The organism is Clostridium sp. YIM B02506, assembly GCF_022324845.1.
In the GTDB taxonomy this organism is placed as follows: domain Bacteria; phylum Bacillota; class Clostridia; order Clostridiales; family Clostridiaceae; genus Clostridium_T; species Clostridium_T intestinale.
The window spans coordinates 230,686-346,028 of sequence record NZ_JAKGTG010000001.1; the positions used below are offsets into that span (position 1 = coordinate 230,686).

Consider the following 115,343-nt stretch of genomic DNA (forward strand, 5'->3'; position numbering starts at 1 on the left):
TCTAACTTTTTCCTTATATTTAGGTTTATCTAAGGATCTTCTTATTAATAAGTCATCTTTTGTATCGTAATAAAGATTTGATATTTTATAGAATTCATCATTTTGATTGAATTCATCCATTTCCATACGTTTTAGTAATTCTCTCTTAAAATCCATATATAATTCCTTATTCATTTGAAATTTGTTCTCGTATCTATTAAACACTTCTATAGCCATGTAACTCACTCCTTATAATATTTCATTAATCTTTGTTAACAAGAATTTAATAATCTATGTTTAAAGTTTACTTTTTTAACCTTAAACCAACCTTAAAGACTTTTTTAAGCTAATGTCTATCCTCTTCCCCCTTTAAGCTTCATTTAAGCTTAGCTATGATATAATTAGGATAAAAACTACTTTAACAGGAGGAATATTATGAGGATTTTAGTAGTGGAAGATGAGATCCATTTATCAGAGGCTTTATCTCAAATATTAAAGAAAAATAATTATACTGTAGATGTAGTTCATGATGGTGAAGATGGATTAGACAATGCTTTAAGTGGTATTTACGATATTATACTATTAGATATAATGCTTCCTAAAATGGATGGATTAACAATTCTAAAGCATTTACGAAAGGAGGAAATAGCTACTCCAGTTATACTTTTAACTGCAAAAGGAGATATCTCTGATAAAGTTAAAGGGCTAGATACTGGCGCGGATGATTACCTAGCAAAACCTTTTGCAACTGAAGAGTTATTAGCTAGAATACGTGCTCTTTCAAGACGCAAAAGTGAAGTTATAACAGACAACACCCTAAAAATAGGCTCTATTGAACTAAATCCAGCCACTTTAAAATTATCTATGGATGATAAAGAAATTAAGCTTATATTAAAGGAAAGTGAACTCTTAGAACTGCTTATTATACGTAAAAACGCTGTTACCTCTAAAGAGTTAATAATAGAAAAGATATGGGGCTTTGATTCTGAGGTTGAGCATAATCATGTAGAAGTTTATATATCTTTTTTAAGGAAAAAACTTTTGTTTTTAGATGCGGATGTTGAGATTAAAACCTTACGTGGGGCTGGTTATATCTTGGAGGTTAAAAAATAAATGTTTAAAAAGCTTAGAAATAGATTTCTAATTCTCAATCTAGTAATTATTTCTATAATGCTTCTTATTTCCTTTACTTCTATTTATGCAATAACTCATAAAGATATCTACACTCAGATAGATATGGATTTAGATAAGCTTTCAGGAAGTGATGCTAAAGGTAACAAACCTAAAACTAATGATGACATGCCTAATGATAAACAGATGGATGGACCCCAAAATGATTTTACTAAAGGGCAAGGTCCTATGGAAAGGTATGCTTTCACAGTTACTACTGATGGCAATTGGAACAAGATAAGCACTTTTTCACGCTTTAGTATCTCTGATGAATTTTATGAATCAGCAAAAAAGGCAGCTATAAATAAGAAGGTTAATAGAGGATATATTTCAGTTGACGATACTGATTTAGCCTTTGTTATAAATCATACTTCTAGTGGTTATAACTTATATTTTTTAGACATAACCTTTCAAAAAAATACTCTCAGAAGTTTGATTTATACATTTACAATTGTCGCCTTCTTTATGCTAATAATCATTTTCCTAATTAGTAGATTTTTTGCTAATAGATCAATTCAGCCTATAAAAGAAGCCTTTGACAAACAAAAACAATTTATAGCTGATGCATCTCATGAGCTTAAAACACCTCTAACCGTTATAAATACAAATGTTGACGTACTTCTTTCAAATAAAGATGACTTCATACATAATCAATCTAAATGGCTATACTATATTAAATCTGAAGCTGAAAGAATGAATAAACTAACAAGTGATTTATTATATCTAGCTCAAGTGGATTATTCAGATGTAAAGATTATTTTTTCTGATTTTAACTTAAGTGAAGCCGTAGAACATATTATCTTGACCATGGAAGGAGTCGTATTTGAAAATAATATCGCTCTTCATTATGATATTGAACCTAACTTAATAGTATCTGGTAACATAGAGCAGCTTAAACAAGTTATAATGATTTTCCTTGATAATGCTATTAAATATACAGACAAAAAAGGTAAAATAAATCTAGTCCTAAATAAAGCCCATAATAAAATCAATTTATCTGTAACTAATACAGGAAAAGGAATTCCAGAAGAACATATCTCCAAGATCTTTAATAGATTCTATCGTACTGATAAATCTCGAGCGAGAGATAGTGGCGGATATGGACTAGGACTATCTATAGCCAAAGCCATAGTTGAACAACATAACGGAAAAATATCTGTAAAAAGCATTGTTGATAAAGAAACCACCTTTTCTATTGAATTACCTAAAAATAAGTAATAAAAGCCTTTATACTAGCTATAACTTAATTGCTAATATAAGGGCTTTTTCATATTACCTATTCTACAATATTTAAAATATCTTTAGAGGATTTTAATGGTCCTCTTGATGAATCAACATAAGCATCTTTAACTACAGATATATTTTTCTTATCAATTCTATCATTAGTTAACTCAGCTATTTTATTAAAATTAGAGTTACTTTTTTCTATCTCTTCTTGATTTCCTTCTTTATAAACTATAATTTTATCTGGTGTATTTATTATTGAAGAAACCTCTTTTTCTTGCTTATTGCACCCTGCTTAAAATAATGAAAATAGAACAATAGACCATATAGTAATCTTTCTCATATCATCATCTCCTTAATTATGTATAATTAATATAAATAAATTATACATAACTTTCCAATAAGTAAACAACATAAAAAACTATAGCAAAATGTGCTATAGTTTTTCACTAATAAATTTATTGTTTTGTTGGAGGCTGCTGCCCATCAGCTGGTGCTCCTTGCATTCCTCCTTTATTCATCCGACCTTGTTGACCGCCTCCTGGGCCCATTTGGTTAGTTCTAGCTTCTGTTACCCCTGATTCTGATAACCAAGTTACTGAGTTAGATATGGAAAAATCAACTACTTTTGTTCCATTAGTATATTTTCCGTTAGTGTAAAGTCCATTTTTTGCTGCTCCTGTTGATGCTCCTCCCGAATATAATGTATAAGTTTTATCTTTTTGTATTTCTGGTGAACTTATAACTATAGATTGATAATCCTTATTAGGTGCTATAGTTATAATATCATTTCCCTCACTATCTTCTAAATGCACTATTGTTCCAGCTTGTTGTTTACTAGTATAAATCATGCTAATTGTGTTTTGTGTTGAGCTATCTGATGTTGCTTGTGCCATTCCTGAACTTCCATAAGCTACTAATAATCCACCTGTCATCTCAAAGCTTCCATCATAGTCCAAGGCTCCATTTCCATCGTTTGTAGGTCCACTAACGATCACAGTTCCATTTGTCATATAAATATATCCGTTTGAGTCTAATCCATCTCCAGATGCATCAACCATAATATAACCACCATTTATAACCAATTTATTATTTTTATTCGCCTGTCCTGGTGCATTATTTTGAGCTGATTCATCATCTCCTCCAGCTGCGTTTATTCCATCATCACTTGCAACTATGTTTATATCTCCTCCATTTATAGTTATTACTGAACCCTCAAGCCCTTCATAACTTTTTGATATATCTATTTTACCATCGTTAATAACTAAAGTATTATCAGCATGCACTCCATCATCTCCAGCTGATAATGATAAGGTGCCTCCATTTATTACTATGCTATTATTTGTGTGTACCGAATCATCAGCAGAATTTATGTTGAATGTTCCTCCAGCTATTCCTATCTCTCCTGATGCTTTTAGACCTTTGGTACTTGTGGTATCATCTGTACTACTTGATTCAGATGTTTGCTGTGTATTCGTGTTTTCACCTTGCTTTCCACCAAATCCTCCGGGTCCTCCCATATCATTATTGGTTTTGGCAGGTGCATTTTCACTTCCTCCGCCAGCAGTAATATTAAATTCACCATCTTCTATAAGCAAATAAGTTTCTGCTTGTATTCCATCTTGCTCTGCCTCTATGTTGAATTTTCCACCTTCAATTGCTATAAAACCTTTCGTTGTATCTGCATCATTTGTAGATTTAATACCATCTCCTCCTGCATTTATAGTAATGTTTCCAGAATTGACTGCAACTAAATCTCTTCCTACTATACCATTATCAACAGATTTTACTTCTATATCTCCTCCAGTTATTTTTAAATCATCTTTGCTCTTTATCCCTTTACTGTAATTACCATTTACAATCAATTTTCCTGACCCATTTATAGTAAGATCATTTTTGCTGAATAAAGTTGCATCTGGCTCATCCTCTGAATCTTCTAATGAATATTCTTTTCCATCCGTTAATGTATTTACTGTACCTTCTTCGATGGATATTATTGTTTTTCCTGCCTTTTTAGAGTATATTGCAGGATTATCACCGTTGCTTATATCCACTCCATTTAGTACTAATCTAACTATACCTTTATCCTCATTATCAATTAGTATTTGACCATCTGTTAATGTTCCACTTAGTACATAAATACCTGCTTTCGTTATGGTTATTGTGCTATCCTTAACTTCCACCCCATCTCCCTCTACTGTAGCTGATGCTCCATTTAATTTAATGTAATTAGGACTTTCATTTTTCCAATCTATATAACTATCTTCCTCATCGTAACTAACTAATTCACTTATTACTGTGCTTATACTCTTATCACCTATTATTGCAGCTATTGTTTGCTCTGTTGCTGTATTACTTGAAGTGTCTGTATTCGTTGCTGTACCTCTAGTACATGAATATAAAAAACTTGTGCACAAAAGTGCTGCTATTAATTTGCTATATATTGATTTTCTATTCATATTTAATTCCTCCATTTCATAGGTTTATTTTATTCTCCACAACTTAAACAAACCTTAAATGAATTAATTTAAATACAAAAAACTACCTAGTATAGAAATTTAATTTCTATCTACTAGGTAGCTCTGTTATAAGTTTATATTATTTTAAAGACTCTATTAAAGCATCTAACTTAGGATCTGACATGAAGTTTTTAATTGTTACTAATTCAGCACTTGGGCAGCTTTTTCTTGCTCTGTCTGCTAAATTTTCTTGAGTTACAACTATATCAGCATCTCCTGGTATTTCATCAACTGATGAATGAGTTACTTCTATATCTAAACCTAATTTTTGAACTTTGCTTCTTATTTTTGAAGCTCCCATTGCACTTGATCCCATTCCAGCATCACATGCAAATACTATTTTATTTACTTTTCCAGTCTTTTTAACTTTTAAGTTTTGTACAGCTTCTTTAGCTGATTCTAAATCTTCTTCATCTTGTACCTTTGCATTTTTAACAAATATTGAAGCTACTAAGAATGAAACTACTGTTGAAACAGCAACACCTGCAATTACTGATAGGAATGATCCTTTAGGTGCTAATGCCATTATAGCTAATATACTTCCTGGTGATGGGCTTGCTACAAGTCCTGCACCTAATATTGAGAATGTGAATACTCCACTAGCTCCTCCAGCTATTACTGCTAATACTAATGCTGGGTTCATTAATACATATGGGAAATATATTTCGTGAATTCCGCCTAGGAAATGTATGATTATTGCTCCTGGAGTTGAATCTTTTATAGATCCTTTTCCAAATACAAAGTATGCAAGTAATATTCCAAGTCCTGGACCTGGGTTAGCTTCTAGTAAGAAGAATACTGATTTACCAACTTCTTTAACTTGTTCTACTGCTAATGGACTAAGTATACCGTGGTTAATTGCATTGTTTAAGAATAATATCTTACCTGGTTCTATGAATATTGATACTAGTGGTAAAAGATTTGCATTTACCATAGCTTCAACTCCGCCTTGTAGTATAGTAGTTATTGCTACTACAACTGGACCTATACCTGTGTATGCTAGCATTGCTAAAATCATACCTAAAATACCGATTGAGAAATTGTTTACTAACATTTCGAATCCAGCAGGTATTTTTCCATCTACTGCTTTGTCAAACTTCTTGATTACCCATCCTGCTAAAGGTCCTACTATCATAGCACCTAGGAACATTGGCATATCTGCTCCAACTATAACTCCCATTGCAGCTATAGCACCGATAACTCCACCTCTTTGTCCACCTACAGTCTTACCACCAGTGTATGCTATTAATAATGGTAGTAAGTAAGTTATCATTGGTCCAACTAATTTTGCAAAATATTCATTTGGTATCCATCCTGTTGGTATAAATAAAGCTGTTATAAGTCCCCATGCTATAAAAGCACCGATGTTTGGAAGTACCATTCCACTAAGGAATTTACCGAATACTTGAACTTTGTTTTTAAATCCACTGTTTTGACTCATTTTTTATTACCTCCTTTTGATACTTTCATTATACGTTTACAGGTAGTATGATTTCAATCTATAGATACTGCTACATTGTCACCAAGGGTTAGTGACAAATTTTTATATCTTTTTATCTAGATAGTGACACTTCTAAGCCATTGATTTTACTGTGTTTTAGCCTTACAGTTTTTTTAAAATTTCTATCTACTCTATAGATTTCAGCCATTCAACTTATATGTTTCTCAAAAATAAATGTTATTATAATGGAAATAGTTAGCAACAAAATTGCTAACTATTTTTATATACATACATGACATTATTTAAATAATTCTCTAACTTGTTCATACTTGCTTTCTATACTTATAAGTATGTTTTCATCTGATATCTCAGAAACTTCTTGAACAGCTCCTTTGATTCCTTTTTCTTTTATTAGCTCTTGTAATTTTAAGCTTTGAGGATCTTCTGGGTTATTGTAATATAATACAGCACCTACTCCTAGTAGTAAATTTTCTGTACTTATACCATATGACATAGAGTTTAATAGAGGTTTAACAAGTCTATCACCTTTGCTTAGCTTTCTGATAGGTTCTCTTCCTACTCTTTTTATATCATCTTGAAGATATGGATTTTTAAATCTAGCTATTATCTTATCTATATACTTTAAGTGAGCATCTCTGTCAAAATCATATTTCTTTACCAATCCATCTCCGCTTTCTACCATAGCGTGGTATACAACTTCATAGATATCATTGTCATTTATACTTTCTTCTATAGTTTTATAACCTTTTAAATTACCTAAATAGGCAGTTATTGCGTGCCCTGTATTTAATGTAAATAACTTTCTTTCTACATATGCTATAAGATTTCCAGTTAAGTTCATTCCACTTATTTCTGGGATCTCTCCTCTAAATCCGTTTCTGTCTACATTCCATTCATAGTAGTTTTCAACTACTACATCAAGTGGATTCTCCATTTTTTCACTTACTGGAGGAACAATTCTATCAACAGAGCTATTAGGGAAACCTACGTATTTATCCACAGTTTCCTTTTCTTCTTCTGTTAAATACTTAAATATTTCTTCTTTTAAAACTTCTGATGCTCCTACTGCATTTTCACAAGCTATTATGTTTAAATTCTTTTCTACCCCTTTAGCTAATCTATTTTTTATTCCTTTTGCTAAAGTTTCTGCTATTCTGCTTAATATATTTACACCTACAGCTGTAGTCATTATATCTGCTTCAAGTATAGCATCCATTAATTTTTCATCATTTATATTTAAAGCTGAAACATTTTCAACTTTTTCATCTCTTTTTTCGTTATCTAATACATGAACCGTATAATTTTTAAGTTCATTTATTAACTCAACAACTGTATTGTTAGCATCTACGAAAGTAACCTCAAAACCAGAGTGAGCTAAAAGTTCACCTATAAATCCTCTTCCTATATTTCCTGCTCCTATTTGTATAGCTTTCATATCTCTTCCTCCTATTATTTTATACTGCACTAGCAAAAAGTTTGTATATTTTATCTTTATCTCCAGTTGTATATAACTCTTTTGTTATTTCTTCATCTTCTAATACTACTGCTATATTTGAAAGTATTTTTATGTGTTCATCACCTATTCCAGCTATACCTATAACTAAATATGCTTTTTCATCATCAAATTGTATTCCATTTGGAAATTGTAATACTACTATTCCTGATTTTTTTATATTTTTCTTAGCTTCGCCTATTCCATGAGGTATAGCAACCCCCATGCCTATATAAGTTGTTACAACTTCTTCTCTTTCTTTCATAGCTTGAATATATTCTTCTTCAACATATCCAGATTCAACTAATAATCTTCCTGCCATCTCTATAGCTTCAACTTTACCAACTGACTCTAAACCTAATCTTATATTAGCTTTTCTTAATATCTCACTCTCATTCTCTACAACGACTTCTTCTTTTTTATTTTTCTTAAAAAAATTGAACATTTATTTGCACCTCTTTTTTCTTTTTTAATTTCTATATTAATGATATTATAAACTTTTTTTATCTGTAATTTTTCGAACAATTTTAAAATAAAACTTAGTATATAAATTTTCTAAATAATTCATTAGCTGTTCTTTATCTTTAACAATAAAATCTTTTACTAAATTTTCATCTTGAATGATAGCTTCACTTATTTCACTAACTGTTTTTAATAATATAGTATTATTTTTCTTAGGTACTATTATTACAACAACAACTTTTAAATTTGGAAAATCTCCTACTTCTTTTTTCGGTCTTATTAATCCAAATTTTACTCCTTGGAATGAATCTAAGGTACAATGTAACAAACTTATCCCAAGTTCCTCTATAAATGTTGATCCTAATTTTTCTCTATATAATAATCCTTCTTTTATAAGAGCCTTTTCATTATTATCTTTTGAAAACAATATTGATGTTTTTTCTATTAATTCTTCTTTTGTGGTTATTTCATTATCTTCATAAACTTCAAAGCTATCTAATAAGGATTTTATTGCGTTTCCATAACTTGTTAGAGTTAATATATCCTCATACTTCTGCTCTTTATTTACTGTTGCTCCTTTTTCATTTCCAGAAATCCTATACCTATTTACTGGCATATTCAAAAACTTATTTATCTTCTCTTTATCTTTATCAGTTAACATAGGACTTACAATAATGCTTGGAAAATTAACATCTAAGTTTATTGTAGATATAATTAAATCTATATCTTTTTCCATTAACATTTTATCATTTATAGTAAATGCAGAAACAGTATCAACTATATCAATATTAGGAAAAAGTATTAAAAGTTTTGCTGATAATAGTCTAGATGTTCCTATACCACTTCCACATGCTACTATTATTCTTGGTTTTGCTAGATTATTTTTTATCCTTTCTATAGCTGCTGCTATATGCATAGCTATATAGGCAATTTCTGATTCTGGTATAGTTCCTTTTCCTATATTCTTTAATACCATACAACATCTTTTGCTGACATTATATATATCTTTATAGTCTTCTTTTATTCTGTCTAACAGCGGATTTCTTATAACCAAATTCATTTTTAGCCTGCTTACAGCTGGTCCTAAATGATTCACTAAATCCTGTTCTAGCTTTTTATCCTTTGTTAGGGGATAGGAAGTTTCAATTTCTGCTGTTTTTATTATCTCCATAGCTAATTTAGATAAATGAAATTGAGTAATATTTTTATAGTCTTCCTTTGAAGTTACCATATCTAGTTTTGCACCTTTAAGATGCATTGTTATATAACCTATTTCTCCATCTGGTATACTAACATTAAAAGCTTCGGAAAGCTTTTTAGATAACTTTCTAGCTATATCAAATTCTGGTAAGTTTCTAAGTTCATTTAGAGCTTCTTCATTAAAATCAATTTTCTCTTCATTTTTTATTCTCTGTATTGCTAGAGATAAATGTACTATAAGCGCTATATATGCACTATCTGCTAGATGTAATTCTTCTTCACCCTCTAATTGAGAAACATATTTCTCTATAGTTTTAATAGTGTCTTTTTCTATAAGACTTAGCAGTCTATTTTTTATATCTAATTCCAACTTATTTTTATCTTTTTTATCTAAAGATATCTTCTCTTTAATTATGTTTATAATTTGTTCTTCATCTACAAATTCATAAACCATAGAAGTTATTGCCTGCCTTGTCTTGTCTTCTTCTCCTTCTATATATATCCCGAGTCCTGGTTTACGTACTAATTTTAAATCTCTTTCTTTTATCCAACCTTCTAGCTTATCTAAATCATTACTTAAAGTTCCTTCTGATACATTTAATACAGAAGTAAAATAATAAAGCTTGATAGGCTCCTTTGATAAAAGCAACTCACATAATATAAATAATCCTCTTTGTTTAGGTGAGTAATCCTCTATTAAGAATTGATTATTTACTAATTCTAAAAGCCTTTTTTTCCCTTCCTGAGTTTCTTTTAATATTAACCCAACTCCAGGTTTTCTAACAAAATTAAATCCATTTGCTTTTAAAAATTTCTCTATATAAGGTATAGTTCTTAAAACGGTTCTTGAGCTTACATCTATTTTCTCTGCTATAGCGTTTATTGTTATTGGATTATCTTTATCAGATTCAATTATGGACATAATTATATCTTTTTCTCTTAAAGTAATGCCCATTATTCCATAAACACCTCTCTCTTAAATTCATACGACGAATCTAGTTTTCTTCGTAAATTCAGCCTTTTATACTATATATTTTAGTTTTTACAGCTTATTTATTCAACCTAAACTTAATCTATCCTAGTCATAATGTATTAGTGACAAAACTAAAAATCCTTTTGTAATAAGTGACATAATTAAATAAGTCCATAAAAAAACTAACTATATTACAATTAAATTGAACAATAGTTAGTTTTTTTATAAAGCACACTATATATACTTAAAATACTAATTTTATTTTTATATTGAGTTTTTCAAAGCTCCATCATTAATGTTAAAAAGCCTAGATGAAACTCTAATAAATTCTTGTAAATTGCAGTTACCAGCTCTTTCCCCTATTCCATTCATAGTGCAATCTACAAATCTTGCTCCGCTTTTAGCTGCTTCAATTGAGTTTGCAAGTGCCATTCCAAAATCATTATGTGCATGCATTTCTATATCTATAGGTACATTTTCTAATATATTAGTAATGGCTGTTCTTGTAGTAGATGGTATAAGTATTCCTACAGTGTCTGCATATCTTATTCTATTTACTCCTAAGTCTTTTAATATTTTAGCCATGTGTATTATAAAATTTATATCTGCTCTTGATGCATCTTCAAATCCTACTGTTACTTCATAATCCTTGTCTTTAACGAAATTAACACATTCTCTCATCTTATTTACAACCCATTTTCTATCTTTTTTAAGTTTAGAGTAAATCTGTATATCTGATACTGGTATACTTATATGAATAATATCTGGATTACAATCTATAGAATCTATCAAATCTTGTTTATTCAACCTATTCCATACAGATATCAATGAATTTTTCTTCTGCTCCATGATTTTATATATGCATCTTTTTTCTATTTCACCCATAGCAGGTATTCCTGCCTCTATTTGATATATTTTATTATTATCCATGATCTTTGCTATAGCTATTTTCTTCTTTAATGAAAATGCTATATCAGGACTTTGCTCTCCGTCTCTTAAGGTTGTATCTACTATAAATATATTATTATTCATGAAATACCTCCTAAATCATTTTATACTATTATATATATCTGATACCTCTTTATCATTTAAGCCTCTTCCTTTTCTTGTGCTTAATTCTCTAATTTTATCTAACATTGTTCCTAATCTATCTTCTTCAATCGGAAGTCCCAATTCTCTCAACTTCTTTTTTATTGCCATTTTTCCTGAATGTTTTCCTATTACTAACCTTCTTTTTATTCCAACTTTGGTTGGGTCAAAAGGTTCGTATATTTCTGGATTTTTAAATATTCCATCTGCATGTATTCCAGATTCAAATTCAAATATATTTTTACCTATAATAGGTTTATTGCTTGGTGTCATATTCCCTGTTATTTTTTCAATTAAACTAGCCATTTTAGGAAGTACTGATAAATCTTCATCATTTTGTTGATTTAGTATAAAGTTTTTAGAAGCTAAAAGTTCCTCTAAAGCACAATATCCCCCTATACCTCCAAAGCTTGTTGTCACACTTTTCCCCATCATTTTTATCCATTCTATAGCTATTGCAGTAGAACAACCATAATTATTTTTTGGATTTAAGTTTATATTCTCTCCCCATATTTCTTTTAGATTATAAAAGATTTTTTTATAGTCATATAATATTAAATCATCTAACCCAGTTATTCGTATAAAATTATTAGCATTTAACCCTAATTTAAAATTAGAGAAAATTTCTATATCTTTAACTGTATTTATATTTATTTCTATCATAAAGTTAACTTTTTCTAAGATATATGAGGGGATATTATTGAGGTTAAAAATTATAAAATTTACATTGTCATACTGGTTCACTTCTAATCTATTTTCAACATTTAATATATATTCTACCCCTTGGGGCAAGGGTAGTAAAATATCTAAAATCCTTGGGGTAACCTCAATATAGTCCCCTCCTATTAAATTAAGATAATTGCATAATTCTCTAAGCTCATTTTTAAATTTTTTAAGCTTGTCGCCATAAATCTCATAAAGTGCAACAAAAGTTTTATCTATAATCGTTATTTTTTTATTTTCCATGCATATTCCCCCTTAGTTGCACTTAAAATTTATATTATATAAGTAATCTCTCTACTTTTTCTCCACCTTCTATGTGACTATCCATAATTTCTTCTACATCGTCCGGTGTTACAGATCCATACCAGGTTCCTTCTGGATATACCACAACTATAGGCCCCTTATCACAGATTGAAAAACAACCTGTGTTAGTTATCATAACCTCTCCGGATAAATCTCTATCGTCAACTTCTTCTATAAATCTTTGAAGTATATTTACAGAATCCTTTGAATGGCAAAACCCCTTTTGAGTTCCATTGATTCTACAACTTGCACACACAAATATATGATGTTTTGGGCTTATCATATTATTTCCTCCTCCTTAATATAAACTAGTTTATTATCCTCTTTATTTTTTATAATTTCTTCAGCCGCAACCTTTATAGCCTTTTCTATTCTTTCATAGGTAACAAACACCTTTATCCCCTTATCCTTTAACCTATTGGCTGGTGCATCACCAATTCTCAATGTTAAAACTCCTGAACAATCCTCAATTGATCTAAGTATTTTTGATATTTTATCATCTCTCTCGTCGCACTCTTCTGATCCTTGGCAGTATTTTTCTACCGATCTTCTTTCAACTAAAGAAACAATTCCTTCTTTGTAGTCATATATATAAAATTCAGTAACATGTCCAAAATGTTTATCTACTAGCATTCCACTTTTTGATGCTACTGCAAATCTTAATGATATTTCTTCCTCATTTACTCCATTTTTTGATGAAAAATCCCTAAATTTAATAGATTCATCATTCTCCAATGTTCCTATAGCATCTGCTCTACATTGTTTGCAATGATACATTTGCTCTATATGCTCTCCACATGTCTTTCTTAAATCCATTAGCTCTTTGTTACTAACTAAAGGCATATCTTGAAACACACTTCCCTTAACTGGTATAAGCTGCATTATATTTGTAATAGTTGCTCCATATTCTTTTACTGTTTTTACAACTTCCTCTATATGTTCATCATTGATTCCCTTAAGCATTACGATATTAATCTTGCAAACTATCCCTTTGCTTGTTAAGAATCTAAGTCCTTGCAACTGATTATTTAAAAGAATGGATGCTCCCTCTTCCCCAATATACTTAGTTCCAAAATAGTCAACAAATTTATATACCTTTGCGCCTATTTTAGGATCTACAGCATTCATAGTTATAGTCACATGACTAACTCCTAGTTCAACTAGATCATTTGCATAAAAGGGTAACATTAAACCATTAGTTGATAAGCAGAATGTAACATCTTTATCAAATTCTTTTATTAACTTAAGAGTTTTTTTAGTTTCTTCAAAGTTTGCTAAGGAGTCTCCTGGTCCTGCTATTCCTACAACCGTTAAATTAGGCATTTTTTCTTTTACAAATTTATATTTTTCAAACGCTTGTTGTGCTGATAATACTTCTGTTGTTACTCCTGGGCGGCTTTCGTTTGGACAATCATATTTTCTTAAACAATAGTTGCAACTAATGTTACACTTAGGTGCTATAGGCAGATGTATCCTTGCATATTTATGAGCCGATCCACAGCTAAAACAAGGGTGAGTTTTAGTTTTTTCATCAATTGATTTAGGTTCTATTGTTACATTTGATACTTCTTCCACTTTCTTTCCCTCCTCTTTATAGAATTGAGTATAAATACTTTTTCTATATTTTCCTTCTTTAACTTCTAATATTTTATTTGTTACTTCATCAATCAGGTTTAAAGAACCAACATATCCTATACTCAATATTCTTTGACCACCTATCCTATCATGTATAGGGAAAGAAGCTCTTATTAAAGGAATCCCTTGCTTCTCTTCTATTCTTCTTCCATCGGAACTTCCAATCATAAGATTTGCTCCAAGATCAAGTGCATATTTTTCTATATCTTTAAAATCCGTATTATCTAGTATTTTATATTCATCTATAAACAATCTCTCAGCCACTTCATTTAATTCATCTTCTATTAATATCTTCATTTCTTTACAAGAGGTTCCTGTAGCAAGTAATACTGGCATAGCACCATTTTCAACACACAACCTTGCTGTAGAGTAAACAAAATCCGGTTCTCCATATATAACTACCCTAGCCTCGGCATTATATTTATGAGAATCTATCATAGCATCAATATATCTTCCTCTTTGAGCTTTATATCTCTCTGGTACTGGTTTATCAGTTATTTCACTTAATAGTTTTAAAAACTCATCTGTATCTCTTAACCCTCTAGGCACATTGCATCTATAGTTTTTTATGCCAAATTTATCTTCAAGATATTTTCCAGCTGAATAATCATCTTTAACAAAGCTGCTTATTTCAATTGTTGCTCTAGCTCCCCCCATTTTTGATATATCTTTTATATCTGTTCCTGCTACTGATAGCCTGTTGTATTTCTCAGTTCTTGGGGAATCTAGATTCTCAGATATATCTGGAAGTAATATATAGTCAACATCAAAGCTATCCAAAATCTCTTTTAATTCCCTTACATCCGCTGGACTTATATATCCTGTAACTACATTTATTTTGTTATTTTTCTCTTCTTCCATTTCTGTATTTTCCACTATACATCTTAATGCTTTTAGATATCCCTCGTATTGGCTTCCACCATAACCTGGAGATGGAACTGGTATTAATTTCACTTTCTCATCTGGGTGCTTTTCGTGAAATATTTTTGATAGACGGGAAACATCTTCACCTATAGTTTCAGCTAAACAAGTTGTGGCTACTGCTATTACCTCAGGATTATATAACTTAATTAGGTTCTCTAGCCCTTTCATTAAGTTTTTTTCTCCACCATAAACTGTTCCTTGCTCTGTTAATGAAGATGAGGCTATATCTATAGGTTCATTATAATGTGTTGCCATATGCCTTCTAATATATGTACTGCATCCCTGGGAACCATGTAGAATTGTCATTGCTCCTTTTATTCCATAAAAAGCACTTACTACTCCCATAGGCATACACATATTACAAGGATTAACTGTCAAGTTTACGTATTGTTCTCCCATACTATCACACCCCCACTTTTGTATATTTCCAAACTGGACTATTTATAGTTAAATTTATTTCTTTAGCAAAATTAACAGCTCCTTCAAATCCTGCTAAAGGGTGTTTTCTCTCATGATTATGATCACAAAAAGCTATACCAAGCTTATATGCTAGAGGTCTTTCTTTAACACCTCCAACTAAAACATCTGCTCCCTTTTCATTCATAAACTTTTCAAGTTCATATGGGTTTGCATCATCTAATATAACTGTTCCTGGTTTTACTAAGTTACCTATAACTTCATAATCATCTTTTTTTCCAGTTTGTGTTCCAACCACTACAGTTTCCATACCCAATTCTTCAAACTGCTTTATTAATGATATTGCTTTAAATCCTCCACCAACATATATTGCTGCTTTTTTCCCCTCAAGGTTTTTTCTATACTTCTCTAGTACATTTCCTAAATTAGCTTTCTCTTTTTCTACAAATGCTAGTGTTCTTTTTATTATTTCTCTATCTCCTAAAGCATTAGCTATATTTATAAGAGAAATCATTGTATCTTCTATTCCCATGAAACTTACCTTTATAAATGGTACTCCCATTTCTTTTTCCATTCTTTTTGCAAGATATGTCATGGAACCTGCACATTGAACTATATTTAAACTAGCTCCATCTGCTTTTTGAAGCTCTTCACACTTTGCATCACCTGTTATTTGTGAAACAACATTTATCCCCAAATTATTAAGATAGTTTTTAATTATCCACATTTCACCTGATAAATTAAAGTCTCCTAATATATTTACACCTTTAATCTTAGGGGACTTAGTTCTTCCTATTAAATTCATAAGAGCATTGCATGCTGTTTTATATCCCATGGATTTATGTCCTGCAAATCCTGGAGACATTACTGGTATAACTGGAATTCCATATTTCTGTTCAGCTTGTTTACATACTGCTTCAACATCATCTCCTATAACTCCAACTATACAAGTTGCATAAACAAATATTGTTTTAGGCGAATGATTTTTCATGATTCCTTCTATTGCACCAGCTAATTTTTTCTCTCCTCCAAAGATTACATCCTTTTCTTTTAAATCTGTTGAAAAACTATTACGATATAGTTCTTCTCCACTAGATAAACTTCCTCTTATATCCCATGTATAACTAGCACATCCTATAGGTCCGTGAACTATATGGAAAGCATCCGTTATGGGATTAAGTACAACTCTAGCACCACAATATACACATGATCTTTGGCTAACAGATCCAGACACACTTTCACTATCACACTTCATAGAGTTACCATGATCGCCTTCTTTACAAAAAATAAAATCTTTTCTTTCATCTAAAATTTCTGCTACTGGTTTTGCTTCCATAATAAATCACCTTCCTTATAAAGTAAAAAAGGACTTCCAAGGGAAGATTTCCTCCCTTGAAAATCCTTTTTAAAAAATAAATTACATTACCATTTCAAAATCTTCATCTTCACAATCTCTATCTATTCTATCCATTAATGCAGTAAGAATTAATTCTAGAACTCTCATAGCTCCTCTATATCCTACTATTGGCATATATGAATGAACATATCTATCAATAATTGGGAACCCTGCTCTTACGAATGGAATATCCTCAGCTCTTGCTATGTATTTTCCATGAGTTCCACCTATTAATAAATCTACACCTTCATTTTTAATCCATTGATGTAATTCAAAAAGATCGCTAGCAGCTTTTGCTACACATCCTTCTACTCCAAACTCTTCAAATAGAGCTTTAGCAGCCTTTTCAAAAGCTATTCCTGGAGTACCTGTGATAACGTATTTAGGAATCATTCCTAATTCTAATACAAACTTAGTTAGTCCAAGTACAGTATCAGGATCTCCATATATAGCAACTTTTTTACCATATACATATTGATGTGAATCAACTACTGTATCAACTAGTTGTCCTCTTTCGTCTTCTAATTCTTCTGAAACTTCTCCTTTAGAGAACTTAGATAATTCCATTATAAAATCATCTGTAGCTCCAATTCCTATTGGTAAAAGTAATGTTTTATATGGTACATTACATTTCTTCTCTAAATCTGTAGCTCCTAACTCAGAAGCAAAACTTCCTAGAGCAAGTGTTAATTCACTGTCTCCCATTGCCTTTATATCTTCTATCTTAGTACCGCCTTTAGGATACATTTCATATGTTCCAGTCATAGGAGCATCTAAAACTCCACTTGTATCTGGAAGCATTGTGAAGTCTATTCCAAAGTCTTTCATAAGACGTTTCATTTCTCTCATATCTCCTGGATTTGTGAAACCAGGAATTACATTTAATTTTCCATTGGAAGTTCCAGTTGAGGTTGCAAGATATTTGATAAATCCTGAAACCATATTAGAAAATCCTGTTACATGTGATCCTACATAACTTGGTGTATTGGTATGAACCATGTATTTTCCTTCTGGAATATTAATTGAAGTTATAATTGAATTTAAGTCATCACCTATTGTCTCTGATAGACAAGTAGTATGAACTGCAATTATTTCTGGATCATATATTTCAAATAAATTTTTAGCAGCAGTTCTAAGATTGCTTCCTCCACCAAATACTGATGATCCTTCAGTAAATGATGATGTTGAAGCTATAGCTGGTTCCTTAAAATGTCTTGTTAAGTACATTCTATGGAATGAACAACATCCTTGAGATCCATGGCTGTGTGGCATGCATTTATGAACACCTAATGCTGCGTACATTGCGCCAACTGGCTGACAAGTTTTAGCTGGATTTATTTTTAGGGCTTTTCTCTCTTTTACTTCTTTTGGTGTTAAATCTAACATTATACCACACCTCCTAATGTTCCTTCTAATATAGGTTCCTTTTTCCAAGGAGCTACTGTATAGTTCCAAGCTGGAGTATATATTCCCATAGTAACGTCCCTTGCAAAGTTTACAGCTCCTTTAAATCCTGCATATGGTCCACTATAGTCATATGAGTGTAATTGTCTTGATAAAATTCCGCCTTTTTGAGCTACAAATTTATCCTTTATTCCTGAGAAGAATATGTCTGGCTTTAATAACTTTAAGAACTCTTCTGTTTCATAATGATTTAAATCATCAACAACTATTGCTCCCTTATCCATGCTTTTTTCCATACCACCGTAGTAGTTTAATGCTATTTCATCTTTTAATTGAGCATATCTTTCTTCTGGAATAACTAATCTGAATTTTTCTGGATCTTTTTCTAATTTTAATTCTTCTATATTTTTAGAATCTGCATCAACTTTCATAAATGGTACTACTTCGCTTCCTTCGTAGTCATCTCTATGAGCAAATTCATAACCTGCCAATAAAGTCTTCATACCTAAACTTTCTAATAGGTTTTGATAATGGTGAGATCTAGATCCTCCAACAAATAATGCTGCTGTTTTTCCAGTTAATTTATTTTTGTATAATTCCATGTATTCTTCGATATCTTGAAGTTCTTCTGCAATTATTTCTTCTGTTCTTTCTATAAGATCTTCATCTCCAAAATACTTAGCAATTGATCTTAATGATTCTATAGTACCATCAACACCTACAAAATTAACTTTTAGCCAGTCAGTACCATATTTAGTTTTCATCATTTCACCAATATAATTTATTGATCTATGACATTGGATTATATTTAAATCTGCTGTGTGTGCACTTTTAAGTTCTTCGTAACTTCCATCCCCAGTCATTACTGATACAATATCATAACCGATTTTCTTTAATACTCTGCTGATTTCCCAACCATCTCCACCGATATTATATTCACCTAATAAGTTTATGGAGAATTTTTTAGGTACATAACTTCCTGTTCCTATAACATTTTTCATAAGACCATTGTTAGCTATGTGGTGACCTGCTGATTGAGATACCCCTTTATATCCTTCACAAGAAAATGCTAGAACTTTGATTCCATATAATGCTTCAGCCTCTTTTGCTACTGCATGAATATCATCTCCAATTAATCCAACTGGACAAGTAGAACAAATCATTATTGATTTTGGGCTAAATAACTCAACTACTTCTTTGATAGCTTGTTTAAGTTTCTTTTCTCCTCCAAATACTATATCGCCTTCTTGCATATCTGTAGAGAAACAATATTCTAAAAAGTTTTGTGTGTTTTCATCACTTTTTCCTTTATGCCTTCTTGTTCCCCATGTATAGAAACCACAACCTATTGGACCATGTGTAATTACTGCAACATCTTTTAAAGGTCCAAGTACAACCCCTTTACAACCTGCATAACAACATCCTCTGTTTGTCATTATTCCTGGTATTGTTCTTACATTCGAAGTTAACTCTGGTGCTTCTTCAGATATTTCTCCTATATGAGCTTTTCTATTTTTAAATACTTTGGCACTATAACCATCCAAAACTTTATCTATAGTACTCATTAAATTCACCTCCAAATTTACTTTTATATAACTATTTCTCCAGACTTATTGTCTCTTACTCTATATACTTCATTAACTGGTAAAACAAATATTTTTCCATCTCCCGGATTTCCTGTGGAGTTAACCTTTATAATTATATCTATAATTTTTTTTACATCTTCATCTTTAACTACTAATGTGAATAATCTTTTAGGTATAAGTCTTCCAAGCTCTGATATATTTTCAGCTACAGGTGAGGCAGGTATGTTTTCATCAAGAACTAAATCTTCAATTAAAGCCATATTTAATGATTTTTTCCCTCTCCCTAAAACTTTTCTACAAGTAAATGAGGGGAATCCAGCCTCTGCGAGAGATTCTTTTGTTATATTTACTTTATTCGAACGAATAATTCCTATTATTTCTTTCATTTATAGCACCTCAACTTTTATAAGACTTCTTTTCCACTACTTATGGTATACGCCGTTTCTACTGGAGACACAAATATTTTCCCATCACCAAAAGCTCCTTTTATTCCTGTTCTTGCAGTTCTCATTATTATTCTTATAACATCATCTTTATCTTCTTCATTTTTTACTACTACTAGGATCATTTCTTTTGGTAATTCATCATAATATATATCTCCAACTTTAATTCCTTTTTGCTTTCCACGTCCAAATACATCCATTTTAGTCACTTCTGGAAATCCAGCTGATAAAAGTTCTGATAGTACTGTTCCTACTTTTTCAGGTCTTATAATAGCACGAACCATTAACATAACAATTCTCTCCTCTTATTCACATATGTTCTTTATTATTTTCTTATAGATCCATTAATCCATATTGCATTAATATTTCTTCTAATCTATCTTGGCTCATTGGTTTTGGAATTACAAACATATCGTTATTATCAACTTTACTTGCTAATGTTCTATATTCATCTGCTTGTTCACAAGTTGAATCAAATTCTATTACTGTTTGTTTGTTTATTTCAGCTTTTGTTACCATTGGACTTCTTGGTACAAAGTGAATTAATTGACTTCCTAATTCTTTAGCAAAGTTATCTAATAATTCATATTCATTTGCAACTTTTCTTGAGTTACAGATGATTCCACCTAATCTAACTCCACCAGTGTTTGCATATTTTTGAATACCTTTTGCTATATTGTTTGCTGCATATAATGCCATCATTTCTCCTGATGCTACTATATATATTTCTTGAGCTTTACCTTCACGTATTGGCATTGCAAATCCACCACATACAACGTCACCTAATACATCATAGAAAACATAATCTAAATCTGCTTCATAAGCACCTAATTGCTCTAGCATGTTGATTGAAGTTATTATACCTCTTCCTGCACATCCAACTCCTGGTTCTGGACCACCTGATTCAACACATTTTATGCCTCTAAATCCTGGCTTTAAGATTGAATCTAAATCTACGTCATCTCCTTCTTCTCTTAATGTATCAAGAACACTTTTTTGTGCTAGTCCTCCTAGTAAAAGTCTTGTTGAGTCAGCCTTAGGATCGCATCCTACTACCATTATATTCTTGTCCATTGTAGCAAGCCCTGATGTTAAGTTTTGTGTTGTTGTAGATTTACCTATACCACCTTTTCCATAAATAGCTACTTGTCTCATTTTTATACTCCTCCTTCAAAATGAATATTTATTATAAACTTACCTCAAACTTAGTTTTAGATAAGGTTTATACTTAATTTTAGATAATAAAAAAAGAAGTCCGTAATTTAGATAATTCATAAATAACCTAAATTTTAGACTTCTTTGCCCGCTTATTTAACAGACTTCTTTGTCCAATATAAAACTTAATTCAAATTTCATAAAAATATCATATTTAAATGAAATTTTATCAACTATACACATAATTTTTTATTAGTTTGTTTTGTTGTAATTTATGTTCTTAATATTATCATATATTTTTTTGCTTTACAATAGAAAAAATGAAGTTTTTTACTATTCTTCTAATTGAAACCCATTATCATTTCACGAATTATAATAATACTGCCAATGTAAATGTTTTTGATATTATAAAACTTTTTTCAAAAATTTTTATATTTTATTCGTAAAATTGATTAATATTTCTTCTATGTTATAATTTACTTATATTCCTTATTCGAAAGGAGATGTAATTATGACTCAAGATAAATCCTTAACACCTCAAGAGGTTGCAGATATTTTAAAGATAGCAAAAAATACTGTTTATGAACTAATAAAAAGAGGTGAACTTAAAGCTTATCGAGTTGGAAGAAAATTCAGAGTAGATTTTATAGATGTGGAAGAATATAAAAACAATTCCAGAGACAATAAAAAATCAATATTTAGTGAAATAAGTAGTGTAAATATTGAAAATGCTAAAGTAAATTCTCCTATTCCAAATACAGGAGTTATTTTATGTGGTCAAGATGTAGCTTTAGATATTTTGTGTAGACATATTGAATACCATCCCAAGGGCATTCAAATACTTAGATCTTATATGGGATCATACAATGCTTTGTATTCCTTATACCAAGATAAGGTTCATATAGCAACAACTCATCTTTGGGATGGAGATACTGATAGCTATAATATTCCTTATATAAAAAGATTAGTTCCTGGAATACCAACCATAACTGTACATTTAGCTTGCAGAAATATAGGATTCTATGTTAATAAAGGAAATCCTAAAAATATTAAATCCTGGTTAGATTTAGATAAAAAGAACATCTCCATAGTTAATAGAGAAAAAGGCAGCGGTGCAAGGATATTATTAGATGAGCATCTACGCTTACATAATATTGATCCTGAAAAAATAAATGGATATGCTAAAGAATGTACATCTCATCTAGCCGTTGCAAGCGCTATTTCTCGTGGTGATGCAGACTTAGGAATAGGCACTGAAAAAACAAGCCTGCAAGTTCAAGGTATAGAATTTATACCAATGAAAAAAGAACGCTATGAGATAGTTATAAAAAAACAAAATTCTACTATGCCTTATTTTGATATCTTAATGGAGATTTTAAATTCTGATGAGTTTAAATTAGAGCTTCAAGGTCTTGGTGGATATGATATAACTGAAACTGGTAAAATAATAAATTAAAAAAGTGGACTTCGTATCAGCAATTCTTAAATGCTAATGCAAAGTCCTTTTTTAAGAAACTAGCTTGCAATTATTGATGTAACTAAATTAAGTGTATTATCTAGTGAAATCTCCTTAACTATTTTATCTATATTATTTACCATGTTTTTTAGTTCTTTAGGATCATTAAATAATCTTTTAATTATATTATTTAAATTATCTCCTTCTGCATATATAGCAGCCTTTTCATTAACTAAAAATCTAACATTCTCTTCTTCTTGTCCTGGTATGTAATAAGGTATTATAATTGGAAGCCTCTTAACTAATGCCTCAGTTACAGTTAAACCACCTGGTTTTGTTATAATCAAACTTGCTCTATCCATTAACTGAGATACATTTGTTGTAAACCCTAAAATTATTAACTCTTTACTTATTGGTACTGTTTTATAGTTCTCTTCAAGTTCTCTTTTTAAAATTTCATTATTTCCACATACAGTTATTATTTTTAAAGGAATATCTAAATTCATTAGCTCAAATAAAGCTTTTTTCATAGATTTTAGTCCCATACTCCCACCCATTAGTAATATAGTAAATTCTTCTTCTCTACTTATACTATTAGTGAAATTCATAAAATCTCTCTTTACAGGAATTCCATAGCTATATATTCTTGCTTTATCTATTCCCTTTTCTATAAGACTTTCTTTCGTGTATTCACTTCCTACTATATAGGCATCCACACTTTTGTCCACATAAGTACTATGAGCTTTATAATCGGTAACTATAGATATAAATGGAATATTAATTTTATTTTCTTTTTTTAGATTTGCTATAACTTTAACCAATAATGGATGAGTAGATATTATTATATTAGGTTTATATTCTTTTATAATTTCATAAGTACTATCCTTTATAGATTTCCCTAATATTCCACCTATACTATTACTGGTTAATTTGTGATTGCTTGCTTTATATAACATTCCAAATAAACTAGGTACTTTAGTTGCAAGAATTTCGTATCCTCCTGATACCAATTTATCTAAAACTTCTCCAGTCTCTTTTATAGGTTCTATACATTTAACTTCGTAGCTTTGTTTTTCAAGCTCTTTTTTTAATGAATCTGCTACTGAATTATGACCTTGTCCTGTTGATGCAGTTACTATCAATACCTTTTTTACAAGATTCATAATAAAAATACCCCCTAAGTTATTTCTTATATTAATTTTATTATAAACCCATAAGATTAAAAGCACCTTAAGTAAATCTAAACAAATTCTTAACTTATTCATAAAAAAAATAAAACTGTCTAAAGATACTTATCATCTTAGACAGTTTTATGTATTATTCTACTATGCTTATTTTCATCATGTTAGTAGCTCCAACTTTTTCAACTGGAACTCCAGCAACTATTACTACTGTATCACCTGACTTAACATATTTAGTTGTTTTAGCTATATCAACAGTTTTTTCCATCATTTCATCTGTTGAATTAACTCTTTCAGCTACTATTGGATATACTCCCCAACTTAAAGCTAATTTCTTTGCAACTTTCTCGTCTGGAGTTACTGCAATAATTGCACAATCTGGTCTACATTGAGATATTCTCTTTGCAGTTGCCCCTGATTGAGTTGATGATATTATTGAACTCGCTTTTAATTCATATGCAGCATTACATGCAGCTCTTGAAATAACTCCACCAATTGCTGGTATATGTCTTTTAGCGCTAGATACTGCTAATTCATAACTTAATTGATTTTCAGTTTCTTTAGCTATTTTAGCCATAGTTTCAACTGATTCTACTGGCCAGCTTCCATTAGCAGATTCACCTGAAAGCATTATAGCATCTGTACCATCTAATATAGCATTAGCTACGTCTGAAACCTCTGCTCTAGTTGGTCTTGGATTTCTTATCATAGAATCTAACATTTGAGTAGCAGTAATAACTGGTTTACAAGCAGCATTACATTTATCTATAATCATTTTTTGCACAGCTGGAACTTTTTCTATTGGAATTTCTACTCCTAGATCTCCTCTAGCTACCATTATTCCATCAGAAACAGCTATGATTTCATCTATGTTGTCAACACCCTCTTGGTTCTCTATCTTAGAATATATATCTATATGACTTCCGCCATTTTCTTCTAATATTTTTCTAATAGCTATAACATCTTCTGCTTTTCTTATAAATGAAGCAGCTACCATGTTAACTCCTATTTCACAGCCAAATTTAAGGTCGGATTCATCTTTTTCAGTCATAGCTGGCAACTTAATTGCTACTCCAGGTACGTTAACACCTTTATGAGTCCCAACCATTCCTGTATTTTTAACGACACAGTTTACTTTACCTTCTTCAACTGATTTAACTTCTAATCCAACTAAACCGTCATCTATTAATATAGTGTCGCCTGCTTTAACATCTTTAGCTAATCCTGTATAAGTAACAGAACATTTTGTTGTATCTCCAACTACATCTCCACCTGGATATATTGTAAAATCTGTTCCAGCAGTTAACTCAACCTTGCTTGGTTCAAATTTTCCTGTTCTTATTTCTGGACCTTTTGTATCTAAAAGAACTGCTATTTCTCTATTATATTTTTTAGCTAATTCTTTTACTTTGTTTATTCTTGTTGCATGCTCTGCATGATCACCATGTGAAAAGTTGTGTCTAGATGCATTCATTCCTGCTTCTATAATTTTTGATAAAATTTCATCGCTATCACTAGCAGGTCCAATTGTACATATTATTTTTGTTTTTCTCATAGATAACACTCCTTATTTTTTAATTCCAAAATGCGTAAATAAAATAAATTAAAAATAAATATATTTAAAAAGCTATCGCTTTCAAATCAATTTTATGATGATATTTCAGTTGCTATATCATATAATTTTTCATCAAATTTTCTTTCTATAGCTAAAGCTTCATCTATATCCACATCAATTACTTGATTATTTCTTATTCCTATTACTCTAGCAGTTTTTCCTTCTAATAAAACTTCTACTGCTCTATGACCTAATTTTGATGCAAGCACTCTATCGGAAGCTGATGGACTTCCACCTCTTTGAATATGTCCAAGAATAGTAGCTCTTGTTTCAATTCCAGTTACTTCTTCGATGTATGAAGCTAATTCTTCTGCTCCGCCTACTCCTTCTGCAACTAAAATTAAATTGTGCATTTTTCCTTTTACTTTTCCTTCTAATATAGTTTTGCATAATTCATCTTTGTCAAAACCTTTTTCTGGCACTACTATTGATTCTGCACCACCTGCAAGACCTGCATATAATGCTAAATCTCCACAGTTTCTTCCCATTATTTCTACTACAGAAACTCTTTCATGAGAAGTTGAAGTGTCTCTTAATTTATTTATAGCATCAAGCACTGTATTTAAAGCTGTGTCAAATCCTATTGTGTAGTCAGTATAAGCTAAGTCATTATCTATAGTTCCTGGAAGTCCAACAGTTTTAACTCCAAGTTTAGAAAGAAGTTTAGCTCCTGTGAAAGATCCATCTCCACCTATTACAACTAATGCGTCTACTCCATAAGCTTTAAGTATTTTTGCGCCTTTTTCTCTACCTTCTTCTGTTTTAAATTCATTACATCTTGCAGTCCTTAAAACTGTTCCACCTCTTTGTATAATGTCTGATACTGAACGTCTGTCCATTGGGTGAAGTTCTCCACTTATTAAACCAGCATATCCTCTTTCAACACCCATTACTTCCAATCCATTATGTAATGCGGTTCTTACAACTGCTCTTATTGCAGCGTTCATTCCTGGTGCATCTCCACCACTTGTTAAAATAGCTATTTTTTTCATTAATTATGCCTCCTCTACACTATAGGGACACAGCTAGTCCCACATATGCTAAAATTTACCCACCACTTTTAAAAAAAACGTATTAATCCTATTTTCATACTTAATACTACTTATTATTCGAAGTTTTCTCAAAATTATAAATATATTAAGACAAATTAATTTTACTTAAAGTTTCGGGTATTTTCAAGCTTTTTACTAGGTTTTATTACAAAAAATAATGTAATCTATTTCATTTAACTATATTATACCCAATTCTCTTATTTATTATTATTTATTAACTTTTCGTCAAAGCTTTTATAAAATTTAAATATTTAATAAATTATTTAAAAACTTTCAACATTTTTTTCTATAAATCTACATCATATATACTATATCAAAAACCTTTCATTATTTCAAATACAAATAATGAAAATAAGAGCTCCCAAAAAATTGAAAGCCCTTATTTCTAATCAACTAATTTTACATTATCATTTCCAAATTTCTTTCTTAAATACTCCAAGGCTCCTTTATCTAAATCTACCCAACAATCTCTAGCTAATCTAAAGTTTTGTTTTTCTTTTTCAGTAAAAATATTAACAGGAGTATCCCCTTTATATTCAGTCAAAAGAACTTTAAGAAGCTTATTAATCTCTTTTGCCTTTGTAGTATTCTCTACACGAATATAAACTTTTTCTGTGTTTATTTTTTCTAACGGAGTTATGTCTTCGCATAGAATTTTAGGTAGCTCTTCTTCGTTTATACTTACCCTTCCTCTTACTACAACCAAACCATCCATATTAATAAGTGAATTAACTTTCTCCAAAGTTTTAGGGAATACTACAACCTCCATGGATGCTGTTAAATCCTCTATCTTAATAAATGCCATCATCGTATTGTTTCTAGTTACTTTTCTACTTACATAACTTATTATTCCTGCAACTACAACTCTAGTCCCATCTTCTATACTATCTTCCTTATATCCACTCATACCAACCGTAAGTACGTCATGCATATCCTCTTCTAAAACTTCCTTCGTAGCCATTATTTTGTCTATAGTAGTACTAGTTTGTAATTTAATACTTTCTTTATAATCATCTAAAGGATGCCCACTTAAATATAAACCGGTCATCTCCTTTTCCATTGTTAAAATATAGTTTTTCTTAAATTCATTTATCTGTGGATATGTAACCTCTGGAATAGATACATTTTCATTAAGATCCATAAACAAATTCATTTGTCCATCTATATTCCTTCTCTTATCTCCAGCAACTGAATCCATAACTTTTTCATGAACTGCTAAAAGTCTTGATCTATATACATTAAAACTATCAAAAGCTCCTGCTTTTATTAAGCTTTCAACTGCCCTCTTATTTATAGATGAAAAATCCATTTTATTACAAAAATCTTGTAAAGATGTGAACTTCCCCTTCTCATTTCTTGATTTTACTATTGATTCTACAACGTTATAACCTACATTTTTTATTGCGGCCAATCCAAATCTTATAGTATCTCCTTTTACTGTAAACTTGGAGTAACTTTCATTGATATCAGGTAATAAAAGTTTAATTCCTAATTTTTCTGCCGAGTTTATGTAGGCTGCCACTTTATCATTACTTCCCATCACCGAATTAAGCATTGCAGCTATAAATTCTACAGGATAATATCTCATTAAAAATGCAGTTTGATAACCTACTATTGCATAAGCCGCTGCATGGGACTTATTAAAAGCGTAACTTGCAAAGTCAATCATTTGATCAAATATTTTATTCCCAGCCTCTTCTGAAATGCCATTACCTACACAACCTGGAACTTCAATATTTCCTTCTTCATCTACTATTCCATAGATGAAGTTTCGTCTTTCCTGCTCCATTACCTCGTGCTTTTTCTTTGACATAGCTCTTCTAACCATATCTGAACGTCCTAAAGAATAACCTGCAAGGTCTCTAACTATCTGCATTACCTGTTCTTGATATACCATAACACCATAAGTAACATCCAATATATTTTCTAATTCAGGGGTTATATATGTAACTTTATCTGGATTTTTTTTACTTTCTATATATCTAGGTATTTCTGCCATAGGGCCTGGTCTATATAATGATATACCCGCAATTATATCCTCTAAAGAATCAGGCTTCAAATCCTTCATGAAGCTAGTCATTCCAGCTGACTCCAATTGGAATACACCTACAGTTTTTCCCTCTCCTAACATCTTATAGACTTCTTTATCATTAGTATTAATATCATCTAAATCGATCTCTATACCTCTATTTTGTCTTATCATATCAACAGCGTCCTTCATTACTGTTAATGTTCTAAGTCCTAAGAAATCCATTTTTAATAAACCCAGTTCTTCTAAGGTATTCATATCAAATTGAGTTACAATATTATCTTCATTTTTCTGTACTGGAACATACTCTACCAGTGGTCTTGAAGCAATTACAACACCAGCCGCATGGGTTGATGAATGCCTTGGCAATCCCTCTAAATCTCTACTTACATCTATTAAGTTTCTTACTCTATCTTCATCATCATATAGTTTTTTTAGCTCTGGATTTAGATTCAATGCTCTTTCTATAGTGATTCCTAACATGGTAGGAATCATTTTAGCTATTTTATCAACCTCTGCATAAGTATAATTCATAGCTCTTCCAACGTCCCTTATACAGGCTCTTGGAGCCATTGTTCCAAAGGTTATTATCTGCGAAACATTGCTTTCACCATATTTATCTACAACATAGTCAATAACTTCTTGTCGCCTTTCATAACAAAAGTCTGAATCTATATCAGGCATACTTACTCTTTCAGGATTTAAGAAACGTTCAAATAAAAGATTATATTTTATTGGGTCTATTTTTGTTATACCTAACGTATAAGCTACAATTGATCCTGCTGCAGACCCTCTTCCAGGACCTGTTGGGATGTTGTTTTCATTTGAAAATCTTATAAAGTCCCAAACTATTAAGAAGTAATCTACATAACCCATTTGGTTTATTACTCCAAGTTCATACTCTAACCTATCCACAAGTTCTTTTACTTCAGTACTAATATTTTTATATTTCTCTATATTTTCATAAGAGTATTTTTCATTGGTTATATTATACTTTTCTAATAATCCCATAAAACATACATCTCTTAAGTACTCATAAGGATCTTGACCTTCTGGTAGTGGAAACTTAGGTAGCTTTGATTTATGAAACTCATAATCAAAATTACATTGTTCAGCTATTTTAATTGTATTCTCAAGTGCCTCGGGAATGTAAGAAAATAATTCCCACATCTCTTCTGGAGACTTTAGATAAAACTCATCAGAAGGATATCTCATCCTCTTTTCATCTTCTACTGTTTTTCCTGTTTGAATACACAATAATATATCATGAGATTTATAGTCCTTCTTCTCAATATAGTGAGTATCATTAGTAGCAACTAAGGGTATTCCAGTTTCTTTAGAAATTTCTATAAGACCTGCATTAACCTTTCTTTGCTCTTCCAATCCATGATATTGAAGTTCTAGATAAAATCCTTCTTTAAATATATCGTTATATTCAATGGCAATATTCTTTGCCTTATTATAATTACTATTATTTAATGCTGAGTTTACTTCTCCTCCCAGACAAGCACTCAATCCTATTATCCCTTCGCTATGTTTTCTCAAATATTCATGATCTATTCTTGGCTTATAGTAAAAACCATCTGTTGAACCCTTTGATACAATTTTCATCAGGTTTTCATAACCTTGCTGATTTTTAGCCAAAAGAACTAAATGATGGGTTTCATTTTCACTATCATTAGTTTTTATGTACATAGATTTAGGCACCACATAAACTTCACAGCCTAATATAGCTTTTATACCTGCTTTCTTCGCCTCTTTATAAAAATCGACACATCCATACATTACACCGTGATCAGTTATTGCTATTGATTCCATCCCTAATTCTTTTGCTTTTTTTATTATTTTAGATATTTTACCTGAACCATCTAACAAAGAGTATTCTGTATGTAAATGTAGATGACAAAACTTCTTTTCACTCACTCCATCACTTCCTTCCCTATCTTCTATTTTAGACAAAAATAGCCCTAAATAAAATAGGTAAATCATCAAAGTTATAAATAAAATAAGACCACTACACAATATTGAAGCGATCTTATTTCAAAAAACACCTTATTCTATTTTAAATATCCCTACGTTCTCTTTCATTACTGCAGTCATATCCTTTAAGTCTTTAGATGTTACAGAAACATCAAGTGATGATTCTTTCATTTCCTCCATCGAAGCCGATATTTCTTGTGCTAATGAAGATATTTCCTGGGAAATTGATGCCACATTTTCACTTTTTATGACGATATCATCCTTATTAGACGACAACCTTTCAACGTACCTACTTACATTATTTATCCTAGGAGTTATTTCTTCAATAGATGATGATATCTCTTTAAAAGAAGTCATCGATGTATCTATTGTCTCTCTTTGTTTCACTATCTCGTTATTCATCTTTTCACTAGTCGAGGAAATATTTCGTGTATCTTTCAATAAATCAGATGCTATTTCAAAGATTTTATTTGAAGCCGTTTTACTTTTTTCTGCTAGAGTTCTAACTTCATCAGCTACTACACCAAACCCTTTTCCTGCATCACCAGCAGCCGCCGCCTCTATTGCAGCATTTAAAGCTAAAAGATTGGTTTGTTCTGATATGGATTTGATTACTGAAGTAAACGCATTAACTTTTTTAATATTTTTGTCCATTAAATTTATTTTTTCTTTAAATTCACTAAATGTCACTATAAGCTCTAACAATCCTTGGACAACCATTTCCATAGAGTTATTAGACTTTTTAGCTTTTTCATCAATGTCTACCGCTCTAGTATTTATCTCCTCAAATTGTACTACTATTTTATCAAGTTCTTGTCCAAACTTATTCACTATTTCTACTGTATCGGTTAACTCCTGTGCTTGAGTATCACTTCCACTTGCAACTTCTTCTATTGCATGGGCTATGTTTTCAGTTGAATACACAAACTTACTTGAAATATTTGATAGATTTTCGGACTTCATATCAATACTATCTGAATTTATTTTTATTAAGGAAATTATTTCAGAAATATATTGCTGGGTTTTATTAATAGCATTTGCTATGTCTCCAACCTCATCTTTTTTCTTCTTTAAATTCTCTTCTACACCTTTTGTTAAGTCCCCAGTTGAAAGTATAGTCATATGATTGTCTATTTTCTTTAAATTTCGTGTTATTAGGTTTATTATTATTAATGCTGTCAATACGCCAATAATCGCAACTATGCCTCCTAAAGCAGAGAAATACTTTGACAACTCATCAACCTCCTGCTGTATTCCCTGTTTATCTAGGTATTGACCAAATGACCACCCAATTACTTTTATTTTTCCATATGTTATTATATTATCTTTATTGTTGAGTTTGTATTCTCCTGAAGATACCTCACCTTTTATCATTTTTTGTTCTATATCTGCTAATCCAACATTATCATCGAGCTCACTTAACTTTTTACCTATAAACTCTTTGTTAGTATGTATCTGTATAATTCCTTGTTCATTTAGTATAATCCCTGCCCCATATCCTGAGACTTCCTCTTTAACTATTCTGCTAAGCTCTGGCTCAATTCTATTTACAACTAGTATTTTAGATATCCTACCATCTACTACTATCGGAACTAAATAAGAAAATATAGGATTATTCTCTCCATCAATCCCAACTTTTTTTACTAACCCTTCTCCATTAAGCACTCTAGTTAATAACTCTTTATCTTCAAGCATTCCAGTTGTGTCATCACTATATTTTATGCTCCCATTTTCATCTATAATTCCTATAGATATATGATCTCTTGATTTCTTTTGAGAATCAAGTAAATTTTTTAAGGTTTCCCAGGGAGTTTTTCCATCCTTCAAAATTTGAGAATTAACAATTCCCCACATACTTGTTAAATTATCATTAAAAATATTATTGATATTATTTATTTTTTCATTTGTTAATTCCATTAGAAATCTCTCTGAATTATTGGTTATGTGTTTTTTAGATTCACTTATAGCTACATAAGATAAAACTGAAACTAAAAGAATTATCATAGATACAATTGGTATTAATAGCTGATTTCTAATACTTTTCTTTATCATTGTTTTTATTCCTCCAAACAACCATCTTAATACCAATTTTACATAAAATAATTAAAGGTGTATTATTATTAATACACCTTTAACTGAATCTTTAACATTCATAACAATAACTTAATCTAAGTTTAACTATCTTATTTCCCTCGTAGCTCTTCTGCTATTTTTTCTATTTTTCTTAATCTGTGATTTACACCTGATTTCCCTACTGGTGGATCTAGCATTTCTCCTAACTCTTTTAAAGATTCATCCGGATAATTTAATCTAAGCTCTGCTATATCTCTTAAATTTTTAGGTAATCTTTGAAGACCTATTTCCTTTTGAATGAGTCTTATACTTTCAACTTGTCTTACTGCAGCATTAACAGTTTTACTTAAGTTTGCAGTCTCACAATTTACAAGTCTATTTACATTGTTCCTCATTTCCTTCATTATTCTTATATTCTCTAGCTCTAATAGGCAAGTATGAGCTCCTACTATATTTAAAAGATCAACTATCTGTTCGCCTTCTTTAATATAAACTATATAACTGTTTTTTCTCTGAATAATTTTAGAATTCAATCCAAACCTATTAACAAGTTTACTTAAATCTTTAGCATATTCTTCACTATGAGTCACAAATTCTAGATGATATGCTTTTTCTGGATTAGATATACTTCCTCCTCCAAGTAATGCACCTCTAATATATGCTCTAGCGTTTTCATCACTAGAAACCATTTGTTCTTCTATACCATAGCTTAAAGACATTATGCCTTCAACTTCTTTAAATATACCAGTTTCATAAAGTAGTTCTTTTACTCCCATTTCTTCTGTAACTAGAACCATATAAATATTGTTCTTTTTTAAAGAACTACTCTTTTTAACCATAAGTTTAGAGTGAATACTAAAGTGTTCTTTAAGAAGAGTAAATATTAATCTTGCTGAACCTGGGTTTTCTGTTGTTATCTTAAAACTAATCTGCCTACCACTAAAGGCTAAAGTTCCGCTTACCTTCATTATAGCTGATAATTCAGCTAAAGCCTCTTCCCTAGTTATATCTGTATATCTGCATATTTCTCCTTTAACCTTAGATGAAAATGATGACATAGGATCTCCCTTCCCTTTATACTTCCTTTAATATATAATTATTTACTTTCTTTTAACCTTTGGGATAGATACATATACTCTATTATCTTCTTCTTATCATAAAGAAGAGCTTTCTCCATAACTGTAGTCATTATTACTTTTGCGAGTTCCTCTGAATTATGTCTAATGAAGCCATCTTTATATTTAACTAAATTAGCTTCTATAATCTCTATTCCCATCTTATTTATAATCTCTTTATCAATTATTACTTCTTGAGAACCTTCTTCCCTATATTTTTCAATAAGATTTTTAGGTAATTCTTGAACATTTGCTATAACATAATCGACTATATCTTTCCCACAATGTTTATACAAAACTCTTAAATGATCTGAAACTTTAAAATTATCTGTTTCTCCTGGCTGAGTCATTATATTAGAAACATACATTTTTAAACCACTACTTCTCTTAATGGTTGTCGATATCTTTTTTACTAATAAATTTGGCAAAACAGAAGTATATAAACTTCCTGGTCCCATAATTATTACATCGGCTTCTCGTATAGCTGTTAATGCCTCCCTTAATGGCTCCGCATTTTCAGGTATAATCATTAACTTCGAAATCTTAGTTTTTTGGGCAATAGCTTCTTCTGGTATTTGAGATTCACCCTCTACTGTATTACCATTTTCATAAAATGCTTTCAATCTCATGTTTTCCAAAGTAACAGGTATAACTTTCCCTGTTACTGCTAATACCGAACTCATCTTCTGAACAGCATCCTCAAAATTATCTGAAATTCCATCCATTGCAGCTAAAAATAAATTACCGAAGCTTTGATTCTTAAGCCTTCCATCTTTAAATCTATATTGAAGTAGTTCTTCCATCAAAGGCTCTGTATCAGCCAAAGCTAATATACAGTTTCTTATATCTCCTGGAGGAAGAATACCTAAATCTTCTCTTAAATCCCCAGATCCTCCACCATCATCTGCAACTGTAACTATAGCAGTTATATTAGAAGTATAATACTTTAATCCTCTTAGCATTGTGGAAAGACCTGTCCCCCCACCAATTACTACTATTTTAGGTCCTTTTACTAATAATCTTTTTTCATATATAAGATTTTGCATTTTATCTGAATCTAATGATACCTTTATATATCCTTTATTTATAAGTGCTATTATTCCCCTCATCACTTCAGTTACTGAAACGTATAAAACAAAAATCCCTGTTATTATTAAAAATACATAAAATACTTTATACATGATGCTATACATACTGTGTAAAGCAAGTTCCGTAAAACCGTAAGCTACTAAAAGCACTCCTAATAATCCAAATAAGATCCATCTTTTAACCCTTATTCCAGGTCTTAACCAGTCTAGGAACCTCATAACTTTCTAGCTCCCTTATAGGTATCTTCATTCACATCCCTATGCTCAATTCCAACCGTATAATCATTGCTTAACCTTTCATAAATGTCATTAGCAATTGCAACAGATCTATGTCTTCCTCCAGTGCAACCTATTGCAATAATCAATTGTCTCTTTCCTTCTTTAGTATAGTTTGGTATAAGGAATTTAAGCATATCTTCAAGCCTTTCAACAAATCCTATAGTCTCTTCTTGAGATAATACATAGTCTTTAACAGGTTTTTCATTTCCAGAAAAAGGTTTGAGTTCTGGTATATAAAAAGGATTTGGAATAAATCTAACATCAAATACCAAATCAGCATCTACAGGTATTCCATATTTAAAACCAAATGATAATACAGTTACAGATAATTGCTTTTCTATAACCTTTCCATCTCCATAATTCTCATTTATTTTCTCCCTAAGATCTTTTATTGCATATTTTGATGTGTCTATAATTATATCTGCTCTATCCTTAACTTCCCTTAATTTCTTTCTTTCACTTTCTATTCCTGTTATAACTCTTCCATCTGGCGCTAATGGATGACTTCTCCTTGATTCCTTAAATCTTTTTACTAATATATCATCTGATGCTTCTAAAAATAATATCTCATACTTAAATTCACCATCTTTTAAATATATTAAGCTTTCAAAGAGGTCATCAAAAAAAACTCCCCCTCTAATATCTATAACAAGTGCAACCTTATCTATCTTTCCTTCACTTTGAATACACGCTTCTGCAAATTTAGGTATTAATTTAGGTGGTAAGTTATCAACACAAAAATATCCTAAATCCTCAAGGCTTCTTGTGGCTTCCGTTTTTCCCGCTCCTGACAATCCAGTAACAATTACAAATCTCATAAGTTCCCCTGACAATATTGCCTTAAGCAAAATCAGGATTTCACCGTCCTTTCTACTAAAAATCTATAATAAATTATATCATAAATACTTAATTTTTGTATTAATATTTATGTGCTTACTCCCTCCATTATGATGATTATTATTTTAAATACCACTAAGTAAAAAACTCAGCCCTAAAAGCTGAGTTCTTATTTATCTAATTATCTTTTTCTTCTCCAATTATCCTGACTTCAGTATTAAGCTCCACCCCAAATTTTTCTTTTATTGTTGCTTGAATATGAGCTATTAAATCTAAGATATCTTTAGCAGTTGCGTCTCCTTTGTTAATTACAAAACCTGAATGTTTTTCAGATACAGCGGCTCCCCCTAAAGAGAAACCTTTAAGACCAGCATCTTGTATAAGCTTACCCGCAAAGTATCCAGGTGGTCTTTTAAATGTACTTCCCGCTGAAGGATACTCAAGCGGTTGTCTTTCTTCTCTTCTTCTAGTTAATTCATCTACTCTATTTTTAATTAACTCTTTATCTCCAAACCTTAATTCAAAACAAGCGCTTATAACAACAAAACCATTCTCCATAATATACGAAGTTCTATATCCTAATTTCAGTTCATCCTTTGACAACTTTACTAGTTTTCCATCTCCGTCAATTATTTCGGCCCATTTTATAACATGAGATATTTCTCCATCGTAGGCTCCTGCGTTCATATATACAGCTCCGCCAATACTTCCTGGAATACCACAAGCAAATTCAAATCCTGTCAAAGAGTTATCCAATGCAGCTTCTGAAACCTTAGATAATAAAGCTCCGCATTCTGATATTATAGTATTCTCTTTCACTTCTATATTATCTAACTCGCAAAGTTTTATTACAACGCCTCTTATTCCACCATCTTTAACTAAAAGATTTGATCCATTACCAATTATATAGTATGGAATATTTTCATTTTTGCAAATATTTATAATTTCCACAACCTGCTCTTTCTTTTTTGGATTAAGCAAGTAATCTACTGGTCCACCAACTTTAAAATATATATGTTCACTCATTGGCTCATTTATCTTTATGTCATTTTTATCAAGTATTTTCTCTAGCTTATTTAATAAAAAACCGTACTGATTCATATTGAAACCCCTTCTGATTAATAGTACTCTAATATATAAGTATAATAAATAATCCTAAATTTAACAAGCTATATGTCTTTAAGCTTATTTTTCTTCACTAAATAGTTTATTATCTTATCTTTATTTGTGTTCATTATTAACTCTTCTGGAAAAGAAATTTCTTGTAAAAGTTCATGGGCTACATCAAAATTACCTATTTGAGTACATACATGGGCATCTGAACTAACTATTATATTAACCTCATATTTTTTACATAACTCAATTACTTTTTTACAATTCTTTTCACTTCCTGGCCTTGATCTAAATGAACTATTATTTACTTCTATTATTTTATTCTTTTCTTTTGCTTTTTTTATAACTTTCTCTATACATATTGGGAATTGGGGATTTCCTATATGACCTAATATATCAACCTTTGGGTTTTCCATTACATTTAAAAGTGCATTCGTATTCTGCTCTTCAGTTCCAGATTCTATAACAACATCATGTAAAGATGCAATTATTAAATCAAGTTTATTTTGTGTTTCCATTGGTATATCTATATTCCCTTCAAAGTCTACAATATTAGCTTCGCATCCTCTTAAGTGAATTACATCATACATTTCTCTTGGTAAAACCTTAAGATTATTAAAAAAGAATATATGTGGTCCTCCAGGCATAGCTGGTCCGTGTTCTGTTGTTGCTAAAACCTTAACTCCGTTTTCAGATGCCCACTTAATATTTTCTAACCATGTACTATAAGCGTGCCCTGAATCAATAGTATGTGTGTGCGTATCTACTACATATTTCATAGCTAAAGCCCCTCTTTCTTTCCCTATTTATTTAATTGCCACTAAAGTACTTTTTTATACTATCAGCAGCTTTTTTATCTATTCCAGGTGTTTCTAATAATTCTTCCACAGTGGCTTTTTTGATATTATCTACACTTCCGAATTTTAGAAGTAGGTTTCTTCTCCTCTTTTCTCCTACATAGGGGATATCTTCTAATATAGAATGAAGAGTTCTCTTATCTCTTAAACTTCTGTGATAGGTTATAGCAAATCTATGAACCTCATCTTGTATCCTTGTAAGCATATGAAATAAATTGCTTCTTCTTGACAATAATATCTCTTGATTATTATAAATAAGCCCTCTTGTACTATGTTTGTCATCTTTAACCATTCCACAAACAGGTATATCTACTCCAAAACTCTGTAAAACTTCAAGTGCTATATTAACTTGGCCTTTTCCTCCATCCATTAAGATTACATCTGGAAATACCGAGAATTTACCACCTCCAAGAGTTAATTTTCTCTCTTGAATTTGCTTAACTTCCTCTAATCCATGAGCAAATCTTCTTGTTAATACCTCTCTCATACTTTCATAATCATTAGGACCTTGAACTGTTTTTATTCTAAATCTTCTATAATCGCTATTTTTAGGTTTACCTTCTTCAAATACTACCATGGTTCCTACAGAATCCACTCCTTGAATATTTGAGATATCATAAGCCTCTATTCTCATAGGCAACTCATCTAACTCTAAAATTTCTCTAAGCTCCTCTAAAGCTACCCTATTTATTTCTTTATCGCTTAATATCTTATCTTTAAATTTATCTAAAGTTACTTTTGCATTTTCTTCTACCATATCAAGAAGATTTATTTTCTCTCCTTTTTTAGGTATCTTTATCCAAACCTTTGACCCTCTTTTTATAGTTAGAAACTCTTCTAATAACTCTAAATCATCTACATCTGGTAGATAAACATTCTTAGGTATTTGCGCTGTTCCACCATAAAAACTAGTAATAAATTCTCTTAAAATTTCTCTTTTATTATATCCCGCTTTATCTTCAAATACAAAATGCTCTCTTCCACTGATTTTTCCATCTCTTGAAAAGAATATTTGTACACAACAATCTTTTTCATCACAATAAAGATTTATATAGTCTTCTTCTCCTTCTTTAACTGTAAACATCTTTTGTTTCTCTATTATATTTTCTATAGCTAATATCTTATCTCTATAACCTCCAGCTTCCTCGAATTCTAATTCATTTGAAGCCTTTAGCATTTTTTCTTTAAGTTCCTTAACTATATAATTATCTTTTCCGTTTAATATATCTATAATCTGATCTATCATCTTTCTATACTCAGCTTTCGATATAAGTGCAGCGCAAGGGGCCTTGCATAAATTAATATGGTAATTTAAACAAGGTCTTGTTTTTTCCCCACCTTCTATAATAGATCTCTTACAAGTTCTTAGTGGGAATATCTTCTTTATTAAAGTTATAGTCTCATAGACAGCTGTGCCATTTACATAAGGTCCAAAATACTTATTACCGTCTTTAGCATAATTCCTAGTAACGAATACTCTTGGAAAATCTTCATTCATCGTTATCTTAATAAACGGGTAAAACTTATCATCTTTAAGTGCAATATTATACTTAGGGCTATGTTTTTTAATTAGATTACATTCTAATAAAAGAGCCTCCATTTCTGAATCTGTAACTATATATTCAAACTCAGAAATATTAGCTACCATCTTTTTAACTTTTTCTGAATGATTTTTAGAACTTTGAAAATACTGTCTTACTCTATTTTTTAAAACCTTTGCCTTCCCAACATATATAATCTCACCTAAAGAGTTTTTCATTATATAAACTCCAGGTTTCTCAGGAAGGTTCTTCAAATGATATTCAAAATCAAATATAAAAACCACCTCTTCCTATTTGCCCATGGCTGTTTTTAATACCTTTCCTGCAGTTTCTGCCGCTGCTACACCGCCGACTCCTCCATTTTCGATTAACACCGCAATTGCATATTGAGGATTATCTGCTGGAGCAAATCCAATAAACCAAGCATTTGGAACTGCATCTGTTCCATCAGGAAGCTTATAATCGGCTGTACCAGTTTTACCAGCCACATTAAGTCCTTTAAAATAGGTCCATTGACTGTTCTCTCTACTACTTACTACATTTCTCATGTAATCTTTAATTATCGCAGCATTTTCACTTGAAAGGCTTCTTCCTATATTTTTTGTATCTATATTCTTGACGGTCTTCCCATTTTTATCAACTACTGTATTTACAAGTTTAGGCTCAACCATTACTCCATCGTTAGCTACGGCAGAAGCTATTAATGCCATCTGCATAGGTGTAGCTAAAATAGAACTTTGACCTATTCCTGTTTGAGCTATGCTTCCTTTTTCTGAATCATCTATGGTAGGGAATTGAGAAGTTTCTATAACTACTCCATTAGCAGGGATGTTTTTATTAAAATAATAATTCTCTGCTGTAGTCTTAAGCTTACTGTTTCCTAAATCCATAGCTAGTGTACCAAAAACCACATTTGATGAAACCCTTAATGCATCCTTTAATCCTATAGAACCATATGAAGCTCCAGCATAGTTACTCAAAGATTGCTTAGAATTAAATACTATCTTTCCGTTATCATTAAAGGTTCTATTCGTAACTCCAGGTAAATTTTCTAATGAAGATGTTAAAGTTACAATCTTAAAGGTTGATCCTGGAGCATACATACCAGCTGTACTTCTATTAATAAGTGGAAAATTTGATTGTGCTCCTGAATTAGCTGCTTTCATAACATCGTCTAAATTATTAGGATCATACGTAGGACTAGAAACCGAGGCTATAATTTCCCCAGTTTTAGGATTTAACACCACTACTGCTCCTTTTTTATTTTCTAATGCTTGATAAGCAGATTTTTGTACATTAGTATCTAATGAGGTAACTAAAGAATTCCCAACTATATCCTCATCTTCATCTATTCTATTTTTAAAAGCTTCTTTAATTTTTAAAGTATCTAATAAACTATTAACCGAATAAGATATTTTATTATAATTTCTTAATTCCTTGTCATAAGTATTTTCTAATCCTGTTAGTCCATACTTTTCATTTGCATATCCTAAAATATGTGAATATAATGATCCTTGAGTATATTTTCTTTCTTGAGTTAATGCATCTTTTCTTTTACTCTCCGTTAGAGCCACCATATTTCTATCATATATAGTTCCTCTTAAAACCTTATTTCTTTCCGCCCACAATCTCTGATTACCTGTTTTTTCTGCTATATCAGGAGCTTTAAAAGCCTGAAAATAAGCTATATAAGTAATTAAAGCTAAAAGTAAAAAAGAAAAAACTATCATTACTTTTTTTATACTACTTTGAATATCTTTCATACTTTAACCCTCCTCTGATATCTTTTGCATAATTCCAAGTGCAAAAAACATTGTTAGCATAGAAGTTCCACCATAACTTATAAGAGGAAGCGTTATACCAGTCAATGGAATAACAGCAAATACTCCACCTATAATTACTAAAACCTGAGCTGCAATCATTGCTGAAAATCCAACTGAAATCAGTTGAGAAAATCTATCTTCAACCTTAAGTGCACTTCTCATACCTCTATAAAATAAAAGGAAGTAAAGCATTAATATACCTATCCCAAATACCATTCCCATTTCTTCACAAATAACTGCAAATATAAAGTCCGTTGTATTTACTGGAATGAATCCTGGATACCCTTGCCCTAGTCCTGTTCCTACCATACCACCTGATGATATAGAATAAAGCCCTTGAACTATTTGATAACTTTCATTATTAGCATATGCCCATAAATCTTTCCATATAAGAACTCTATTTCTTACATGAGAAAATAATCCATAGGCTACTACTGATCCTACAGAAAATAGCCCTAAACTCATAAATACGTATTTCCCTTTAGCAGTAGCTATATATAATATAGTTACTGAAATTCCAAAGAAAATTAAGGCAGAACCTAAATCTCTCTGTAAAACCATACATCCTATGGATGCCATAACTACTGCTGCTGGCTCCACAAGTTGTTTAAAGTCTCCCATTAAATTCTTCTTGTCTTCATAATTTCTTAAAGCCGAAGCCAGGTAGAGAACTAAAAATATCTTTCCGAATTCTGATGGTTGAAATCCAAAACCTCCAAATAGCACCCAGTTTTTTGCTCCATATTGTTCTTTACCGATAAGTAAGGCCATAGGCATAAACAGAGCCGTAGCCGCTAAAAAATAGTATCTATATCTATTAAAAGTTTTTAGGTCTGGAAGTAATACTATTATAAGAATATAAGCTGTTATTCCTGCTATAAACCATATAATTTGCTTTATAGCAACTTTTTCATCTAATCTATATAAAACTGCTATCCCTATTACTGCTAAAACAGCTGCAAATATAAGTATAAACTTATCTCCATCTGGATAGTATTTTCTTATAACAAAGTGAGAAAACCCTATAAGTATAATTAATACCCCTCCCATAATTAAAGCTCCTATATCTATAGGATCTTTAAGGACTGCTAGATTAACGAAAAGTGCTATGGTTAAAAAGTATACTACTGCTAAAAGTTTTCTTTCATCCTTTAAAGTCTTCATTTTTTCACCCCAGTTACATCACTTTAAATACTACTGTACCTATTTTTATTTCATCATTCATTTTTAACTTCATTCTTCCTTGTAGTTTTTGATTATTAATATAAGTTCCGTTAGTACTATCTAAATCCTCTAAATAAAACTCATTATTTCTCACATATAACTTAGCATGGTTACCTGAAACAAAGGTATCAGATAAAATAATAGAATTATCATCTTTTCTTCCTATTGTTACAGTGTTTCTAACATGTATAAGAGAGCCTTTCTTTAGATTAGAGTTTTGTCCTTCATTAACAACTTCTAACCCATAGGCTAATTTTTCTTTATTAGATGAACCCTTTGTTCTATTTCCGCCTTTTACATCTTTGTACATAATTTTAAGCGCGTAGTAAATAATTATGTATAATACCACAATAAATAAAATTGCAAAGACCACTCCTATCAATTTCTGAAAACTCATGTACTCACCTCAATTATTATTTCATACTCTTATTTATATTGTCTCACTAGTACATTAATGATTATACAACAAAAAAACTACAAATATTGCATTTTTCAGGTAATCTTAAGAAATTCCTATAAAATTATATATTATTTTAGGGTACCCACTAGTCAATTTATGACACTTTATGGATACCCCAACTCAATCAACTTACACCTGATCTTATTCTAAATATTTTTTAAGATATTTACCAGTGAATGAACTTTCAACCTTAATAATTTCTTCTGGAGTTCCTGTAGCTACTATAGTGCCACCTCCATCTCCACCTTCTGGACCTAAATCTATAATATAATCCGCACATTTAATCATATCTAAATTATGTTCAATTACTACTACAGAATTTCCGGCTTCAACAAGTCTTCTAATTATCTGAGTTAATCTATTAACATCATCTATATGTAAACCTGTTGTTGGTTCATCAAGAATATATAAGGTTTTCCCTGTACTTCTTTTTGAAAGTTCATAGGCTAATTTTATTCTTTGAGCTTCTCCACCAGAAAGTTGTGTTGATGGTTGACCTAATCTTATGTATCCTAGACCTACATCATACAAGGTTTCAAGTTTATTCTTAATTCTTGGTAGATTCTCGAAGAATTTTAATCCTTCTTCCACTGTCATATTTAATATGTCATCTATATTTTTACCTTTATATTTTACATCTAAAGTCTCTCTATTATATCTTTTTCCTTTACAAACCTCGCAAGGTACATAAACATCTGATAAAAATTGCATTTCTATTTTTATAATTCCGTCTCCAGAGCAAGCCTCACATCTTCCACCCTTTACATTAAAAGAAAATCTGCCTGGTTTATACCCCTTCATTTTTGCCTCAGTAGTTTGAGAGAAAAGTTCACGGATTATATCAAAAACTCCAGTATATGTGGCTGGATTAGAACGTGGTGTTCTTCCTATTGGGCTTTGATCTATATCTATTATCTTATCTATAGCCTCATATCCTGTTATTTCTTTATGTTTACCTGGAACGATATTAGCTCTATTTATAATTTTATATAATCCTTTATATAAAATTTCATTAACTAGGGTACTTTTCCCGGAGCCAGATACACCTGTAACCATTGTTAGTAATCCTAATGGAATTTTAACATTAACATTTTTAAGATTGTTTTCCTTTGCTCCTTTTATAGATAAGAAGTTACCATTTCCTGTTCTTCTCTCACTAGGTAATTCTACTACTTTTTCTTTTCTTAAATATTGGCCTGTTATAGACTCTTTGCAATTCTTAATAACATCTAAAGTTCCAGCAGCTACTATATTTCCACCGTGTTCTCCAGCTCCTGGTCCTATATCTACAACAAAATCAGCTTCTTTTATTGTATCATCATCATGTTCAACTACAATAACCGTATTTCCAACATCTCTTAGGTGTTTTAAGGTCTTAATCAGCCTGTCATTATCTCTTTGATGAAGTCCTATACTAGGTTCATCTAGTATATATAAAACTCCCATTAAAGATGATCCTATTTGAGTTGCTAATCTTATTCTTTGTGCTTCTCCTCCTGATAGAGTTCCTGAGTTTCTTGCTAAGTCTAAATAATCTAATCCTACATCCTTTAAGAAACTTAGTCTGCTTTTTATTTCTTTTAGAATTTGTTCACTTATTACCTTATTTTTTTCTGATAACTCCAAGGAATTTATATAACTGAGTTCATCATTTACGGATAATCTTGTGAATTCGCTTATATTTTTCTCTCCTACAGTTACAGCTAAAGCTTCTGGCTTAAGTCTATGTCCTTTACACTTAGGACAATGATTATTGCTCATAAACTTTTCTACTTCACCTTTAATAAGGTCAGAGTTAGTATCTCTATATCTTCTTTTAAGATTATTAATTTCTCCCTCAAACGCATGATTGTAGGTTCCTTTAATTCCTTCCTTTGTATAATCTACTGAAACTCTCTCACCCTTAGTTCCATATAATAATAGCTCTACAATATTTCTTGGAAGATCTTTTATAGGAGTATTCAAATCAAAACCGTATTTTTTACTTAAAGAATTTAATACTGCAAAAGTCCATGCATCCTCCTTAAGTCTTCCATCTCCCCAAGAGGCAATAGCTCCCTCCATTATAGATAATTCCTTATTAGGTATCACTAAATCTTCATCTATTTCCATTAAAGTTCCTAAACCATCACAGTGGTCACATTTTCCAAAAGGAGAGTTAAAAGAAAATAATCTAGGTGCTAATTCATCTATACTTATTCCACAATCAGCACAAGCAAAATTTTCTGAGAACAATACATCTTCTTCTCCAACTTTATTGATTATTACTAAGCCACCACTAAGTTTTAATGCCATCTCTAAAGAATCAGTTAATCTTCTCTCTATATCTGACTTTATAACTAATCTATCTACAACAGCTTCTATATTGTGCTTGTTATTCTTTTCTAGCTTTACTTCCTCTTCAGTAATCTCGTATATTTCTCCATCTATTCTTGCTCTTACAAAGCCATTTTTTCTTATGCTATCTAAAATCTTTTCATGAGTCCCTTTTCTGCCTCTAACAAGAGGAGATAATACTTGTATCTTTGTTTTTTCCCCCATTGCCATAACATGATCTACAATTTGATCCACTGTTTGCTGGGTTATCTCTTTTCCACACTTAGGGCAATGTGGAGTTCCTATTCTAGCATATAACAGTCTTAAATAATCATATATTTCTGTAACTGTACCAACTGTAGAACGTGGGTTTTTTGATGTAGTCTTTTGGTCAATTGATATAGCAGGAGAAAGTCCCTCTATGTATTCAACATCTGGTTTATTCATTTGTCCTAAGAATTGCCTAGCGTAAGCTGATAGGGATTCAACATATCTTCTTTGTCCTTCTGCATAAAGAGTATCAAATGCTAAAGAAGACTTCCCAGAGCCTGATAATCCAGTAAATACTACTAGTTTATCCCTTGGAATTTCTAAACTTACATTCTTTAAATTGTGAACTTTTGCACCTTTAATAATTATCTTATCCTTCATTTAATCCTCCTGTTGATCAATATACTTCTATAAATTCCTATCTAATATTTTTGCCTAAAATTCTGAGTAAATTCAAATTTGTTATATATATTGTTGAACGTCTGTTCGTATAGTTTATATTTTAAATCTTTCAAGTGCATTAGTCAACAATCTATTCTATAGAAATATATATTTCTATATATTGATGCTCCCTTATTTATTTGATATACTATCTTTCAAAAGCTTTCGAGGTGAGTAAATGAATCAAAATATTACAAAATTAATAAACAATCTTGAAAAGAATAATATGGCTGGATACTTTGTAAATAACACTCAAGAATTATTAGCTCTATTATCTGAACTAATACCACAAGGTTCTTCAGTAGGTTCAGGTGATTCCGTAACTTTAGAAAATACAGGTGTTTTTAAGTTTTTAAGAAATGATAATTACAGATTTTTAGATAAATTTAATCCAAACTTATCTAAAGAAGAAAAACGTGATTTATATATAAAGAATTTTAGTGTTGATACATTTATTACTGGTACAAGTGCCATTACTCTAGACGGAAAAATTTTCAACATAGATGGTAATGGAAGCCGTGTTGCCCCTATGCTCTACGGTCCTAAGCAAGTAATTATTGTGGTTGGTATTAACAAAATAGTTGAAAATCTAGATAGTGCAATCAAAAGAACTCGCCAAATAGCTGCCCCCTTAGATGCAAAACGTTTAGGGAAATCTACTCCCTGTACTAAATTAGATAGATGTATAGACTGTAACCATAAAGAACGCATATGTAATGATTTTGTCCTAATAACAGGTCAATTTATAAAAAATAGAATAAAAGTTATAGTAATTAATGAATCTCTAGGCTATTAGAACTTTAAACAATTAAAACTTTATAACTTTTTATAAAGTTTTAATTGTTTAACTATATAAAGCTATAACTTTTCCACAAAAAAACTGCTGCAATGCAACAGTTTCTACTTAACCTCTTTTAATCTAAATTTTTGCCATGGTTCAATAAAATCTAATAAAAATTGTTCTTCTGGAACTATTCTCCCCACAACATTAGATTTTCCTGAGTTTTTCATTTCTTTTTTTACTAAATGCAGTTCCCCTGCATAATGTCCATAAAGAGAAGTCTCTATAACTAGATCTCCCTTTTTCATATCTATTGTGTTAAATGGAATAAATTCATGTCCCTTAAACTTAACTCTGCTTTGTGTACTCCTAATAACATAATCCGAAACATCTCCTCTGTTAAAATGCAATTCTTCTAAAAGAATTTTTCTTTCAACATTAGGTACATCTTTATTTATTTCTACATTAAATGATAAACAATATGGATCTATCTCGCTTAATTGCCTCAATTCCTCTTCTGACGCAAAGCAGTTAGCTATTATTATATCATCAATCAATCCAGTAGCCCATAAATGTTTAGCTTGTGCTACTATACCCATTTCTCTATGAATTTCTAAAGTACATAACCCTTCATTTACTGGCCAAGGACCAAATGTAGCCTCAGTGGAGTTTACAAATGCTGCTGTAGTTATTCCTAATTCTTTATACTGTTTTGAGCACTTTATAAAATGATCATAACTTAATCCTGTATATCTATGTGGATAAAAATTATGACAAGCCATTATGTTATTCATATTAGGTTTATAAGATTGAATATTATCTATATACTTTGTTCCTGAGCTCATATTTAATTCTATCTTTAATCCTTGGGGATTATAAGTCATTAAGGATTCCTCGTTCCCTGTAAAACCCATGTCTAACCTTACTCCATAGGCTCCTATTTCCTTAAAAAAGCTTAGGTCTTCATAACTTATATTTAAGTCTCCAAAGACTCTAGGGGATACGTCAGCCATTACCTCCATATTGTATTTGTTTGCATGCTCAATTGTTTTTTTAAATTCTTCAACAATCTTTTCTTTATCTCCCTCAACGGATAAAAGACAAGTAAAAACTCTCTTAAACTTGTATTTCGCAGCTAAATCTATATAAGCTAAATTTTCTTCTAATGTTGCATGTGTAGGATAAATTGAAATTCCTAATTTTCTCATATCTCTATCTCCTTTTATTTTTATATAGGTGGTAATATTATATTCCCTAGTATAACTCTTTTGCTTGCCCCTGTAGCCGCCAAAACATTTCCGGCCCTTCTATTAACAGTTTCATAAGCTAATAAGGCAAATGCCACTGCTTCTTTTGCATCTGATGATAATCCTAAATCTTCTTGTATTAATACTTTAACATCCTTAAGTTCTTCTTTAAGCATATTGATCAGGGTTTTATTATAACTTCCCCCTCCACCTAAAATTACTTCGTCTATTTTTAGTTTTGGAAAAATAAATTTTTTATAATTATAAGCTATAGATTTAGCGGTAAACTTAGTTATAGTTGCTATTATATCTTCAGCCTTTAAATCCCCATATTTATTTAAAATACAATCTACTAATTGTTTTCCAAATAATTCTCTTCCAGTAGTTTTAGGTGGTTTCATAGATATATATTCTATACTCATTAGTTCATTAAGTAGGTCTTGCTTTATACTTCCAATGCTTGCAAAATAACCATCTTTATCATATGATATTCCTTTTAAATTTTTAGTAACTTCATCAATTATCATATTTCCTGGTCCAGTATCAAAAGCATAGACATCTTCTAATTTGCAATATCTCGGTAATACAGTAGCATTCCCTATACCTCCAATATTTTGTAAGATTCTATTTTTATCTCCTCTATAAAGCAGATATTCCGTATATGGAACTAAAGGAGCTCCTTGACCACCAGCCGCCATATCCATAGTTCTAAAATTAGAGATAACTGTGGTTTCTGTTTCATATGCTATAATTGCTGGTTCTCCTATTTGTAGTGTTGATTTTATATGTTCTCCATAAGCTTTTGGAATATGAAAAATAGTCTGACCGTGTGATCCTATAATATCTAGTTTATCAATATCAAAATTTGCTTTTTTGCACAAATTTTTTACAGCATTACTAAATGCATATCCTAATTCAAAATTTAAACTGCATATGAGTTCTACATTAGAACTTTCTTTACTTAAGGCTCTTTTTATTTTTTCTTTTAGTTCTTCTTCCAATGGCTCATTTATAAAATCTATTAGCTTTACTTCTATTTTGCCATCCATTTCTACTATATTTATTAATGCCGAATCAATACCATCTAAAGAAGTTCCTGACATCAGTCCCACTACATAGCTTTCTTTTTTCATGACATAACCTTCTTCACTATTTTTTCTTTTTATATTTAGGAATAGTATTATTATAGATTACTCCTTTTAATTCCTTCTTCTCAATCATCAATCTTGTTGTCTCAAAGAATATTATACAACTCATGCCAAATACAAATCCCGATATTTGTAATACAAATTTAGGTAAATTTTCAAATGCCACTGTAGGAATTATTATTATAAAAGGAGCTATAAAAGCAATATACCATCTATATTTCATCAAATTCCATTTTTTCACTTCAATCATGTATTTTGTGAGTTTTGCAGTTATAGCTACAAAAGCTATTAATAGTAATATATTTAAAAGAGTGTTTATCATAAAAAACACCTCCATTTTTTATTTTTTTAATTCTTTTATTTCTTTACACATTTCTATCATTTGAACTATCAAATTTTGTTCTGAGATTGCTGTCATGAGCTGATCTTGTGCATGAACCATTAACAAGCTCATTTCAACTTTTTCTCCATTTATTTCTGATTGTATAAGCTCCGTTTGAGTCTTATGAGATAACCTTAGTTCTTCTTCACTTTTTTTAATTGAATCCGCTGCCTCATCAAACCCTCCTTCTCTTGCAAATTTTAAAGCATCAAAAGCATGTCCTCTTGCGTCACCACAGTGTAATATTATTTCAAAAATTTTTTCTTCCATTATTTTTCCTCCTAATGTTATTATTTTTCTATAAAAAAATATAGCATCATCTATATAACTATATATATAGATAACTATATATAGTATTCATGCGGATTATAAGCACTTTCATATCTTTGGCTTTAAGTTTCCTAAAGAAACTACATATCAAAATATAATCTAAAAAGGGAGCAGTCGCTAATAAAATTTATCTGCTAATGCGACAACTCCATGATTATTTTATAATTTAACTATACTTGAACAGCTCCGTCAACTTGAGCATTTTCTTCTTTAATAAGTTTAGCTTCATATGATTTAAAGAATGGATAGTATATTGCAACACCTATTAATATATTTATTATTACTAGAACAGGTGCTTTCCAGTCACCACCAGTAGCTAGATATGCTCCTATAGGTGCTGGTAGAGTCCATGGAGCATTAACTACAAATCCTGATATCATTCCCGATTTAACTGCTATATAACTTAATATTGTCATTACAGTTGGTGCTAATATAAATGGTATAGCTAATATTGGATTTAAAACTAATGGTACACCAAATATCAAAGGTTCATTGATATTAAATAGTCCTGGAATTAATGAAAATCTTCCGACAGACCTTAAGTAAGTTGATTTTGAGAATATTAGAAGTAGGCACAATGATAATGTGGCTCCTGATCCCCCTATCCAAACAAACCATTGATAAAATTGTTCAGGTGCAACATACGATAGTTTATTTGATGCAACTCCATTAGATAAGTCTAACGCATTTTGCTCTAACATTATTAACCACATAGGTCTCAATATAGATCCTATTATTGATACTCCATGAACGCCTGCTGACCATAATAGAGTTATTAATATAACAGGTAGTACTACTCCAATTAAACTATTTCCAACTATATTATTTATTGGCTTAAAAACATTTATAATTGCTTGATTTAAATCAAATCTTAATACTACTCTAACTACCCAAGATACTATTATAACAACAGCTGCTGGAATCAGAGCTTCAAAACTTCTTGCAACAGATTCAGGAACTTGATCAGGCATTTTTATAGTTATCTTATGTTTCTTTAATATTCTTAATGTTTCAACTCCGAATATCATCATGATTATTCCGGTGAACATTCCTGCTGCCCCTAAATTTCCCATAGGCAATATCCATCCTGGAGCAGTTATTTTATCTGCACCTTCTACACCTGCCTTAATAGCATTGTTTATTACTCCATCAATGTTTAGTGGAACTGTCATCATTAAAAAACCTGCTAATGATAGTACTCCTCCACTCATTCCATCTAGTTTATATGATTTCGCTAAACTATAACCCATACCATATACTGCATAGATAGACATTAGTCCCATTGTTATTCTGTATGGAATCATTATATTGGCTACATGAGGTGCTACTAAAGTCTTTAATGAATCTATAGGTGGTTGAGCTACGATAATGAAAAAACATCCTACTATGATAAGTGATAAAGCTGAAATAATTCCGTCTCTTATTGCCTTTAAATACCTCTGTTCAGCAAGCCTAGCCATAGGTGGCATGAACTTTTCTTCAATCCACGTTAAAAATTTTTGCATATCTCTTCCTCCTACTTATTAAATTAATCATTTTTTATACTTTTTAATTTGTTCTAAAGTTTTTGAAGCTCCTAGTGGGGTATATCCCATTGGAATTATGAGTTCTATTGGAACATTATATTGAGATGCCTGACTTTTAAAAGTTTCAAATCTATGCTTAACTTGTGGTGCTACAATTGCTAAATCATATTCCTTTGTTGCTAGTTCATCCTCGAATTCTGAAGTTCCTACTGCATTTATTTCTAAATCAAATTTCTGCCTATCAGCTTCTGCTTTTACAGCTTTCACAACTATTGCTGATGACATTCCTCCAGAACATACCATTAATACTTTCATAAATCTTCCTCCTAAACACTTCTGAAATAAAATTTCTTGATTTGTATTATATATACGAAATAATATTTTATTTTATTACTCTTTACATCAAAAAAAGAGCTAGTATTTCTAAATACAAAGAAATACTAACTCTTTCTATATAAAATATTTTAAAAACTAAATCTTTTCTAGTAACTTAAACTTAACTTCCCCTTTGATAAAATCTATCAAGCACTTATCCTCATTTATGATTTCTCCTATAACATTAACATTTTCATTTATTACTAATGTTCTTTTTGTTATTTGGATTTCTCCCATATATCTTTTATAACCATTATTATCAATAGTTATAGAACCTCTTACTCTTTCTTTAATGTTATCTCGATCTACATTAATATCATTTATACTAGCATATCCTCTAGATTCCATTGCTCTAATTACATCCCTAGCCTCATCTGGTCTATTAGTATAAATTTTATTTAATAAATCATCATAAGACCTGATTGTATTTTCTTTATCATAATATAATATTATTGTATTAGCTTTTAAATAGCTCATTCTTTCTAATGTACTTCGTTCTGCTTCTATATCTCCAACATAAACATTATCTACATTACAATCATATAATAATTCTACAGCATTATGATAAGTGCTTCCATTTCTATGTTCTTCTAACGTTGGAAGTCCTAAATGTAAGGGTCCTCTCTTAACTTTATCTCCTTCAACATAAGCTGATACCTTCATTCCGTAATTCTTAAATAATTGATTTTTCTCAATCAAGTACTCTTTACTCAGTCCAGTTTCAGGTCTTGGATAAAAATTATGCCATGCTTCTATGTTTTGAAAATTTGCTCCTAAACTTTTTAAACTTTTAACCTGTTCTTCTGATACTGTGCTAGCATTTAAAAATATCTTAATCTTATGTGAAAGATCAGCTATCTTATTTTCACTGTATCCATAATCAACTCTTACTCCACTTAATCCAAAATTATGAATCTTATCTATTTCATTAAGACTAAGATTTAACCTTTTAAAGCTGTCTGGTCCAAAATCTCCATATACCTCCATTGAGCAGCTTTTAGCTTTATCACATATCTTTTTGAAAAGTTCAGCTTGTTTATCTTTATTATCATCCTCTGGTATATGAAGTGATGTAAATATTTTATCAAATCCATACTTTGAAGCTTCCTCTATTCTTCTATAATTCTCTTCTTCCTTCTCAGTTAAATATATTGAAATACCAAGCATATCATTTCCTCCTTTTTATCAATTAAATTTTATATTTACATGTCCTAATGTCCTAACATTCGGATATTAGGACATTAGGATATTATAATAATAGAGGATAAACTAAAAATTAAGTTTATCCTCATTTTAAAAACTAATCGTATAATCTTTCTACCATTTCTTCTTTAAAGCCCCATACATATGTTATTATAAAACCTGCAACATATGAAATTATAAGAGCCATAAAGTATGCAAAGTATTTACTTTGTGCAATAAGTGGTATTAAAGCTAATCCTGATGGACCTACAGCTATAGCACCTAAATGATATATAGCGCTCCATGCTCCACCAAAACCTGCACCTATACAAGCAGCTATAAATGGTCTTCCAAGTGGTAAAGAAACTCCATATATTAATGGTTCTCCTATACCTAAAAATCCTACTGGTAAAGCACTTGCAATTCTTTTCTTTAAATTCTTATCTTTTGTTTTTACATAAATTGCTATAGCACTTCCAACCTGTCCTGCTCCAGCCATTGCAAGAACTGGTAGCAAAGTTGTAAATCCATTTTGTTCTATTAGTTGTAAATGAACTGGAGTTAATCCTTGATGCAAACCTACTGTTACAATAGGTAAGAAGGTTGCACTTAAAATGTATCCTCCTAATGCTCCAAGTTTATATAAACAGAAATCTACTAAGAACCAAGTAATTGAATTCATCACTATTCCTGATAAAGGCATTATAATAGCAAGAGTTATAAAAGAACCTATTAATATTGTTAATAATGGCGTTACTAATAAATCTAACGAATCTGGTATAAATTTTCTTAAATAGTTTTCAATAGTAGCAAATATATATGCAGCAAGTATTACTCCAAGTACTCCTCCAAGTCCTGTTGATATTGATAAATTCATTCCTAAAATATTTAAAGTTTTTACTTGAGATAGAACTGGTGAATAAATTAATAATCCCGCTATACCTCCAAGTATTTGAGTTCCCCCAAATTCTTTTGCAGCATTTATTCCAGTGAAAACTCCTAGAGAACCAAACATTAACGAACCTATTGTTTTTAGTATAGTAAACCAAGATGCATCAATAACACCTTTATCAATGATTCCTGCTGTAGCCATGTTAGTTATTACATTGGCAATTCCTAATATAAGTCCTGCTGAAACAAATCCTGGTATTAAAGGTACAAATATATTACCAACTACTTTTAAGACTTGGTGTATTTTTTTATTTTGTTTTTTCTTATACTTTGCCTTTGTTTCTTTTGCTAGATCTTCTTTAATGTTACCCTCTTCTATTTGAGTTCCCTGTATTCCCACAAGTTTTCCAAACTCATCTGCAACTTTTTTTACTTTACCTGGTCCTATTACAACTTGAATTGTTTCATCCTCTACAACACCAAGAACTCCTTCAAGTTTCTTAAGTCCACTTATATCAACTTTTTCTACATCCTTTACCTTAACCCTTAATCGAGTCATACAGTTTGCAAAGCTGACAACATTATTACTACCACTTAACTTTTCTAATATTTGTTTTGCTAATTCTAAATTTGTCATTATTATTCCACTCCCTTCTTATATTTAAAGAGCTAATGCTCCTTTCAACAAACTAACTTTCCAAGGCTTCTATAGCTTTAGATATATATCCCTTACTTTCCTCTAATCTTTTCAGTGCTTCGTTCCTTTCCAGACAAGAAGCAATCATAAATATAGCTAATTTCACATTATATTCTGCTTTTTCTAGTGCTTCTGTAGCTTCCTCTCTAGTCACCCCAGTAGCTTCTACTACTATTCTTTTTGCTCTTTCAACAAGCTTTTCATTACTCGCTTTAACGTCAACCATTAAGTTTCCGAATACTTTACCTATTTTTATCATTACTCCTGTTGATATCATATTTAAAACTAACTTTTGTGCTGTACCAGCTTTCATTCTAGTAGATCCAGTTACTACTTCTGCACCTACTACAGGGCTTATAGCAATATCTGCTATGCTACTAATCTCTGAATCAGGATTGCAAGTTAAAGAAACAGTTGTAGCTTGTATACTTTTAGCATACTCTAATCCACCTATTACATAAGGAGTCCTTCCAGATGCAGCAATTCCTACTAAGACATCTTTATTAGAAAACTTTATATTTTTTAGGTCTTCTGCACAAAGTTCTTTTGAATCTTCCGCACCTTCTATTGCACTAAACATTGCTTCTTTACCTCCAGCAATGAGAGCTTGAACCAAACTTGAATCAACTCCATAAGTAGGGGGACACTCAGATGCATCTAATACACCTAATCTTCCTGATGTTCCTGCTCCGCAATAGATCAGTCTTCCTCCATTTTGAACTGCTTCCGCTACGGCATCTACAGCTTTAGCTATATGATGTATTTCTTTCTCAACTGCTAATGGAACACTTTTATCCTCATTATTTATTAGAGTAAGCATTTCCATGGTAGTTACTTTGTCTATATTTTTAGTGTTTTTATTTCTGCTTTCTGTTACTAGTTTATTTAAGTCAACTCTTTTCAAAATATCACCCCGCGTAAATGTTTTCACTTTCAATTATTATTATACACTTTTGAAATAATATTTCAAGTATATTTTTCATTTTATGAAATAAAATTTTATTTTATTCCTATTTTTATGAAATAAAAAGACATCTTCTAAATTTAGAAAATGTCTTTTTACTTCTATTTTAACTTTTTTACTATTTCCTTTGTTTCCATTAGCATATCCTCAATTTTATCCAAGTCTCCAATAGCTATACCTAGAAATAGTATATCTATCAGTGCCAATTGATCCAATCTAGAAGATATAGCTCCAAATCTCAGTTGTCTCTCCTCATTAGGTATATTTAAGGATATATCACTCATGCTTGAAAGCGGATTTTTGTTACAGTTAGTAATACTTATTACTTTGGCTCCTTTTTCCTTGGCCCTTATTATACCTTCATTCACTTCTCTTGTTTTCCCACTATATGATACCCCTATAGCCACATCTTTTGCCGTAATATGTACTACCGCTGAAAGTTGTAAATGACTGTCTATATTAAATATAACTCTTTTGTTTATTCTCACTAGTTTATGCATCAAATCCATTGCTACTAAAGATGATGCTCCTATCCCAAACAAATATATTGTTTCAGCTTCTCTCATTAGACTTATAGCTTCTTCTAAATCCTTAATATTTATTAGGCTATATGTCTCTTTTAGAGAAGTGACTGCTCTATTTATCACTTTTTCTGTTATATCTGATACTGAATCTTTAGGTGAAATAATAGTATCTAACTGTTCCTCTTCAGAACTAGTAGTTTTAGCTATCTCAATTTTCAATTCTCCAAATCCAGAAAATCCTAGTTTTCTAGAAAATCTTACAATTGATGCTGGAGAAGTTCCTGTTTTTTCTCCTAATTCTTGAGCAGAAAGATTAACTACCTCTTCCTGATTTTTTAATATATATTCACTTATCTTTTGTTCCGATTGTGTAAAGTCCTCTGAGTATTGTTTCATTCTAACATGAAATCCCATATAACCCTCCAAATTTTTATTGATATCTAATTAATAATTTTATCATAAATATCACCTATTGTTATATTATTTCATTTATTAATCTACTTTAATAACTATTTTTTCTATAAAATTAAAATAGGATTATTGCACTATTAAGCATAGTGCAATAATCCTATTTCTTACCTTTAAGCTTCTTTATTTTATCTCTTAATTCTGCTGCTCTTTCAAATTGTAGATTTTTAGCTGCATCTATCATTTCTTCTTCATATTTCTTTATTAATTCTGCTTTATTTTCTATACTTTCAGTAACTAACTCAGATAATCCGTATACTTCTTTATCTTCAGCAACCTTTGTAGCTTCAATAACTTCTCTTACATCTTTAATTATTGTAGTTGGAGTTATTCCATGCTCTTCATTATATTTTATCTGAATTTCTCTTCTTCTATCAGTTTCCTTTATAGCTTTATCCATAGCATTAGTTATTTTATCAGCATACATTATAACTTTTGATTCCGCGTTTCTAGCTGCTCTACCAATAGTCTGAATTAGTGACGTTTCAGAACGAAGGAATCCTTCTTTATCGGCATCCAATATAGCTACTAAAGCTACTTCAGGTATATCTAATCCTTCCCTTAATAGATTTATCCCTACAAGAACATCCTCTTCTCCTAATCTAAGATCTCTTATTATTTTCATTCTTTCAATTGTTTCTATATCTGAATGCATATAAGTTGTTTTTACTCCTAGATCTTTAAGATACTTAGTTAAATCTTCAGCCATTCTCTTTGTTAATGTAGTTACTAGAACTCTAAAACCCTTATCTACAGTATTTTTTATTTGACTGTATAAATCATCGATCTGTCCTTCTACAGGTCTAACTTCAATCACAGGATCAAGAAGTCCTGTTGGTCTAATTACCTGTTCTGCAACATTCGTAGAATTATCTATTTCGTATACTGCTGGTGTAGCTGATACAAAAACAACCTGATTTATTTTTTTCTCAAATTCTTGGAATTTCAGTGGTCTATTGTCATATGCACAAGGAAGTCTGAATCCATATTCCACCAAAGATTCTTTTCTACTTCTGTCTCCTGCATACATTGCTCTAACTTGTGGTAAAGTTACATGAGATTCATCTATAAAAAGCAGAAAATCCTCTGGGAAATAGTCAATTAAAGTTTGAGGCGAGGTTCCTGGAGCCCTTCCATCTAGAATTCTAGAGTAATTTTCTATTCCTGTACAATACCCCATCTCTCTAATCATTTCTATATCAAAATTTGTTCTTTGTTTTAATCTTTGAGCTTCTAAAAGTTTTCCTTCTGCATTTAGTTCCTTAAGTCTATCCTCCAATTCAACTTCTATGGTTGTTAAAGCTTTTTCTACAGTTTCATTAGATGCAGCAAAGTGGGATGCAGGAGTTATAGATACATGTTTTCTATCTCCAATTATCTTACCGGTCAAAACATCAAATTCTCTTATCTTTTCAATTTCATCTCCAAAAAATTCTACTCTTATTCCTTTGTTAGATGATGATGCTGGTATTATGTCTAAAGAATCTCCTCTAACTCTGAATGTACCTCTAGCGAAGTCTATATCATTTCTTTCATATTGAATTTCTATAAGTCTTCTCATTATTTCATCTCTATCTTTTTCCATACCAACTCTTAAAGATATAGTAAGTTTCTTATATTCTTCTGGGTTACCTAATCCATATATACAAGATACGGAAGCAACAATTATTACATCTCTTCGCTCTAGTAATGCTGACGTAGCTGAGTGACGTAACTTATCTATTTCGTCATTAATTGACGCATCTTTTTCTATAAAAGTATCTGTATGAGCTACATAAGCTTCCGGCTGATAATAGTCGTAATATGACACAAAGTATTCAACAATATTGTTTGGAAAAAACTCTTTAAATTCAGCACATAATTGGGCTGCAAGTGTTTTATTATGTGCAAGTATTAATGTAGGTTTCTGAACTTCTTCAATTATATTTGCCATAGTAAAAGTTTTACCGGAACCAGTTACACCTAATAAGGTTTGCCCTCTTTCACCATTTCTCAAGGAATTTACAATACTTGCTATAGCTTGAGGCTGGTCGCCTGTAGGTTTAAATTTTGATTCTATTTTAAAGTTACCCATATTTTCCTCCTACTCCTTAATAAAACTAACTTAAATTACTCATCGAACATAAGTTCCTAAATATATTCTATATTTATATTCTCTCTTAGTCAATATTTACTCATTAATTAAAAAGGTAAGCTAAACCCATAAATAAATACTTATTTTCAGATTAGCTTACATTACTTATTAGTCTTTATTCTTTATTGTTTTTCCTATTTCTAACCTTCTCTAAAACACTTCTAAAATCATTATCTAAAGGCATAGCATCTTCTTGCTTAACCATTTTAGGAACTAATACTACCCCTATTCTTCTATTTATATCTGGTTTTAATGTATAGTCACATATTATGCCATTTATATTTTTCACTTTTAATTTTACATCATTGAAGCTTTCTTTAACAATCTTATATATTTCAGCTTCATTGCTAATTATTTCTTCATTTATACCAAGTATCTTATCACCACTTTTGATACCAACATCAAATGCAGGTGATCTTGGTGCTACTTCAAGCACACATATTCCTTCTTCATCGCTGGTATATATCGGCGACTTTTTTTCTTCTATGTAGCTAGATAACCTAAGCATTGCTTCATGGGCTAGAGGCATAAATATCAAAGCAATTATACTTCCTGAAATCCCAAGGCCAGCTATCAATGCAACACCACATAATAAAATTCCATAAAGAGAAATTAATGAACCAGACAGTAATGTCTTTTCTCTTTTGGTACTGGAAAAAGTAATAGATGAATATCCTACAACTCCATAATAGGGAAATAATCCTATTATTGCTGTCTTTAAAATATCTAGTGTATAGCTGTGATTAAGTATTGGCCACCAATCAGGGGTTCCTACACTTTGTGTTCCTATATAACTTCCTGATGAATTCATTATTATTAACACAGCTATAGGCAAAGACCAGTATCTATTAAGTGCAAACCCACCTAATATCTTACCATTCTTATTAGTAAATACAGGTATCGCTCCTCTGCTTCCATCAATAATAACTAAAAACCCTTCTACTATATGAATAATTCCTACAAACATTACTAAATGTACTATATCTAGTTTTATTGGAGATTGATCTCCATATATAAACGTTAAAATTAATGTTAAGGCTCCTATTATAGCTCCACTATATGAAAAACATACGAATCTAGGTTTATATAACATCAATAACATTGATACTAAAAACAACCACTCTATCCTTGAATTTTCATTAAACATTATACCAAAGTAAGTTAATAATAAGCTTCCAATTGCACCTGCAAAAATACCTAAAACTATTTGTGACAAAGTAAGTTCTAGGGGAGAGTTAATACTCTCCCCTACTATCATTTTTTGCATAAATGATATCTTCTTATTTTTAAAATAGAACATTACCCCTAATAATATAACAACTATTATCGATGGTCCTATTATCGCAGATGCTACAGATCTTAATGTATATAAGGTTAGATCCATAGTCTTAAATCCTCCTATTTTAATTTTTCTGTTATCAACTCTAAAGCTTTAGCAAATTGAGGATCTTTACTTCTATTATATTTTGCAGTTGCCAATTCTTTTGGATACTCCACTTCATAATCAGCTTCAATTCCACTTTTATGAATATTGTTTCCATTAGGAGTATACCACTTAGAAATTGTTACCTTTAATAAAGTCCCATCGTCTAATTCTAGAGGTCTTTGAACTACACCTTTTCCGAAAGTTTTAGTTCCAACTAAATCCGCTACTTTATAATCTTTAAAAGCTCCGGATACAATTTCTGAAGCTGATGCTGTTCCATTATCTATAAGTACCACTAGAGGCGTTCCAATGAAGCTACCACCTTGTGATAAAGCATGTTCTTCTTGATTATACTTATCTTTTGTTGCTACTATTACCTTATCTTTTTGAATAAATTGAGATGCTACAGATACTGCGGTATGCATATATCCACCTGGATTTCCTCTAAGGTCTAATATTATACCTTTCATTCCTTTACCCTTTAAATTGTTTAAGGTATCTAAAAATTCTTTATCTGTATGTTCATCAAAAGAACTTATTGTAACATATCCAACTCCGTTTGATAACATCTCACCTTCAACAGATTTTACTGTTATAGTATCTCTTTTTAGTTTAATATCAAAATTGCCTTTATCTTCTCTATATAATGTTAGGGTAACGTCTGTTCCTTTTTCCCCTCTGATCATAGCCACAGCTTTGTCATACTCTTTAGATGAAACGTCTTTTCCGTCAACCTTTAATATAACATCACCTTTTAAGATACCTGCTTTTTCTGCTGGAGAACCTTCAATAGGTGTTACAACTACTATATTCTCATCCTTTATGTCAAGTTGTATCCCTACTCCTGAGAAGTTTCCTTGCATTTTACTATTAAAACTTTCAGCCTCTTCTTTTGTCATATATACTGTGTAAGGATCTCCTAATGATTCAGTCATTCCTTTAATAGCTCCATCTACTAATTTATCCTCATCGATTTCACCATCATATTTTAAATAAAGCTCATCTCTAATTGAAAATAGTTTTTTAAATTTCTCTACATTGTCTATTCCTTTAAGTGATTCACTTATTTCCCCTCTTCCCCAAGGAATTACTAGTCCATTTAATGTTAGCCTATTCCCTAAGAAAAAGAAGAAAATATTACTCCCTAGAAATAGCAAGGCAATTATTACTGCTATCAAAATCTTAGGAAATTTTGATTTTCTTTTTACTTCAACAAATTTATTATTCATATTTTGTCTTCCTTTCATACATCCTTGCTTTAAATATATTAACATATGTAGAGAATATTATACCATATTTGTTAAACTATTAAGAATTTTCTAAGAGCTATGAAACTTCCAAATGCACCAATTAATATTCCACCTATTATAAACTCTCCAAGCATCACTGTTAATACATAACTAGGAGATACCAATGTCATAGTAATAAGTTGTTTAGATATTACAGAGAATAATACACTATAAGATGAATATAGAACAATATTAGATAATACAGCACCTAATAAACCTATAATTACACCTTCTATTATAAATGGCCATCTAATAAACCAATCTGTAGCTCCAACAAACTTCATTATTCCAACTTCTCTTCTTCTTGAGAAAACTGTTAGCTTTATTGTATTTATAATTAAGAATAGCGATACTCCAACTAATATTATAAATAGTACTACGCCTACCCATCTTATAGCTTTTGTAAAAGAAGCAATTTTATTAATCAATTCTTGATCATTTTCTACGCTTTCTACTCCAGTCATATTAGATACAGAATCAGCCACTTCTTCAGCATATTCTGGTTTCTCTAGTTTTACTAAAAATGAATTGGTAAGTGGATTGTTTTTATCATCATATCCATTAAGCAAATCCTTATATTCATTTAATTGACCTTTAAATTTTTCTAAAGCTTCTGCTTTAGATTCATATACAACATCTTTAACTCCAGTTTCTTTTCTTAGTTTTATTTCAATTTCACGTTGATCCATCATTGTAACATCGTCTTTAAGTACTACCATTATCTCAACTTTAGATTCTATATCCGCTACACCTTTACCTATGTTTAATGCTGTTAACAAGAAAACTCCAAATATAAGTAATGTAACTAAAACTGTAGCCATTGATGCAATACTAATAGTTAAATTTCTTCTTATACTTTTAAATGCATCTACTATAAAATATTTTATACTACTTAATTTCATCTTCATACCTACCTTTCATGATGTCTCTTGCTATCGTACCTTTTTCTATAGCTATAACTCTCTTTTTCATGGTATCAACTATGTCTTTAGCATGCGTAGCCATTAGTATAGTAGTACCTGCTCTATTTATATCATCTAATAAATTCATTATTTCTGTAGAAGTTTCTGGATCCAAATTCCCTGTAGGTTCATCAGCAATTAATACTGATGGATTATTAACTATTGCCCTTGCCAAAGAAACCCTCTGTTGTTCTCCACCAGAAAGTTCATTTGGGAACATTTTGTATTTGTGCGATAATCCAACTAAAGATAATACCATTGGAACTCTTCTTCTTATTTCTCTTTGAGATGCTTCAACTACTCTCATTGCAAACGCAACATTTTCATATACATTTAGAGTAGGAATAAGTCTAAAGTCTTGAAAAACCATTCCAATTTTTCTTCTATAGTATGGTACTTGTGCTCTTTTAACTGCTGATAAATCAGTTCCATTAACTATTATTTTGCCATTAGTAGGATCTACTTCTTTTATAAGCATTTTTATAAATGTTGATTTACCTGCACCGGAAGGACCAACTAGGAAAACGAATTCTCCATTTTCTATTTTTATGTTAACATCTACCAAAGCTTTTACGTTATTATTATAAAGCTTACTCACATTCTTAAATTCGATCATATAAACACCTCTCAATTTTTTCATCAAAATAGTTAGCCAGTTTTGTCATATATGGTTTTATTATAGCATACAAAAAATTTATTATGAAATCCAATTTTTAAAAGTTTTTTAATAATTTCTATTTTTCTGTAGAATTATATCAATATATTTAATAATTTAAAGAAAAAAAGAAGAACTTAGATACAAATCATAAATTCTTCTTTTTATATAAATCATCTACTCAGGTAGTATGTTAAATCCCTCTCCTAAAACCTCTCTTACGTCATTAACTGTAATAAATGCTCTTCTATCAATTTCTTTAATTTTACCCTTTAGTTTAATAAAATCTCTTCTATTTAAAACTGTATATATTATTTTGGTTTCTTCCTTAGAATAACCTCCAGTACCATTAATTACCGTACACCCTCTATCTACTTCATTAATAATATAATTAACAATTTCTTCACCTTTTGAGGTTATTATCATTACCTGCTTACATATATTAAACCCTTCTATAAATTTGTCCACTAAATTCCCTACCATAAATACACTTATTAAACCAAACATACCTAGGTCTATACCAAATATATATATTGCAAGTAACGTTACTATAAAATCTGAAATTAGAAGACACTTACCTATATCTAAATGAATGTATTTATTTAATATTTTAGCTATAATAGCGGTTCCACCTGTAGAAGAGTTTTGAGAAAACACTATGGCAATCCCTATTGAGCTTATTACACTTCCTATCACAGTAGCAAGTACTAAATTTTCTGTAATTGCTACCGGATTCAAAAATTTTTCAACTACCCAAAGTGATGCCGAAAGCCCAAATGCCGCATATAAACTCTTGGTGCCAAAGCTTCCTCCTATTAATAAAAATGCTAAAGAGAATAAAATAATATTTGCTCCAATCATTATAATCCCTGTAGAAATACCAAAAATCCTGTTAACTACTAGTGCTAATCCTGATATTCCACCTGCTGCAATTTCATTCGGATAAAAGAAATACTCCAACGCAACAGCTAATAATAATACTCCCAGTGTTATTAAGAAGTATTCCTTTATATATTTTTTCATCTTTTGTCCCCCTATTACTCTAACTCTCCAAACCCTTCACCTAATACTTCATGTGCCTCTCCTACTGTAATAAATGCTCTAGGGTCTATTTCTCTTATATAATTCTTAAGTTTAATAAATTCTGTTCTCCCTAATACTGTATATAAAATACTGATATTATTTTTATTAAATCCGCCTTTTGCAGTAAGAAATGTACATCCTCTATCTAAATCATTTAATATAAATTCACTTATTTCCATATTCTTATCACTAATTATCTTAATTTCTTTTCTAACTTTGAATCCTTCTATTACCTTATCTATAGTTAATCCATTCAATATAACACTAAAAAGTGCATATAATCCAACATCAATTCCAAATGTAATAGCTCCGGCTAAGGTTACTAAAAAATCCACTGCCAACAGAGACTTACCAATATCCAGCATTATATACTTATTTAGAATCTTTGCTAATATATCAGTTCCTCCTGTTGATGCATTTACATTAAATATAAGTGCCATACCGAGAGAGCTAATTAATGTCCCAAAAACTGCCGCTAACATTAATTCTTCAGTTACAGCTACAGGATTTAAAAACTTTTCAACAGACCACATTACAAACGATAAACCAAAACTTGCGTATATAGTTTTCGCTCCAAAACTTCCCCCAATAAGTAAAAATGCTAATGCAAATAATATTAAGTTCAATATAAACACGAATGCCCCAGTATTAATCCATGGTAAATAGCTTGTTAGTACTATAGCAATACCAGTAACCCCTCCAGCTGCTATTTTATTAGGTATAAAAAAATACTCTAGTGAAAATACCACCAAAATTATTCCTAATGTTATAAAAAAATAATCTCTAAAAACAGTTTTTTTCATAGCTACCCTCCTCATAAAATAGTTTTTCATATTAACAATTATTTTATCCTTTTTTTATCATTCTATTTTTTGTATTGGAAATTATTAAGTTTTAATATCACCTTTAATATTTTAGCTCAAAAATTAAAAACAGTATAGCAAATTATTCTTGCTACACTGTTTTTTCTGTTTTTAAATTATCTTTTTAAAGAAATAGACTTTTTAACAGCCTTAACTATTTCCTCTGAAGTTAATCCGTAAACTTTAAGAAGTTCTTCTGGTTTTCCACTCTCTCCAAAAGTATCTTTAACACCAACTTTAACAATTGGAACTGGATATGTTTCTGCTAAAACTTCTGAAACTGCTGATCCAAGTCCACCTATAACATTATGTTCTTCAACTGTAACTAATGCACCTGTTTCTTTAGCTGCCTTTACTAGCAGTTCACTATCTATAGGCTTTAACGTATGTATATTAATAACTCTAGCATTAATTCCTTCACTTTCTAATATACCTACCGCTTCCAAAGCAACATCTACCATTATTCCGTTAGCTATTATAGTTACGTCATTACCTTCTTTTAAAGTTACACCTTTTCCTATCACAAAAGAGTATTCTGGTTTATCGTTTATTATATTAACTGCCGCTCTACCTAATCTTACATAACAAGGTCCATTATATTCGGCTACAGCTTTTATAGCTGCTTCTGTTTCTACAGAGTCACTTGGTGAAATTACTGTCATGTTTGGTATACTTCTCATAAGTGATAAATCTTCTATTGCTTGATGAGAAGCCCCATCTTCTCCAACTGTTAATCCAGCATGTGTAGCACATATTTTAACATTTAATTTAGGATAACATATTGAATTTCTGATTTGTTCAAAAGCTCTTCCAGCTGCAAACATAGCAAAGGTACTTACAAACGGTATTTTCCCACATGTAGAAAGCCCAGCTGCTACAGACATCATATTCCCTTCAGCTATTCCCATGTTTATAAATCTATCTTCACAAACATTTTTAAAATCTGCTGTTTTTGTTGACTTAGATAAATCTGCATCTAATACTACTATGTTCTTATTAACTTGTCCTATTTCTGCCAAAGCCTTTCCATATGCTTCTCTTGTAGCTATCTTTTTACCCATTAGTTTTCTCCTCCTATTTCTCTTAACGCTTGTTCGCATTGCTCTTTATTAGGTGCTGTTCCATGCCAAGCTGCTTCATTTTCCATAAAAGATACCCCTTTACCTTTTATTGTTTTAGCTATGATAGCAGTTGGCTTATCTTTCGTAGCCTTGGCTTCTTCTATAGCATTCAGTATATCTTCATAATTATGCCCATCTATTATGATTGTTTTCCATCCAAAAGCTTCAAATTTCTTGTCAATTGGAGATGGATTCATTACTTCATGTATATCCCCATCTATTTGAAGTCCATTAAAATCGACAAATATAGTTAAATTATCTAATTTATAATGTGCAGCACTCATAGAAGCTTCCCATACCTGTCCTTCTTCTAATTCTCCATCTCCAAGAAGGGCGAAAACCCTATAGTCTTTATTGTCTAATTTTCCTGCCAAAGCCATTCCTACAGCAGCAGATATCCCCTGCCCTAATGAACCTGTTGACATATCTACACCTGATAAGTCGTTCATATTAGGATGTCCTTGAAGATTTGATCCAAGTTTTCTTAAAGTTTTTAATTCTTCTACATCAAAATACCCTTTTCTTGCCAAAGTTGCATATAAAACTGGAGCAGCATGGCCTTTTGATAATACAAATCTATCTCTATTTGGATTTTGAGGATCTTTAGGATCTATTTTCATCTCATTAAAATATAGTGTTGTTAGTATATCAGTTGCTGATAAAGATCCACCTGGATGCCCTGACCCTGATTCAGTAAGCATGGATACTATATCCTTCCTTATTACTTTAGCTATTTCTTTTAGTTCAGCAATTTTATTACTCATACTTGTCCCCCCTGCTTAAAAATTTATTTTTCTACGATTATTTTCCAGTTGCAATTATAACATATAATATAACATTTTGTATATACAATTTCCTTATATAAGCTATATTTTTTACTGTTTATTTTTATTGTGCTATACTATTTAATTTAAAATAAAAATAGGTTATTTAAAATTAATCAATTTTAAATAACCTATTAATATAATAATACTTTTAAATTGAGTCTTTTCTTAAGAAAGTCCTAAGCTTATCAATAAAGCTTTATCTACTTTTTTCATATCGCCTTCAGTCATATGACCAATTTTTTCTTTTAACCTTCTCTTGTCCAAAGTTCTAACCTGCTCAAGCAATACTACTGAATCTCTATTTAATCCATATTCTTCAGACGAAATTTCTACATGAGTAGGAAGTTTTGCTTTGTTTATCTGAGAAGTTATTGCAGCCACAATAACTGTTGGACTATACCTGTTTCCGATGTCATTCTGGATTATAATAACCGGCCTTATGCCTCCTTGCTCCGATCCTATTACCGGACTTAAGTCAGCATAAAAGACATCTCCTCTTTTTACTACCATATTGGTCATCTGTCTATCACACTCCGCATAACCACTTCTCGTATTCATCAGTTTCTTGTATACAAGAATCCATACAAGTTTCAGCTAATTCTAAATTAATCTGTGCCATTTCTTCGTAGGCTTTAATTATTTCTGATTCGTTTAAAACTACTTCTTGACCCTCAATATATAATATTAAGTTGTTTTCATTAAATTTACTGTTTTTTTCATTATTATTGAATAAATTTAGTTTTATAGAATTATCCTTTGATATAGACATAACCATTCCTCCTAGGTAGAAAAAGAGTTTATGTACTAATTATATTGCAAATTATGTCAATATGTCAAAGGATTTTATCTCTTCATTTTCCATATTTTAGTTTTTAATTACACATAGTTTCTTATTTTGACAATTTTCTCATTGTTTATGTAAACTCTTGGCACTCTTCTGCCAATCATACATATAATTTCATAATTTATTGTATCTAAAAGTTCTGCTAAATCATCTGCATTAAATCTTGTATTACCATGTTCACCTAAAAGTATTACCTCATCCCCAACTTTTACTGTACCTACATCAGTTACATCAATCATACACTGATCCATACACACAGCTCCTACTATGGATGCTAATTTTCCATTTACAATTACCTTTCCTTTATTAGAAAGTGCTCTTGTATAACCATCAGCATAACCTATAGGCAATGTTGCTATGACTCTTTCCTTATCTGTTTTATACTTTCTTCCATAGCTTATATACATATCTTTAGGAAGTGTTTTAACATGAACTACACTAGTTTTAAGAGTTAATGCTGGTTTTAAATCTAGTCTTTCTTTTATAACTTCATTGGACGGATAATATCCATACATTATTATTCCTGGTCTTACTGCATTAAAATGTGCCTCTGGTAAATCCATTATTCCAGCACTATTTGATGCATGCTTTATATTAATTTTAATTCCTTCATTCTCTAGGTCATCAACAAACTTATTAAACTTAGCTAGTTGCTCTACTGAATAAGTTTTATCAGCTTCATCCGCTGTAGAAAAATGAGTAAAGATTCCTTCAATATTAATATTAGGTAATTTACTTATTTGTCTAACAGCTTCCATTCCTTTTTCATTTGGCAAGAATCCTATTCTTCCCATACCTGTATCTACTGCAATATGAATTTTAGCCGTTTTATTTTTTTCTTGAGCTATTTCTGAAAGTTTCTTTGCGTACTCCAGATCATAAACGGTCTGCTCTATATTATTATTTAATATATCTTCTGCAAAAGTTAATGGTGTAAAACCTAAAATTAATATCGGTACATTTATTCCAGATTTTATAATCTCTAAAGCCTCTGTTATTAAGGCTACAGCTAAATCAGTAACTCCAGATTTTAATAATATTTGAACAATATCCAAAGCTCCATGTCCATATGCATCTGCTTTAACTACTCCATATATTTTCTTGTTTTCACAAAGACTTTTTATTTGTTTTACATTATGCTCTATACGTCCTAAATCAACTTCTGCCCATACAGGTCTAATACTATTTTCCATTATTCACACCTCTTAATACTCTCTCTATTCTCCTAAATCAAATAGAGTTTCATCCACCTTAGCATCTCGTATAAAATTATTATAAAAGGCTTCTACTACTAATTCTCCTTTTTTATTAAACACTAAAAGCTTTTCTGGAACTCTTTCGTATATATCTACATATAATATGGCTCTATCTAAATTAGGATTATTATTATCAAGCACTACGTTAACTTTAAGATATCTCTTATTTATCTCTTTATCATACTCCATCTCCATAGTACTTCCATCATTTAAATACTTAGAAAGATTGTTAATAAAACTAATTGAATAAAAACTATAATCTTGAGTTGTAGTCTCATAGCCTTTATTTAAAATTTTATCCCAAACTTTAACCTTTCCTTCATTATTATACACCTGTATTCTATCTTCTCCAAAGTCCACTCTATTACCTTTATTGTCACTATAAAGTTGATTAGTTTCTTCTTTTATTTCTCCTCTTGAATTTTTAATAACATACCTTACGTCACATTGATAACTTTTAAGCTCTCTTATGTCACTTATAATTTTTTCATCACTTCTTGAGAACTTCAAGTACACTATTGAGCAAAAAGATAAGCCTATTACTAAGAATATAAGTATTAAAAACAGGATTTTTCTCTTCATAATTCCTCCAAACTAATTAATCCTACATTAATACTATTATCACATAATTTTATTTATTCATCCTTTGATACAAACTCTTTTAAAAACAAAGGTAAATTTTCTATTATATTGCTGGCATTAACTATATACATTGTTTTTGATAGTTTTTCTCCTATATATCCATGCAAATATGCGCCTAATTTTGTTGCTTGAAATACATCTAATCCTTGTCCCATCAAAGCACCAATTATACCTGATAAAGTGTCTCCCATTCCCCCTGAAGCCATGGCGCTATTTCCAGTTGGATTAACACATACTCCATTTCCATCAGATATTACCGTATACAATCCCTTTAACAATAAAACCACATTATATTCTTTGCTAAATCTTTTTACTAATTCTATCCTATTTTCGTTTACATATCTTATGGATTTTCCAGTTATTCTACTCATTTCTCCTGGATGAGGAGTCATCACTACCTTACATTTACACTTATGTAACAGACTCAAGTTATTTTCTAGTACATTAATTCCATCAGCATCTATTAAAAGTTTACCTTTAAAATTTTCAAGAATTAATTTTAACTTATCAAGAGTTTCAACTGTATTTTCAAGTCCAGGACCAAAAACAATGACATCAGATTTATCTATAATTTCTTTGAATTCTTCTGATTCATAGTCCCCAACCATAGCCTCCGTTAATTTGCTATCCAAAGAGGGCTTCAACGTTTTATCTGTATACAGATAAACCAGACCCGCTCCTGCTTTTACTGCAGCTTGAGTACTAAGATATGCTGCGCCTGAGTACCTATTACTTCCTGCAACAACACACACTCTACCAAACTTACCCTTATGATAATGCCTTTTTCTTTTGGGTATAAGATTTTTTACATCTTTTTCTTCTAACATCCAAATACTTTCGGATATTTCTTTTTCAATTTCATTAGGTATTCCTATATTCTCTACTATTAGTTCACCGATATAATCTAATGCTTCGTAATTTATAAAACCTTTTTTAATCGATTGAAATGTTATTGTTTTGTCAGAAATTATAGCTTCTCCTAAAGGAACTCCTGCATCACTGCAAAGTCCTGATGGAATATCTATTGAGATCTTATAAGCTTTAGACTTATTTATTTCATTTATCAGCTTTGAATATATCCCATCAGTATTTCTATTCAAACCAGTCCCAAAGATGCAATCTACCAAAACCTTGCACTCATTTATGCTTTTTTTGAAAACACTTAAATTTTTATCCTCTGACATCAAGATGATTTCTACTTTTAGACATTCTAACAACCTAAAATTAGTATTAAAATCACTTGTTTTTCCACTAGTATCTGTTGCTATAAATACTCTAACTCTCTTATTCAAATTAAGTAGATGCCGTGTTAATGCTAGTCCATCACCCCCATTATTTCCGGGACCACATATAATTAGTATGTCATCCAAATCTTTAAAGTGTTTCAATAGAGAAAATACCGCATTCTCCATCAATAAAATACTTGGAATACCCCACTTGTCTATTGAGATCTTATCCATTTCTCTTGAAGACTTAGAAGTTAGTATTTCTATCATATTTCCTCCTATATTTTTTCTAATACTACATATGCAACTGCATTTGTAGTATTATGAGATATACTTAAATGAATTCTTAGATTTTCTTTTCCCACCAATTCCTTAGCCTTTCCATGAAGTAAAATGCCTGGCTTCCCTAAAGTGTCTCTTATTATTTCTATCTCTCTTAAAGAGAACCCTCTTACCCCTGTACCTAACGCTTTTGAAAAGGCTTCTTTAGCTGCGAAATTTCCTGCTAAACTCTCATACTTATTTTTTTTATTTTTAACGTACAATATCTCTGATTCATTAAAAACTTTCCCTAGAAAACTTGTAGTTCTTTCTATTGCATTTTCTACCCTATTTATTTCTATTATGTCAACTCCTATACCATAAATCATAAGCTTCCTCCTGAAGTTTCACTTTATATCTAAAATTTTATACTTAAATTATATAATTACAACTAACAAGTTTTCAAAATAATAATTTTTTCATAATAAAAAAGTGGCTTGCGCCACTTCGCTAGGGAACCCTATGGTTCCCTTCGACGACACTGCGTGTCTAAGCACCCTCCTTGACAGGCATGGGAGCACAACCTCCCCTGCACCCCTTGCCTTTTTATTGTATAGCAAAGAGTTCACTTTCCTATACAATAAAAAGAAAGAGCTCTAAACCCTTTCTATATTATTCTTTAATTAGGAAAATCCATAACACATTCGTCTATTGTTTCTCCTAAAACATCTACTAGATGTATAGGTGATACTCTATACTTATAGAGTAAATCTACCATATTTTCTACTTTGTTATACACTGGAGAAATCTTATTTATACATTCCCTCTCTATATTTATTAAATTTTCATCATTGAAGTCCATCCTTTCAACTTCTATGCCGTAGGCAACCATATTTCTATAGTCGGTTTTAACTAATCTGTACGAATACTCATACCTACTGTTATCTTGTACACTTTCAACAACTTTTTCATTCTTTAAAATAATCATTGATTTTTCTCCCCCTTAATAACTTATAAATCCCCTTTGGCATAAAATAAACTCTAAAAAAATCATATCATAATCTACTAAAAAAACTTTGTCAAACAATGGTTCAAATAAAAAAAACTTTCTATTATTTATAGACAATTTATTTGTAAAAAGAGCAAATCTGTAAACAACTTCCTCCTAATACCCTTTGTTAATGGGGGTTAAAATCGAATTATTTAGTTTTTTGTGGTATTATTTTTGTTAATTCTACATCAAAAGACAAATATGCACATATATCTTCTAAAATAAGTATTGATGCTATTGACATAGGCAGCATATCTTCTCTTACATGAGCTAGTGAATACCTGTTTTTATAACTTTCTGCGACTTCTTTTCTAAATTTAATATCTTTATATATCTCATTCAATATTCTACATAAATCTTCATATAACTTAATTATAAAAGTTTGCTTCTCTTCGTAAGAGTACTTTTCACTTAACTCTATTAAAGTATCTATATCAGTATGTTTATATGTAGTTTTTAAATTTTCAATTAAATTTTCTCCTACATAACTACCAATTATCTCTTCATTAATTAGAGCAATCTCACCTTTTGTATTAAATAAAACCATAAATTCTACACTTGTTTTCCCTATGGTCTTTAGCTCCTCTATAATCTGCTTTATATTATTATTAAACTTAGTAGTATAGTTAGTCTCTAACATGAAATACTCTACTTCTCTTGCACATACTAAATTTATAAACTCAAAAAAACTTTTTGACGATATTTTTTTATCCAAGCTAATCCCCTCCTTATGCCAACTTATTCTTACTATTCAAGTACTATTTTATGCATAAGCAGTTAATTTTATTACGAAAAAAGAATCGGATATACCGATTCTTTTAAAAACATCTCTCTAAAAATTCCCTTTTCCATAGCTGAAATTTGTGTATACGTTAACAACCCTAATTGAATTATACCAATATTCGTAAATAAAATCAACTCTAAAATAAAATTGCTATTATTATATTTCATATAAATAGAGAATGTTACAAATTTCAAACTTATAACATTCTCTTTAACATTATTTAAATATTAGTTCTCTTACTATTCTTGCTTTATCTTTATAGCTCTCTTTGTCTTTATTAAACAATGCTGATGTTCCTAATACATACGTGTCTATGTCCCTATTTTTCAACTCTAAAATAGTGTTTTTATTTATACATCCATCTACTTCTATAACAGGTTTTCTGTCAAATGAATTCATATATTCATTTAATTCATCTATTTTATTCAATACGCTATAATTAAACTTTTGGCCTGCAAACCCTGGATTTACCGTCATCATTAAAACCATATCTATTCTTTTCAAATATGGCTTAATACTCTCAATAGAAGTTTCTGGACTTATTGCTAAAGATACCTTTATTCCTTTATTTCTTATACGTTCAATATCCTCATCTACATTTTTACTTGCTTCTATATGAAATGACATAAATTCCGGTTTTAAATATGAATACATATCTATGTATTTTGGTACGTCTACCGTTGCTAAATGTATATCTAATGGTATTCTCGTAGCCTTGCTTATAGCCTCTAATACATATGGTCCCATAGCTAAGTTATTAACAAAAACACCATCCATAACATCACAATGCAGAAGTTCAATATTTGCTTCCTCTAGCCTCTTTAATTCTATAGCTAACTCTAATTGATTAGCACACATTATAGATGCAGCTAACTTCATATTACTCAACCCCTTATAAATCATTGTACAATTATAGTATATTTAGATATATTAGATAAGTCTAGTTCACTATACTTTTCCAAGAAAGGTGCTAATCTATCTAATATTTTATTTACTCCTCCTATACTATCTGATTCAACATTAAGAGGAAGTACGGGTTCATGTAGGGACAATCTAAGTAGAAACCACCCATCTCCAGAATTTTCATTGCAGTTTATCTTTATTCCTTCAAAGTTTTCATGATCTACACTCCAACCTTCAACTTTATAAGCATACTGCTTTACTCCACTTATTACCTGTTCCCCATATGATTTAAAATTCTCTCTTCTTATCTTAAGTCTTATATCTTCACTTTCTTTTGGATGTTTTAATTCCCTAATAAGGCTTGATATCTCTTTTCCTTCTTCTTTAAGCTTAGCCATTTTTATTAATATTTTAGCTATAAGATAAGCACCATCATCTAAAAAGTAGTTTTCCTTTAAAGCTGCATGGCCAGATGTTTCTATAGCTAATTGACTATCTCTGCCTTCTTCATTTAATCTTTTAGATTCGTTTATTACATTTTTATATCCTCTTTTGAATCTATGATGAACTCCACCTAAAGTACTTATAAACTCAGCTAATCCTGTAGATGTTACTGAATCAGTAACTATTACTGATTTTGGATGTTCTTCAAGCACTATAGAAGATATTAGCCCTATAAGAGAATTTTTATTTATTTCTTCTCCTGTATTAGATACTATTGCAGCTCTATCTACATCAGTATCAAAGATTATCCCAAGATCTGCATCCCATTTTAACACGGCCTTTTTTATAGATTCCATGGCCTTTTTATTTTCTGGGTTAGGAATATGATTGGGGAAAGTTCCATCAGGGTCTAAGAATTGACTTCCTTCTGTATCAGCTCCAAGCTCCATTAATACTTTATTAGCAAAGAAACCTCCAGCCCCATTTCCAGCATCTACTATTATTTTTGCTCCATCTAGTGGTTTATTGTAATTTTTCTTTGAGTTTACTGATGACCTGATTTTATCAACCAACAAGTTTGAATACTCATCTATTAAGTTTACTTCTTTAAGTTCTCCCTTAGTTGTATAGCTCATCTCGGAGTTGTAGGTTGAGAATAAGATATCTTCTATATCTTTCTTCTCACAACCCCCTTCTTTAGTGAAAAATTTAAGTCCATTATAGTAATAAGGAAGGTGACTTGCCGTTATCATTATAGCTCCATCACATTTGTAATTATCTAATAGTGTTGTCATAAACATAGCTGGCGTTGTACTCATATTACAGTCATACACATCACACCCTACATTTATAAGTAAATCTATTAAAGAAGTTCTAAGCTCTGGTCCTGACAATCTTGAATCCATACCTACTGCTATTTTTATCTTACTTTTACCGCTACATTTATTTTCTTTTAACCACTTTACAAATCCATTTCCTATAAATCTTATTACCTGAGGTGTTAGATTTACTTTATGCTCTGACGTTTCTATAGCTATTCCTCTGATATCTGTTCCATTCTGTAACTTCTTTAATTCTTCTATCACAATAAATCCCCCCTTTATCTATAAAAACTTCTATATATTACCTTGTTCTACAGCTGTAATACAATCTAATCTATCTTGATGACGTCCACCTTGAAACTCAGCATTAATCCATATATCCACTATATCTAAAGCTAGGCCTTCTCCTATAACTCTTTCACCTAAACATAATATATTTGTATTATTATGTTCCTTAGTAGCTTTAGCTGAAAAAGTATCTCCAACAACTGCTGCTCTTATACCATCAATTTTGTTTGCCACTATAGACATACCTATTCCTGTACCACAACATAATATTCCTAAATCACTTTTTTTATCTACTACAGATTTTGATACACTTATAGCATAATTAGGATAATTAACGCTTTCAGAACTAAATGTACCATAGTCGTCTACCTCTATATTCTTAGATGTAAGGTATTCCTTAATCTTTTCCTTCAATTTAAAACCACCGTGATCGCAACCTATTGATATTTTCATTTTTATCATCCTCTCTATATATTCAATATTTATTCTGTTGTAAGAAAGTAAATGACGTAGTATAATTAATTATTAATAAAAGAATAGGAGAATACTCGCAATATTCTCCTTATCTTTATTATTAAAATGTGAGGGGTTAAGGGGTATTAATAATTTCATTTATTTTATTATTAAACAAATCAATATTCTCTGACAAATCTTGTTTAAATAAAGATGAACCTATAACAATATCTCTAGCTCCACACTTAATAACATCTTCTATGTTATCTATGTTTATTCCCCCATCTACTTGAATAGTAAAGTCGTAATTACCATCCTCTTTTATCTTATTTAATTGTTTTATTTTCTCTAAAGCAAAAGGTACAAATGCTTGTCCTCCAAATCCAGGCTCAACAGACATTATTAGAACTCTATTTAGTAGTGGATAAACATATTCTAAGCACTGTAGTGATGTAGCTGGATTTATAGCTACCCCTGCTTTAATTCCAAAACTTTTTAAATAATGTATACTTTTATATAGATGAGTCGCTACTTCTGCATGTATTGTTATACTGTTTGTACCTGCCTCAACCAAAGTTTCAACAAATTTATCTGGATCAGTAACCATAAGATGAACATCAAATTCTGCATCTGTCAATTTTCTTAAAGAAGCTATTTGGTCCAATCCGAATGATATGTTGGGAACATAGTGTCCGTCCATAAGGTCTATATGGATTGATTTTATATCTTTTTGATTAAATACTCCGAAATCCTCTGCGTAATTACATACATTTGCTGATAACAATGATGGTGAAATTATTATATCCATTTATATCCCCCCTCAATCTTAAGTTCTACTTCTAAAGCTACTTTATTAACTTTATCTTTTATTACGTCTTTAGTTATTAAGATTTTATAACAACCTTAATTTCGCTTCCTTGCATAGCTGCATCTATACCGTCTCTCCAGTTTTCAAGGTCTACCATTTTAGTTACTAATGTTTCAGTATCAACTTTTTTATCTCTTAGTAATTCTAAAGATGTTATCCAAGAACTTGGTTTTTGAGATCTAGATCCAATATATCTTATTTCTCTTTGAATAATAGCTTCTTGATCTAATTCATTTTTTACTTTAGCGAATAAGCCTACTTGAACAAAGTCACCTTTTTTCTTTGTAAGTCTTAATCCTTGATTTACTGCATGGATAACGCCTGAACAATCGAATACCTTATTAGCTCCATATCCATTAGTTTTTTCCATTACTATCGCATCTAAATCTTCTTGAAGTAAATCTACAACTAAATCTATACCTAACTTTTTAGCTAATTCCATTCTTTCTTTATCTTTTGTAACACCTGCTAATATTACATAAGCACCTTGAGATTTTACTACTTGGCTAAGAAGTAATCCTATTGGACCTGGTCCAAATACTAATGCAACTTCGCCTGCATTTATAGTAGTTTTTTCTAATGCTGCATGTACACAACAAGCAAGTGGTTCTGTTAATGAAGCTGCTAATAAGCTAACATTTTCAGGTAACACATGAACACTTTCTTCTCTTGATAATACATACTCTGCAAAACTTCCATTTGCTTGAGTTCCTATACCTTTTCTAGTAGAGCATAGATTATAATCTTTACTCTTACAGAAATCACACTCACCGCAAGTTTCAAAAGTAGTTTCACTAGTTACTCTGTCTCCAACCTTTACCTTTGTAACACTTTCACCAACTTCTACTACTACACCTGAAAATTCATGACCCAGTACTACAGGTGTTTTTATGTTTCCATATTCACCTTTAAAAGAGTGTAAATCCGATCCGCATATCCCACTATATTCAACCTTTATTTTTACTAGATTTTTTTCTGCCTTCGGCTCTTCTATATCTAGTAATGCCATTTTGTCATATCCTTTTTCGGTTTTTGTCAATGCTTTCACTTCTAAATCCCCCCTCTAGTCTTGTACTATCATTATTTTGTTATATTCTTCTTTTCTATCACCTATCATTTTAAAAGCTTTAGCTGTATCTTCTAGAGTGAATCTATGTGATATTAACTCTTTTAATTTTATCTTCTTTTGTTTTACATACTCTATACTCTTAACCCATTCTTGTCCTGGGAAAGGTGCTGAATATGAATTCCAGAATCCTTGGATATTTAACTCTTTTCTAAATATTCCTTCAAAAGCAGCCTCTGATAATTCAATACCAGCATGACCAATTCCTTGATATCCTATTTTACCTTTCTTTTTTGTAACAAGAAGGCATTGTTCTTGAGTTATTTTTGAACCAGCACATTCAATACAAATATCTACACCCATTCCATTAGTTAATTCTAGTATTCTTTCTACTGGGTTTTCCTTCAATGCATTAATTGCAACATCTGCTCCAAGATTTAAAGCCTCAGATATTTTTTTATCAGATATGTCTACTGCTATTACTCTCTCAACTCCAGCTACCTTAAGCCATTGAATTGTTAATTGACCTATAGTACCAGCTCCTAGAACTGCTACAGTATCACCAACTTGAGGTTTAATATTTAAAACTCCATGTAGTGCTACCGCTAATGGTTCTATCATAGCTGCTTCTTCATAGTCTATCTCACCTATCTTTAGGACATTTTGAGCTTTTACATTTACAAATTCTGCAAAACCTCCATAAGATTGTGCTCCTAACATTCCATAACTTTCGCAAAGTGAGAAATGACCTTTTTTACAATATTCACATTCAAAACATGGTTCAAATGGAATAGCAACAACTCTATCTCCTATTTCTACGTTTTTAACATTTTTACCTTTTTCAACTATATAACCTGCAAATTCATGTCCTAATATAGCTGGTAAAGGATACTTCCAATTTTTTAATGCTCTTGGAGGATCTGACCCGCATATACCTGCCGCCATTACCTTTATTTTAACTTCATCATCTCCATAAGGTTTGATATCTATATCTTCATACCTTATATCTCCTACTGAATGCAATACTGCTGCTTTCATAATTTCCTCCTTTTAACACATATTATTTATATAGTTAAAGCTTTAGAAAAAAGCTTTAGCAAGCTCTGCAAATTTTAATATTAACCAGTTAAATAAGTTACCACCCATATCTAAACTTGATATTTGAGTCATTCCATTTGGCATATTGAAGTCTGCATTTGCCATCATTGCTGTATGAACATCTGCAAAGTTTGTTGCCATGAATAATGATAGTGCTATAAGTATAGTTCCTGTAATTACTGAGTGAACAATATTTCCTTTTCTGAATCCAACTATGAATGCCATGTAGAATGGTAATGTTGCTAAGTCACCGAAAGGTAATACTTTGTTTCCTGGTAATATAACAGCTAAGAATATTGTTATTGGAACTAATATTAAAGCAGTTGCCATTACTGATGGATGACCAACTGAAACAGCTGCATCTATACCGATATATAGTTCTCTACCTGCATATTTCTTTTGAAGCATAGTTTTAACTGCTTCTGATATTGGAATTAGACCTTCCATTAATATCTTAACCATTCTCGGCATTAGAAGCATAACACCACCCATAGATATACCAGTTTTGAATATTGAACCAACATCTAAACCTGCTAAAATACCAAGTATACATCCAAGTATTAATCCCATCATCATAGGTTGACCGAATATACCAAATCTCTTTTGAATAGTTTCAGCATCAGCTTTTATACTATTTATTCCAGGGATTTTGTCTACTACTTTACCTATTAAGTATCCTAATGGAGCAAATGCTGCTGTAGACCCAGTAGGAAGAGATATACCATCAAGTTCATAGAATTCTGATACCATTGGAGCTGTTTTATCTGCAACAATTAATACAACGATTTCGTATAAAACTGCACAAAGTATTGCAAACCACCAGCTACCTGTAACTATATATCCAGTTGCTCCAGCTGCTATAAAGTGCCAGTAATTCCATATATCTATGTCTAATGTCTTTGTTGTCTTAGTGAATATCATTATTAAGTTTACAGCTAAACATATTGGAATCATTATAGCTGCAATTGGTGATGCCCAAGCTGCTGCTGCTGCTGCTGGCCAACCAGCGTCAATTACAGTTAAGTTTAAACCAAATCTCTCAACCATTTGTTGAGCAACTGGTCCTAATGTGCTTGTAAGTAAGTTTGCAACTAAGCTTATACCTACAAAGCCTATACCTATGATTATTCCTGAGTTAAATGCCTTCTTAAAACCTGTACCAAATATTAGACCGATAATTAAAATTGCTATTGGTAAGATTGCTGTAGGTCCGATACCTAAAACGTACTGAACGATTTCCATAAGTTTGTCCATTATAAATTCCTCCTCAAATATAAATTAAATATTATTTAACTGCCTCTCTATCTTTAGAATAAAAAGACAGTGTAAATCTTTTTACTTAAGATAACTTAATATCTTTTCATCTAACTTTTCTGTACCAATTCCAGTTATATAAGCTGTTGCTTTTAAAGCTGGTATACTATAAGTTGTTGGTAAAATAGTTGTTGATACTATTAAGTCTGCCCCTTCTTGCTTAGATGCAACCTCTGCAATTTTACATTGAATTACTTCTGCATCTATTCCATTTTCTTTAACCAATCTCTCTACTCTGTCACAAACCACTGTTGATGTTGCTATTCCCGCTCCACATGCTACTAAAATACGTTTTCCCATAATAAATTCCTCCTAATAATTCTTTTATTTTTTAATCAATGTTAACTTGCTTCTAGTATGCTCTTAATTTCGTTTACATCTTTTGATGAAATTATCTTTTTAACAACTTCTTCTTCTTGGATTAAACCCATTAGTTCTTTTAAAACCTCTAATTGACTATGAGGTTTATTTAAACCTAACATAAAAATTAAATTAACTTCCTCTTCTTGAGTTTCGTCATCCATCAACTTAAATGTTATTGGTTTTTCAGGCACTATTATAGCTATAAATTGTTCCTTTATATATTCTGCCTCTGTATGAGGAATGGCTACACTATAGTTTTCCAATTTTATTCCTGTAGGGAATACATCTTCTCTCGACAACAAACCTTCTAAGAAGTCGCGTTCCACATAGCCATGTTTAAATGCTTCGTCATGCATCATTTGAAATAATTCATTTCTATTTTTGCAAGGTAGATTTACTTTTATCAATTCTTTCTTAATATAATTATTTATCTCCATCCCCACTTCTCCTTCCTGAGCTAGATACTATTTATATTAGCAAGGGACATGCCAACATTGTGGAATATTTTGATTTTATGAAAACATTTTCTTGATATCTTTTACAGATTGAGCTGTTTTCAGCTTTTCAGTAAGATCCTCTTCCCTAATCATGGAAAATAATTTTTTAATTTCTTGTCTATTATTTTCTTTTAATGCCAACATCACTACTAAATCTACCATAACTTCACCTTCCCACTGAACTGGATTATTTAGTTTTGCTATGGCAATTGCCGGTTTTATCACGTTTTCTGGCAATCCGTGAGGAATTGCTATTGTATTATTAAATATTCCACTACCCATGGCTTCTCTTTTATATAGACTTAATATAAATTTGCTATTAACATATCCCTTAGCTTCTAAAGCTTCTGCCATTTTGTCTATAATGCTCTCTTTAGATAATTCATCCATATCTAAAAACAACAAGTCGTCTTGTATCAAATCTATTAATCTTTCTTCATTTACAACTTCTTCTTGTGTGTATATATCCATAAATTTAGATATTCTGCTTATTCCTTTACCATTTAATATACTTTCATAGGATACAAATGGAACATTGCTTATCTTAGGATTTATTGTTCCACAAACTGCTACCACATTATATTCCTCTGAAAGTAACTCTATCTCCTCCTCTATATCTTCTTTATTTATAAAGCCCATAGGGAATATTTCTATATCTTTATTATCTCTTTTTAAGTGATTTTCAAGATATTTCTTTATACTTAGGGCATTACCTTCTCCAGTTAAGCATATTGTTACTAAAGCTTTTTTCTTTTCATCTACATTTGCTCTACTAGATATCTCTGACTTAAATGTACCCTGATATAATCTTGACTCCTTTAATTCTTCCATTATATTATCAAGACTATCTCCCTCTATTGAAGCTTTTCTAACTGCTTCCAAAGCTAGTAGTGTATCAACTCTTCCTATTGTTTTAGCTCTTATTCCAGTCCTTTCTTCAATAGCACTAGCAAATCCACCTAGGGACCCCATATCTACAAGTAAAAGACAACCTTTACCTTCATCTATTTGTTTAACAACTTTTATAGTTCTCTCTAAGGCACTTTCTGGGGATTCATCTAGAGCGATTTCTATTCCTATAGTATCATCAACTCCTAATAGTTGATTTACTACATCTGCCATCCCTTCTGCTACATGTCCATGAGTTATTATAATAACTCTTACTTTAGGTTCTAGTATTAATTCATCTGAACAAAATTTATTAATATATAGTGCTATATATCCTGCTTCGTCATTTGGTATTGGTAGATTAGTAGCTTTTTCTATAGTCTTCCTAATTTTTTCTGCAACTTGGAATTCTTGTGGAAGCACCTTTTTAGTAACATCTATATTTGATTTTGTTATACTCTTCCCAGTAAGTACTCTCTCTATAGTAAAGTTAATGTGTATTGCAAGTGCTATAAAAAAGCTGTTATTTATAAACTTATATTTATCCCTTACAATATCTAGTATTTTTTCGGTTATGTTTATAACTTCAGGTCTTACTATAGTCTTTAATTCATTTATATTAAGCACCTTTGTTATATTTTTATTATCAATTATCCTTCCTAACTTACCTTCAACTTTTTGCAAAAGAATTTCATCAATTTCTTCTGACTTCATTCCTTGACTCTCAAGATTCTGGAACTCATTTTCTATATATTGATATATCTCATTCTCATTTACGTACTTAGTAATTTCACTTTTATGACTTTTCATATTTTTAATATCAATATATAGATCGTCAGTAACTAAGCTCATTATAGTTTTGTTTATTTTATTTCCTTTTAAGAACTCACTTTTAATAATGTTACTTAAGTCTTCCATATCAATAATTACTTCGTTAATGTTTTTAGACATGTATTTAACATATCCTTTTGCACATATTACTTGTATATCACTCTTAAGCTGTCCGATATTCCCTTGACAGTTATATAACATTAAACACATAAGTACATCTCTAGTTACTAAAAGATTTCTATTAACTCTATTGGCTTCTCTAACTAAAAACATTGTTATAATTTCAAGCTTTTCTGATAGTGGTCTATCTGTTAGCTTAGGCAATTCTATTAACATTGGAATTCTTCGCCTAAAGGTTAATAGCAAGTTAGATTCTGGATTTTCTGTTGTAGCCGCAAGTATTAAAACATTTACATTTCTTTCAGTATTTGTCTCTCCTAGTTTTCTATACTTACCTTTATCTATTAAATAGAATAGAATTTCTTGTCCCTCTGGAGGCAGTCTATGGATTTCATCTAGAAATAGTACTCCTCCATTAGCCTTTTCCACTAATCCTTCTCTATCTGAATTGGCTCCGGTATATGCACCTTTTACCACACCAAATAATTGAGATATTAAAAGATTTGGGTTTTCAGCATAATCTGCACAGTTAAATATGATAAATGGAGCGTCTTTAGATTTAACATTGTTAGCTACAGCAAATTCATACATGCATTCTGCTAATTCACTTTTACCTACTCCTGTTCCCCCGTATATTAATGTATGTAATCCATTTGGTGGGTAAAGTATAGCAGCTTTTGCTAAATCAATCTTATTTTTAAGACTTCCTCTATAACCTATTAATTTTTTAAACCCTGATTCATCTTCCTCTGTTTTTTCTTCTCTTTTTATATATTCTTTAAATGTATTAGAAGATTTTTCAATATCTTTATTGTCATCATTTTTTGATTCAGTATCCTCTAATAAATCTTTCATATTTCTAGCCACAATATTTCTAGAGATATTGTATCCTCTTTCTATCATCAGATCAGTTATCTTCCTCTCTGACATGTTTGGATTTTTAGTTAGAATATCTTTTAAGTCCTCTAACAACATTTTTTTTCTTCTATCTCTAGAGTCTGGAATATTTAGTTTGTTTCTTTCACTGATAATCTTTAATCTAGGTAAAGATAATATTTTAGCTAATTCTTGATCTGTATAAGGATTCTTTTTATCTTCTTGTTTAATAATTTCTACTAGTTTTTCCATATCTATATCACCCCGTTACTGAATCTAGCTTATATTTCGACTGATCTACTATCACCACCTCTCAATAATAATAATTAATTTTATGTTAATAAATTTCTAATGAAATATTATTATATACTGTTTTTTTTATTTAGCATAGTTCATTATCATATAATTTGAACTTTTTATACCAATATAACAAGCAATATTTATGCCAATTTATCCTTTTATTCCAAATAAAAAAGGCCATCAAAATTGATAACCTCTTTAATAAAGTATTCTTTTAAAATAAAGCTGGGAAAATCATACATAAAACTGTTATTAATATAGCTGAACCTGCTGCTCCTACTGCCGCACAAAACATTGACTTTTTAAAATCCAATCCTAAAAAAGCCGCTATAGCTGTTCCTGTCCACACACCTGTAGTAGGAAGTGGTATAGCTATAAAGGTTATAAGTCCAATTTCCTTATATTTTTCAAGATTATGTTTATTTTTACTTATTTTATTATCTATAAGATTTGTTATCTTTTCAAATTTAGGATATTTTTTTAACCACTTATAAATAGCATTAAATAGTAGCAAAATAAAAGGAGCTGGTATTAGACTTCCTAAATAACCTACTATAAATGCTTGTAGTGGTTCCATTCCAGCATAGATAGCATATGGAATTGCTCCTCTTTGCTCTATTAGTGGTGTTGCAGACAATAATAAAACCCAAAATAATGAACTCATTAATTAATATCTCCTATTCTAAAACTTAACAACTTATTGTTAGTTCATAATTATATTGTAAAATAGCTATTTTATCAACAAAATATTGCCATTTAATAAATTTGTAAATTAATTCTACAGTATTTATTTTTATCAACAATTATTATATAATAAGATTAACGGATAATTATTATTATATAATAATACAATGTTATAATATATAAGGAAGGTGTAAAATATGCGCTCTTTAGAAATAAAAAAAGATATTCATTGGGTTGGAGCTTTAGATCCAGATTTAAGGATTTTTGATATTATAATGTATACTCCTTATGGAACAACTTATAATTCATATGTTGTTAAAGGAAGTGAAAAAGTTGCAGTTTTTGAAACTGTAAAGGAACAGTTTTTTGATCAATATTTAGCACGCTTAAAAACTCTAGATATTGATGTTACAAAGATAGATTATATAGTTGTAGATCATACAGAACCTGATCATGCAGGCTCTGTAGCAAAATTATTAGATTTATCTCCTAAAGCAAAAGTAGTAGGTTCTGCACCTGCAATTAAGTTTATGGAGAAAATAGCTAATAGAGATATAGATGCTATAGTGGTATCTGATAACGACAGTATAAGTTTAGGAAATAAGACTCTTAAATTTATATCTGCTCCATTCTTACACTGGCCAGACACTATATATACCTATGTACCAGAAGATAAAACACTAATTACTTGCGACTCCTTTGGAGCACACTATTGTTTTGAGGACGTATTTAATGATAAAATTCCTGATCAAGAACAATATAATGAAGCGTTAAGATATTATTTTGATTGTATAATGGGGCCTTTTAAATCTTATGTCTTAAGTGCAATAGATAAAATTAAAGATTTGGATATAGATCTTATCTGCCCTGGTCATGGTCCCGTTTTAAGAGAAGATCCATGGAAAATAGTATCTTTGTATAAAGAGTGGAGTACTCCTCCAGCTCCTAAAGAAATAAAAAAAATTACAATTTCTTATGTTTCAGCCTATGGATATACAGAACAACTAGCTAACAAAATATCTGAAGGAATTCAATCTGTAGGTAAATTTGATATTAAGTTATATAATGTTATTCATAATGACTTAAAAGATATAGTAAAAGACATTTCTGATTCTGAAGGTGTTTTATTTGGTTCGCCAACAATAGTTGGAGAATTACTCGAGCCAATCAGAGATGTTTTAGCTAAACTCAATCCTGTAATTCACGGTGGAAAATTTGCAGGAGCATTTGGTTCATATGGTTGGAGTGGTGAGGCAGTTCCTAGAATGGAAGCTCGTTTAAAGGAATTAAAAATGAAAATATACACTCCTGGCTTAAAAATACTATTTAAACCATCTCCTGAAGACTTGAAAAAGGCCTTCGAGTTTGGTGTTGGATTTGCTCAAACTATTATGGATAAAGAAGTTAAAAAGAAGCTTTAGTTTAAATATAGCTTAAACAAATAATTCCTGGGGATAAACCCCCAGAAATTATTTGATTTCATCCAAAACCGCTTCTTTTTCTTGTTGTCTTCTTTGCAAAAACTTAAAATCTTCTGCGATAACTTCTGCTATGTATTTTTTGTTTCCTTCTTTATCTTCATAACTTCCTGTTCTTAAGCGGCCGCTTAATGTTAGCATAGTTCCTTTTTTTCCATACTCACAAATTACTTCTGCTTTTCTTCCCCACATTACTACAGGGATTAAGTCTGATTTTCTAGTTCCATCTGATGCTTTAAAATTTCTTTCTACAGCTATAATAAATTTAGTAAATACTTTTTCTGTCTCTTCTAGTACTCTAAGTTCAGGGTCTTTGATTATTTTTCCCATTAAAACTATTTTATTCATTAATTTAACCTCCTGAATTACTTTATTGTAAATTCTAACCATAATTCAGGATATTATTCAAATATAATTTATAATCTTTATAAATTTAAAAACTATTTACTCCATTAAAATCGCATTAATTTCTCCACCTAAAAGAAGTATAACAGAAGTTATATAAAGCCATGTCATCAATACAATCACAGCGCCTAAACTTCCATAAAACCTAGAATAATTCGAGAAATTATTAACATAAAATGAGAATAAAGACGACACAACAATCCATCCTAGTGTTGTAGTTACCGCTCCTGGTAATGCGTCATGCCACTTTAATCTTTTACAAGGAGCAAAATGATATAATGTGGCAAATACAAATATCATAACAAATATAAGTATTGCAAATCTCAATATATCCCAAGCGAAGGTTATAATATTATCAAAAGGGAGTTTGGCAATTAAAAACTCTCTAATAACTCCTCCAAATACAACTAAAAATAATGTTAAAATTATAATTAATACTACTCCGATTGTACAAAGTATAGAAATTAAAGTCCCCTTTATATATCCTCTTGTTTCTTTTATTCCATAAGCTTTATTTAATCCTTTTATAACAGCTGCAAATCCTGATGAGGAGGACCATATAGATAATATTACTGAAAACCAAAGCAACTGACCTTTTTGTCCATCTAAAACCTCTATAACAGTAGATTCGATAAGCAAATAGGTATTTATAGGTAATAGCCCTTCTAAATATTTTAATGTATCTGTTGTACTTATATTACTGAATCCTACAATAATCATAATTAACATTAGAAGTGGAAAAAATGAAAGTAGTAAATAATAGGCTAATTGAGCAGAAAGTGCAAAAATTTCATCCTCATTAACTCTTACTATTAACTTTTTAATAAAACTCCAAAGGCAATTCTTATCCATAAAACAATCTTTTTTCATGCCATTGTCTCCTTAACTTAATTGCTATAATTTATAATTACACTCTAGTACTACTTATTATACCAAAATACTTACATAAAGATTTATAATAACTTACTATTTCTTTTATTAATGATATAATTGTAGTGAATTAGTTATTTTGCAGGAGGTAATACATTTATGAACTTGTTGATAGAAAATGAATTTTTAAAAGTTGAAGCTAATGCTTATGGTGCTGAATTACATAGTATTAAAACTAAAAATAATGTAACAGAATTTCTATGGAATGGTGATGAAAATTATTGGAAATACCATGCTCCAATTTTATTCCCAATAGTGGGAAAGGTTTCAGAAAATAAATATAGAGTTAATGGAAATACCTATGAGCTTCCTCAACATGGATTCGGTAGAGTATGCAATTATGAATTAATAAATAAGTCTCAAGATTCCTTAGAATTTCTTTTAAAATATAACGAAAAAACTTTAGAAATATATCCTTATAAGTTTTCACTAAAAGTAAAATATACCCTTATAAATAATTCTATAAAGGTAAGTTACACTGTAGATAATTTAGATGATAAAGATATCTATTTTTCTGTAGGCGCTCACCCTGCTTTCCTTTGTTCAATAGAAGAAGGTAAAGCTATAGATGACTATTATTTTGAGTTCTCTGAAAAGGAAACCACTTCTATAATGGAACTTTCTCCAATTACAGGACTTTATACAAATAAAAATATTCCTTATCTAGATAATGAGAATAAGATTCCTTTATCAAAAGAAGTTTTTAAAAATGACGCTTTAGTATTTAATAATTTAAAATCCAACAAAATTTATTTAAAGTCTAAAAACCATAATAAATATATGTCTATGGATTTTAGTGGATTCCCTTACCTAGGTTTGTGGTCTAAACCTACAGGTGCACCTTTTGTATGTATCGAGCCTTGGTATGGTCATGCTGATTATGAAGGTTTTGCTGGAGAATTTAAAGACAGAGAAGGCGTAGAAAAATTAGAAATAGGAAGTACTTTTGAATGCTCTTACATTTTAGAATTTTTTAGCTAAAACCATATAAAAGGTGTTGAAAAATAATTTTAAAAATTATTTTTCAACACCTTCTTTATCTAAATCATATTCATTAATTTTCCATTTGATTTACTAATATACTTCTTTCTGAGAACTTATTCATTATTTCCTTTAGATTAAGAACATCATCCATCTCATAATAACCAATCTTATCAACGATAAATCTTACTGCTCTTAATGCCCCTAATGCAAAAGCCTTTCTAGAAAAAGACTCATGTGTTATCTCAATCTTATCATGTTCTCCAGCCATTATTACCTTATGTCTACCCACTATTCCACCAGCTCTTACTGATAATATAGGGATGGAATTAATATCAATGTTATTAATATTTTCTTCATAAGCATGTCCTTTTACTATTTCATTTGCAATCTTTTTAGCTGTGCTTGTAGGAGCCTCCTTCTTTTCTTTAAAATGAGATTCTATAATTGTAGAATCATAGTCTTGGAGAATACCTGCTGCTATGTTAGTAAGTGTCATTAATACGTTTACTCCTACTGTTATGTTTGGTGCATGAACTATGGCTGTTTTATTTTCTCTAGCTAAATTAACTAACTTTTTGTGTTGCAATTCATTAAAACCTGTAGTTCCAATAATTATTTTAACTTTCATCTTAGATAATATTTTTGCATTTTCTACAGCAGCTTCACTTTTAGAGAAATCTATTGCTACTTGAGGTTTATATTTTAATATATAACCTTCAAGATCATCGGACGCTATGACATTTACCCCAGTATTACTTATATTTAATACTTCTCCTAAATCCCTATTAGCCTTTTCACTATCTTTACTACATACCACAAAAGTTAGGTCTATATCCTCTTCTTCCAATAAAACTTTAGCTATTTCTTTTCCTGTTCTACCTAACCCTAATAAACAAACTTTTATCATCAACAGTTCTCCTTTCATTTTAATCACAACTTAATTATATTTTATAAGTTGTCAGTAGTCAACTTGTTTTGTTCCATAATATAGAAAAAAATAAATAAACAGTTATTTAAATCTCTTGCAATAACTGTTTATTTATCTTCTAAGGATTTCTAATGTCTTTTTCTTTTAACTAAATCTCCTGTATATAAGGCTTTATATATTGATAAAATTTTATTCCATGTGGCTTCATCTACCTTACCAGTAGGAGGTAAATCAAATTCTTTTTGAAGCTTCTTTACTGCAAGTTCAGTTTCTTCGTTGAAGTATCCAGTAACCTTTACTTGATGTACTCTATAATTATTCTTAGATAAAATGTTTATATACTTTTGTAAAATAGTCACGTATCCATCTTTATCTTCAATCATAATCGGTAATCCTGGATAATCATATATATTTTCAATTCTCTTATTGTCTTTTTCATCACCTAAAGATTTATATACAGATATTAATTTATTCCAATCGTTATATCCTATTTCCCCAGTAGGACTCAATCCGAAGAGTCTCTGAAAAGAACTTACAGCATTTCTAGTCCTTTTTCTATATATACCATCTACAGCTATAGTCGGAACCTCTTTATAAAATTTAGCTATTGCATTTAAGTAAGTCTGTAGCCACTTTATATCATCATTAATTAAATATTCTTTTAGCACATATCCCGGATAATCAGAAGAATATATATAGGTTTCTCTAATATTTTTTCGCTCTAATTTTTTATACACGTTATAAATCATATCCCAAGTATCAACTCCGACTATTCCATCTGCGTCCAATCCAAATAACCTTTGAAATTCTATAACAGTTTGCTTGGTTATATTACCAAATATTCCATCTGGAAGTATACTTGGTATATTATAATATTTAGCAATTTCAGCAAGATAGCTTTGCATCTCCCTTACTTTCTCTCCCCTTGATCCATATTTTAATAAATATCCTGGGTACTTTCCATCTCCCTCTGGCTCTTTAATCTCTTCTTCTGGTTCTTGCTCTAATTCAGCTAGTCTTTTTACCCCAACATAAATACTAGATATTCTATACCAAGTAGCTCTACCTACAATACCATCTGGTGTCAAATTAAAAGTTCTCTGAAAAGTCTTAACTGCTTCCTCAGTGTCTTTTCCAAAATTCCCATCCTCTAAAGGTATTTTAGGTATTGCAGGAAAATTTTTAGATATTCTATTTAATTGCTTTTGAATTACTTTAACATTTTCGTTTATATCATTAAGTCTTAAAGGTGTTCCTGGATAGGATTCTGGTATACCTTCAATTATAGTAGCTCTAACTAACTCCTTATCCTCACCAAAATAATATTTAATAATTCCAAATGCCTCCATTCCTGCTTTTGCTAAATCCACAGTCCCCCATTGAGATAACCCATCACAGGTAACAGTAGTTCCATTGCAATATTGAGCAAAAAATGGAGTTTTGTTTCCTATGGTTATAATATATTTACTAAAAATATCATCAACAATCTTGCTTATGTTCTCAAATATATTTCTACCTTTTATAAAATATTGGTCATAAGCAGTAGAGTTCGTTATTTGAAAAGAATACCCTTTATTTCTATACCATTCTGTATAAATTCTATTTAATGCAAAAGATATCTGACAATAAATATTGGCTTTTAGAGCTTCTTCTGGCCAGGTTGGATAAATTTCACTTGAAGCAACATTTTTTATGTAGTCAATAAATCCTACTGTAACATTTTCTGCGGCTGCACTTGGAGCTCCTAAATGAACTATAATAAATTCAGGTATATATACTTCGTCCAAAACATATGGTGTAATTGAAATTCCTTGTTTTTCGCCTAATCCATTCTTCATAACAAGCTTTTGAGGTGAAATAACTATTTGTTTTGGTGAACCCTTAAAATTATTCTTATTATTCTCCTCAACTATTTCAATATTTTGTATAGATGTATTTTCTTCAAATACACTTACTCCCTCTACTATAACCTTACCATCTTTTTCTGAATCTACCTCTATATTATATACTCCATAAGGAAGTATGCCCTCCTCATAAGGTTTTAAGGAAAGAGACTTTTCTGGAGTTATAACTTCTATATTCTTACTTCTTCCACTTATATCAAATGCATCCTCATTCTCATAAACTACTTCCTTATTTTCAGCATTTACAATTTTAAGCTTAGCTTTTGTTATAGGCAATGCATCCTTTACCTTAAATAATCTAACTAATATATAACCTTTTGCCAAAATAAACACCCTTACAAATTATTATTTATAATATACTATTCAAATAATATGTGAGAGTGTTTTTATTAATTTATAACACTTGATTTTCTTTTATAGTCAAAAAGTGATGCACAACATTTTGCATCACTTTTCCTAATTTATAGATCCCAGCCTATTGGCCCATAAGTATCCTTATCTAAAAGTACTAAAACCTTAGTAAGTTCTTCAACATGTTCTTTTTCTTCTTTAGTTATACTATTTATAATCTTATTTACATACTCATCACAAATTTCATTAACCATGTGATCATAAAGTATTATTGCCTCCAACTCTCCTTTAATGGCATCTCTTATAAATTTTAATAAATCATCTTTTGCTGGTCTATTTTTTATCCCTAACTTTTCTCTTCCTCTATTGGATAGCCTAACTTCATTTTTTACCTTCTCCTGCATAGCACTTTCTTCATCATCTACTTTCCTTAGAGCATCTAAAAACATTCCATAGTGTCTTTTTTCTTCTTCCATTATATGATGAAGTATTTCTTTTACTTCTCTATTATCGGTATAACTAATGAAATAGCTATAATCATCTATAGCAACTAATTCTGCTATCATACCTTCTCTAAGTAGATTAGCAGTGGACCTTGCTCTCCCCTGAGGTTGTCTATCTGTAGTATAACTCATAAATTTTCTCCCATTTTTTATTGATATATTATATATTATTAAACTTATAAATTTAGTGATACTAAAAGCATTTATAATTGTATGCATACATTTTAATTTTTTATATATTTGCGTTAAGATATATTCAATAAAAATTACCAAGGGGGCTTAGTGTTAATGAATAATACTACTACAAATCAATCAAAAATAAAAAACCTTGCTTTATACGGTCTGTTTATAGCTTTAGTTTACGTAGCTACTAGATTTATAAACATACCTGGTCCTACTTCTGGAGGACTATTTCATCTAGGTAATGTAATGGCTTTTACTATTGCTATAGTTTTTGGCAAAAAAGCTGGTGCCATATCGGGGGCGTTTGGCATGGCTTTATTTGATGTAACAAGTTCATATTTTATATGGGCACCATTTACATTTATAATAAGATTCACTATGGGATATATTATGGGATATCTTTCTCATAAAGCTGGTTCATCTAAATCAAAAGTAATAATATTCAATTCTTTAGGAATAATAATTGCAACTATAATTATGGTTGGTGGTTACTATCTTACAGAAGCTGCGATGTTAGGCAATTTTATAGCACCTATTCAATCTATATGGGGTAACTTTATGCAATGTGTTGTTGGTGCAGTAATAGGACTTCCTTTAGCTTACTATCTACAAGGAGCTTTTTCTCGTAGAAATATTCTAACTAACCTGTAAGGAGGTTATTATTATGAATACTTTATTAATGACACCTGGACCTACTTATATCAAAGAAAATGTACGACTTGCCTTAGCAAAGGAAATAACTAATCCTGACTTAGATTTGGAGTTTTTCGACTTCTATAAAAATATATGTTCAAAATTACAACTCCTATTAAATACAAAAAATAAAACTCTTGTTTTAGCAGGAGAAGGAATATTAGGTTTAGAGGCTGCTTGTGCTTCTTTAATAGAAGATGGAGATAGGGTTTTATGTATTGAAAATGGTATATATGGAGAAGGCTTTGGAGACTTTGGAAAAATGTATGGCGGCAGGGTTGACTATTTTCATGGTAATAAAAGAAAAGGAATTGATATAAATCAATTAGAAAACTTTCTTAAAGAAAACCATGATTATAAAATAGCAACATTAGTTCATTGTGAAACACCATCTGGTATAACTAACCCAATAAAAGACATATGTAAACTTCTTAATAGTTATAATATAATTTCTGTCGTTGATGCCGTATCTAGTATAGGTGGAGAAGAAGTTTATGTAGATGACTGGAATATAGATTTTATAGTAGGCGGTTCTCAAAAGTGTCTTTCTGCTCCAGTTGGACTAACATTTTTAAGTTTAAGCTCTAAAGCTCTAGATGCTATAAATAATAGAACTCAACCTATAAGAGGATTTTATACTAATCTTTCTGTTTGGAATACTTGGTACGAGGATAAATGGTTTCCTTATACTCAGCCTATAAGTGATCTATATGCATTTGATGTTGCTTTAGATAATATATTAGAAGATAAAGACGGGGTAATTTCTAGACATTCAAAATATTCCACCGCTCTTAGAAATACTCTAAAAGATTCTGGGCTAGAACTATTTCCAGAAACACACACCTCAAATACAGTTTCTACTATATTAGTTCCAATAGGGCTTAACTACAGTGACATATTTAATAAGATGCTTAAAGAACATCATATAATGATAGCCGGTGGATTTGACTTTTTACAAGATAAGGTGTTTCGTATAGGACATATGGGTGAAAACTGTTATGAAGATAAACTCTATTTGACACTTAAAGCTTTAGATTCAGTATTAAGAGATTTAGGATTTAACTTAGAAAAACATCTTCATAAAGAATTTGTAAATCAATTATAATAAAAGTGACAGTAGACAAATTTCAGAGAATTAATCTCTTATTGCCAACTGTCACTTTATAATTTATTAACCTATTTTAGAATCACTATGATTAAAAAGTTTTTTTGTATCTGCTAACGCCTCATCTAATCTTTTTAATACCTTATCAAAATCTTCATATGAAGTTGTAGCTGCAGGTTCAAATCTTATAGTTTTAGAATTTACTAGAGTACCAGCTGTCATTACTTTTCTCGAGAAAAGTCCTTTTGCAACTGAAAATCCCATTTCAGTTTTATTAAACTCTACTCCTATCATTAATCCAACCCCTCTAACCTCTTGGATTAGTTCAGGATATTTACTTTTTAGCTTGTTTAATCCCTTAAGCAAATATTCCCCTTTTTCATGAGCTTGTTTAGGAATATCATGTTTTAACATATATTTTATAGTAGCTAGCGCTGCAGAACAAGCAAGTGGATTACCTCCAAAAGTTGGTGATCCTAAAATCCAAGGATTATCTTGAAGCTCCTTCACCCATAAATGTGGTCTTGCAATAATTCCTGTTATAGGCATAATTCCCCCACCAAAAGCTTTTCCGTAAGTTAAAATATCTGGAACAACCCCCTCTGCTTCACAACGAAACATGGTGCCAGTTCTTCCCATACCAGTTTGAATTTCATCTAAAATTAGACACACATCATACTCGTCGCATATTTTTCTTACCTCTTTTAGATATCCCTTTGGTGGAATAATAATACCTCCCTCCCCTTGTATAGGCTCAAGTACAACTGCTGCAACTTTTTCACCTACATGTGTTAAATTTCTTATGGCTTTTCTTATATCCTCTGCATTTCCATATTCAACGTGTTGTACTTGCTGTATCATAGGAAGATATGGAGTTCTATAGGTATCCTTTCCCCCTAGAGAAATAGCTCCCATAGACTTACCATGAAATCCGTTTACGGCAGAAATATACCAGCTACCTCCAGTAGCTATTCTTGCAAGTTTTATAGCCATTTCTACAGCTTCAGCTCCTCCATTTGTAAAGAAACAATAGTTTAAATCTCCTGGAGTAATCTCAGCCATAGCTTTAGCAAGGTACCCTCTTAATGGATCTAAAAGCTCTTGACTATGAAGGGCTTGCTTCTTAAGTTGAGCTTCAACAACCTCTAATATCTCTTCATTTCTATGACCACACATAAAAATCCCAAAACCACCTAAACAATCTATGAACTCTTCTCCATTTACATCATAAAAATATGAATCATTGTCAGTCCATTCAACAAAAGCTGCATTTGTAGAAACTGATTTTCTATACTTTAACCAGCCAGGATTCACATAATTATTATAATTATCAACTGCTTCCTTTACTATTTTCTTCTTATCGTATGCCGTCAGTTCATCACCAGTTACATAGCTTAGGATTCTTTCTAAATCCTCAAGCACAAATTTCTTTTCCATAAATATCTACTCCTTTTCATTATTCTTTAAACCAATATAATGGTTCAGGTTTTAAATTAATATTAATTTGTTTCACTTCTGTATACTCCTCTAAACCAAAAGTTCCAAGTTCTCTTCCTATTCCACTTTGTTTATATCCACCCCAAGGTGCTTCATTAAATGTTGGATGATATGAATTCACCCAAGTAATTCCGGCTCTTAATTTTTTTATAACTCTCATAGCTTTAGCTCCATCTTGAGTAAATACTGCACCAGCAAGTCCATAAACTGTATCATTTGCTAGTTTTATCGCTTCTTCTTCTCCTGTAAACTTTTGTACCACAAGAACCGGTCCAAAAATCTCTTCTTTAACTATTGTCATATCTGGAGTTGTATCTATAAATATAGTAGGCTCAACGAAAAATCCATCCTTCAATTCTTCAGTGTTAATCTTATTTCCACCGCAAACTAATTTTGCACCCTCCTTTTTACCTATTTCAATATAATTTAGAACCTTATCCATTTGTATTTTACTTACAAGAGGTCCCATTTCAGTTTCTGGATCAAATCCTAATCCAACCTTGATTTTTTTAGCTCTCTCTACAAGTCTTTCTATGAACTTATTATATATTTTATCTTCAAGAATTAATCTTGAACCTGCTGAACAAACTTGTCCTTGATTGCAAAATATACCAAACAATGCATAATCAACAGCTGTCTCAAAATCTGCATCCGCAAATACAATGTTTGGAGATTTACCTCCAAGCTCTAATGAAATATTTTTTATATTTCCTGTGGCTGCCTGCATTATACTTCGTCCTGTTTTAGTACCACCAGTAAAAGCAACCTTATCTATATCCATATTAGCTGCAATCTCATGTCCAACTATAGCTCCTGCTCCCATAACTAGATTAGCAACTCCTTTTGGAATCCCTACAGATTCAATTACTTCGAATAATTTAATAGCACTAAGTGGAGTAACTTCTGATGGCTTAAATACAATTGTATTTCCTGCCGCTAATGCAGGAGCAATCTTCCATAAAGCCATTAAAAGTGGATAGTTCCATGGAATTATCTGCCCACATACTCCTATAGGTTCTCTAACTACCATTGACTGCATATTTGGGTCAGGAACTTCATAAATTTGTCCACTTGGCTTATTAACAAGACCTGCATAATATCTTAAACATGCTACTCCATCTTGTACATCCCCCGCTGTTTCTCTAAGTGGTTTTCCATTATCTAAAGTATCTATCTCAGAAAATTCTTTTTCCATACTTTCTAATTTATCTGCAATTTTATATAGATAACTTGCTCTCTCTATAGCTGTAGTTTCCATCCATCCATCTTCATAGAAAGCTCTTTTTGCTGCTGTTACTGCTTTTTTAACATCTTCAGCCGTTCCTTCTGCAACCGTCTCTATAACCTTACCTGTAGCCGGATTTATAATTTCTCTTATTTCTCCTGAGGATGAAGTTACCCATTCACCATCTATATACATCTTTTTAACATCCATAGCGCTTCCCTCCTTTATAACTATTGCTTAAATGAATTCCAAAGATCATCAAACTTTGATGTAGATTCTCCAACATCCTTAACATATTCTCCTTTTGTGAATACTTCTGTAGGCAAATTTGAAGCCTTATTATTTTTATACTCATCTGGTAATAAATCATAAGCTGCCTTATTTACAATTTTATAAGGATATTCTTCTGCTATCATTTCTGTTATTTCTGGTCTAAGGATAAAATCTATAAACTTTTCTGCTGCCTCTTTATTTTTTGCACCTTTTGGAATAGCCATGTTGTCTAAGAACAAATAAGTCCCTTCCTCTGGAAAAACTGGTTGTATATTTTTATTTTCTTGGTAAGCAAGTGCAGCTTCAGCATTCCACATAAAGCCTATAGAAGTTTCTCCACTTATCATTGAAGTTTTAGGACTATCACTATCGAAACTCCTTATATTAGGTTTTAACTTTGTTAGATATTCTTTTGCTTCTTGAAGTTTTTTATCATCAACTTCATTCATTGAATATCCTAATGCTCTAAGTGCAATACCTATAAGAGCTCTTTGGTCATCTAAAGCTACTATAGAATCTTTATATTTAGAATTTAAAAGATCTTTAAATGATGTTATATTATCCTTAACCTTATCTTTATTTACAGCAATAACTGCCGCACCTGCTAAATAAGGAACAGAATATTCATTTCCTTTATCAAAATATTGATTTAAATACGCCTCATCTAAATTTTTAAAGTTTGTAATCTTATCAGTATCTATCTTTTCAAGTAGTCCTTTATTAATCATTATATCTACCATATAGTCACTAGGTACCACAATATCATAAGTTCCTTCATTTGCCGTTTGAACTTTTGCTAGTAATTCCTCATTTGAAGAGTAGTTACTATAATTAACCTTTATTCCATACTCTTCTTGAAATTTATCAATAACAGATTGTGGTAAATATTCTGTCCAGTTAAAAACATTTAACTCACCTTTACTTTCAGAAGACTTCTTTCCACAACCGTATAGCCCCCCAACTAAAATGGTAGTTGTTAGTAAAATTCCTAAAACCTTTTTTAATTTCATTTCTACACCCCTCTTAATCATTATTGTAATTTAAACTTTTTTCTTTTCTTATTTGTATATATTGAGCCGCTCCAACTACCATAAAGGTTGCTAAGAGCATCAAAGTTGAAAGTGCATTTACATCAGGAGTAACTCCCGTTTTAACCATTGAGAAAATCTTTAAAGGTAAGGTATTACTTTGTGGCCCTGTAGTAAAAAAGCTTATTATTACATCATCTAAAGATAAAGTAAATGCTAATAATACTCCAGACATTACCCCTGGCCATATAACAGGTAAGGTGACCTTTAAAAAAGTTTTTAATCTACTAGCTCCTAAATCCATAGCTGCTTCTTCTATTGATTTATCAAACCCGCTGAGTCTAGATCTTACAGTTATAACCACAAAAGGTATGCTAAAGGTTGCATGGGCAAGCACTAAAGAAAATAAACCTAAATCTATTTTTATAAGTGAAAAAAATGAAAGTAACGAAATTCCCAAAACTATTTCAGGAATAACTACTGGTACATATAATAAACTATCTATTACACTTTTCCCCTTAAAACTATACCTGTACATTCCCACAGCCGCTATTGTTCCTATTATTCCAGAAACTAAAGTACTAAAAAAAGCAACTATCATTGTATTCTTTAAGGCCTCAAGAAGTGGTCCATTTGAAAACAACTCCCCATACCACTTTAAAGTAAATCCCTCAAAATTAATGTTTAGTTTTGAACTATTAAAAGAGAATAATACCAACACAAAAATAGGCAGATATAAAAACAAATAAACAAGACATACATATACTAACGTTGATATATTAAATAACTTTTTACTTCTATTCATACTAAAATCCCCTTCCTATATCCTCCATATCTCCTCCAGTTTTTGAGTATATTCCAACAAGAACTATTGTTAATATTATTAATACCATGGATAACGCTGCTCCAAGAGGCCAATTCCTTGCTGTTAAGAATTGATTTTTTATTAAATTCCCTATAAGCATTATTTTACTTCCACCTAATAAATCAGGAATAAAGAAATATCCTAAAGTTGGTATAAATACTAATATAGAACCTGCAAAAATCCCTGATTTAGTTAAAGGAAGAGTCACCTTTAAAAATGAATTCTTAGGTTTAGCTCCTAAGTCATTTGCGGCTTCAAGTAGCGACTTATCTAGTTTTTCAATTGAAGAATATAAAGGTAATACCATAAATGGAAATAGAGTATATACCATACCAATCATTACAGCAATATTGGTATACATTATCTTTAAAGGTTCATTAATAATATGAAGCGTCATGAGTACTTGATTTAATAACCCCTCAGTTCTAAGAATAATAATCCACCCATAAGTACGAATTAAAGAATTAGTCCAAAAGGGCACTATAACTAACATTAATAATATTACTCTTGTCATTGGCGATCTTTTTGATATGAAATATGCGAAAGGATATCCTATTATTAAACATAAAAAGGTAGTAGCTGTTGCTATAATTAAGGATCTTAAAAATATATTCAGGTATAAAGGATCAAATAGTGCTTTGTAGTTAGCTAAGGTAAAAGAAGCTTCAACGCCACCATATACCCCCTTTTCCATAAAACTAATTCCAAGAACATATATAAGAGGTATTAATACAAATAATAAAAGCCAAAAAGTAACTGGTCCCACCATAGTAATTATTGGTATTATTGCCTTATTAAAATTATTAACTAGCTTTTTATTAACTGTCTCCATTCTATCCCCCCTATACACTTATAGTCCTTTTATTTTCTATAAACTCTAATCCTCTCTCTTCCTCTATAAAATTCACTTCATTGTCCTTTGAGTGCATAACTACAGCATCTTTAACATTCCAATGTATATATACTTTTTTACCTATTGGAATTAAATCCTCTCCTGTTAACCTATTTATTTTTATCTCTTCTCCCGAAGATAAAACTACAATACTCTTAATCATAGATCCAACATATACATGCTCTTTAACTATACCTACTATAGAAAAACCCTCTATGGACTGCATGGACATATTGATTTTTTCAGGTCTTACTGATACATATACCTGCTCTTCCTCCATAAATCCTTTAGCATAAGAGACCACTTGTCCTTCATCAACATCTATTTTCAAATAATCTCCATTATTTGCTCTAATAGTTCCAGAAAATATATTTGATTCTCCTATAAAATCAGCAACAAATTTTGATACTGGTCTTTCATATATCTCATCTGGAGTTCCCACTTGCTCCAATACTCCACCATTCATAATAGCTATCCTATCGCTCATAGTAAGAGCTTCTTCTTGATCATGAGTAACATATATAAATGTAATTCCTAATTTTTTCTGTAATCTTTTAAGTTCAATTTGCATCTGTTTTCTAAGTTTCAGATCCAAGGCTCCTAGAGGTTCATCTAATAATAATACCTTTGGTCTATTTATAAGAGCTCTAGCTATGGCTACCCTTTGCTTTTGTCCTCCTGAAAGTTGATCTGGCTTCCTTTTCTCAAACCCCTTAAGCTGAACTAGCTCTAACATTTCCTTAACTCTTTCTTTAATTTCTGACTTGTTTACCTTCTTCATACTTAGCCCAAATGCAACATTATCATAAATATTCATATGAGGAAAAAGCGCATAGTTTTGAAAAACTGTGTTTAAATTTCTCTCATAAGGAGCCTTATTACGAACATCCTCTCCCTCAACACTTATAATTCCATTAGTTGAATCCTCAAAACCTGCTAACATTCTTAAGGTAGTAGTTTTTCCACATCCTGAGGGTCCAAGCATTGTTAAAAATTCACCTTCATAAATTTCCAAACATAAATCCTTAACTATATGATTTTTTTCAAAACATTTATCAACATGATCTAGTTTAATAATTATTTTTTTCATCTTACACCACCTTATTTATACTTAAACAGAAAAAGCCAATTTCTTGAAATAAAGAAATTGACTTCATTGTCTACATATTTATTTAATAATAAAAAATAAGGCGCTTTCATGTTACTGAAAACGCCTTTGTTAATACTATTAGTATAGCATATGAGTATTAATATTGCCAATATATTTTTAATAAATCATAAAATATTTTTCTCACCACTTATTAATTCATTATATATTCAAGCATATTTTAATTAATATATCAATTATACTAATCATTTATTATGTTCAAGAACTGTCTTAATCGTTCGTTTTTTGACTCTTTAAATATATAATTGGGTGTACCTTCTTCAACTATAATTCCATTATCCATAAAGACAACCTTATTAGCCACATCTCTTGCAAAGCTCATTTTATGAGTTACTACAATCATTGTCATTCCTTCCTTTGCAAGCTCCTTCATTACATTTAAAACTTCAACCTCGAGCTCTGGATCTAGCGCCGATGTAGGTTCATCAAATAAGATTACCGCTGGATCCATGGCCATGGCTCTAGCTATTGCCACTCTTTGTTGTTGCCCTCCTGATAATTCATGAGGGTAGCTGCTTTTTTTATCACTTAACCCAACTTTACTAAGTAACTCATCTGACTTACTTATAGCTTCTCCCTTACCTCTCTTAAGAACAGTAATCTGTCCTTCTATAATATTCTCTTCTACAGTTTTATGTGGGAAAAGATTAAAACTTTGAAACACCATGCCTGTATTTTTTCTAAGTTCTAATATTTCTTTTTGACTGACCTTATTTGGGTCGTGGAAAATAATTTTGTTTTCTCCTAAATTTATTTCTCCGTCATTGGGTATCTCAAGTAAATTAATACATCTTAAAAAAGTTGTTTTTCCAGATCCAGATGGACCGATTATAACAACAGTTTCACCTTTATTAATATCTAAACTTACATTTTTTAATATTAAACTATCCCCAAACCTCTTTATTAAGCCTTTTATTTTAATCATATAATTCCTCCAATTATTTAGCTACATACTTATCTAATCTGAGTTCTATCCATCCTTGAATAAAGGTTAATACTGTACAAAACATCAGATAAATAAATGCAGCTTCGCAATACAATACAAGAGGTTCATAAGTGGCTGCTGTTATTCTCTGTGCTACTTGAAACATTTCGGTCAAAGTTATAGATGCTGCAAGAGATGTATCCTTAACCAAACTTATAAAAGAATTAAATAACGGAGGTATTGATACCCTTGCAGCTTGAGGTAAAATTATTCTATCTAAGGCCTGCCTTTTAGTCATTCCTATAGAATAGGCAGCTTCCCATTGTCCTTTAGCTATAGATATTATTGCCGCTCTTATGACCTCAGAATTATATGCTCCCATATTCATAGTAAATCCAATAATAGCTGATGGAAGTGGTGCTAATATCACTCCAATTTTAGGTAATCCATAAAAAATTATAAACAACTGTACTAATAAAGGGGTTCCTCTTATTATCCAAACATAAAATTTTGCTATTCCCTCTAATAGCCAAGCTCCTGATATTCTCATTAAAGCTATAAACAAAGCTAATATTAGTCCTAGTGCAAATGATATAACAGCTACAGGTATTGTAAACTTAATCCCAGCCTCAAGTAATGGAAAAAAGGAATCTTTAACTATCCTTACTATTCTTTCATCAAAATTCATAAGCTTTTCCTTCTATTTAGATACATCTGTACCAAACCATTTTTCTGATATTTTTAAATATGTTCCATCACTCTTCATATCTGCTAACGCTTTATTAACAGCATCAACTAGTTCCTTATTATTTTTTCTAAACATTATTCCACACTTATCTGCATTTTCGTATTCAGCCACAATTTTTACCCCTAAATCAGGTTTTTGTTTATTTAAATCATAAAATGACAAGCTATCATTAACTGTAGCATCAACTCTTTTTGAGGTTAATAAATCTATAGACTGATTAAATCCATCAGATTGAACTATTTCAGCTCCGTACTTCCTTGCTATATCAGCTAAGTTGCTAGTTAAACTTTGAGCTGACTTTTTTCCTTTTAAATTATCAAAGGTTTTAATATCTGTATTATCTTTATTAACTATAAGAACTGCTTTTGAAACTATATATGGATCTGAAAAGTCATATTTTTCTTGCCTCTCTGCTTTTATTCCAACTTGATTAGCTATAGCATCAAATCTTTCTGCATCTAACCCAGCAAACATTCCATCCCATTTTGTTTCAACATACTCTGCTTTGACACCAAGCCTATTAGCTATTTCATTTGCTATGTCTATATCAAAACCAGTTAAAGTCCCCGAACTATCATAGTACGTAAAAGGTGCATAAGTACCTTCAGTACCTATTTTTATAACTCCTGCCTTTTTAACCTTATCTAAAAGTGTAGCATTTTCTCCGTTCTTAGCTGCACCAGAATCTTTTGCTGTACATCCAACTAAAAGCATTGACGTAAGTATCAAAGTAAATATTTTTTTCATCTCTATCTTCCTCCTATGTTTTATCTCTAATTATTTTCTTCATAAGTTTATGTATTTATTCACTAATGAACTTTCTTCTATTCTTGTACCGCTACCCTGTAGAGACTTAAATGATTAGATTGAAGCTGAGGAGAGCTTCTACCGATTAGCGGTGCAAGTCTCATTAGATTCCTTTTTGCCCATATAAAAAAGGATTAGATTGAAGCTGCACTTCTATCCTGTAGAGACTTCTCCCCTAGTCTCGTTAGATTCATTTTTACCAATATAAAAAAGATTAGATTGAAGCTAAGGCAGAGAAGGAATTTGATGAAGTTCTTCGAACTTCTACAGATAAGCAGTGCGTGTCTACCGAATAGATGTGCACTACTGCCCTGTAGAGACTTCTTCCCTAGTCTCATTAGATTCCTTTTAACTACTTCCCTGTAGGAGTTTCTTCTCAAGCTCCATTAGATTCCTTTACCAATATGGATTAGACTGACGCTAGAACCGCGTCTACCGAATAGTAGTGCAATTCTTCAATTCTTCAATTCTTCAATTCTTCAATTCTTCAATTCTTCAATTCTTCAATTCTTCAATTCTTCAATTCTTCAATTCTTCAATTCTTCAATTCTTCAATTCTTCAATTCTTCAATTCTTCAATTCTTCAATTCTTCAATTCTTCAATTCTTCAATTCTTCAATAGGCATTTTGGCTTTTCCGTGACTTATTATCAAGGTCTTTTTCAAAAAAGTTTACTTTGTTCTTAATAAGTAAAAGGATTAGACTGGCGCTTCAGCAGTGCGTGTCTACGATCATAGGTGCAATTCTTCTATTCTTGCACTACTGCCCTTTAGAGACTTAAATGATTAGATTGAAGCTGAGGAGAGCTTCTACCGATTAGCGGTGCAAGTCTCATTAGATTCCTTTTTTCTTCTTTTCTTGCTTTCTCTATAAAAATACAGACGTCTCCTATCGAGCCGCTGTATTTTTATAGGGGCATGTTCTAACCTATTTCATTTGATTAACTATAGAAATATGCGTTAGTATAAAGTACTTATCTTGTTAGAACAATTAAACTATTATTTAATTAAAGGTAAAAGGAGCTTCTATCAGTTCATTCCTAATAGAAACTCCTTTATTTATTATTCTAGTCTAGTAATTGAGTAACCTTTATCTTCTAAGGCTTTAATAATTCCATCTTCTCCAACTATGTGCCCCGCCCCAACTACTATAAAGTATTTTTTGTTTTCGGATATAAATCCTTCTATCTTAGAGAGCATGTTCTTATTTCTTTCTACAACTAAAGATTCGTAGGATTCTCTAGATAACTTACTGCCTGAATCAATGGCTGATGTATATTTTTCTATTTGCGGTATGTCTCCATTAATTACGGCTTCATATAACTCCGAAAGTAGTTTTTGTTGCTCTTCTATGCTTGGATAATTGTTAAAAAGCTCTATCTGATACTCATCTCCTCCTACTGTTAATGCTTTTAGTTGAATATCTAAATTCTCTAAAGATATAACAGGCTTCTTATCTATATTAGCTTTTGTAATAAATTTATAGTCTATGCCATTATAAACGCTGAGTTCTGCTTTATTTGCTATAGCTGTAGTCATTACTGATTGAAGAGCCCATAATTTATATTGTTTATAATCTAGCTTTAATCCTAATTCCGAGATTATATTTTCTATCTTTTCTTTAGTTTCTGGAGTTATATGATTAAGTAAATTATCTCCTTCTGGATACATACTCTCATTATTCATAGTCTCACTAATTTTACTACTTTGTATATCTACTTCTACTCCAAGTCCAATAGATTCTTTATAGGCTTTTTCAACTGAATCTACAAATTTAACTTCTTTTCCTACGTGAACAGAACCTCCAAGATATAAATAGTTCCCATTCTTTTCTACTTTATAGAATAACCCTTTAACCCTTGGAACATCATTCTTTTTACTTTCACAACCAACTAGTGAAGCTGTTAAAATTATGACTGAAAGTAATGTAATAAATAAAAATTTTAGTTTTCTCATTTTCCTCTACCCCCTTCATATATACACTTATATTCTGTAGAAACTCTTCTTCTCAAGAGTTTCATTAAATTCCTTCTAAGTACAGCATAACACCATATTGACACTTTGACACTTTGACACTTTGACACTTTGACACTTTAACACTTTGACACTTTGACACTTTGACACTTTGACACTTTGACACTGGGTAGTCTACTTTTCTTCCTACTCATTATTCATCTTTATAAAAAATATTTTTCTATTCTTCTATTGTTTAATATGGATTTTGACTTTGCCTTAATTTATTAGCAAGGCTTTTTTAAAAAAGTTTACTTTGTTCCTAATAAGTAAAAGGATTAGACTGACGCTGAGAAAGATAAGGAATTTAATTAAGTTCTTCGAGCTTCTAAAAGGAAGAAGATATAAGGAATCTAATGGAGCTTAGAACCGCTCCTACAGAATAGAAGTGCGCGTCAATAGGATAGGGATGCAAAAATAAAAAAAGAGACCATTGCAATAACTAATTACAATAGTCTCTCTCTTAGTCAGATAACCACTTTAACTATATGTTCTCCATCTTCTAAGTATGGAACTAGATTATCCTCTAATAGTTTACCATCAAGATAAATTTCTTTCTTTTCCCCTCTAACAACCTTAATGTTATAGGAGCATTTATCTTTTCTGTAGTTAATCTCATATTCATTCCATTCATCTGGAACAGCTGGTTCTATAGTGAATCCCTTATCTCCTTTTAGCTTTAGTCCAAGGATTCCTTCAATACCTACTCTAAACATCCATCCAGAAGTTCCAGTATACCAGCTCCAACCTCCTCTTCCTTCATGACCTTCTGCACCATATACATCGGCGGTCATTACGTAAGGTTCTACTTTATATCTTTCACATTCTAGATGAGATTTTGAATGGTTTATAGGATTTATCATATGGAAGGTTTTCCATGCCTTATATCCATAACCTAACTTCGCCATAGCTAATATTACCCAAGTAGCTGCATGGGTATATTGACCTCCATTTTCTCTAACTCCAGCAATATAACCTTTTATATATCCTGGTTCTAACTTAGAATTATTAAAAGGTGGTGTAAGTAGAAGCACTATTCCTTTATCTTCTTTAATTAAATATTTTTCTAAGGCACGCATTGCTTCTTCTACACGCTCTTTTCTTCCTGCTCCAGATATAACTGCCCAAGATTGTGATAGAGAATCTATCTGACATTCATCATTTTCTATGGAACCAAGTGGAGTTCCATCGTCAAAGTAGGCTCTTCTATACCAGCCTCCATCCCAAGCATTTTTCTCTAGATTTTCTCCTATAAAATCTCTCATTTCTTCATATCGTGTGAACTTTTCTTCATCATTTCTATGTTTACAAATTTCTTTAAAGTTATCTAGTATGCTGTATAAGAACCATCCAAGCCATACACTTTCTCCTTTTCCTTCGTTTCCTACAGTACTCATACCATCATTCCAGTCTCCACTTCCCATAAGTGGAATATTGTGTTCCCCAAATCTTAAAGAAATCTCTATAGCTCTTATACAATGTTCATATATGCTTCCTTTTTTATCTGATTCTGGAGTAACTTTATATCTTTCATCTTCCCCGTCTCTTAATGGTTCATCTTCAAGATATACTGCTTCTTCATCTAATATACTGTAATCTCCAGTGTTTTTTATGTAATCTATAGTTACATAAGGAAGCCATAACAAGTCATCAGAAAATCTTGTTCTTATACCACTATTGACAACTGGATGCCACCAATGCTGAACATCGCCCTCTACGAACTGCCTTGTTGCGCTTCGTATTATTTGCTCCTTAGTAAAGCTTGAATCTAAAAATCCTATGGACATAACATCTTGAAGCTGATCTCTAAAGCCCATAGCTCCACCAGATTGATAAAATGCAGTTCTAGCCCAATACCTACAAGCGAGAGTTTGGTACATAAGCCATCCGTTAAGCATAATATCCATGGTTTTATCTGGCGTTTTAACTTGAACTCTATGAAGTAAATCCCTCCAGAAATTCTTAACCTCTACTAACGAGTTATCAGCATAACTAATATCTTTAAATCTATTAATTACAGCTTTTATATTTTCTATTCCTTCTTTTTGACCAAATAATACTACTAATTCGATTTCTTCATCTGGTTTTAATGAAATCTTAGTATTACATGCTAAACAAGGGTCGTATCCAGCTCCAGTAACATTTGATAACCTAACTTTCTTTAGAGCTTCAGGTTCCTCAACATTTCCGCCTCTTCCTAAAAATTCGCTTCTATTTCCAGTGAAACTTCTGTCCTCTCCGCCTAATATAGTAAGGTATGCAAATGCCCTTCCAAAATGCTCACTATAAGGGTTTTGAGCATATATAAAGTCTTCCTCTAAATAGCTTGATATATATTGAACAGTCTGCTGAGGCACTACTCCTAATGAAAGCTCTGAATAATAGGTTAATGATAATTTTCTCTCTTCATTAGTATGATTTTTTAACTTTACTATCTCCACTCTTACACTTTCATCCATAGGACAGAAAGTAGTCATTTCTCCTAATATTCCTTGTGAGAAATGTTTAAACCTTGAATATCCAAAACCATGTTCAGCTATATATTCTCCCTTATCTCTAAGTGGTCTTGCGGATATTCCCCATACCTTTCCTGTAATCTCATCTCTTACATATAAGCCTTCAGTTAATGGGTCTGTTATAGGATCGTTTGACCAAGTACTTATCTTATTTTCTCTACTATTTTTATACCAGGTATAGCTGCTTCCACTTTCTGATATATGGAACCCAAAGTCTCCATTAGATACTACATTAATCCAAGGTGCAGGAGTGGTCTTATTGTCCTTAAGTATTATTACATACTCGTCATTTTCTGTGTCGAATCCACCTACTCCATTATAGTAATCTAGATTTTTGCTTGGGTATGAATAGGGAATATTTCCATAGTCTTTTTCTTTTACAGATAAATATTCTATATCGTCTTCCTCTTCACTTACTAGTTCTATTTGTTCTATTAAACTTCCCTTGTCTCCATCAATAACAAATCTAGCTATGGATATTAAAAATTCTATGTCATCCTGAGCCATACTTCCTTTGCTATGTAGGAACACTCCTCCTTGAATATTTTGTCTATCCCTTGCATAGCTTGAATTTACAATATCCTTTATAGCTTCTTGTAGGGGTTGAATATATAGAGTATTTTGTAGATTTAATACTACAAAATCTACTTTAAGACCTTTTCTATCCCAATATTCATGAGCTTGAAGTCCTTGCTTTATTAAATACAAATCCTTCTCATCCCTTATTATTATTAAAAGTATAGGTACGTCTCCTGATATACCATAAGGCCATAAGGATGATTGAGCCTTCTTAATCCTTTTAATATAATCTTCTCTTTCTCTTAGCGAGTTATTTAAGAATAATATCTTTGAAGCCATAAGCTGATATATATTTGCTTGTGTAGACTTTATTCCTAAATATTTCATTTCCATTTGCGTCTGAGTCCAAGAAGCTTCAAATACCTTTTCAACATTTCTCATTTCTGAGTATTTTTTTGCTAATTCTATAACTTCTTCTCTAGAATCCCCAACTGCTGTTGTATAAGCTATCTTTACTGTTTCACCTGGTCTTATTTTTAATCTTCTTCTCATGCTTATTATAGGATCCAGTACTGCACCTACTGTATTTTTAAGTGGTGTTTCATCATCCATAACTATAGGATTTGATACCGCTCTTCCTCTACCTAAAAAATTAGCTCTGCTAGTTTCATATTGTATTGTTCCTATAGCTTCTCCTTGAACTGCTATAGTCTGCATAACATGAGGTTTTTTCTGCCCTTTAGCTCTTGGTCTTCTGTTAGCTATTACACAAGAAGGACTTTCAACATATTCAGTTTTTATAAATAAGTTACTAAAGGTTGGATGAACTATATCTGCATTATAAGGTGCAAGAGTAGCTTCAGCATAACTTGTTACCTCTACAGTTCTACTATGTTCACTGTGATTAGTTATGGATATTCTCCTTACTTCTGCATTGTCCTCTTGAGACACAGTTATTTCATAATAAGTTGTAAGATTACCATCTTTTCTCCTAAACTCTGCTTTATCTAGAGAGAATATAACCTCATACTCTTCTACTTCATTGCCACATGGTGAATAAGCTGCGCTCCAATACTCATTAGAGTTTAAATTCTTTATATAAAAGAACATTCCTGTATTATCTAAAGTAAGATCTTCTCTCCATCTGTAAACAGTCATATCCTTTAGCTTACCGTATCCACTTCCACTATTAGTTATCATGGTTGAGTAATTACCATTAGACAAAAGATGACCCTCTGGATATTTACTCTTAGCAGTATTAAAGGTTCTTACTACGATATCTTGTTTTTCTAGATTTAATTCTATAGGTTCAAATTTTTGTGGTCTATCATATACAACTCTCTTAGATACCTTCTCTTGAAGTAATAGTTCAGTTGCCTTAACTCTAGGTATTCTATGGAATCTATCTTGAAAAATATTGTGATTTAATACATTTGTTAAAGCCATTAAACTCATACCTTGATGATGAACCATAAAACATTTAACTATGGCCTTATTTACATCTTTAGATAATCTATCCTTTGTATAATCAATAGCTTCATATAAACCATATTTCCCATCTAGCCCTTCGTTTTTTAGATTTTTTATATTTTCTAAAGAACCTTTAAAGTCTATTTGAAGCCCCATTACTGTTGAATATGGAGATACTACTAACTCATTTGCTAACCCTCTTTTTAGGCCTATGCTTGGAACTCCAAATGCTTTATACTGATAATTTTTTGAGATATCAAATGTATAAAATGCTGACTCTGATATTCCCCAAGGCACCCCTCTTTTCCTTCCATAACGCTGCTGAACACCTATTACTTCTCTATAAGTCTCATTTAACAGAGTATCTGGATAGTTTCTCATAATAAGTAGGGGCATGTAGTATTCAAACATAGTTCCAGACCAAGAAACAAGACCTTTTCCACTATCCATAAGAGTCATTGCTCTTCCTAAACTAAACCAGTGTCTTTGCTCCACATCACCTTTGGCTACTGCTATAAAACTTGCTTGCCTTGATTCTGATGCAAGTAAGTCATAATAAGAATTTCCAAGCTCATCTCTCTCTATGTCATATCCTATAGCAAAGAGATTTCTGCTTTTATTATATAAAATTGAGAAATCAGTATTCTCTGCCATACTGTGTAAATTATCTTTTACTCTATTAATTTTATTGATTATTTTATTTACTTCTTCTTTTCCGTTATTAAAAAGAAGTTTAAACTCTTCCCACCAAACTTCATTTATATGGGTACCTGAAATAACTTCATCTATTTTATTATTTAACTCTGATAATTTAGTATTAGAAGGAATCTTTTTAAGATCCTCTTCTTTGGTATCCATTGAAGATATGTTTTGTATAAATATATCTACCCAAGGGAATATCCTTTGTATTTCTCCTAAATACTTATTTACAGAACTTTTTAACTTATTGTTCCAATACAAGTTTCTACAGCCATCAATCTTATCAACTTCTAAGGCTTTATTTCTTATATTAGTTAAAAGATTTCTCCAACTTATAATATCTAAATCTACTTCTCTAATATCACTTATTATAGGTGAGTAGATTTCTTTTATTCCTGAGGCTAACTCTATTTCTTCATTGCATAACCCTAAAACATCGCATAATCCATCTATCTTCTTTTTATTAACTATAGTATCATTTTTATATTCTTCAAGGGCTTCCTCAGCCACCCATAAATACCCTACTAGATTTCCACTATCAACTGTAGAAACATACCTTGGATATAAAGGTTCTTTACTTACAGTGTCATACCAATTATAAAAGTGTCCTTTATATTTTATAAGCCCATCCATGCTGGTTAATATTTTTTCTAATCTATCTACAGCTTCTATTACTCCTATGTACCCTAAATCGTAAGCTGCTAAGTTAGATGTGATACCCATTCCCATGTTAGTAGGTGAAGTTCTTGTAGCTACTCCATTTGGAGGATCAGCCTGATAATTATCAGGTGCTAACCAGTTGTTTTCCTTATTAACAAAATCCTCAAAATATGCCCAAGTCTTTCTACTTAAAATTCTTAATAAATGAGTATCTTCCTTATTTATATCTAAACGAGTTAAAGGTATATCACTACTAATATAATAGGCAACTACTGGGCTTAAAAACCATAAAATACATGAAGGAAGTATTAATAACCCCGCTTCTGTAGAATTTAAGAAAGAAATTCCCAAAATTAATAGGGCTATAGCAGACCCTTGCCACATAAACGAAATAAAATCCTTCATTCCCCTCTTAAGCTTTGACTCAACATCAGCTGCTGTTTGCCATTCAAGAAGATTTTTTTTACTAATAAAAACTCTATATAAAGTTTTTATTATAGCATTCATCATTAAGTAAGCTTGATAAGGTAAAAAGCAAAAAATCAATAAAGTTTGTTCTAATGCTGTTTTCCCATTTCCTATTTTCCCTGATAAACTTATCCCCTTAATAGGTGAAACTACTGCCTCTGACACATCAAAAAGAATAGGACATAAAATAGCTAATAAAGCTATAACTATCCATTCTTCACTATGAGGAAATATAACAAAAGATAATAGTGTCAGTAATATAATAGATGGTGCTAAAATACTTCTCCTTAAGTTATCAAATATCTTCCACCTAGAAACAGTATTTAAAGGAGACTTTTTAGTAATCCATTTAATAATCTGCCAATCTCCTCTTACCCATCTATGTAATCTCATAGAGCTAGAATTATAATAAGCTGGGTACCCATCTATAAGTTCTATATCTGTAACTAATGCTGTCCTTACATAAGAACCTTCTAATAAGTCATGACTAAGCACTGTATTTTCTGGAATCTCATCTTTAAGCATGTAGTTAAAAATATCTACATCATAAATTCCCTTCCCTGTAAAAATGCCCTCGCCAAAAAAATCATTATATACATCTGATATAGCAGTAGTATATTTATCTATCCCTGTTTCCCCAGAGAAAATCTTTGAAAAAACAGTTTTGTTAGCTGCAATAGTACCAACACTTACTCTAGGCTGCATTAAGCCATATCCTCTTTTAACCCTTTTATCTTTTTCATCAACATGAGGTTTATTAAGCACATGACACATAGCCCCTATAAGTTTTTTTGCAGTTTCTCTAGGCAATTGAGTATCTGCGTCTAAGGTTATTACATACTTAACCTTTTGAAGTTTTGTAATATCTCCGCTTATAGTATCATAACTTGTTTTTTTAGCTCCTCTTAGTAGAGCATTAAACTCCATGAGCTTACCACGTTTTCTTTCCCATCCAATCCATATATTTTCCTTGTCGTTATATTGTCTATATCTATTAAAGAAATAAAATATATCTTCACCATTATTTGAATATTTATCATTTAATCTTTTTACTTCATTTAAAGCTACTTCTAATATGTGTTTATCTTCTTTTTCTTCTTTATTTTTACCGTCCTTAAAATCTCCTAAAAGCCCAAAGTATAGATTTTTATGTTGATTTGCAAGATAATATACCTCTAAATCTCCTATCAACTCCAAAACCCTATCTTTATTACTTAATAGAGTTGGAATAACAACCATGGATGTGCAATCCTCTGGCAATTCCTTTGATAGCTCCATTTTAGGAATAAATTTAGGATCTAATAATTTATTTATACTCCAATGTAATATAGAAATAACTATCTCGCTACAAGGTATAAGAAGTACCAAAAAAGCCACTACATAAGTAATAGGATTTAGAGAATTCTTTACCATTCCTATAGATATAAAGCTTAATAAAATAGTGACAACTGTTATAACACATAAGTATAGGAAAGTTTTATGCTTAAATATAAAACCCTCAAAACCATCCTTTATACTTCTTTTTCCACCAACTACTTTTTTCAATTTACTTATACCATCATCTATAAGGTAATAACCTATATGTCTTATATAAGCTTCATCACTATCAGCATTTTTTGCACACTCAATAGCTTTTTGTGCTATAACAACCTCATCTACATCTATGGTTTTTGATAATTTTTCTATCTTATGTCTATAGTGGTCTCTAGATTCAAAATCCATATTACAATAAATATTAGCTGGATCATTTTGCAATATTTTCTCCACCATACTTATTTCTTCAAATATGTCTCTCCAATTTATTGCAGCTACTGCTCTTATACTAGTAACTGAATTCCCCATTGATATCTGATAACTTCCTTGCTTTTGATGCTCAACAATTATCATTTTGTCAGCCGTAGTTTGCTGCAAAATTAGTCTATCATCTATCCACTTATAAAATGGTGCTCTATCTACACCATTATCTCTAACAACCTTAAGTAATCTTTCCACAAAATGTGAACTATACTCTATATTTTCCTCTAAGGATATCCTTCTAAGTTCATCCTCAAGTCTTTCATTGTTATATGCCTCTATAATTTTCTCAGCTAAAGTTTCTGCCTTTTGCTTTTCTTGTTGTGCATAAATTATTTTTTCTGCTATCTTACTTATATTTTGAATTAAAGCTATCCTTATCATAATAGGTAAAGCCCAAAGCTCTCCTGTAGTAAGAACAGAGTTTTTTTGATATGCCTTTATAAAGGTTTCTATAATTTCTTCATCTACGGCTCCATCTGTATGAGAAATAAGTTCTACTGCTATGTGATAACACCTAGCATATCCCTTCATTATCCCTTTTTTAATTACTGGAAGTCCCTTATAATAGGACATTGGCATATTATGTTTTATGTCCTTATATTCTCTTTCAATTAAATATAAATTATCTATCATCCATTCAGCCGCTGGCAGAATTTCTTTTCTTTGTTTAACCTGCTTATCTAAATATTCATAAGTCTTAATTATCTGACCATAACTATTGTCTAAGCTTTTAATTAATTTTCTTCTACAATTGGACTTCCTCGTAATGGTAGAAAAATATTGTGATATCTGAAAAGCATGCTTTTCTAAACTTTCTTTATTTATACTTATACTAGGAACATCCTCCATTAAATTATGGTCTTCTTCTCCTCTGCCTCTTAATAACATATAAAGTATAGCTACTCCAATTACTGCTAATATAGTTATATATCCATAGAGCATGTAATCCTCTCCTCACTTTTCTGATTAATAAAATTATTATGCCCCAAGAAATAAAAATTATATGAACCTATATAACAAAAAAAATCACTATACTGTAGAATAATTTCTATCTACCTTATAGTGATTTTCCTTAAAGCTCTATTTTTTCTATGTTTCTATTTAATCCAATCTTACTAACATTGTAGTATCCAGCTACATCAATACTTACTTCTTTAAGAGTAGATACAGCTTTTTCTAAATCCTTAGTTTCTATTTTTATAGATAAACCACAACTTGCTGTTATCTCTCTAGGTACAGGTAAAACTTTAA

94 protein-coding genes (2 of these 94 only partly in view) are annotated in these 115,343 nt (G+C 30.9%); 8 read left to right on the forward strand and 86 right to left on the reverse strand.

Annotation, left to right across the window (positions count from 1 at the left end; all coding sequences use genetic code 11):
* Positions 1-216, reverse strand: the 5' portion of a protein-coding gene (locus tag L1S49_RS01045) for a polyphosphate polymerase domain-containing protein (RefSeq protein ID WP_238902191.1). 579 nt of this gene lie to the left of the window's left edge; 216 of the gene's 795 nt are visible here — the first part of the coding sequence; the start codon lies at positions 214-216; the stop codon falls past the left edge of the window.
* A 198-nt stretch (positions 217-414) separates the two neighbouring features.
* On the opposite strand from L1S49_RS01045, the gene L1S49_RS01050 reads away from it, so the two are divergent.
* Both L1S49_RS01050 and L1S49_RS01055 read left to right on the forward strand, forming a co-directional pair.
* Positions 415-1,092, forward strand: coding sequence for a response regulator transcription factor (locus tag L1S49_RS01050; RefSeq protein WP_238902192.1), 678 nt, complete (start codon positions 415-417; stop codon positions 1,090-1,092).
* Positions 1,093-2,367, forward strand: a complete 1,275-nt coding sequence (locus L1S49_RS01055; RefSeq protein WP_238902193.1) for a HAMP domain-containing sensor histidine kinase — start codon at positions 1,093-1,095, stop codon at positions 2,365-2,367.
* Between the two features lie 464 nt (positions 2,368-2,831).
* On the opposite strand, the gene L1S49_RS01060 is transcribed toward L1S49_RS01055, so the two are convergent.
* The 15 genes from L1S49_RS01060 to nifH all read right to left on the reverse strand — a co-directional run bounded on the left by L1S49_RS01060 (position 2,832) and on the right by nifH (position 21,556).
* Entirely contained in the window at positions 2,832-4,832 is a 2,001-nt protein-coding gene (locus L1S49_RS01060) for a carbohydrate-binding domain-containing protein (RefSeq protein WP_238902194.1), read from the reverse strand.
* A 139-nt stretch (positions 4,833-4,971) separates the two neighbouring features.
* Positions 4,972-6,333, reverse strand: a complete 1,362-nt coding sequence (locus L1S49_RS01065) for a PTS mannitol transporter subunit IICBA (protein WP_238902195.1) — start codon at positions 6,331-6,333, stop codon at positions 4,972-4,974.
* A 298-nt stretch (positions 6,334-6,631) separates the two neighbouring features.
* Positions 6,632-7,789 carry a mannitol-1-phosphate 5-dehydrogenase gene (locus L1S49_RS01070; RefSeq protein ID WP_238902196.1) on the reverse strand — a complete coding sequence of 386 codons (1,158 nt, stop codon included), beginning with the start codon at positions 7,787-7,789 and terminating at the stop codon, positions 6,632-6,634.
* Positions 7,790-7,808: 19 nt separating this feature from the next.
* Complete coding sequence (locus tag L1S49_RS01075) at positions 7,809-8,291, reverse strand: PTS sugar transporter subunit IIA (RefSeq protein WP_238902197.1); 483 nt, start codon at positions 8,289-8,291, stop codon at positions 7,809-7,811.
* A gap of 45 nt (positions 8,292-8,336) precedes the next feature.
* The gene (locus L1S49_RS01080) at positions 8,337-10,463 is read right to left on the reverse strand and encodes a BglG family transcription antiterminator (RefSeq protein ID WP_238902198.1); all 2,127 of its coding nucleotides are present in this window, start codon (positions 10,461-10,463) and stop codon (positions 8,337-8,339) included.
* Positions 10,464-10,745: 282 nt separating this feature from the next.
* Positions 10,746-11,513: a homocitrate synthase gene (locus L1S49_RS01085; protein ID WP_073019228.1), complete on the reverse strand. Its 768-nt coding sequence runs from the start codon at positions 11,511-11,513 to the stop codon at positions 10,746-10,748.
* 15 nt (positions 11,514-11,528) lie between these two features.
* A complete protein-coding gene (locus L1S49_RS01090; RefSeq protein WP_238902199.1) occupies positions 11,529-12,536 on the reverse strand; it encodes an isopropylmalate synthase in 1,008 nt (335 codons plus the stop codon).
* Between the two features lie 34 nt (positions 12,537-12,570).
* On the reverse strand, positions 12,571-12,879 hold the full coding sequence (locus L1S49_RS01095; RefSeq protein WP_021803504.1) for a 2Fe-2S ferredoxin: 309 nt from the start codon (positions 12,877-12,879) through the stop codon (positions 12,571-12,573).
* Positions 12,876-15,554 (reverse strand): nitrogenase cofactor biosynthesis protein NifB, encoded by a 2,679-nt coding sequence (gene nifB, locus L1S49_RS01100; protein ID WP_238902200.1) that lies wholly within the window; start codon positions 15,552-15,554, stop codon positions 12,876-12,878. Before nifB ends, L1S49_RS01095 begins: the two co-directional genes overlap by 4 nt.
* A 4-nt stretch (positions 15,555-15,558) precedes the next feature.
* Positions 15,559-16,908: a nitrogenase iron-molybdenum cofactor biosynthesis protein NifE gene (nifE, locus tag L1S49_RS01105; protein ID WP_238902201.1), complete on the reverse strand. Its 1,350-nt coding sequence runs from the start codon at positions 16,906-16,908 to the stop codon at positions 15,559-15,561.
* An 81-nt stretch (positions 16,909-16,989) separates the two neighbouring features.
* Positions 16,990-18,354 (reverse strand): nitrogenase molybdenum-iron protein subunit beta, encoded by a 1,365-nt coding sequence (gene nifK, locus L1S49_RS01110; protein WP_238902202.1) that lies wholly within the window; start codon positions 18,352-18,354, stop codon positions 16,990-16,992.
* On the reverse strand, positions 18,354-19,937 hold the full coding sequence (gene nifD, locus L1S49_RS01115) for a nitrogenase molybdenum-iron protein alpha chain (RefSeq protein WP_238902203.1): 1,584 nt from the start codon (positions 19,935-19,937) through the stop codon (positions 18,354-18,356). The genes nifK and nifD overlap by 1 nt, the downstream gene beginning before the upstream one ends.
* A 23-nt stretch (positions 19,938-19,960) precedes the next feature.
* A complete protein-coding gene (locus tag L1S49_RS01120) occupies positions 19,961-20,344 on the reverse strand; it encodes a P-II family nitrogen regulator (protein ID WP_021803508.1) in 384 nt (127 codons plus the stop codon).
* A gap of 17 nt (positions 20,345-20,361) precedes the next feature.
* A complete protein-coding gene (locus tag L1S49_RS01125; RefSeq protein ID WP_021803509.1) occupies positions 20,362-20,691 on the reverse strand; it encodes a P-II family nitrogen regulator in 330 nt (109 codons plus the stop codon).
* A 43-nt stretch (positions 20,692-20,734) separates the two neighbouring features.
* A complete protein-coding gene (gene nifH / locus L1S49_RS01130) occupies positions 20,735-21,556 on the reverse strand; it encodes a nitrogenase iron protein (protein WP_238902204.1) in 822 nt (273 codons plus the stop codon).
* Between the two features lie 511 nt (positions 21,557-22,067).
* On the opposite strand from nifH, the gene L1S49_RS01135 reads away from it, so the two are divergent.
* Positions 22,068-23,012 (forward strand): helix-turn-helix transcriptional regulator, encoded by a 945-nt coding sequence (locus tag L1S49_RS01135; protein ID WP_238902205.1) that lies wholly within the window; start codon positions 22,068-22,070, stop codon positions 23,010-23,012.
* A gap of 59 nt (positions 23,013-23,071) precedes the next feature.
* On the opposite strand, the gene L1S49_RS01140 is transcribed toward L1S49_RS01135, so the two are convergent.
* From L1S49_RS01140 to uvrA, 15 genes are all read right to left on the reverse strand, one after another.
* On the reverse strand, positions 23,072-24,175 hold the full coding sequence (locus tag L1S49_RS01140) for a glycosyltransferase (protein ID WP_238902206.1): 1,104 nt from the start codon (positions 24,173-24,175) through the stop codon (positions 23,072-23,074).
* A 154-nt stretch (positions 24,176-24,329) separates the two neighbouring features.
* The gene (pyk, locus tag L1S49_RS01145; RefSeq protein WP_238902207.1) at positions 24,330-25,748 is read right to left on the reverse strand and encodes a pyruvate kinase; all 1,419 of its coding nucleotides are present in this window, start codon (positions 25,746-25,748) and stop codon (positions 24,330-24,332) included.
* A gap of 92 nt (positions 25,749-25,840) precedes the next feature.
* A complete protein-coding gene (gene pfkA, locus L1S49_RS01150) occupies positions 25,841-26,800 on the reverse strand; it encodes a 6-phosphofructokinase (protein WP_073019212.1) in 960 nt (319 codons plus the stop codon).
* A 445-nt stretch (positions 26,801-27,245) separates the two neighbouring features.
* Positions 27,246-30,812 carry a DNA polymerase III subunit alpha gene (locus L1S49_RS01155; RefSeq protein ID WP_238902308.1) on the reverse strand — a complete coding sequence of 1,189 codons (3,567 nt, stop codon included), beginning with the start codon at positions 30,810-30,812 and terminating at the stop codon, positions 27,246-27,248.
* A gap of 129 nt (positions 30,813-30,941) precedes the next feature.
* Complete coding sequence (locus L1S49_RS01160) at positions 30,942-32,921, reverse strand: methyl-accepting chemotaxis protein (RefSeq protein WP_238902208.1); 1,980 nt, start codon at positions 32,919-32,921, stop codon at positions 30,942-30,944.
* A 131-nt stretch (positions 32,922-33,052) separates the two neighbouring features.
* Positions 33,053-34,000: a DNA-binding protein WhiA gene (gene whiA, locus L1S49_RS01165; protein ID WP_073019208.1), complete on the reverse strand. Its 948-nt coding sequence runs from the start codon at positions 33,998-34,000 to the stop codon at positions 33,053-33,055.
* 38 nt (positions 34,001-34,038) lie between these two features.
* Entirely contained in the window at positions 34,039-35,364 is a 1,326-nt protein-coding gene (locus L1S49_RS01170) for a gluconeogenesis factor YvcK family protein (RefSeq protein WP_073019206.1), read from the reverse strand.
* Positions 35,361-36,242: an RNase adapter RapZ gene (gene rapZ, locus L1S49_RS01175; RefSeq protein ID WP_073019203.1), complete on the reverse strand. Its 882-nt coding sequence runs from the start codon at positions 36,240-36,242 to the stop codon at positions 35,361-35,363. The genes L1S49_RS01170 and rapZ overlap by 4 nt, the downstream gene beginning before the upstream one ends.
* A 196-nt stretch (positions 36,243-36,438) precedes the next feature.
* The gene (murB, locus tag L1S49_RS01180; RefSeq protein WP_238902209.1) at positions 36,439-37,362 is read right to left on the reverse strand and encodes a UDP-N-acetylmuramate dehydrogenase; all 924 of its coding nucleotides are present in this window, start codon (positions 37,360-37,362) and stop codon (positions 36,439-36,441) included.
* A gap of 68 nt (positions 37,363-37,430) precedes the next feature.
* Positions 37,431-38,153 carry a phosphatase gene (locus L1S49_RS01185; protein WP_238902210.1) on the reverse strand — a complete coding sequence of 241 codons (723 nt, stop codon included), beginning with the start codon at positions 38,151-38,153 and terminating at the stop codon, positions 37,431-37,433.
* Positions 38,154-38,184: 31 nt separating this feature from the next.
* A complete protein-coding gene (gene uvrC, locus L1S49_RS01190; protein WP_181603659.1) occupies positions 38,185-40,047 on the reverse strand; it encodes an excinuclease ABC subunit UvrC in 1,863 nt (620 codons plus the stop codon).
* Between the two features lie 15 nt (positions 40,048-40,062).
* The gene (locus tag L1S49_RS01195; protein ID WP_238902211.1) at positions 40,063-41,535 is read right to left on the reverse strand and encodes a penicillin-binding protein 2; all 1,473 of its coding nucleotides are present in this window, start codon (positions 41,533-41,535) and stop codon (positions 40,063-40,065) included.
* A 3-nt stretch (positions 41,536-41,538) separates the two neighbouring features.
* Complete coding sequence (locus L1S49_RS01200; RefSeq protein WP_073019195.1) at positions 41,539-42,759, reverse strand: FtsW/RodA/SpoVE family cell cycle protein; 1,221 nt, start codon at positions 42,757-42,759, stop codon at positions 41,539-41,541.
* Between the two features lie 13 nt (positions 42,760-42,772).
* Positions 42,773-43,216: an FHA domain-containing protein gene (locus tag L1S49_RS01205; RefSeq protein WP_073019194.1), complete on the reverse strand. Its 444-nt coding sequence runs from the start codon at positions 43,214-43,216 to the stop codon at positions 42,773-42,775.
* Between the two features lie 204 nt (positions 43,217-43,420).
* The gene (gene uvrA / locus L1S49_RS01210; RefSeq protein ID WP_073019193.1) at positions 43,421-46,246 is read right to left on the reverse strand and encodes an excinuclease ABC subunit UvrA; all 2,826 of its coding nucleotides are present in this window, start codon (positions 46,244-46,246) and stop codon (positions 43,421-43,423) included.
* Positions 46,247-46,484: 238 nt separating this feature from the next.
* Here uvrA and L1S49_RS01215 point away from each other — a divergent pair, with 238 nt between their 5' ends.
* A complete protein-coding gene (locus L1S49_RS01215) occupies positions 46,485-47,102 on the forward strand; it encodes a lactate utilization protein (RefSeq protein ID WP_238902212.1) in 618 nt (205 codons plus the stop codon).
* Between the two features lie 104 nt (positions 47,103-47,206).
* Here the strand turns inward: L1S49_RS01215 and L1S49_RS01220 are convergent, their stop codons facing one another.
* The 38 genes from L1S49_RS01220 to L1S49_RS01405 form a co-directional block, all read right to left on the reverse strand.
* Positions 47,207-48,295 (reverse strand): MupG family TIM beta-alpha barrel fold protein, encoded by a 1,089-nt coding sequence (locus tag L1S49_RS01220; protein WP_238902213.1) that lies wholly within the window; start codon positions 48,293-48,295, stop codon positions 47,207-47,209.
* 20 nt (positions 48,296-48,315) lie between these two features.
* A complete protein-coding gene (anmK, locus tag L1S49_RS01225) occupies positions 48,316-49,467 on the reverse strand; it encodes an anhydro-N-acetylmuramic acid kinase AnmK (protein ID WP_238902214.1) in 1,152 nt (383 codons plus the stop codon).
* A gap of 16 nt (positions 49,468-49,483) precedes the next feature.
* The gene (locus L1S49_RS01230) at positions 49,484-49,804 is read right to left on the reverse strand and encodes a hypothetical protein (RefSeq protein ID WP_073019189.1); all 321 of its coding nucleotides are present in this window, start codon (positions 49,802-49,804) and stop codon (positions 49,484-49,486) included.
* Between the two features lie 18 nt (positions 49,805-49,822).
* Complete coding sequence (locus L1S49_RS01235) at positions 49,823-50,134, reverse strand: PTS lactose/cellobiose transporter subunit IIA (protein WP_073019188.1); 312 nt, start codon at positions 50,132-50,134, stop codon at positions 49,823-49,825.
* 230 nt (positions 50,135-50,364) lie between these two features.
* A complete protein-coding gene (locus tag L1S49_RS01240) occupies positions 50,365-51,699 on the reverse strand; it encodes a PTS transporter subunit EIIC (RefSeq protein ID WP_238902215.1) in 1,335 nt (444 codons plus the stop codon).
* Between the two features lie 27 nt (positions 51,700-51,726).
* Positions 51,727-52,035, reverse strand: coding sequence for a PTS sugar transporter subunit IIB (locus L1S49_RS01245; RefSeq protein ID WP_238902216.1), 309 nt, complete (start codon positions 52,033-52,035; stop codon positions 51,727-51,729).
* A gap of 156 nt (positions 52,036-52,191) precedes the next feature.
* Positions 52,192-53,262, reverse strand: a complete 1,071-nt coding sequence (locus L1S49_RS01250; RefSeq protein ID WP_238902217.1) for a MupG family TIM beta-alpha barrel fold protein — start codon at positions 53,260-53,262, stop codon at positions 52,192-52,194.
* Positions 53,263-53,395: 133 nt separating this feature from the next.
* Positions 53,396-54,805: a PTS transporter subunit EIIC gene (locus L1S49_RS01255; protein WP_238902218.1), complete on the reverse strand. Its 1,410-nt coding sequence runs from the start codon at positions 54,803-54,805 to the stop codon at positions 53,396-53,398.
* A gap of 52 nt (positions 54,806-54,857) precedes the next feature.
* Positions 54,858-55,769 (reverse strand): N-acetylmuramic acid 6-phosphate etherase, encoded by a 912-nt coding sequence (gene murQ / locus L1S49_RS01260; protein ID WP_238902219.1) that lies wholly within the window; start codon positions 55,767-55,769, stop codon positions 54,858-54,860.
* A 161-nt stretch (positions 55,770-55,930) separates the two neighbouring features.
* On the reverse strand, positions 55,931-56,767 hold the full coding sequence (locus L1S49_RS01265; RefSeq protein ID WP_021803532.1) for a MurR/RpiR family transcriptional regulator: 837 nt from the start codon (positions 56,765-56,767) through the stop codon (positions 55,931-55,933).
* Between the two features lie 154 nt (positions 56,768-56,921).
* Positions 56,922-58,895, reverse strand: coding sequence for an excinuclease ABC subunit UvrB (gene uvrB, locus L1S49_RS01270; protein ID WP_238902220.1), 1,974 nt, complete (start codon positions 58,893-58,895; stop codon positions 56,922-56,924).
* Positions 58,896-59,070: 175 nt separating this feature from the next.
* Positions 59,071-60,339, reverse strand: a complete 1,269-nt coding sequence (locus L1S49_RS01275; protein ID WP_238902221.1) for a PDZ domain-containing protein — start codon at positions 60,337-60,339, stop codon at positions 59,071-59,073.
* 14 nt (positions 60,340-60,353) lie between these two features.
* Positions 60,354-61,610, reverse strand: a complete 1,257-nt coding sequence (locus L1S49_RS01280; RefSeq protein WP_073019179.1) for a S41 family peptidase — start codon at positions 61,608-61,610, stop codon at positions 60,354-60,356.
* 71 nt (positions 61,611-61,681) lie between these two features.
* Entirely contained in the window at positions 61,682-62,572 is an 891-nt protein-coding gene (gene ftsX, locus L1S49_RS01285) for a permease-like cell division protein FtsX (protein WP_238902309.1), read from the reverse strand.
* Positions 62,559-63,248 carry a cell division ATP-binding protein FtsE gene (ftsE, locus tag L1S49_RS01290; RefSeq protein WP_021803535.1) on the reverse strand — a complete coding sequence of 230 codons (690 nt, stop codon included), beginning with the start codon at positions 63,246-63,248 and terminating at the stop codon, positions 62,559-62,561. Before ftsE ends, ftsX begins: the two co-directional genes overlap by 14 nt.
* Positions 63,249-63,464: 216 nt before the next feature.
* Complete coding sequence (locus tag L1S49_RS01295) at positions 63,465-64,310, reverse strand: YitT family protein (RefSeq protein WP_021803536.1); 846 nt, start codon at positions 64,308-64,310, stop codon at positions 63,465-63,467.
* A gap of 14 nt (positions 64,311-64,324) precedes the next feature.
* Positions 64,325-65,173, reverse strand: coding sequence for a YitT family protein (locus L1S49_RS01300; RefSeq protein WP_073019176.1), 849 nt, complete (start codon positions 65,171-65,173; stop codon positions 64,325-64,327).
* A gap of 176 nt (positions 65,174-65,349) precedes the next feature.
* Positions 65,350-66,294: a transketolase family protein gene (locus L1S49_RS01305; protein ID WP_238902222.1), complete on the reverse strand. Its 945-nt coding sequence runs from the start codon at positions 66,292-66,294 to the stop codon at positions 65,350-65,352.
* Entirely contained in the window at positions 66,294-67,118 is an 825-nt protein-coding gene (locus L1S49_RS01310) for a transketolase (RefSeq protein ID WP_021803539.1), read from the reverse strand. Before L1S49_RS01310 ends, L1S49_RS01305 begins: the two co-directional genes overlap by 1 nt.
* Before the next feature lie 228 nt (positions 67,119-67,346).
* Positions 67,347-67,700 carry a type II toxin-antitoxin system PemK/MazF family toxin gene (locus L1S49_RS01315; RefSeq protein WP_034856351.1) on the reverse strand — a complete coding sequence of 118 codons (354 nt, stop codon included), beginning with the start codon at positions 67,698-67,700 and terminating at the stop codon, positions 67,347-67,349.
* Positions 67,701-67,707: 7 nt separating this feature from the next.
* On the reverse strand, positions 67,708-67,950 hold the full coding sequence (locus L1S49_RS01320; protein ID WP_021803541.1) for a hypothetical protein: 243 nt from the start codon (positions 67,948-67,950) through the stop codon (positions 67,708-67,710).
* 107 nt (positions 67,951-68,057) lie between these two features.
* Complete coding sequence (alr, locus tag L1S49_RS01325) at positions 68,058-69,218, reverse strand: alanine racemase (RefSeq protein ID WP_238902223.1); 1,161 nt, start codon at positions 69,216-69,218, stop codon at positions 68,058-68,060.
* A gap of 24 nt (positions 69,219-69,242) precedes the next feature.
* The gene (locus L1S49_RS01330) at positions 69,243-69,863 is read right to left on the reverse strand and encodes a germination lipoprotein GerS-related protein (protein ID WP_238902224.1); all 621 of its coding nucleotides are present in this window, start codon (positions 69,861-69,863) and stop codon (positions 69,243-69,245) included.
* A 53-nt stretch (positions 69,864-69,916) separates the two neighbouring features.
* Positions 69,917-71,419 (reverse strand): NAD(P)H-hydrate dehydratase, encoded by a 1,503-nt coding sequence (locus L1S49_RS01335; protein WP_238902225.1) that lies wholly within the window; start codon positions 71,417-71,419, stop codon positions 69,917-69,919.
* An 8-nt stretch (positions 71,420-71,427) separates the two neighbouring features.
* Complete coding sequence (gene acpS, locus L1S49_RS01340; RefSeq protein WP_238902226.1) at positions 71,428-71,799, reverse strand: holo-ACP synthase; 372 nt, start codon at positions 71,797-71,799, stop codon at positions 71,428-71,430.
* Between the two features lie 290 nt (positions 71,800-72,089).
* Positions 72,090-72,398 (reverse strand): DUF6514 family protein, encoded by a 309-nt coding sequence (locus L1S49_RS01345; protein WP_021803546.1) that lies wholly within the window; start codon positions 72,396-72,398, stop codon positions 72,090-72,092.
* 211 nt (positions 72,399-72,609) lie between these two features.
* Positions 72,610-73,176 (reverse strand): hypothetical protein, encoded by a 567-nt coding sequence (locus L1S49_RS01350; protein ID WP_238902227.1) that lies wholly within the window; start codon positions 73,174-73,176, stop codon positions 72,610-72,612.
* A 285-nt stretch (positions 73,177-73,461) separates the two neighbouring features.
* Entirely contained in the window at positions 73,462-74,124 is a 663-nt protein-coding gene (locus tag L1S49_RS01355; protein WP_238902228.1) for a ribulose-phosphate 3-epimerase, read from the reverse strand.
* A gap of 20 nt (positions 74,125-74,144) precedes the next feature.
* On the reverse strand, positions 74,145-75,677 hold the full coding sequence (locus L1S49_RS01360) for a phosphomannomutase/phosphoglucomutase (protein ID WP_238902229.1): 1,533 nt from the start codon (positions 75,675-75,677) through the stop codon (positions 74,145-74,147).
* 30 nt (positions 75,678-75,707) lie between these two features.
* Complete coding sequence (gene rpiB / locus L1S49_RS01365; protein ID WP_238902230.1) at positions 75,708-76,154, reverse strand: ribose 5-phosphate isomerase B; 447 nt, start codon at positions 76,152-76,154, stop codon at positions 75,708-75,710.
* A 136-nt stretch (positions 76,155-76,290) separates the two neighbouring features.
* Positions 76,291-76,962, reverse strand: coding sequence for a ribulose-phosphate 3-epimerase (gene rpe / locus L1S49_RS01370; protein WP_021803551.1), 672 nt, complete (start codon positions 76,960-76,962; stop codon positions 76,291-76,293).
* A gap of 76 nt (positions 76,963-77,038) precedes the next feature.
* A complete protein-coding gene (locus L1S49_RS01375) occupies positions 77,039-78,070 on the reverse strand; it encodes a zinc-binding dehydrogenase (RefSeq protein WP_073019163.1) in 1,032 nt (343 codons plus the stop codon).
* Between the two features lie 15 nt (positions 78,071-78,085).
* Entirely contained in the window at positions 78,086-79,126 is a 1,041-nt protein-coding gene (locus tag L1S49_RS01380) for a galactitol-1-phosphate 5-dehydrogenase (RefSeq protein WP_238902231.1), read from the reverse strand.
* Positions 79,127-79,168: 42 nt separating this feature from the next.
* Positions 79,169-80,440, reverse strand: a complete 1,272-nt coding sequence (locus L1S49_RS01385; RefSeq protein ID WP_238902232.1) for a PTS transporter subunit IIC — start codon at positions 80,438-80,440, stop codon at positions 79,169-79,171.
* A gap of 81 nt (positions 80,441-80,521) precedes the next feature.
* Positions 80,522-80,800: a PTS sugar transporter subunit IIB gene (locus tag L1S49_RS01390; protein WP_021803555.1), complete on the reverse strand. Its 279-nt coding sequence runs from the start codon at positions 80,798-80,800 to the stop codon at positions 80,522-80,524.
* A 41-nt stretch (positions 80,801-80,841) separates the two neighbouring features.
* A complete protein-coding gene (locus L1S49_RS01395) occupies positions 80,842-81,300 on the reverse strand; it encodes a PTS sugar transporter subunit IIA (RefSeq protein WP_021803556.1) in 459 nt (152 codons plus the stop codon).
* Between the two features lie 75 nt (positions 81,301-81,375).
* Complete coding sequence (locus L1S49_RS01400) at positions 81,376-84,327, reverse strand: sigma 54-interacting transcriptional regulator (RefSeq protein WP_238902233.1); 2,952 nt, start codon at positions 84,325-84,327, stop codon at positions 81,376-81,378.
* Between the two features lie 262 nt (positions 84,328-84,589).
* Positions 84,590-85,039 carry a small multi-drug export protein gene (locus L1S49_RS01405; RefSeq protein ID WP_021803558.1) on the reverse strand — a complete coding sequence of 150 codons (450 nt, stop codon included), beginning with the start codon at positions 85,037-85,039 and terminating at the stop codon, positions 84,590-84,592.
* 217 nt (positions 85,040-85,256) lie between these two features.
* Here L1S49_RS01405 and L1S49_RS01410 point away from each other — a divergent pair, with 217 nt between their 5' ends.
* On the forward strand, positions 85,257-86,480 hold the full coding sequence (locus L1S49_RS01410) for an FprA family A-type flavoprotein (RefSeq protein ID WP_238902234.1): 1,224 nt from the start codon (positions 85,257-85,259) through the stop codon (positions 86,478-86,480).
* 48 nt (positions 86,481-86,528) lie between these two features.
* Here L1S49_RS01410 and ssb read toward each other — a convergent pair whose 3' ends face one another.
* Together ssb and L1S49_RS01420 are read right to left on the reverse strand one after the other, a co-directional pair.
* Entirely contained in the window at positions 86,529-86,885 is a 357-nt protein-coding gene (gene ssb / locus L1S49_RS01415) for a single-stranded DNA-binding protein (RefSeq protein WP_021803560.1), read from the reverse strand.
* Between the two features lie 96 nt (positions 86,886-86,981).
* A complete protein-coding gene (locus L1S49_RS01420) occupies positions 86,982-87,812 on the reverse strand; it encodes a YihY/virulence factor BrkB family protein (protein ID WP_238902235.1) in 831 nt (276 codons plus the stop codon).
* Positions 87,813-87,971: 159 nt separating this feature from the next.
* Here L1S49_RS01420 and L1S49_RS01425 point away from each other — a divergent pair, with 159 nt between their 5' ends.
* The gene (locus tag L1S49_RS01425; RefSeq protein WP_238902236.1) at positions 87,972-88,853 is read left to right on the forward strand and encodes an aldose 1-epimerase family protein; all 882 of its coding nucleotides are present in this window, start codon (positions 87,972-87,974) and stop codon (positions 88,851-88,853) included.
* Positions 88,854-88,926: 73 nt separating this feature from the next.
* Here L1S49_RS01425 and dapB read toward each other — a convergent pair whose 3' ends face one another.
* The 3 genes from dapB to L1S49_RS01440 form a co-directional block, all read right to left on the reverse strand.
* A complete protein-coding gene (dapB, locus tag L1S49_RS01430; RefSeq protein ID WP_238902237.1) occupies positions 88,927-89,763 on the reverse strand; it encodes a 4-hydroxy-tetrahydrodipicolinate reductase in 837 nt (278 codons plus the stop codon).
* Between the two features lie 149 nt (positions 89,764-89,912).
* Complete coding sequence (locus L1S49_RS01435) at positions 89,913-92,012, reverse strand: peptidoglycan-binding protein (RefSeq protein WP_238902238.1); 2,100 nt, start codon at positions 92,010-92,012, stop codon at positions 89,913-89,915.
* 137 nt (positions 92,013-92,149) lie between these two features.
* Complete coding sequence (locus L1S49_RS01440; protein ID WP_238902239.1) at positions 92,150-92,674, reverse strand: ferritin family protein; 525 nt, start codon at positions 92,672-92,674, stop codon at positions 92,150-92,152.
* Between the two features lie 156 nt (positions 92,675-92,830).
* On the opposite strand from L1S49_RS01440, the gene L1S49_RS01445 reads away from it, so the two are divergent.
* Positions 92,831-93,376 (forward strand): ECF transporter S component, encoded by a 546-nt coding sequence (locus tag L1S49_RS01445; protein WP_073019150.1) that lies wholly within the window; start codon positions 92,831-92,833, stop codon positions 93,374-93,376.
* Between the two features lie 13 nt (positions 93,377-93,389).
* The gene (locus L1S49_RS01450; protein WP_238902240.1) at positions 93,390-94,523 is read left to right on the forward strand and encodes an alanine--glyoxylate aminotransferase family protein; all 1,134 of its coding nucleotides are present in this window, start codon (positions 93,390-93,392) and stop codon (positions 94,521-94,523) included.
* Positions 94,524-94,589: 66 nt separating this feature from the next.
* Here the strand turns inward: L1S49_RS01450 and L1S49_RS01455 are convergent, their stop codons facing one another.
* The 12 genes from L1S49_RS01455 to L1S49_RS01510 form a co-directional block, all read right to left on the reverse strand.
* Positions 94,590-95,960, reverse strand: coding sequence for a putrescine aminotransferase (locus tag L1S49_RS01455; protein WP_238902241.1), 1,371 nt, complete (start codon positions 95,958-95,960; stop codon positions 94,590-94,592).
* A 19-nt stretch (positions 95,961-95,979) separates the two neighbouring features.
* On the reverse strand, positions 95,980-97,455 hold the full coding sequence (locus L1S49_RS01460) for an aldehyde dehydrogenase family protein (RefSeq protein WP_238902242.1): 1,476 nt from the start codon (positions 97,453-97,455) through the stop codon (positions 95,980-95,982).
* 20 nt (positions 97,456-97,475) lie between these two features.
* Complete coding sequence (locus L1S49_RS01465) at positions 97,476-98,528, reverse strand: spermidine/putrescine ABC transporter substrate-binding protein (RefSeq protein ID WP_238902243.1); 1,053 nt, start codon at positions 98,526-98,528, stop codon at positions 97,476-97,478.
* Positions 98,529-98,541: 13 nt separating this feature from the next.
* Positions 98,542-99,351, reverse strand: coding sequence for an ABC transporter permease (locus L1S49_RS01470; protein ID WP_238902244.1), 810 nt, complete (start codon positions 99,349-99,351; stop codon positions 98,542-98,544).
* Between the two features lies 1 nt (position 99,352).
* Positions 99,353-100,243 (reverse strand): ABC transporter permease, encoded by an 891-nt coding sequence (locus L1S49_RS01475; protein WP_275299491.1) that lies wholly within the window; start codon positions 100,241-100,243, stop codon positions 99,353-99,355.
* A gap of 10 nt (positions 100,244-100,253) precedes the next feature.
* On the reverse strand, positions 100,254-101,393 hold the full coding sequence (locus tag L1S49_RS01480; RefSeq protein ID WP_238902245.1) for an ABC transporter ATP-binding protein: 1,140 nt from the start codon (positions 101,391-101,393) through the stop codon (positions 100,254-100,256).
* Positions 101,394-101,652: 259 nt separating this feature from the next.
* Positions 101,653-102,396 (reverse strand): amino acid ABC transporter ATP-binding protein, encoded by a 744-nt coding sequence (locus L1S49_RS01485; RefSeq protein ID WP_238902246.1) that lies wholly within the window; start codon positions 102,394-102,396, stop codon positions 101,653-101,655.
* 13 nt (positions 102,397-102,409) lie between these two features.
* On the reverse strand, positions 102,410-103,084 hold the full coding sequence (locus L1S49_RS01490; RefSeq protein ID WP_238902247.1) for an amino acid ABC transporter permease: 675 nt from the start codon (positions 103,082-103,084) through the stop codon (positions 102,410-102,412).
* A gap of 12 nt (positions 103,085-103,096) precedes the next feature.
* Entirely contained in the window at positions 103,097-103,891 is a 795-nt protein-coding gene (locus L1S49_RS01495) for an amino acid ABC transporter substrate-binding protein (RefSeq protein ID WP_238902248.1), read from the reverse strand.
* Positions 103,892-105,012: 1,121 nt separating this feature from the next.
* The gene (locus tag L1S49_RS01500; RefSeq protein WP_238902249.1) at positions 105,013-105,906 is read right to left on the reverse strand and encodes a TraB/GumN family protein; all 894 of its coding nucleotides are present in this window, start codon (positions 105,904-105,906) and stop codon (positions 105,013-105,015) included.
* A 524-nt stretch (positions 105,907-106,430) separates the two neighbouring features.
* Positions 106,431-115,034, reverse strand: a complete 8,604-nt coding sequence (locus L1S49_RS01505) for a glucoamylase family protein (protein WP_238902250.1) — start codon at positions 115,032-115,034, stop codon at positions 106,431-106,433.
* Between the two features lie 130 nt (positions 115,035-115,164).
* Positions 115,165-115,343, reverse strand: the 3' portion of a protein-coding gene (locus L1S49_RS01510) for a DUF3343 domain-containing protein (protein WP_238902251.1). Its footprint extends 91 nt past the window's final position; only the last 179 of its 270 coding nucleotides appear in the window; its start codon lies off the right edge, out of view; it ends in the stop codon at positions 115,165-115,167.

Bases quoted from the DNA above. Each gene is read 5' to 3' on its own strand.
- L1S49_RS01050 (WP_238902192.1), top strand. From the start codon at position 415: ATGAGGATTTTAGTAGTGGAAGATGAGATCCATTTATCAGAGGCTTTA.
- L1S49_RS01055 (WP_238902193.1), top strand. From the start codon at position 1,093: ATGTTTAAAAAGCTTAGAAATAGATTTCTAATTCTCAATCTAGTAATT.
- L1S49_RS01060 (WP_238902194.1), bottom strand. From the start codon at position 4,832: ATGAATAGAAAATCAATATATAGCAAATTAATAGCAGCACTTTTGTGC.
- L1S49_RS01065 (WP_238902195.1), bottom strand. From the start codon at position 6,333: ATGAGTCAAAACAGTGGATTTAAAAACAAAGTTCAAGTATTCGGTAAA.
- L1S49_RS01070 (WP_238902196.1), bottom strand. From the start codon at position 7,789: ATGAAAGCTATACAAATAGGAGCAGGAAATATAGGAAGAGGATTTATA.
- L1S49_RS01075 (WP_238902197.1), bottom strand. From the start codon at position 8,291: ATGTTCAATTTTTTTAAGAAAAATAAAAAAGAAGAAGTCGTTGTAGAG.
- L1S49_RS01080 (WP_238902198.1), bottom strand. From the start codon at position 10,463: ATGGGCATTACTTTAAGAGAAAAAGATATAATTATGTCCATAATTGAA.
- L1S49_RS01085 (WP_073019228.1), bottom strand. From the start codon at position 11,513: ATGAATAATAATATATTTATAGTAGATACAACCTTAAGAGACGGAGAG.
- L1S49_RS01090 (WP_238902199.1), bottom strand. From the start codon at position 12,536: ATGGAAAATAAAAAAATAACGATTATAGATAAAACTTTTGTTGCACTT.
- L1S49_RS01095 (WP_021803504.1), bottom strand. From the start codon at position 12,879: ATGATAAGCCCAAAACATCATATATTTGTGTGTGCAAGTTGTAGAATC.
- nifB (WP_238902200.1), bottom strand. From the start codon at position 15,554: ATGGGAGAACAATACGTAAACTTGACAGTTAATCCTTGTAATATGTGT.
- nifE (WP_238902201.1), bottom strand. From the start codon at position 16,908: ATGGAAGCAAAACCAGTAGCAGAAATTTTAGATGAAAGAAAAGATTTT.
- nifK (WP_238902202.1), bottom strand. From the start codon at position 18,354: ATGTTAGATTTAACACCAAAAGAAGTAAAAGAGAGAAAAGCCCTAAAA.
- nifD (WP_238902203.1), bottom strand. From the start codon at position 19,937: ATGAGTACTATAGATAAAGTTTTGGATGGTTATAGTGCCAAAGTATTT.
- L1S49_RS01120 (WP_021803508.1), bottom strand. From the start codon at position 20,344: ATGAAAGAAATAATAGGAATTATTCGTTCGAATAAAGTAAATATAACA.
- L1S49_RS01125 (WP_021803509.1), bottom strand. From the start codon at position 20,691: ATGTTAATGGTTCGTGCTATTATAAGACCTGAAAAAGTAGGAACAGTA.
- nifH (WP_238902204.1), bottom strand. From the start codon at position 21,556: ATGAGACAAGTAGCTATTTATGGAAAAGGTGGTATAGGTAAATCTACA.
- L1S49_RS01135 (WP_238902205.1), top strand. From the start codon at position 22,068: ATGACTCAAGATAAATCCTTAACACCTCAAGAGGTTGCAGATATTTTA.
- L1S49_RS01140 (WP_238902206.1), bottom strand. From the start codon at position 24,175: ATGAATCTTGTAAAAAAGGTATTGATAGTAACTGCATCAACAGGACAA.
- pyk (WP_238902207.1), bottom strand. From the start codon at position 25,748: ATGAGAAAAACAAAAATAATATGTACAATTGGACCTGCTAGTGATAGC.
- pfkA (WP_073019212.1), bottom strand. From the start codon at position 26,800: ATGAAAAAAATAGCTATTTTAACAAGTGGTGGAGATGCACCAGGAATG.
- L1S49_RS01160 (WP_238902208.1), bottom strand. From the start codon at position 32,921: ATGATAAAGAAAAGTATTAGAAATCAGCTATTAATACCAATTGTATCT.
- whiA (WP_073019208.1), bottom strand. From the start codon at position 34,000: ATGTCATCATTTTCATCTAAGGTTAAAGGAGAAATATGCAGATATACA.
- L1S49_RS01170 (WP_073019206.1), bottom strand. From the start codon at position 35,364: ATGAGGTTCCTAGACTGGTTAAGACCTGGAATAAGGGTTAAAAGATGG.
- rapZ (WP_073019203.1), bottom strand. From the start codon at position 36,242: ATGAGATTTGTAATTGTTACTGGATTGTCAGGAGCGGGAAAAACGGAA.
- murB (WP_238902209.1), bottom strand. From the start codon at position 37,362: ATGAATCAGTACGGTTTTTTATTAAATAAGCTAGAGAAAATACTTGAT.
- L1S49_RS01185 (WP_238902210.1), bottom strand. From the start codon at position 38,153: ATGAAATATGTAGTAGATACGCACACACATACTATTGATTCAGGGCAC.
- L1S49_RS01195 (WP_238902211.1), bottom strand. From the start codon at position 41,535: ATGAAAGATATTCAAAGTAGTATAAAAAAAGTAATGATAGTTTTTTCT.
- L1S49_RS01200 (WP_073019195.1), bottom strand. From the start codon at position 42,759: ATGAAGACTTTAAAGGATGAAAGAAAACTTTTAGCAGTAGTATACTTT.
- L1S49_RS01205 (WP_073019194.1), bottom strand. From the start codon at position 43,216: ATGAGTTTTCAGAAATTGATAGGAGTGGTCTTTGCAATTTTATTTATT.
- uvrA (WP_073019193.1), bottom strand. From the start codon at position 46,246: ATGAAGGATAAGATAATTATTAAAGGTGCAAAAGTTCACAATTTAAAG.
- L1S49_RS01215 (WP_238902212.1), top strand. From the start codon at position 46,485: ATGAATCAAAATATTACAAAATTAATAAACAATCTTGAAAAGAATAAT.
- L1S49_RS01220 (WP_238902213.1), bottom strand. From the start codon at position 48,295: ATGAGAAAATTAGGAATTTCAATTTATCCTACACATGCAACATTAGAA.
- anmK (WP_238902214.1), bottom strand. From the start codon at position 49,467: ATGAAAAAAGAAAGCTATGTAGTGGGACTGATGTCAGGAACTTCTTTA.
- L1S49_RS01230 (WP_073019189.1), bottom strand. From the start codon at position 49,804: ATGATAAACACTCTTTTAAATATATTACTATTAATAGCTTTTGTAGCT.
- L1S49_RS01235 (WP_073019188.1), bottom strand. From the start codon at position 50,134: ATGGAAGAAAAAATTTTTGAAATAATATTACACTGTGGTGACGCAAGA.
- L1S49_RS01240 (WP_238902215.1), bottom strand. From the start codon at position 51,699: ATGCAAAAATTTTTAACGTGGATTGAAGAAAAGTTCATGCCACCTATG.
- L1S49_RS01245 (WP_238902216.1), bottom strand. From the start codon at position 52,035: ATGAAAGTATTAATGGTATGTTCTGGAGGAATGTCATCAGCAATAGTT.
- L1S49_RS01250 (WP_238902217.1), bottom strand. From the start codon at position 53,262: ATGCTTGGTATTTCAATATATTTAACTGAGAAGGAAGAAGAGAATTAT.
- L1S49_RS01255 (WP_238902218.1), bottom strand. From the start codon at position 54,805: ATGACAAATTTAGAATTAGCAAAACAAATATTAGAAAAGTTAAGTGGT.
- L1S49_RS01265 (WP_021803532.1), bottom strand. From the start codon at position 56,767: ATGGGATTTCATGTTAGAATGAAACAATACTCAGAGGACTTTACACAA.
- uvrB (WP_238902220.1), bottom strand. From the start codon at position 58,895: ATGGGTAACTTTAAAATAGAATCAAAATTTAAACCTACAGGCGACCAG.
- L1S49_RS01275 (WP_238902221.1), bottom strand. From the start codon at position 60,339: ATGGATCTAACCTTATATACATTAAGATCTGTAGCATCTGCGATAATA.
- L1S49_RS01280 (WP_073019179.1), bottom strand. From the start codon at position 61,610: ATGAATAATAAATTTGTTGAAGTAAAAAGAAAATCAAAATTTCCTAAG.
- ftsX (WP_238902309.1), bottom strand. From the start codon at position 62,572: ATGAAATTAAGTAGTATAAAATATTTTATAGTAGATGCATTTAAAAGT.
- ftsE (WP_021803535.1), bottom strand. From the start codon at position 63,248: ATGATCGAATTTAAGAATGTGAGTAAGCTTTATAATAATAACGTAAAA.
- L1S49_RS01295 (WP_021803536.1), bottom strand. From the start codon at position 64,310: ATGAAAAAATATATAAAGGAATACTTCTTAATAACACTGGGAGTATTA.
- L1S49_RS01300 (WP_073019176.1), bottom strand. From the start codon at position 65,173: ATGAAAAAAACTGTTTTTAGAGATTATTTTTTTATAACATTAGGAATA.
- L1S49_RS01305 (WP_238902222.1), bottom strand. From the start codon at position 66,294: ATGGGTAAAAAGATAGCTACAAGAGAAGCATATGGAAAGGCTTTGGCA.
- L1S49_RS01310 (WP_021803539.1), bottom strand. From the start codon at position 67,118: ATGAGTAATAAAATTGCTGAACTAAAAGAAATAGCTAAAGTAATAAGG.
- L1S49_RS01315 (WP_034856351.1), bottom strand. From the start codon at position 67,700: ATGACCAATATGGTAGTAAAAAGAGGAGATGTCTTTTATGCTGACTTA.
- L1S49_RS01320 (WP_021803541.1), bottom strand. From the start codon at position 67,950: ATGTCTATATCAAAGGATAATTCTATAAAACTAAATTTATTCAATAAT.
- alr (WP_238902223.1), bottom strand. From the start codon at position 69,218: ATGGAAAATAGTATTAGACCTGTATGGGCAGAAGTTGATTTAGGACGT.
- L1S49_RS01330 (WP_238902224.1), bottom strand. From the start codon at position 69,863: ATGAAGAGAAAAATCCTGTTTTTAATACTTATATTCTTAGTAATAGGC.
- L1S49_RS01335 (WP_238902225.1), bottom strand. From the start codon at position 71,419: ATGATAGAAATACTAACTTCTAAGTCTTCAAGAGAAATGGATAAGATC.
- acpS (WP_238902226.1), bottom strand. From the start codon at position 71,799: ATGATTTATGGTATAGGAGTTGACATAATAGAAATAAATAGGGTAGAA.
- L1S49_RS01345 (WP_021803546.1), bottom strand. From the start codon at position 72,398: ATGATTATTTTAAAGAATGAAAAAGTTGTTGAAAGTGTACAAGATAAC.
- L1S49_RS01355 (WP_238902228.1), bottom strand. From the start codon at position 74,124: ATGAAGTTAGCTGCATCTATAATGTGTGCTAATCAATTAGAGTTAGCT.
- rpiB (WP_238902230.1), bottom strand. From the start codon at position 76,154: ATGAAAATATCAATAGGTTGCGATCACGGTGGTTTTAAATTGAAGGAA.
- rpe (WP_021803551.1), bottom strand. From the start codon at position 76,962: ATGGATATAATAATTTCACCATCATTGTTATCAGCAAATGTATGTAAT.
- L1S49_RS01380 (WP_238902231.1), bottom strand. From the start codon at position 79,126: ATGAAAGCAGCAGTATTGCATTCAGTAGGAGATATAAGGTATGAAGAT.
- L1S49_RS01385 (WP_238902232.1), bottom strand. From the start codon at position 80,440: ATGGACAAACTTATGGAAATCGTTCAGTACGTTTTAGGTATCGGACCT.
- L1S49_RS01390 (WP_021803555.1), bottom strand. From the start codon at position 80,800: ATGGGAAAACGTATTTTAGTAGCATGTGGAGCGGGAATAGCAACATCA.
- L1S49_RS01395 (WP_021803556.1), bottom strand. From the start codon at position 81,300: ATGGAGATAAATAATTATATTAAGAAAGAATTGATAAAAGTAAATCTA.
- L1S49_RS01400 (WP_238902233.1), bottom strand. From the start codon at position 84,327: ATGGAAAAACTAGTAGAAATTATTAAACAAGAAGATAAAAAGAATCCT.
- L1S49_RS01405 (WP_021803558.1), bottom strand. From the start codon at position 85,039: ATGAGTTCATTATTTTGGGTTTTATTATTGTCTGCAACACCACTAATA.
- L1S49_RS01410 (WP_238902234.1), top strand. From the start codon at position 85,257: ATGCGCTCTTTAGAAATAAAAAAAGATATTCATTGGGTTGGAGCTTTA.
- ssb (WP_021803560.1), bottom strand. From the start codon at position 86,885: ATGAATAAAATAGTTTTAATGGGAAAAATAATCAAAGACCCTGAACTT.
- L1S49_RS01420 (WP_238902235.1), bottom strand. From the start codon at position 87,812: ATGAAAAAAGATTGTTTTATGGATAAGAATTGCCTTTGGAGTTTTATT.
- L1S49_RS01425 (WP_238902236.1), top strand. From the start codon at position 87,972: ATGAACTTGTTGATAGAAAATGAATTTTTAAAAGTTGAAGCTAATGCT.
- dapB (WP_238902237.1), bottom strand. From the start codon at position 89,763: ATGATAAAAGTTTGTTTATTAGGGTTAGGTAGAACAGGAAAAGAAATA.
- L1S49_RS01440 (WP_238902239.1), bottom strand. From the start codon at position 92,674: ATGAGTTATACTACAGATAGACAACCTCAGGGGAGAGCAAGGTCCACT.
- L1S49_RS01445 (WP_073019150.1), top strand. From the start codon at position 92,831: ATGAATAATACTACTACAAATCAATCAAAAATAAAAAACCTTGCTTTA.
- L1S49_RS01450 (WP_238902240.1), top strand. From the start codon at position 93,390: ATGAATACTTTATTAATGACACCTGGACCTACTTATATCAAAGAAAAT.
- L1S49_RS01455 (WP_238902241.1), bottom strand. From the start codon at position 95,960: ATGGAAAAGAAATTTGTGCTTGAGGATTTAGAAAGAATCCTAAGCTAT.
- L1S49_RS01460 (WP_238902242.1), bottom strand. From the start codon at position 97,455: ATGGATGTTAAAAAGATGTATATAGATGGTGAATGGGTAACTTCATCC.
- L1S49_RS01465 (WP_238902243.1), bottom strand. From the start codon at position 98,528: ATGAAATTAAAAAAGGTTTTAGGAATTTTACTAACAACTACCATTTTA.
- L1S49_RS01470 (WP_238902244.1), bottom strand. From the start codon at position 99,351: ATGAATAGAAGTAAAAAGTTATTTAATATATCAACGTTAGTATATGTA.
- L1S49_RS01475 (WP_275299491.1), bottom strand. From the start codon at position 100,243: ATGGAGACAGTTAATAAAAAGCTAGTTAATAATTTTAATAAGGCAATA.
- L1S49_RS01480 (WP_238902245.1), bottom strand. From the start codon at position 101,393: ATGAAAAAAATAATTATTAAACTAGATCATGTTGATAAATGTTTTGAA.
- L1S49_RS01485 (WP_238902246.1), bottom strand. From the start codon at position 102,396: ATGATTAAAATAAAAGGCTTAATAAAGAGGTTTGGGGATAGTTTAATA.
- L1S49_RS01490 (WP_238902247.1), bottom strand. From the start codon at position 103,084: ATGAATTTTGATGAAAGAATAGTAAGGATAGTTAAAGATTCCTTTTTT.
- L1S49_RS01495 (WP_238902248.1), bottom strand. From the start codon at position 103,891: ATGAAAAAAATATTTACTTTGATACTTACGTCAATGCTTTTAGTTGGA.
- L1S49_RS01500 (WP_238902249.1), bottom strand. From the start codon at position 105,906: ATGAGAAAACTAAAATTTTTATTTATTACATTACTTTCAGTCATAATT.
- L1S49_RS01505 (WP_238902250.1), bottom strand. From the start codon at position 115,034: ATGCTCTATGGATATATAACTATATTAGCAGTAATTGGAGTAGCTATA.